Origin of the sequence: Parasphingorhabdus sp., from assembly GCF_048267785.1 — a bacterium.
Lineage (GTDB): Bacteria > Pseudomonadota > Alphaproteobacteria > Sphingomonadales > Sphingomonadaceae > Parasphingorhabdus.
This window is the reverse complement of the sequence record NZ_JBLWWU010000017.1, coordinates 1-83,959: the sequence shown is the minus strand read 5'-3', so window position 1 is coordinate 83,959 and position 83,959 is coordinate 1. Positions and strand designations below refer to the sequence as shown.

At 54.9% G+C, this 83,959-nt stretch carries 82 protein-coding genes, 1 tRNA gene, 1 other RNA gene and 2 pseudogenes; 35 read left to right on the top strand and 51 right to left on the bottom strand.

Features of this window, described 5'->3' with window-relative positions; genetic code table 11:
• Window positions 1-1,535, bottom strand: a 1,535-nt coding sequence (locus tag ACN0VD_RS13615) for a malate synthase G (RefSeq protein WP_417595156.1), incomplete at its 3' end; no start/stop codon positions are given.
• Between the two features lie 258 nt (window positions 1,536-1,793).
• On the opposite strand from ACN0VD_RS13615, the gene ACN0VD_RS13610 reads away from it, so the two are divergent.
• From ACN0VD_RS13610 to ACN0VD_RS13590, 5 genes are all read left to right on the top strand, one after another.
• Complete coding sequence (locus tag ACN0VD_RS13610) at window positions 1,794-2,135, top strand: hypothetical protein (protein WP_417595154.1); 342 nt, start codon at window positions 1,794-1,796, stop codon at window positions 2,133-2,135.
• A gap of 66 nt (window positions 2,136-2,201) precedes the next feature.
• Window positions 2,202-3,410, top strand: a complete 1,209-nt coding sequence (locus tag ACN0VD_RS13605) for a hydrolase (protein WP_417595152.1) — start codon at window positions 2,202-2,204, stop codon at window positions 3,408-3,410.
• On the top strand, window positions 3,407-4,417 hold the full coding sequence (locus tag ACN0VD_RS13600; RefSeq protein WP_417595150.1) for an arginine N-succinyltransferase: 1,011 nt from the start codon (window positions 3,407-3,409) through the stop codon (window positions 4,415-4,417). The genes ACN0VD_RS13605 and ACN0VD_RS13600 overlap by 4 nt, the downstream gene beginning before the upstream one ends.
• Window positions 4,414-5,676, top strand: coding sequence for an N-succinylarginine dihydrolase (locus ACN0VD_RS13595; RefSeq protein WP_417595148.1), 1,263 nt, complete (start codon window positions 4,414-4,416; stop codon window positions 5,674-5,676). The genes ACN0VD_RS13600 and ACN0VD_RS13595 overlap by 4 nt, the downstream gene beginning before the upstream one ends.
• A gap of 100 nt (window positions 5,677-5,776) precedes the next feature.
• A complete protein-coding gene (locus ACN0VD_RS13590) occupies window positions 5,777-6,007 on the top strand; it encodes a hypothetical protein (RefSeq protein WP_417595146.1) in 231 nt (76 codons plus the stop codon).
• Window positions 6,008-6,126: 119 nt separating this feature from the next.
• Here ACN0VD_RS13590 and ssrA read toward each other — a convergent pair.
• The 4 genes from ssrA to mscL all read right to left on the bottom strand — a co-directional run bounded on the left by ssrA (window position 6,127) and on the right by mscL (window position 7,950).
• Window positions 6,127-6,517, bottom strand: a transfer-messenger RNA (tmRNA) gene (gene ssrA, locus ACN0VD_RS13585).
• A 69-nt stretch (window positions 6,518-6,586) separates the two neighbouring features.
• The gene (locus tag ACN0VD_RS13580; protein ID WP_417595144.1) at window positions 6,587-6,853 is read right to left on the bottom strand and encodes a hypothetical protein; all 267 of its coding nucleotides are present in this window, start codon (window positions 6,851-6,853) and stop codon (window positions 6,587-6,589) included.
• 166 nt (window positions 6,854-7,019) lie between these two features.
• On the bottom strand, window positions 7,020-7,250 hold the full coding sequence (locus ACN0VD_RS13575; protein WP_417595142.1) for a hypothetical protein: 231 nt from the start codon (window positions 7,248-7,250) through the stop codon (window positions 7,020-7,022).
• A 274-nt stretch (window positions 7,251-7,524) separates the two neighbouring features.
• Window positions 7,525-7,950: a large conductance mechanosensitive channel protein MscL gene (mscL, locus tag ACN0VD_RS13570; RefSeq protein WP_417595140.1), complete on the bottom strand. Its 426-nt coding sequence runs from the start codon at window positions 7,948-7,950 to the stop codon at window positions 7,525-7,527.
• A 144-nt stretch (window positions 7,951-8,094) separates the two neighbouring features.
• Between mscL and ACN0VD_RS13565 the strand changes: the two genes are divergently transcribed.
• Genes ACN0VD_RS13565 through ACN0VD_RS13550 form a run of 4 tightly spaced genes read left to right on the top strand, consistent with a single transcriptional unit; the run spans window position 8,095 to window position 10,716 of the window.
• On the top strand, window positions 8,095-8,685 hold the full coding sequence (locus tag ACN0VD_RS13565) for a LemA family protein (protein WP_417595138.1): 591 nt from the start codon (window positions 8,095-8,097) through the stop codon (window positions 8,683-8,685).
• 2 nt (window positions 8,686-8,687) lie between these two features.
• Window positions 8,688-9,500 carry a TPM domain-containing protein gene (locus ACN0VD_RS13560; RefSeq protein ID WP_417595136.1) on the top strand — a complete coding sequence of 271 codons (813 nt, stop codon included), beginning with the start codon at window positions 8,688-8,690 and terminating at the stop codon, window positions 9,498-9,500.
• Window positions 9,500-10,177, top strand: coding sequence for a TPM domain-containing protein (locus ACN0VD_RS13555; RefSeq protein WP_417595134.1), 678 nt, complete (start codon window positions 9,500-9,502; stop codon window positions 10,175-10,177). The genes ACN0VD_RS13560 and ACN0VD_RS13555 overlap by 1 nt, the downstream gene beginning before the upstream one ends.
• 29 nt (window positions 10,178-10,206) lie before the next feature.
• Window positions 10,207-10,716: an NUDIX hydrolase gene (locus ACN0VD_RS13550; RefSeq protein WP_417595164.1), complete on the top strand. Its 510-nt coding sequence runs from the start codon at window positions 10,207-10,209 to the stop codon at window positions 10,714-10,716.
• Between the two features lie 17 nt (window positions 10,717-10,733).
• Here ACN0VD_RS13550 and ACN0VD_RS13545 read toward each other — a convergent pair whose 3' ends face one another.
• Both ACN0VD_RS13545 and ACN0VD_RS13540 read right to left on the bottom strand, forming a co-directional pair.
• A complete protein-coding gene (locus ACN0VD_RS13545) occupies window positions 10,734-11,012 on the bottom strand; it encodes an ETC complex I subunit (protein ID WP_417595132.1) in 279 nt (92 codons plus the stop codon).
• Window positions 11,013-11,036: 24 nt separating this feature from the next.
• Window positions 11,037-12,050, bottom strand: coding sequence for a polyprenyl synthetase family protein (locus ACN0VD_RS13540; protein WP_417595130.1), 1,014 nt, complete (start codon window positions 12,048-12,050; stop codon window positions 11,037-11,039).
• Between the two features lie 116 nt (window positions 12,051-12,166).
• Between ACN0VD_RS13540 and ACN0VD_RS13535 the strand changes: the two genes are divergently transcribed.
• On the top strand, window positions 12,167-12,451 hold the full coding sequence (locus tag ACN0VD_RS13535) for a chorismate mutase (RefSeq protein ID WP_417595128.1): 285 nt from the start codon (window positions 12,167-12,169) through the stop codon (window positions 12,449-12,451).
• On the opposite strand, the gene ACN0VD_RS13530 is transcribed toward ACN0VD_RS13535, so the two are convergent.
• The 5 genes from ACN0VD_RS13530 to ACN0VD_RS13510 all read right to left on the bottom strand — a co-directional run bounded on the left by ACN0VD_RS13530 (window position 12,448) and on the right by ACN0VD_RS13510 (window position 16,609).
• Window positions 12,448-13,767: a sensor histidine kinase gene (locus tag ACN0VD_RS13530; RefSeq protein WP_417595126.1), complete on the bottom strand. Its 1,320-nt coding sequence runs from the start codon at window positions 13,765-13,767 to the stop codon at window positions 12,448-12,450. The genes ACN0VD_RS13535 and ACN0VD_RS13530 overlap by 4 nt on opposite strands.
• A 95-nt stretch (window positions 13,768-13,862) precedes the next feature.
• Window positions 13,863-14,528, bottom strand: a complete 666-nt coding sequence (locus ACN0VD_RS13525) for a response regulator transcription factor (protein ID WP_417595124.1) — start codon at window positions 14,526-14,528, stop codon at window positions 13,863-13,865.
• A gap of 116 nt (window positions 14,529-14,644) precedes the next feature.
• Window positions 14,645-14,953, bottom strand: a complete 309-nt coding sequence (locus ACN0VD_RS13520) for a PepSY domain-containing protein (protein WP_417595122.1) — start codon at window positions 14,951-14,953, stop codon at window positions 14,645-14,647.
• A 68-nt stretch (window positions 14,954-15,021) separates the two neighbouring features.
• Window positions 15,022-15,735: an SIMPL domain-containing protein gene (locus tag ACN0VD_RS13515; RefSeq protein WP_417595120.1), complete on the bottom strand. Its 714-nt coding sequence runs from the start codon at window positions 15,733-15,735 to the stop codon at window positions 15,022-15,024.
• A 16-nt stretch (window positions 15,736-15,751) separates the two neighbouring features.
• Entirely contained in the window at window positions 15,752-16,609 is an 858-nt protein-coding gene (locus ACN0VD_RS13510; protein WP_417595118.1) for an aminotransferase class IV, read from the bottom strand.
• A 127-nt stretch (window positions 16,610-16,736) separates the two neighbouring features.
• On the opposite strand from ACN0VD_RS13510, the gene ACN0VD_RS13505 reads away from it, so the two are divergent.
• Window positions 16,737-18,539 (top strand): ABC-F family ATP-binding cassette domain-containing protein, encoded by a 1,803-nt coding sequence (locus tag ACN0VD_RS13505; RefSeq protein ID WP_417595116.1) that lies wholly within the window; start codon window positions 16,737-16,739, stop codon window positions 18,537-18,539.
• On the opposite strand, the gene ACN0VD_RS13500 is transcribed toward ACN0VD_RS13505, so the two are convergent.
• Window positions 18,540-19,061, bottom strand: a complete 522-nt coding sequence (locus ACN0VD_RS13500) for a DUF6456 domain-containing protein (protein WP_417595114.1) — start codon at window positions 19,059-19,061, stop codon at window positions 18,540-18,542.
• Window positions 19,062-19,148: 87 nt separating this feature from the next.
• Here ACN0VD_RS13500 and ACN0VD_RS13495 point away from each other — a divergent pair, with 87 nt between their 5' ends.
• Window positions 19,149-19,712, top strand: coding sequence for a helix-turn-helix domain-containing protein (locus ACN0VD_RS13495; protein WP_417595112.1), 564 nt, complete (start codon window positions 19,149-19,151; stop codon window positions 19,710-19,712).
• A 24-nt stretch (window positions 19,713-19,736) separates the two neighbouring features.
• A complete protein-coding gene (locus tag ACN0VD_RS13490) occupies window positions 19,737-20,915 on the top strand; it encodes a glycosyltransferase (RefSeq protein ID WP_417595110.1) in 1,179 nt (392 codons plus the stop codon).
• Here the strand turns inward: ACN0VD_RS13490 and ACN0VD_RS13485 are convergent.
• The 4 genes from ACN0VD_RS13485 to yajC are packed head-to-tail and all read right to left on the bottom strand — an operon-like array spanning window position 20,912 to window position 24,240.
• Complete coding sequence (locus ACN0VD_RS13485; protein ID WP_417595108.1) at window positions 20,912-21,292, bottom strand: Mth938-like domain-containing protein; 381 nt, start codon at window positions 21,290-21,292, stop codon at window positions 20,912-20,914. The two genes, ACN0VD_RS13490 and ACN0VD_RS13485, sit on opposite strands and share 4 nt — an antisense overlap.
• Window positions 21,293-21,295: 3 nt before the next feature.
• Complete coding sequence (secF, locus tag ACN0VD_RS13480; protein ID WP_417595106.1) at window positions 21,296-22,279, bottom strand: protein translocase subunit SecF; 984 nt, start codon at window positions 22,277-22,279, stop codon at window positions 21,296-21,298.
• A complete protein-coding gene (secD, locus tag ACN0VD_RS13475) occupies window positions 22,276-23,880 on the bottom strand; it encodes a protein translocase subunit SecD (protein ID WP_417595104.1) in 1,605 nt (534 codons plus the stop codon). The genes secF and secD overlap by 4 nt, the downstream gene beginning before the upstream one ends.
• Before the next feature lie 27 nt (window positions 23,881-23,907).
• Window positions 23,908-24,240 (bottom strand): preprotein translocase subunit YajC, encoded by a 333-nt coding sequence (gene yajC / locus ACN0VD_RS13470; protein ID WP_417595102.1) that lies wholly within the window; start codon window positions 24,238-24,240, stop codon window positions 23,908-23,910.
• A gap of 201 nt (window positions 24,241-24,441) precedes the next feature.
• On the opposite strand from yajC, the gene ACN0VD_RS13465 reads away from it, so the two are divergent.
• The 3 genes from ACN0VD_RS13465 to ACN0VD_RS13455 all read left to right on the top strand — a co-directional run bounded on the left by ACN0VD_RS13465 (window position 24,442) and on the right by ACN0VD_RS13455 (window position 25,684).
• A tRNA-Pro gene (locus ACN0VD_RS13465) sits at window positions 24,442-24,518 on the top strand.
• A gap of 387 nt (window positions 24,519-24,905) precedes the next feature.
• A complete protein-coding gene (locus ACN0VD_RS13460) occupies window positions 24,906-25,283 on the top strand; it encodes an SDR family NAD(P)-dependent oxidoreductase (protein ID WP_417595100.1) in 378 nt (125 codons plus the stop codon).
• Entirely contained in the window at window positions 25,223-25,684 is a 462-nt protein-coding gene (locus tag ACN0VD_RS13455; RefSeq protein ID WP_417595098.1) for an SDR family NAD(P)-dependent oxidoreductase, read from the top strand. Before ACN0VD_RS13460 ends, ACN0VD_RS13455 begins: the two co-directional genes overlap by 61 nt.
• 744 nt (window positions 25,685-26,428) lie before the next feature.
• On the opposite strand, the gene ACN0VD_RS13450 is transcribed toward ACN0VD_RS13455, so the two are convergent.
• The 6 genes from ACN0VD_RS13450 to ACN0VD_RS13425 all read right to left on the bottom strand — a co-directional run bounded on the left by ACN0VD_RS13450 (window position 26,429) and on the right by ACN0VD_RS13425 (window position 33,174).
• Window positions 26,429-26,791 carry a hypothetical protein gene (locus ACN0VD_RS13450; RefSeq protein ID WP_417595096.1) on the bottom strand — a complete coding sequence of 121 codons (363 nt, stop codon included), beginning with the start codon at window positions 26,789-26,791 and terminating at the stop codon, window positions 26,429-26,431.
• Window positions 26,792-26,803: 12 nt separating this feature from the next.
• Entirely contained in the window at window positions 26,804-28,057 is a 1,254-nt protein-coding gene (locus tag ACN0VD_RS13445) for an aromatic ring-hydroxylating oxygenase subunit alpha (RefSeq protein WP_417595094.1), read from the bottom strand.
• Between the two features lie 32 nt (window positions 28,058-28,089).
• The gene (locus ACN0VD_RS13440; protein ID WP_417595092.1) at window positions 28,090-28,638 is read right to left on the bottom strand and encodes a nuclear transport factor 2 family protein; all 549 of its coding nucleotides are present in this window, start codon (window positions 28,636-28,638) and stop codon (window positions 28,090-28,092) included.
• Window positions 28,592-31,018 carry a TonB-dependent receptor gene (locus ACN0VD_RS13435; RefSeq protein ID WP_417595090.1) on the bottom strand — a complete coding sequence of 809 codons (2,427 nt, stop codon included), beginning with the start codon at window positions 31,016-31,018 and terminating at the stop codon, window positions 28,592-28,594. The genes ACN0VD_RS13440 and ACN0VD_RS13435 overlap by 47 nt, the downstream gene beginning before the upstream one ends.
• Window positions 31,019-31,369: 351 nt before the next feature.
• Window positions 31,370-32,398 carry an AraC family transcriptional regulator gene (locus ACN0VD_RS13430; protein ID WP_417595088.1) on the bottom strand — a complete coding sequence of 343 codons (1,029 nt, stop codon included), beginning with the start codon at window positions 32,396-32,398 and terminating at the stop codon, window positions 31,370-31,372.
• Between the two features lie 26 nt (window positions 32,399-32,424).
• Complete coding sequence (locus ACN0VD_RS13425; RefSeq protein WP_417595086.1) at window positions 32,425-33,174, bottom strand: aspartate/glutamate racemase family protein; 750 nt, start codon at window positions 33,172-33,174, stop codon at window positions 32,425-32,427.
• 303 nt (window positions 33,175-33,477) lie between these two features.
• Between ACN0VD_RS13425 and ACN0VD_RS13420 the strand changes: the two genes are divergently transcribed.
• Genes ACN0VD_RS13420 through ACN0VD_RS13410 form a run of 3 tightly spaced genes read left to right on the top strand, consistent with a single transcriptional unit; the run spans window position 33,478 to window position 36,302 of the window.
• Window positions 33,478-33,846 (top strand): hypothetical protein, encoded by a 369-nt coding sequence (locus tag ACN0VD_RS13420; RefSeq protein ID WP_417595084.1) that lies wholly within the window; start codon window positions 33,478-33,480, stop codon window positions 33,844-33,846.
• A complete protein-coding gene (locus ACN0VD_RS13415; RefSeq protein ID WP_417595082.1) occupies window positions 33,843-35,033 on the top strand; it encodes an aromatic ring-hydroxylating oxygenase subunit alpha in 1,191 nt (396 codons plus the stop codon). Before ACN0VD_RS13420 ends, ACN0VD_RS13415 begins: the two co-directional genes overlap by 4 nt.
• 39 nt (window positions 35,034-35,072) lie before the next feature.
• Window positions 35,073-36,302: an NAD(P)/FAD-dependent oxidoreductase gene (locus ACN0VD_RS13410; protein WP_417595080.1), complete on the top strand. Its 1,230-nt coding sequence runs from the start codon at window positions 35,073-35,075 to the stop codon at window positions 36,300-36,302.
• On the opposite strand, the gene ACN0VD_RS13405 is transcribed toward ACN0VD_RS13410, so the two are convergent.
• Window positions 36,299-37,207 (bottom strand): LysR family transcriptional regulator, encoded by a 909-nt coding sequence (locus ACN0VD_RS13405; RefSeq protein ID WP_417595078.1) that lies wholly within the window; start codon window positions 37,205-37,207, stop codon window positions 36,299-36,301. The two genes, ACN0VD_RS13410 and ACN0VD_RS13405, sit on opposite strands and share 4 nt — an antisense overlap.
• A 101-nt stretch (window positions 37,208-37,308) precedes the next feature.
• Here ACN0VD_RS13405 and ACN0VD_RS13400 point away from each other — a divergent pair, with 101 nt between their 5' ends.
• Genes ACN0VD_RS13400 through pcaD form a run of 7 tightly spaced genes read left to right on the top strand, consistent with a single transcriptional unit; the run spans window position 37,309 to window position 43,029 of the window.
• Window positions 37,309-38,472, top strand: coding sequence for a muconate/chloromuconate family cycloisomerase (locus tag ACN0VD_RS13400; RefSeq protein WP_417595076.1), 1,164 nt, complete (start codon window positions 37,309-37,311; stop codon window positions 38,470-38,472).
• Window positions 38,472-38,756 carry a muconolactone Delta-isomerase gene (gene catC / locus ACN0VD_RS13395; protein ID WP_417595074.1) on the top strand — a complete coding sequence of 95 codons (285 nt, stop codon included), beginning with the start codon at window positions 38,472-38,474 and terminating at the stop codon, window positions 38,754-38,756. Before ACN0VD_RS13400 ends, catC begins: the two co-directional genes overlap by 1 nt.
• 23 nt (window positions 38,757-38,779) lie before the next feature.
• Window positions 38,780-39,685 (top strand): dioxygenase, encoded by a 906-nt coding sequence (locus ACN0VD_RS13390; RefSeq protein ID WP_417595072.1) that lies wholly within the window; start codon window positions 38,780-38,782, stop codon window positions 39,683-39,685.
• A complete protein-coding gene (locus ACN0VD_RS13385; RefSeq protein WP_417595070.1) occupies window positions 39,682-40,389 on the top strand; it encodes a CoA transferase subunit A in 708 nt (235 codons plus the stop codon). The genes ACN0VD_RS13390 and ACN0VD_RS13385 overlap by 4 nt, the downstream gene beginning before the upstream one ends.
• The gene (locus ACN0VD_RS13380; protein WP_417595162.1) at window positions 40,389-41,045 is read left to right on the top strand and encodes a 3-oxoacid CoA-transferase subunit B; all 657 of its coding nucleotides are present in this window, start codon (window positions 40,389-40,391) and stop codon (window positions 41,043-41,045) included. The genes ACN0VD_RS13385 and ACN0VD_RS13380 overlap by 1 nt, the downstream gene beginning before the upstream one ends.
• Window positions 41,042-42,235, top strand: coding sequence for a 3-oxoadipyl-CoA thiolase (gene pcaF / locus ACN0VD_RS13375; RefSeq protein ID WP_417595068.1), 1,194 nt, complete (start codon window positions 41,042-41,044; stop codon window positions 42,233-42,235). The genes ACN0VD_RS13380 and pcaF overlap by 4 nt, the downstream gene beginning before the upstream one ends.
• Window positions 42,232-43,029 (top strand): 3-oxoadipate enol-lactonase, encoded by a 798-nt coding sequence (pcaD, locus tag ACN0VD_RS13370; RefSeq protein WP_417595066.1) that lies wholly within the window; start codon window positions 42,232-42,234, stop codon window positions 43,027-43,029. Before pcaF ends, pcaD begins: the two co-directional genes overlap by 4 nt.
• Here pcaD and ACN0VD_RS13365 read toward each other — a convergent pair.
• The 3 genes from ACN0VD_RS13365 to ACN0VD_RS13355 form a co-directional block, all read right to left on the bottom strand.
• A complete protein-coding gene (locus tag ACN0VD_RS13365) occupies window positions 43,022-44,047 on the bottom strand; it encodes an AraC family transcriptional regulator (RefSeq protein WP_417595064.1) in 1,026 nt (341 codons plus the stop codon). The two genes, pcaD and ACN0VD_RS13365, sit on opposite strands and share 8 nt — an antisense overlap.
• A 134-nt stretch (window positions 44,048-44,181) precedes the next feature.
• Complete coding sequence (locus tag ACN0VD_RS13360) at window positions 44,182-44,979, bottom strand: SDR family oxidoreductase (RefSeq protein WP_417595062.1); 798 nt, start codon at window positions 44,977-44,979, stop codon at window positions 44,182-44,184.
• Window positions 44,980-44,982: 3 nt separating this feature from the next.
• Window positions 44,983-47,412 carry a TonB-dependent receptor gene (locus ACN0VD_RS13355; RefSeq protein ID WP_417595060.1) on the bottom strand — a complete coding sequence of 810 codons (2,430 nt, stop codon included), beginning with the start codon at window positions 47,410-47,412 and terminating at the stop codon, window positions 44,983-44,985.
• Window positions 47,413-47,659: 247 nt separating this feature from the next.
• Between ACN0VD_RS13355 and ACN0VD_RS13350 the strand changes: the two genes are divergently transcribed.
• Window positions 47,660-49,162 carry a flavin-containing monooxygenase gene (locus tag ACN0VD_RS13350; protein WP_417595058.1) on the top strand — a complete coding sequence of 501 codons (1,503 nt, stop codon included), beginning with the start codon at window positions 47,660-47,662 and terminating at the stop codon, window positions 49,160-49,162.
• A gap of 94 nt (window positions 49,163-49,256) precedes the next feature.
• Here the strand turns inward: ACN0VD_RS13350 and ACN0VD_RS13345 are convergent, their stop codons facing one another.
• The 13 genes and pseudogenes from ACN0VD_RS13345 to ACN0VD_RS13285 all read right to left on the bottom strand — a co-directional run bounded on the left by ACN0VD_RS13345 (window position 49,257) and on the right by ACN0VD_RS13285 (window position 61,881).
• Entirely contained in the window at window positions 49,257-50,354 is a 1,098-nt protein-coding gene (locus ACN0VD_RS13345; protein WP_417595056.1) for an NADH:flavin oxidoreductase/NADH oxidase, read from the bottom strand.
• Between the two features lie 81 nt (window positions 50,355-50,435).
• Complete coding sequence (locus ACN0VD_RS13340; RefSeq protein ID WP_417595054.1) at window positions 50,436-50,738, bottom strand: non-heme iron oxygenase ferredoxin subunit; 303 nt, start codon at window positions 50,736-50,738, stop codon at window positions 50,436-50,438.
• Window positions 50,739-50,750: 12 nt separating this feature from the next.
• Window positions 50,751-51,311, bottom strand: coding sequence for a nuclear transport factor 2 family protein (locus ACN0VD_RS13335; RefSeq protein WP_417595052.1), 561 nt, complete (start codon window positions 51,309-51,311; stop codon window positions 50,751-50,753).
• Complete coding sequence (locus tag ACN0VD_RS13330; protein WP_417595050.1) at window positions 51,278-51,640, bottom strand: hypothetical protein; 363 nt, start codon at window positions 51,638-51,640, stop codon at window positions 51,278-51,280. Before ACN0VD_RS13330 ends, ACN0VD_RS13335 begins: the two co-directional genes overlap by 34 nt.
• Before the next feature lie 35 nt (window positions 51,641-51,675).
• Window positions 51,676-52,896: an aromatic ring-hydroxylating oxygenase subunit alpha gene (locus ACN0VD_RS13325; RefSeq protein ID WP_417595048.1), complete on the bottom strand. Its 1,221-nt coding sequence runs from the start codon at window positions 52,894-52,896 to the stop codon at window positions 51,676-51,678.
• Between the two features lie 135 nt (window positions 52,897-53,031).
• The gene (locus ACN0VD_RS13320) at window positions 53,032-54,330 is read right to left on the bottom strand and encodes an acetamidase/formamidase family protein (RefSeq protein WP_417595046.1); all 1,299 of its coding nucleotides are present in this window, start codon (window positions 54,328-54,330) and stop codon (window positions 53,032-53,034) included.
• A gap of 414 nt (window positions 54,331-54,744) precedes the next feature.
• Window positions 54,745-55,035: a hypothetical protein gene (locus tag ACN0VD_RS13315; protein WP_417595044.1), complete on the bottom strand. Its 291-nt coding sequence runs from the start codon at window positions 55,033-55,035 to the stop codon at window positions 54,745-54,747.
• 1,007 nt (window positions 55,036-56,042) lie between these two features.
• A complete protein-coding gene (locus tag ACN0VD_RS13310; protein WP_417595042.1) occupies window positions 56,043-56,489 on the bottom strand; it encodes a hypothetical protein in 447 nt (148 codons plus the stop codon).
• A 90-nt stretch (window positions 56,490-56,579) separates the two neighbouring features.
• A complete protein-coding gene (locus ACN0VD_RS13305) occupies window positions 56,580-57,425 on the bottom strand; it encodes an SDR family oxidoreductase (RefSeq protein ID WP_417595040.1) in 846 nt (281 codons plus the stop codon).
• A 75-nt stretch (window positions 57,426-57,500) separates the two neighbouring features.
• Window positions 57,501-58,661 (bottom strand): M24 family metallopeptidase, encoded by a 1,161-nt coding sequence (locus ACN0VD_RS13300; protein ID WP_417595038.1) that lies wholly within the window; start codon window positions 58,659-58,661, stop codon window positions 57,501-57,503.
• Window positions 58,662-58,736: 75 nt separating this feature from the next.
• Window positions 58,737-59,817: pseudogene (locus ACN0VD_RS13295) on the bottom strand (serine hydrolase domain-containing protein).
• Between the two features lie 118 nt (window positions 59,818-59,935).
• Complete coding sequence (gene fghA, locus ACN0VD_RS13290; protein ID WP_417595036.1) at window positions 59,936-60,772, bottom strand: S-formylglutathione hydrolase; 837 nt, start codon at window positions 60,770-60,772, stop codon at window positions 59,936-59,938.
• Window positions 60,772-61,881 carry an S-(hydroxymethyl)glutathione dehydrogenase/class III alcohol dehydrogenase gene (locus ACN0VD_RS13285; RefSeq protein WP_417595034.1) on the bottom strand — a complete coding sequence of 370 codons (1,110 nt, stop codon included), beginning with the start codon at window positions 61,879-61,881 and terminating at the stop codon, window positions 60,772-60,774. The genes fghA and ACN0VD_RS13285 overlap by 1 nt, the downstream gene beginning before the upstream one ends.
• A 190-nt stretch (window positions 61,882-62,071) precedes the next feature.
• On the opposite strand from ACN0VD_RS13285, the gene ACN0VD_RS13280 reads away from it, so the two are divergent.
• Together ACN0VD_RS13280 and ACN0VD_RS13275 are read left to right on the top strand one after the other, a co-directional pair.
• A complete protein-coding gene (locus ACN0VD_RS13280) occupies window positions 62,072-63,223 on the top strand; it encodes an acyl-CoA dehydrogenase family protein (protein ID WP_417595032.1) in 1,152 nt (383 codons plus the stop codon).
• Entirely contained in the window at window positions 63,223-64,050 is an 828-nt protein-coding gene (locus ACN0VD_RS13275) for an FAS1-like dehydratase domain-containing protein (RefSeq protein ID WP_417595030.1), read from the top strand. The genes ACN0VD_RS13280 and ACN0VD_RS13275 overlap by 1 nt, the downstream gene beginning before the upstream one ends.
• 175 nt (window positions 64,051-64,225) lie before the next feature.
• Here the strand turns inward: ACN0VD_RS13275 and katG are convergent.
• The 6 genes and pseudogenes from katG to ACN0VD_RS13245 all read right to left on the bottom strand — a co-directional run bounded on the left by katG (window position 64,226) and on the right by ACN0VD_RS13245 (window position 72,648).
• A pseudogene (gene katG, locus ACN0VD_RS13270) lies at window positions 64,226-66,463 on the bottom strand (catalase/peroxidase HPI).
• Window positions 66,464-68,033: 1,570 nt separating this feature from the next.
• Window positions 68,034-68,723 carry a DUF4197 domain-containing protein gene (locus tag ACN0VD_RS13265; RefSeq protein ID WP_417595028.1) on the bottom strand — a complete coding sequence of 230 codons (690 nt, stop codon included), beginning with the start codon at window positions 68,721-68,723 and terminating at the stop codon, window positions 68,034-68,036.
• A 110-nt stretch (window positions 68,724-68,833) separates the two neighbouring features.
• Complete coding sequence (locus tag ACN0VD_RS13260) at window positions 68,834-69,364, bottom strand: hypothetical protein (protein WP_417595026.1); 531 nt, start codon at window positions 69,362-69,364, stop codon at window positions 68,834-68,836.
• A gap of 71 nt (window positions 69,365-69,435) precedes the next feature.
• On the bottom strand, window positions 69,436-70,227 hold the full coding sequence (locus ACN0VD_RS13255; protein ID WP_417595160.1) for an SDR family oxidoreductase: 792 nt from the start codon (window positions 70,225-70,227) through the stop codon (window positions 69,436-69,438).
• 15 nt (window positions 70,228-70,242) lie between these two features.
• The gene (locus ACN0VD_RS13250; RefSeq protein WP_417595024.1) at window positions 70,243-71,379 is read right to left on the bottom strand and encodes an acyl-CoA dehydrogenase family protein; all 1,137 of its coding nucleotides are present in this window, start codon (window positions 71,377-71,379) and stop codon (window positions 70,243-70,245) included.
• A 75-nt stretch (window positions 71,380-71,454) separates the two neighbouring features.
• On the bottom strand, window positions 71,455-72,648 hold the full coding sequence (locus tag ACN0VD_RS13245) for an acyl-CoA dehydrogenase family protein (RefSeq protein ID WP_417595022.1): 1,194 nt from the start codon (window positions 72,646-72,648) through the stop codon (window positions 71,455-71,457).
• Between the two features lie 230 nt (window positions 72,649-72,878).
• Here ACN0VD_RS13245 and ACN0VD_RS13240 point away from each other — a divergent pair, with 230 nt between their 5' ends.
• From ACN0VD_RS13240 to ACN0VD_RS13215, 6 genes are all read left to right on the top strand, one after another.
• Window positions 72,879-73,715, top strand: coding sequence for an SDR family NAD(P)-dependent oxidoreductase (locus ACN0VD_RS13240; protein WP_417595020.1), 837 nt, complete (start codon window positions 72,879-72,881; stop codon window positions 73,713-73,715).
• Window positions 73,712-75,142, top strand: a complete 1,431-nt coding sequence (locus ACN0VD_RS13235; RefSeq protein ID WP_417595018.1) for an MFS transporter — start codon at window positions 73,712-73,714, stop codon at window positions 75,140-75,142. The genes ACN0VD_RS13240 and ACN0VD_RS13235 overlap by 4 nt, the downstream gene beginning before the upstream one ends.
• A 104-nt stretch (window positions 75,143-75,246) precedes the next feature.
• Complete coding sequence (locus tag ACN0VD_RS13230; protein WP_417595016.1) at window positions 75,247-76,548, top strand: acyl-CoA dehydrogenase family protein; 1,302 nt, start codon at window positions 75,247-75,249, stop codon at window positions 76,546-76,548.
• 9 nt (window positions 76,549-76,557) lie between these two features.
• A complete protein-coding gene (locus tag ACN0VD_RS13225; protein WP_417595014.1) occupies window positions 76,558-77,643 on the top strand; it encodes a Zn-dependent alcohol dehydrogenase in 1,086 nt (361 codons plus the stop codon).
• Between the two features lie 16 nt (window positions 77,644-77,659).
• Window positions 77,660-78,721, top strand: a complete 1,062-nt coding sequence (locus ACN0VD_RS13220; RefSeq protein ID WP_417595012.1) for a phosphotransferase family protein — start codon at window positions 77,660-77,662, stop codon at window positions 78,719-78,721.
• Between the two features lies 1 nt (window position 78,722).
• On the top strand, window positions 78,723-79,514 hold the full coding sequence (locus ACN0VD_RS13215) for an SDR family NAD(P)-dependent oxidoreductase (protein ID WP_417595010.1): 792 nt from the start codon (window positions 78,723-78,725) through the stop codon (window positions 79,512-79,514).
• Here the strand turns inward: ACN0VD_RS13215 and ACN0VD_RS13210 are convergent.
• From ACN0VD_RS13210 to ACN0VD_RS13190, 5 genes are all read right to left on the bottom strand, one after another.
• Window positions 79,511-80,035, bottom strand: a complete 525-nt coding sequence (locus ACN0VD_RS13210) for a hypothetical protein (RefSeq protein ID WP_417595008.1) — start codon at window positions 80,033-80,035, stop codon at window positions 79,511-79,513. The genes ACN0VD_RS13215 and ACN0VD_RS13210 overlap by 4 nt on opposite strands.
• Window positions 80,036-80,239: 204 nt before the next feature.
• On the bottom strand, window positions 80,240-80,752 hold the full coding sequence (locus ACN0VD_RS13205) for a hypothetical protein (RefSeq protein WP_417595006.1): 513 nt from the start codon (window positions 80,750-80,752) through the stop codon (window positions 80,240-80,242).
• Window positions 80,753-80,883: 131 nt separating this feature from the next.
• Window positions 80,884-83,028 (bottom strand): prolyl oligopeptidase family serine peptidase, encoded by a 2,145-nt coding sequence (locus ACN0VD_RS13200; RefSeq protein ID WP_417595158.1) that lies wholly within the window; start codon window positions 83,026-83,028, stop codon window positions 80,884-80,886.
• Between the two features lie 86 nt (window positions 83,029-83,114).
• The gene (gene rplQ / locus ACN0VD_RS13195; RefSeq protein ID WP_417595004.1) at window positions 83,115-83,537 is read right to left on the bottom strand and encodes a 50S ribosomal protein L17; all 423 of its coding nucleotides are present in this window, start codon (window positions 83,535-83,537) and stop codon (window positions 83,115-83,117) included.
• A 159-nt stretch (window positions 83,538-83,696) separates the two neighbouring features.
• Window positions 83,697-83,959, bottom strand: a 263-nt coding sequence (locus ACN0VD_RS13190; protein ID WP_417595002.1) for a DNA-directed RNA polymerase subunit alpha C-terminal domain-containing protein, incomplete at its 5' end; no start/stop codon positions are given.

Sequence of the window (83,959 nt, the reverse complement as noted above, 5' to 3'; positions counted from 1 at the left end):
CCGGTCATCGGATGGCCGATTTTCTGCTCCATCATGTCGGCCATCATGTCGGGCGCGGCCCACATGCCCTTGCCGATCTGCGCCTTGCCGGACATGCCGCAAGCCAGACCGATGGCAACATTGCGCTGTTCATAGGCAGTGATCCAGTCGCTTTTCTTGATATCGCCCTTCGCCAGCATTGCGCCCGCCTGCATCGAGGTGTGGATTTCGTCGCCGGTCCGGTCGAGGAAACCGGTGTTGATGAACACAACCCGGTCCTTCACCGCATGGATGCAGGCGGCGAGATTAGCCGATGTCCGGCGCTCTTCGTCCATCACGCCGACCTTGATCGTGTGACGGTCGAGACCGAGCAAATCTTCCACCGCATCAAACAGGTCATTGGTGAAGGTACATTCTTCCGGCCCGTGCATCTTCGGTTTCACGATATAGATCGATCCGGCGCGGCTGTTGCGCAGCTCGCCGAGCCCCTTGATATCGTGCATCGCGATCAGGCTGGTGAACACGCCGTCGAGCAGACCTTCCGGCGCTTCCGATCCGTCAGCCAGCAAGACCGCCGGATTGGACATCAGATGGCCGACATTGCGGACAAACATCAGGCTGCGGCCCGGCAGGGTGAAGGATTTGCCGTCGAGATCGACATAATCGCGATCGGGATTGGCCTTGCGCTCGACCGTCTTGCCACCCTTTTCGAAGGAGGCGTCGAGATCGCCGCGCATCAGGCCGAGCCAGTTGATATAGGCCAGCACCTTGTCCTCGGCGTCCACTGCAGCAACCGAATCTTCCATGTCGATGATCGTGGTCAGCGCCGCTTCCATCAGGACATCGGCGATATGGGCCGGGTCATCCTTGCCGATCGGGTGGGCCGGGTCGATGACGATTTCGGCGTGCAGCCCGTTATGCTTGAGCAGCAGCGACTGGCCGTTGCGGCCAACCAACTGCGAGGGATCGGCCAAGGCGGGATCACCACCCGTATATTCGGTCCATGATCCACTCGACAGCGGAAAAGCTTCGTCGAGAAAGGCTTTTGCCGCCTTGATAACCGCAGCGCCGCGCTCCGGATCATAGCCGCCCGGCTTGGCCGGCGGCGCGTCGAGCGCATCGGTGCCGTAGAAAGCGTCATAAAGGCTGCCCCAGCGCGCGTTGGCAGCGTTCAGGACAAAACGGTCGTTGAGCGACGGCACCACCAGTTGCGGTCCGGCCATGGTCGCGATTTCGGGATCGACATTTTCTGTAGTGATGGAAAAAGCCGTCGGTTCTTCAACCAGATAGCCGATATCTTTCAGAAAGCCTTGATATTCCGCCTGATCGATCGGCTGCCCCTTGTGCTCGATGTGCCAGGCATCGATCTGCGCCTGCAGTTTCTCGCGCTTTTCAAGCAGCATGGCATTTCGTGGGGCAAATTTATTCAACAATTCGCCAAATCCGGTCCAAAATTTATCCCGGTCGACTGCGGTGCCAGGCAGCGCGCGATCGTTGACAAAATCAAACAGTTCCCGAGCTATCTGGATCCCGTTTTGGCTGACATATTCGGACATGCAATTCCCTCTTCAATGGTGAGACACTGTCCGACGCGGAAAGCGAGGCTCAGTGATTGTTGACAGATAGTCCGGGGAGGAATCATGTCAGAATATGGCGCTGTACATGTCTTTTGTAAATGGCAGAATTGAGTTATTGCGGTTGCAGGTCTATTGGTTCAAATAACAGAAAAAATGCAAACGGAACGAAAAAACGAACTTCTGGAAAGCAGTCTCGAACGGGCTGCGGAAGTTTTGGGTGACGTAACGGAACCGGTCATGGCAGAATATTATGCCAACCATCCCCAAGCACAAATTTCTTTCGAAGAACATGGCCTCGGCAACAGTGTCAAGCTGGAGGCCGAAATGGTCGAAAGCGTAATCTATTGCCTGATGAATTGGTATGATCGACCGGACGAAATCCGGATCATGTTCGGCAGTACTGTCCCCCATCACGAAGATACATTAAAAGTTTCAAATGAATGGTTTTCAGGATTAATTTCTGCTGCAGTCCACGTTATTTCGAACACCATCCCTTCAACCCGGAAGGACGAACTCGAGGTCTGGCAAGAAATTCACACCGGCTTAGAGACGCTAGTTGACGAAGCGCGAAGCTGCTGACACCCGATATGAGAAGCCTGTGATAAACGGGTTACGATAAGTGGATTGAAATGCTATCAATTTCCAATGAAACCAGAATCCTTCCCTGTACGAAGAATAGTGGAACGGGCAACTGACCTGCCGCTTCTTCCGCGTACCGTTCAATGGGCCAAGATAAACAGCGGCACCGCCAATCTTGATGGTCTGGCAACCGTAGCACAAATGCTTGCCGATGCCTTTTCGGCTTTGCCTGGAGAAACGCATCTGGTCGATCCCGAACCGGTCGAAACAGTCCGTGCGGATGGCAGCGTTGTACTGGTTCAGCGCGGTCAGCATCTGGTGACTTCGGTGCGTCCGGAAGCGCCGGTTCGTATCCTGCTGACCGGCCATATGGACACCGTGTTTGCATCGGATCACCCGTTTCAGCAGATAACAGATCTGGAAAACGGCATTTTGAACGGCCCCGGCCTTGCCGATATGAAGGGCGGGCTTTCGGTGATGCTCGGCGCGTTGCAATTGCTCGAGGAAAGCGACGTCGCCAGCCGCATCGGCTATGACGTGATGATCAACAGCGACGAGGAAGTGGGCTCGGGTTCTTCCGCTTCGCTGATCAAGCAACTGGCAAAAGGCAAGACGGCCGCCCTGACCTATGAACCCGCCCTGCCCGATGGCACGCTCGCCGGAGAACGCGGCGGCAGCGGTAATTTTTCGATCATCTTTACTGGCAAGAGCGCGCATGCCGGGCGCAATCCGGACGAAGGGCGCAACGCACTGATTGCTGCTGCGGATATGGCCTTGCAGTTGAAAGCGCTCCACCGCGAGGGCCTGAGCGTCAATCCGGCGAAGATTGATGGTGGCGGGCCGAATAATTCGGTTCCCGATCAGGCCATATTGCGCGTCAATTTCCGGCCGAAGACGCTGGAAGATCAGGCTCTGGCGCAAAAGGCGCTGGACCAGATGGTCACAGATATCGCGAAGCTCCACGATCTTGGCGTCCACTGCCACGGCGGCTTTGGCCGCCCACCGAAACCGATTGATCCACAGGCACAGAAGCTTTTCGGCCTAGTAAGGCAATGTGGCGCTGAACTGGGCCTGGATATCAACTGGCGCGACACTGGCGGGGTTTGTGACGGCAACAATATCGCAGCTTGCGGAATTCCGGTCGTCGATACTATGGGGGTGAGGGGCGGAGCCATACATAGCTCCGACGAATTTTTAATAACGGAAAGTCTGGTCGAACGGACACAGTTATCGGCGCTGACAATCATGCGGATCGCCGAAAGGGGAGGATTATGAGTTTCCGGATACGCGCCGCGCGCCTCGACGATCTGCAACATCTCTATGAAATGGCGAAACTGACTGGCGGAGGTTTTACCAATTTGCCAGCTGATCGGAATTCATTGACGCAGAAACTGGAACGATCCGAAAGCGCTTTTCAGAATGATACCCGTGAACATGGTGATGATCTATTTGTCATGGTGCTCGAAAATGTCGAAACGGGTGCCGTGCGGGGGACTTCGCAATTGTTCACAAAAGTGGGACAGACATGGCCTTTCTATTCCTACCGCCTGAGCACCTTGTCGCAAACCAGCAAGGAGCTGAACCGGACGTTCAGCGCGCAAATGCTCAGTCTGGTAACCGATCTGGAGGGAGCGAGCGAGGTCGGTGGCCTGTTTCTCCATCCGGGCGAACGCGCGGGCGGGCTCGGTTTATTGCTGGCCCGTAGCCGCTATCTGTTCATCAAGGAACATCGCAACCGTTTTGGTGACAAGATATTCGCCGAGCTACGCGGCGTGATCGATGAAGCTGGTGGATCCCCGTTTTGGGATGGACTGGCCGGGCGATTCTTTGGCATGAGTTTTCAGGAAGCCGATTATTTCAACGCCATACACGGCAACCAGTTCATTGCCGATCTGATGCCCAAACACCCGATTTATACCGCCATGCTCAGCGAATCCGCCCGCGCGGCAATCGGCGTACCGCACACGAGTGGCCGCGCCGCGATGCGCATGCTGGAGAACGAAAACTTCTCTTATGACGGATATATCGACATTTTCGACGGTGGACCGACAATGGTTGCGAAAACCGATGACGTTACCAGTATCCGCAATTCAAAATCTGCAGACATTACCGCCATCGGGGAAGGCGAGATTAAGTCGATCATTTCGATCGGTTCGCTTGAAAATTTTCAGGCTACTTATGCAATGATCAGCGAAAATGCAGAAGGCGTGACTATCGACCAACAGGCAGCGGAAAATCTGGGTCTGAGCACGGGCAACAGGATCAGGTATGTATCGCGATGAGTGCGCTCGTTGAAATTAATTTCGATGGCATTATTGGGCCCAGCCATAATTATGCCGGGTTGAGCCCCGGCAATATTGCCTCGGCCAACCATGCCGGTCAAACCGCCTATCCGCGCGAGGCAGCTCTGCAGGGTATAGCCAAGATGAAGCATAACCTGAGCCTTGGTCTCAGGCAGGGATTTTTCATGCCTCTGGACCGGCCGAACAGTGGCTGGCTGGAAAAACTGGGTACGACCGTCAAGGATGCCGAACCACATCTGCTCGCTACTGCTTTTTCTGCATCCTCAATGTGGGCCGCCAATGCCGCGACTGTTTCTCCCGCACCCGATACTTACGATGGCAAATGCCATCTCACCGTCGCCAACTTGCAAACTATGCCGCATCGCAGTCATGAATGGCCGGGAACGCTGGCGCAATTGAAGCTGGCGTTTGCTAATCAGAACCATTTTGCGGTCCGCTCCCCGATACCGTCACCCTTTGGAGACGAAGGAGCCGCCAATCACATGCGGCTTTGCCCGGCCCACGATGCTGCAGGTATCGAGATATTTGTCTTTGGCAAGAGCGGCGGCCCCTTTCCCGCCCGACAGCATATCGAGGCAAGCAAAGCGATAGCTCGCACCCACGGGCTGAACCATGATCGCGTGATTTTCGCCCAGCAGGCAGAAACGGCCATTGCTTCAGGTGCATTCCACAACGATGTCGTAGCAGTGGCAAACGAACGCGTTCTGTTCACCCATGAGCAGGCGTTTGAACAGCCGGATGCGCTATATGACGCTATCCGGAGCCACATGCCCGATGCCGAGATCATCATCGTACCGACCGCCAAGGTGAGCTTGGACGATGCCATAAAATCTTATCTTTTCAATGCGCAACTGGTGACACTTCCTGACGAGGCGGGCATGGCGCTGATTCTTCCGACAGAAGCGCGCGAGAATGACGCCGTCTGGCGTTATCTGACCGAGCTTGTATCCGGCAATGGCCCGATCCGCAGGTTGTGTCCGGTTGATGTCCGGCAATCGATGGCCAATGGTGGCGGCCCAGCCTGCCTGCGCTTGCGGGTCGTAGCAGATCCTGAGACGATAGACCCGCGATTCATGGCAACAGCCGAAAGACTGAACAGGATTGAAGAGGTTGTGGCTGACTATTGGCCGGAAGCGATCCATCCGGATCAACTGTCTGCCCCGGACCTGATCGACTCTATCGGCATCGCCAGAAGCAAGCTGCTCGAAAAATGCGCGTTGACCGAACTCGAACATTAATCTTGGCTTCGCACTGTCGGATTAACTTACAATTTACCATATCTCATATCGGGAAACGTCCGATTTCTGCGATTGGCACGGCGCTTGCTACTCAATTTACATGTGGACAAAATTTAAACGGCTATTCGTAATCAAGACCAAGTTTGAGGCGTTTCTCATCACATACGCGCTTGCCACCGGCGCTGTCGCACGCGGCCAGGCCTATATGGTCCAATATCCCGGTTGGGGAGGGAAACTGCTGTTTCTGGCAGCGACCGGCGCGGTTTTCATGGCCGGCGCTAAAATGATCGAAGCGATCGAACTGAACAGGATTTACAGCTCCGATTACTGAGCCGATCAGCCCTGACCAGGGCCGGCAGCGTCCAACGACGTCCGACATCAGCTGTGGTGCTTCCATGCCACGACCGACTTCCAGACGATGCCCGGCAACTCTTCCGTCATTTTAAATGAAGTGGAAGGCTTCTGTTGCCCGGTGCCTTCCAAACCGCTGAATTCCCTTCTGTTGCCCGGTGGGTTCAACCGCGCGTAGCTTTCTAACTTATGACCGTGAGGTCAATGGGTTAGGCAGCGATAGCGAGTGCTTCATTATCGTTTGCACTTATAGGTTTTGAGCAATCACGGCATACTCAGGCCGGGTAAAAATAACGCCTTTGAACACCCGTCGATCCTAGTTCGGCCCCATCAGCAAAAGCGTTTTGCATCGCTGCAAATCGCCTGAAATGGTGGAGCCGCCGGGTACTGCCCCCGGGTCCGTAGTGTCTATTACACATCACAATTTATCACCATAGTCCGTCGAAACGGACGCTTCCTATATAGGGATATAATTCTGAATGAACAGTGCACAGACAAGAAAAAGGGCCAACCAGTCTCCCGGTTGACCCTCCTCTAGTTCCCCAAAGGGAATTCGTAATTACTGAGCGAGGACGCCTTCTTCCTTGTCGGCCTTGTCTTCGAGGGCGTCAGCCTTGTCTTCCATTGCCGCAGCTTTGTCCTCCAGCATTTCTTCGCCGGCTTCAGTCGTAGCCTGGTCGGCCGCTTCATCGAGACGGTCTGCTTCCATTTCGGCTTCCTGAGCCTGCACTTCGGTTTCGGTTTCCGCACCGCTAGTATCTTCCTGTGCGCAGGCACTCAGAGCCAGAGCAGCAGTAGAAGCGGTCAAAATCATAATTTTACGCATAATAATCCCTCGTCAATTAGAAGGAGCGAAAAAGGGCTCCTCGGAGACACCAACTTGTCGATGGGAAATTGGTTCCCTGTTCCACAAAAAACAAAAAAAGGGCCAACCAGTTTCCCGGTTGACCCTCCTCTAGTTCCCCCAAAGGGAAATTCAGATAGAGCGAAGCTTACTCAGCAACAGTTTCTTCTGCAGGCGCAGCAGCTTCTTCTGCAGGTGCAGATTCAGCGGTTGCTTCTTCAGTCGCAGGAGCAACTTCTTCAGTAGCCATCGCGTCTTCAGCAGGTGCAACTTCTTCGGTTGCAGCTTCATCGGTTGCTGCAGCGTCTTCAGCTGGAGCATTGCAGGCACTCAAAGCGAATACGGCTGCTGATGCAGCCAGAACAGCGAATTTACGCATAATAATTAGTCCCCTATAGTCATTCAAATCGGCTGCGAATCAATCCAGCCGAGCGAGCCTATAGGATCGAAAAATCGGAATGTATCTCAAAAAATGAGGTCATCATTTATCTCATTGTAAGATAAAGGATATTATTCATATTTTGGTGGACATCTATCGCGTTCGTCCAGACAGAAAGAAAGTTTCGGAAACAAAGAACCGCCCTTTTGCGACGCAAGTTTGTCGTTACACAAACCACGCAGCAAAAAGGGGCGATGTCAGAGATCTGAAATCACTATTTTTTCAGGCTGTCCCGGATTTCGGTCAGCAGATCAATTTCACTTGGTCCAGGATCGGCCGCTTCCTCTTCTGCCTTCGTCATAATTCTGTTGGCATAGCGGACGATCAGGAAGATGATGAACGCCAGAATGATGAAGTTGATCACGACGGTCAGGAACTGGCCCCAGCCGAGCATCGGAACACCTGCTTCCTTGAGCGCTGCATAATCGGTCATTGCCCCGGCATAATCCGCTGGCGGCGATCCCAGCAGGATGAACATGCCAGAGAAATCGGGCATACCAAATAATGCACTGACAACTGGCATGATCACATCTTCGGTCAACGATGTGGTAATCGTCGCAAATGCCGCTCCGATAATGACGGCCACCGCCAGATCGAGCACATTGCCCTTCATAATAAAGGCCTTAAACTCGTTTAACATATGACTTACCTTCTCATTTCTAAAGGCGTGTAAATGCATGAAAAACCCAAAATAGTCGAGGGAAGTCGTTGCAAAAGTGGCAGTAGATACCTATTTTTACAAAGTGGTACGGCGTATCGCCTTGTGGATGGAGGGATTTCAAACATGCTGAATAAACTGATCAAAATTCTGGTGGTTCCGGTCGTTGCCTTGTCGCTGAGCGCGTGCGGAATTAACAGCGTGCCGACGGCGGAAGAAAATGCAAAAGCCAAATGGGCTGATGTCGAAAGCACATATCAGCGCCGCGCCGACCTGATCCCGAATCTGGTAGAAACGGTAAAAGGCTTTGCCACACAGGAACAGGACACGTTGACGGCAGTGGTCGAAGCCCGCGCCAAAGCGACTTCCATTCAGCTTAGTGCCGATGATCTTGACGATGCAGCAAAGGTTCAGGAATTTGCAGCAGCACAAGGCGCGCTCTCGCAAGGGCTAGGACGCCTGATGGCGACCGTCGAAGCTTATCCCGAACTCAAATCCAACCAGAATTTCCTCGCACTGCAAAGTCAGCTGGAAGGCACGGAAAACCGGATCAATGTCGCCCGCCGCGATTATAACGAAGCGGTGCGCCAGTATAATACAACGATCCGCACCTTTCCCGACATTATTGGGGCGAAAATCATTCATGGCGCGAAACCGATGCAGCCCTTTACCGCAACAACAGAAGGCGCGGACGAAGCACCTGAAGTCAGCTTCTGAGAGTGATTGCGCTTAGATCCATTCTGCCGTTGAAAGCGGTAATTGCCGGGCTGGCTATCGCCTTTCTGGCGATCGCCGCCCCGGCCTTTGCCCAAAGCTTCCCGGAACTTACCGGCCGCGTTGTCGATCAGGCGGATTTGCTCAATCCAGCTCAAGAGGCAGAACTCACTGCGAAACTCGCAGCTCTCGAAGCCCAGTCCAATCGGCAGCTCGTCGTCGCAACCGTCAACAGCCTCGAAGGCTACGATATTGCCGACTATGGCTATCAACTCGGGCGAACCTGGGGCATCGGCCAGGATGGCGATGGTGAAGCAGAAAAGGACAATGGCTTGATCCTGCTGGTCGCACCCAATGAGCGCAAGGTTCGCGTCGAGGTGGGCTACGGCCTGGAAGGCATCATGACCGATGCGCTATCGAGTATCATCATCCAGAATGATATTCTGCCCCAGTTCCGCAACGGCGATATGGCAGCAGGCATTATAGCAGGAGTCGACCGGATTGCGGCCCAGCTGGCCCTTCCGGAAGCAGAAGCCCGCGCATTTGCGCAACAGGCCGAACAGCAGGTCACCAAGGGTGATGAAGAAAATATCGGCCTGATGATTTTCTGGGGCTTCGTCCTGATCTTCTTCGTCATCATCCCGATGTTCTCCAATCGCGGAGGCAAACGTTATCGTCATGGCGCCGGTCCGGTCGTCATCTGGGGCGGTGGATCACATTGGGGCGGCGGCGGCAGTAGCGGCGGCGGCTTCGGTGGTGGCGGTTTTGGCGGAGGCGGTGGCAGCTTCGGCGGCGGCGGCGCATCAGGGGGCTGGTAATGAGCAAAGTGAACCAGTTTACTCCCGACGATCACAAGGCCGTTACGTCTGCGGTTTCAAAGGCCGAGAAAACCACCGATGGCGAGATCGTCACCATCGTTACCGGCCAATCCGATCATTATGGTGACGTCGCCTGGGCGATATCAGGTCTGGCTGCCCTCACCGCCTTGCTGGTGATCAGTCTGTTCCCGGAAATTTATCTGGGCATCATAGACTGGCTGGCCGGTGGCTGGAGCGGAATCTCTGCCTTGCCCTATTGGGCGCTCTTCGTTTTTACCGCGCTGAAATTTTTCGGCACAAGGCTGATCCTGATCTGGAAGCCCCTGCTCTTCATCCTTATTCCCCCGCCGATCAAGAAAAGCCGGGTGCGCAAACGTGCGATATCCTTATTCCGGGTATCAACAGATCATCGCACAGTCGGACGGACCGGTATATTGCTCTATCTGTCGATGCGCGAACATCGTGCCGAGATTGTGGCAGACGATGCCATTGCTGCAAAGGTTGAGCCATCAATATGGGGCGACGCAATGGTTGCGATGATCGATCTCGTCCGTTCGGGAGCGCCGGGCGAAGGGATGGCCGAAGCCGTGCGCCGCATGGGGATCGTCTTGTCGGAACATTTTCCAAAAACTGAGCATAACCCAAACGAGCTTCCTGACAGATTGATCGAACTTTGAGCAACGGAAATGGCGCAGAAGTAGAAATCATGTGGGAAGGCCGGTTCATCACGGCCAAGCGCGAAGGAAAATGGGAATATGTATCGCGCAGCCGGGGAATCCGGGCCGCGGTGATTCTGGCGATTGACGAAGGGCATGTACTTCTGGTCGAACAATATCGGGTGCCACTGGGCAAGAATTGTATCGAACTTCCCGCGGGACTGGTTGGCGATCATGACGATAATGCCGATGAAGAATCCTCCATCGCAGCGATTCGTGAACTGGAAGAAGAGACGGGGTATCGTGCCGAAACAATGGAGGATTGCGGCGAATATTATTCCTCACCGGGCATGGTGTCGGAAAGTTTTTCGCTTTTCAAAGCCTCTGGCTTGACGAAAATCGGCGAAGGCGGCGGAGTGGACGGCGAAGATATCATCGTCCATCGCGTTGCATTGAACGAAATGGCGGATTTCATTCAACAGAAGCGCGTTGAAGGCGTAGCGATAGATGTTAAACTTTTGCTGTTTTTTCTCTTGGGGACAGGCATCCCCCTGACATAATTTCTTCAGGGAAATTGCTAGCGAAAATTGTCCGCATAAGCCTGTATTTTCAGCGTTTTTTCTGGTGTCGGAATAATCAGATAATCAATTGCATGTTTATCCGCATAGGCCTTTGCCGCTTCACAGGAAGGAAAGGTCAGCTTCACCTGCCGCTGCGTATCACCGGACCCTGCCCAACCAGTGAGCGGATCGGGTTTGCGCGGCTCTGCCGGTTCAAATTCCAGCACCCATTTATCGGTCAGCGCCCTGCCCGACTGCATTGCGTTTCTAGGGTTTTGATAGATTCGTGCAGCCATTTTAAATTCCTGTCCTGAGCCGCATCAATAAGCGCGGGAAATGGCAAATTCAACTGCTTCTGTCATCGCGTCGCGGGCTTTTCCGGAAGCGAAAATACCCAGCGCATCAATGGCACGCTGACCGTAATGCCTAGCCCGCGACATAGTGTCATCAATCGCACCCGTTGTACGCAGCAAATTCGTCGCACGCATGAGGTCATCATCCGACGATTTATGCCCGATGATCGCATCTTTCCAGAATTTTCGCTCTTCCTCGCTCCCCCGCGAATAAGCCAAAATGACCGGCAACGTCACCTTGCCTTCGCGGAAATCGTCGCCAGCATCTTTGCCCATCGTTTCGCTGTCGGAGCTATAATCGATCGCATCATCGACCAACTGGAATGCTATGCCCAAATTGCGGCCATAGCTGTCCAACGCCAGTTCAATTTCTTCATCGCATTCTGCAACAACCGCAGATATTCTGCTGGCAGCGGCAAATAACGCGGCCGTTTTCGCACCAATAATATCAAGATATCTGTCTTCGCTGGTATCAATCTTGCGCTGGGCAGTAAGCTGATTGACTTCCCCTTCAGCAATGACGGCCGATGCACTGGACAAAATCTTGAGCACTTTCAGCGATCCGTCCTCAACCATCAGTTCAAAAGCGCGGCTGAAAAGGAAATCACCGACGAGAACTGTAGCCGGATTGCCAAAAATCAAATTCGCGGCGGCTTTCCCGCGCCGCAAGTCGGAACCGTCGACAACATCGTCGTGCAGCAAGGTGGCGGTATGAATAAATTCCACCGCAGCCGCCAGTTTGAAATGGCGATCCCCCGAATATCCGATCAGCTTCGCTGCGGCCAGAGTCAGCATCGGACGCATTCGCTTGCCACCTCCGGCAATAAGATGTCCGGCAAGTTCCGGGATAAGTGGTATTTCCGATTGCATCCGGTCCAGAATCACGCTGTTGACCTGATTCATGTCGCTGGCAACCAGAGACATGATGGGTTCAAGCGAAGGCGCGGAATCCCGCCCGAATTGATGGACCGTTGCTGACATGTTGCACCGGATGTGGCAATTCACTAGGGATAAGGCAAGTGAAATCAGACCATTTGAGGTTGCGTCGCGCGCATGTGTGGCAAAATCTGCGAAAGGCGAAAACCGGGCGACAAATCATGGACGAAAAGCTGCAACAATTTCGCGAAAGCATCAACAATATCGATGCGGCGCTGGTGTTCATGCTCGCAGAACGTTTCAAGGTGACTCAAGCCGTTGGCGAATATAAAGCCAAGAATGATCTGCCGCCGGCCGACGGTGCGCGTGAACGGGAGCAGATAGCCCGTCTGCGTCAGCTGGCCAGCGATGCCAAGCTCGACCCCGAATTTTCCGAAAAATTCTTGCGTTTCATCATTGATGAAGTGATTCGCCATCATGAACGAATCCGGGAGGAAACGGACTAAGCCCCGGCACCTTCAGATTTGGGCAATCTAAGCCGTACCAGCAGCCCGCCCAAATCCTCGCTTTCTTCCAGCGACACCGAACCGTCATAGATTTCCGCCACGTCCCGGACAATGGCTAAGCCCAAACCGGTGCCGGGTTTACCGCTGTCAAGCCGTGCGCCACGGTCAAATATCCGTTGTCGATCTTCTTCCGGAATTCCGCGGCCATCATCTTCTATCAGCAGTTCGACGTAACTATCGCTGCCCTCGACGGTTATGAACACACTCCCGCCACCATATTTGGCGGCGTTTTCGACAAGGTTTCCGATCATTTCATCAAGATCCTGGCGCTCGACCGAAACCACTGCATCCTTATCGCCATCAATATCGATCCGGACATGCGGGTAGAGCCGTCCGACCGCGCGTTCCACAGCCTGCAGGCTTTGCCAGACCTTTGCCCGGCTGTGGGCGTGACCGCGCCGGCCAACTGCCCGCGCCCGGGCAAGATGGTGATCGACCTGGCGACGCATCACCCCGGCTTCGCGGATCACTGTATCGGCCAGATCGTCTGCCTTGGCGGTGGCGCTGTTCATGATCACGGTGAGCGGGGTTTTCAGTGCGTGGGCCAGATTTCCGGCATGCCGCCGCGCTTCCTCTGCCTGCTTCTCATTATGGTCGAGCAGCGCATTAAGTTCATCCACCATAGGCGTGACTTCATTGGGCATCGGTTCCACTACCCGGCGCTGTTGCCCGGTTCGCATCGCTGCAATAGCACTGCGGATTTTGCGCAACGGCCACAAACCGTAAAGTGTCTGCAGTGCCGCCATGCCAATCAGTCCGAGCGCAAGAATCAGGAAACTGTTGACCAAAATTGAGCGAATATTGGCGATCTGGGCATCCAGACCATCACGGCTCTGCGCAACCTGAAACAACCATTTCGTATCGGAGTCCGGCAGGATGATTGTGCGTTCCAGTAACCGTAAAGGTTCGTCAGGAAATTGTTTGCTATCATATATATGCGTTTCACGGTCATCGTGACTGGTATTCGATTCCAGCGTTCGGTCCCACAGTGACCGAGATGGAAAATCATCGTGACCTTCCCCGCTGATTTGCCAGTAAAGACCGCTATTGGGCTCGAGAAAACGCTGGTCCCCCAGCGGACGGTTCAGAAACACCTCGCCATCGGGACCGATTTCGGCTGACGCGATCATTGCGGTCAGCACATATTCCAGTTGGTTGTCAAAATTGCGGGTTACCGCATCGTTCAATACCCGGTCGAGCGCAAAACCACCCCCAAACAACAGGATAACAATCCAAGCTGCAGCGATCCCGATCATCCGGCGACCGAGTGAGCCAGTGGTCCGGGTGCCTAGCCGAGAATGGGTTGTCGGTACCTTTTCATCGACCGGAATATCTATCTGGCTTGATTCATTCAGGCTTCGGGATCCTCTAGACTATAACCAAGCCCGCGGATCGTCGAAATAACTTCCGCACCCAGTTTTTTGCGGATGCGAGTGACAAATACTTCAATCGTGTTTGAATCCCGGTCAAAATCCTGATCGTAAATATGTTCGATCAACTCGGTCCGGGATACGACTTTTCCCTTGTGATGCATTAGATAGGACAGGAGCTTATATTCCTGTGCCGTCAGTTTGACCGGACTTCCATCCAGCGTTACCTTGCCCGACCGCGTGTCGAGCCGCACGTCGCCCGCCGTAAGTTCCGATGAAGCATTGCCCGAGGCACGACGGATAAGCGCGCGCAGTCGGGCGATCAATTCTTCGGTCTGGAACGGCTTTGCGAGATAATCATCGGCGCCGGCGTCCAGTCCCGCAACCTTGTCCGACCAGCTATCGCGGGCTGTCAGCACCAGCACCGGAAAATTACGCTCTTCCTTGCGCCACCGGTCCAGCACGGTAAGGCCGTCTATTTCAGGCAGTCCGAGGTCCAGAATCACCGCGTCATAGTCTTCGGTCGAACCCATGAAATGGCCATCCTCGCCATCTGTCGACAGGTCGATGGCATAGCCATTGGCCTCCAATGTCGATTTGAGCTGTTGTCCCAGCGTGGGTTCGTCTTCAACGATCAAGACCCGCATGCTTGTCCTCCGAAATAATGCCTAATTCTATAGAATAGCCTATATCATCATCCCGAAAACGCACAATGATTTAGAAAATCCGGGAGTTGGGAAATAGGCGAGATAGCCGATCTTGATCAGCGGGTCTGACGCAATATTGTGCCCGTTCGACCATCCACATCGATGAACACGACCCGCCCATCACGGATGAATTTCAGCCGGTAGACTTGCGCGCTGGGGTCAAACTCCGGGCCTATATATTCACTGCCCGACATTCTCGGCAAAATCTGGTTCTCGATCGAACGGATCGATTTCACCTTGCCCGCCATCATTTGCGCCCGTGCTTCATTTTGCTCGCCGCGGCGATCCATGGCCGAAACCAGCTGTGGCGTCACCGCGGTCAGGCCGACCACAAGAAGCGACAAAAAGGCGGTTTTTTTCAACATCGACACCCTCCTAGGCGCAGCGGTTTTAACATCACGTGAATAGCAAGTTCAACCTGTGGCTCATAAAGCTAACGCGTCATTTCATATGTAACATTGAGAGAAACGACCGTTCCGACCTGCCCGGGAGCAATCGGCGGAGCAGAATTCGATGCGGAAGCCTCCATCCGCATCATTGGTGCGTCCGACTGGTGTGACATACCCTCGCTGATCGAAAGCACCCGCACGCCGGTATATCCTTCCGCGCGAGCATAGCTCATAGCCCGTGCTTTGGCGCTGGAAAGCGCGCGTTCCCGCGCCAAATCCTTTAATTTGCTGTCATCGCTGATCGAGAAAGACGGGCCGTTTAAATTGGTGGCACCGCTGCTGACAATCGCATCGAGAATTGTGCCAAGTTTGGAAATATCTTTCACGGTTGCTGAAACCTGATTGGAAACGACATAACCGACAAAACGGTTCTCCCGGCGTTCCTGATCATAATCATAATCCGCCCGCAGATTGATTCCGGTGGTCTGAATGTCCTTTTCGGCAATACCAAGAGATTTGAGCCGGTTTATGACGGCACGCGCCTGTACGGAATTGTCACGCAAGGCCTGAGTTGCGGTCGGAGCCTTCGTTTCGACTCCGGTGCTGAACGTCGCTGTGTCCGGTGCACTGTCGACCTGTTCCGACACGCTAAGCTCAATGACCGGATTCTGGGCGACAATCTCGACATTTGCAGCTTGCACCACATTCATCGGGGTAAATACCAAGGCCGCTCCTGCCAACAAGATCGAAAATTTCATATTCATCTCCATTGATTCAATTTGTTCTAGACGGAACTCTCTGAACGGCAGCTAAATAATTTTGTCGAATTTTTCCTGTTCGTTCACCTGGTTGGCCGTCGCCGATCTGGTGACCGTCAATCTCGACGACCGGCATGATCAGCAATGTCGACGATGTGACAAACGCTTCGGCCGCGTTTTTCGCTTCGTCAATTGAGAAAGCGCGTTCCTCGACCGTTAGTTCCATGGACAATGCCTGGGCGAGCATCTCTATACGCGTGACACCGGGCAGAATACTGCGGTCAAGCTGATGCGAAATGAGCACGCCGTCCTCGCTGATTATATGCGCGTTCTGGGAGGTCCCTTCAGATATCATATCACCCTGCCTCATCCAGACATCATCGACTCCAGCGGCCATTGCCTCCATTTTCATCAGCGATGCATAGAGCAACTGCGTCGTTTTGATATCGCATCTTTGCCAGCGGAGATCGGGGCGGGTAATGATCCGCATTCCGCGATCGACCATCGGATTTTCGATCAGTACCCGGCTCTGGGCAAAGGCAAATATTGTCGGGGCGGTATCCGGTGCAGGCCAGCGATATTCCCGCTCATCCATCACCCCGCGTGACACCTGCAGATAGACCAGCCCTTCGCGGAGATCATTTTCCGCAACCAGATTTTCGGATATGGATGACCAGTCGGCAAAAGCGTTGATCGAAAGTTCCCCCAGCGACCGTTCCAGCCGCGCGATGTGACGCACCATATCGATCAAACGGCCATTGATGACCGAAACGACTTCGTAAACCGCATCCGCAAATAGCAGTCCCCGGTCAAATATCGAGATTTTGGCCGATGATTTGGGGAGATAATCGCCGTTCAGATAGACCGTTTCCAATTCCCGTCCCCATCAACAAAATTGACAATTCCACGCCTTACAATCCGATAAGACGCGGCAGGTCAATGTCTTTGATCAAAAGAGAATACTTGAGCCGGAGCCCGCTTGGCCCTAACGCCCGGGAACCATGGCTCAACCCCCGATCTTTGCATATGAGAATCTCTCGCTCCATCAAGGCGAAGGCTGGCTGTTCGAGAATCTCGACCTGCACGTCGGGCCGCGTGACCGGCTTGCCCTGATCGGCCGCAATGGCGCCGGCAAGACGACGCTGCTGCGCCTGATCGCCGACCAGATCGAAGCGGACAAAGGCCAGCGGATGATTCAGCCCGGCACCAATATCGTCTATCTGGAACAGGAACCGGACTTCACCCCGTTCGAAACCTTGCGCGACTTTGCCATATCGGGCGAGCAAGGCCCCGCCGTGCACGAAGTCGAAGCCATTGCCGATCAGCTGGGGACCGATCTGTCCAAGGGAGCGGCAAAAGCCAGCGGCGGCGAAAAACGCCGCGCGGCGATTTGCCGGGCGCTGGCCTCCGACCCCGATCTTTTGCTGCTGGACGAGCCGACCAACCATCTCGATCTCGGGGCGATTGACTGGCTGGAAGACTGGCTCGGTCGCTATAAGGGCGCGTTCATTACCATTTCGCATGACAGAACCTTCCTGACCCGGCTGACCAAACAGACGATCTGGCTGGATCGCGGTGCGTTGCGGCGTCAGGAAATCGGTTTTGGCGGCTATGATGCCTGGATGGAGAAAATCCATGCGGATGAAGCGCAAGCCGCCAGCAAGATCGACGCAAAGCTGAAGCTCGAAGCGCGCTGGCTGGAACGCGGCGTCACCGCCCGGCGGAAGCGCAATCAGGGACGGCTCGAGAAATTGTGGGAAATGCGCGCGGCCCGCGCCGCAATGATCGGCCCGGCCGGTACCGCCAATCTCAAGATCCAGAACGATGACAGCCGCACCAAGTCGGTGATCACTGCCGAGAATATCTCCAAATCCTTTGGTGACCGCCAGATCATCCGCGACTTTTCGTTGCGCATCCAGCGGGGCGACCGGATCGGTATCGTCGGGGCCAATGGTGCCGGCAAGACGACATTGCTGAAAATGCTCACCGGCGAACTGGAACCAGACAGCGGCAAAGTGACGCTCGCCAAGACGCTCAACGGTGTGTTTATCGACCAGCAACGCAGCTTGCTCGAAGGCAATAAAACGGTCCGCGACGTGCTCGCCGATGGCAGCGACTGGGTCGATGTGCGTGGCGACAAGAAACATGTTCAGGGCTATCTCAAGGAATTCCTGTTCGCGCCGTCGCTGATCGACGCCAAGGTCGGTACATTGTCCGGCGGCGAACAGTCCCGGCTGCTGCTGGCGCGCGAATTTGCGCGGATGTCGAACCTGCTGGTGCTTGACGAGCCGACCAACGACCTCGATCTGGAAACGCTCGATCTCTTGCAGGAAGTGATCGCCGATTATGAGGGCACGGTATTGCTGGTCAGCCATGACCGCGATTTTCTCGATCGCACGGTGACGGTGACGCTCGGCCTCGACGGTAGCGGTACGGTCGATATTGTCGCCGGCGGCTATGCCGAATGGGAAGCCCGGCGCAAGCCGCGGGCTCCGGCGCAGAAAGCAGCCTCCAAACCCGCGCAGTCCGGCAGTCAGGGAAGCCCCAAGACTGCGGGCTCCAGCAAGAAGCTGAGCTACAAGGACCAGCGCGATTATGATCTGCTGCCAGAGCGGATCGAGGCTATCGAACAGCGTATGGCGGAGATCGAAAAGACGCTCGCTGACCCCGATCTGTATACGCGGGATTTTCCGCGTTTCGAGGCGCTGACCAAAGAGAATAGCGCCCTGATCGACGAGAAAGACGAAGCCGAAATGCGCTGGCTGGAACTGGCAGAAGAAGTCGAGCGGCTGGCCGACAATTGATCAGCCGGGCAGGCGGTAATATTCCGCCAGCCGGTCCAGCGCGATTTTCAGCACCAGCTTGCCGGAGCGCGCTGGCCAGCCGAGTTTTTTTTCCGCAACCGGCGCACCCTCCCCACCACAGATGATGCGCCAGGCGATATCCGAAAGATCTCTGCCCAGATGGTTGATAGCCTTGTCAAAGCGCAACCTCGCCGCGATCTGCGCTTCGGTTTCATTCAAAACCACCGGTGCGGCACGCTTCCCGCCAGCAACAGGCGCTGCATCCCAGCGCATCGTTACGTGAGGCGCCAGATTGGCTCTTTCCCAATCCGCGCGCAGCTTTTCCCCGGCATCAAACTGCCGGTCGGAAAGATGCCCGCGGGCATGAAGCCAGCCCAACGGAGATTCCGACAGATTGACCGTAACGCTCCGCGCACGTTTCCGATTTGGGTGGCGATCATTGCGTGCCTCCCCATCCTGCGGCACCGCGCGCTCTGCAAGCAAGCGCGGGTCCGATGAAGTTTTGGCGCCTTTCGTTGGCATAATATCTCCTTATTGGTGATTTTATACCATTGCCATTTCGGTCATATTGTAGGAAAGCATAAAACCATATAGGTTTGGAGATACAGAATGATCAGTCGTATCAGAGAGGTTCGCAAGGCCAAGGGATTGACCCTGGACGAAGTTGCCAGACGCTGCGAACCGCCCACGACCGCACAAACGATCGGACGGCTGGAGACTGGCACAAGAACATTGTCGCTCGACTGGCTGAATCGGATTGCCAATGCCCTGGGCGTGGATAGCGCGGTACTCCTTGCGTTGCCCGAGCAGGAAGAACTGCCAGTTGCCGCAATACTCGACCACAAGGGCGCGCACGCCTTGGGCAAGACCGAAAATATTTATCAACCCACAATAGAACCGGCGATGGTTGCGCTGCGAGTCAAGAGCAGTGTCGGCGATTATCGTGCGGGTGATGATGTCTGGTTATCACGGCGTAGCCCCGAACAATTTGGTGCGGCTCTCAATCGTGACATATTGGTTCCTCGTCCCGCCGGGCGCTATCTGTTCGGCCGCCTGATCGGTCGCGAGGACAATCGCCTCCAGATACTCCCCCTCGGCAGCGGCGCGCGACAGCAAATTGTCAGTGATCCGGAATGGATAGGAGTTGCGGTGCGTCTGGTAAGAGAGCTTTAGGGCCTCGGTGCTAGAAAGCCTGCCATGACCCAGCCGCTCCGCATTCTCACTTTATCGACATTGTTTCCCAACGCGACCACCCCCAATTTCGGGATATTTGTGGAGCGACAAACGGCCGAGCTGGCGAGACGTCCGGCAACCGAGGTAACCGTCCTCAATCCCGTGGGAATGCCGCATTGGCCGCTGAGCGGACTTTGGCAATATCGGGCACTGGCCGATTTGCCCGAACATGAGCAATGGCGCGGGCTCAATGTTTACCGACCCCGCTTCGGGTTGATCCCCAAGGTCGGTGGAGGCAGCAATCCGCGACGGATCGCCAATGCCTTGCTGCCCTTGATAAAGCGGCTGCACGAGAAAGCGCCCTTCGACGTGATCGATGCCGAATTTTTCTATCCCGATGGCCCCGCCGCAATGCGGCTGGCCGAGGCTCTTGGCATTCCCTTCACGATAAAGGCGCGGGGCGCCGATATTCACCACTGGGGTAGCGACCCGAAATGCCGGCTTCAGATATTGCACGCGGCGGAGAAGGCGAGCGCCATGCTCGCGGTATCCGAAGCATTGAAGCGGGACATGGTCGCTCTCGGCATGGACGACGACAAGATTGCAGTTCACTATACCGGGCTCGACCAGGACAAGTTCCGGCCGATCAATCGGGCGAAGGCGAAGCGGACGCTGGGTGTCGACGGCCCCTTGCTCATCACCACCGGCGCACTGATCAAGCGCAAGAACCAGGATATGGTGATCCGTGCTCTGGCAGATGTCCCCGATGCGGTGTTGATGCTTGCTGGCGAGGGGGAAGAAGAACAGAATTACCGTGCGCTTGCAAAACAATTGGGTGTTGCCGAACGGGTCCGTTTTTTGGGGAGCGTACCGCATGATCAACTGCCGCAACTGACCGCCGCGGCTGACATCGCCATTCTCGTTTCCAGGTCCGAAGGCCTGGCCAATGCATGGGTCGAAGCGCTTGCTTGCGGAACACCGGTGATTATCAGCGAAGCCGGCGGCGCACGGGAACTGGTGAACAGCCCGGTCGCCGGACGGATTGTCGATCAGAATGTCGAAGCGATTGTCGCGGCCATCAAAGCAATCCTGACAGAACCGCCGGAACAGGAGATGGTCCGGTCAGCAGTCGGCCGGTTCAGCTGGGAAAACAACGGCGATCAGTTGCGGTCGATATTGGGCAAAGCCGCAAGAAAAATCTAAGCCAGCGGCAGGAACGCTCCGACAATCCAGCGTTCTTCCGCTCGCAACACTCCCCATGTTCGCGCCGCCGCCCGGCTGTCCATGACCTCCAGCCCCATGCCTGCTGCCTCTACTTCGCGCCGGAAGGCTGCCGGAGGCTGCAACATGGACGGGCCGCTGCCTAACAGCAGAAATTCAGGAGCGGGCGACAGGTTCAAGCTGGATAGAATCTCCGCAAGATCAAGCCTGTCCAAATGCGAAACAGCCCAGCCCAAAGCCTGTTCGGGCGAAATCAGAAGGCCCTGATTGAACCGCTGATCACCGATTTTGAAGCCACTGGAGGTGAATCCGGTGATGACCGGACCGACGAAATCGACATCTTTGCGCAGTTCGACCAAAGTTCAGCCGACCTGTTCCGGTCCGCCTACCCTCTCGGTTTTATCGCTGCCGGTATCCGTCGGTACAAATGTATCCGGCCCAACCTTGAGCCAGATCAGAATAGGAGCAGCCATATAGACAGAGCTATAAGTTCCGACAAACACGCCGAAGAACATCGCCACCGAGAAGCCGAAAATCACGTCCGGGCCCCAGAGGATCAGCGCACCCAGCGCGATCAGCATGGTCAGGCTGGTCATGACCGTCCGAGCCAGTGTTTCATTCACCGACAGGTCGAGCAAAGCGATGATGTCCATCTTGCGATATTTCTTCAGATTCTCACGGACCCGGTCAAAAACCACGATTGTATCGTTGAGCGAATAGCCGATGATTGTCAGCAGTGCCGCAACAATATTGAGATTGAATTCCATCTGGGTCAGCGCAAACAGGCCAAAGGTCAGCGCAACATCATGGAACAGCGCGAACAATGCGCCGATACCAAACTGCCACTCAAAGCGTATCCAGATATAGATGGATATCGCAATCATAGCGAACAGTAGCGAATAGGCACCGGTTTCAAACAGCTCCGCCGACACCTTTCCGGACACTGACTCCACCCCATCGATACGGACATCGGGATAATCGGCCTTGATCGTCGATACGATCTTTTCCGTCATTTCTGCGGCGGCTTCCGGGCGAGATTCCGCTTCGGCCGGCAGCCGCATCCGGATCGACACCTCGTTGGCATCACCAAATCGCTGAATGGTTGCTTCGCCATAGCCCAGGCCGCCGATCCGATCGCGCAATTCCGCTATCGGCGCGGTTTCGGTCTCGGTGAAAGTTGCCTGAATCATCTGGCCGCCAATAAAGTCGACGCCAAAATTCAGCCCCTTGGCAGCCACCAGTCCGAGTGATGCTATGATCGTCAATATACTGAAGGCCATGGCAATATTACGCCATTTCAGGAAACCGATATTGGTATCATCCGGGACAAGTTTCAATAATTTCATATCAACAACTCCTGCGGACGGGCACGTCTTACCCAGAGCGCCACCAACATCCGGGTTACGACCACGGCGGTGAATACAGAAGAAATGATGCCGATCATCAACACGACCGCAAAACCTTTGACCGGTCCGGAACCGAACATGAAGAGCAAGACACCGGCAATCACATTGGTCACGTTCGCGTCGAGAATGGCCCGCGATGCTTCCTTATAGCCGACCTCGATAGCCTGGACCACGCGTCGCCCTCGCCTGCGCTCTTCCCTGATCCGTTCGTTGATCAGCACATTGGCATCAACAGCCGACCCCACAGTAAGGACAAAGCCCGCAATACCCGGCAATGTCAGGGTCGCATTGAACATCGCCATGACCCCGACAATGATGAACAGATTCAGAGCAAGGGCGAAATTGGCGTACATGCCAAAACGGCCATAGGTGACAACCATGAATGTCAGAACGGCAACGGTGGCGATGATCGAGGCGATCATGCCCTTGTCAATCGAATCCTTGCCAAGATCGGGACCAACGGTGCGTTCCTCAACGATCTTCAATTCCACCGGTAACGCACCGGATCGCAACGCGATAGCCAGCTGGTTCGCGCCTTCCACCGTGAAATTACCGGAAATCTGCGCAGATCCGCCAAGAATGGGTTCATTGATGTTGGGCGCTGACAACACTTGACCATCCAATATGATGGCGAAGGGCCGCCCGACATTATTCTGCGTCAGACGTGCAAATTTTGACCCGCCTTCGCTATCGAAGGTGATATTGACGACCGGTGCATTGGTTTGCGGATCAAATCCCTGACCGGCATCGGTCAGCTTGTCACCACTGATCCCCCCAAGGCGCTTGACCGCGATATTGGGTAATCCGGTCGGATTATCAGGATAAGGGAAAATCTGGCTGCCTACCGGTGGCCGGCCCTCTGCCACGGCGTTCGGGTCTGCTTCAAAATCAACCAGCTTGAATTCAAGCTTTGCTGTCTGTCCGAGCAGGGCTTTCAGCGCTTCGGGATCATCAAGTCCCGGCACCTGTACGACAATCCGGTTGTCTCCTTGCCGGATGATCGTCGGTTCACGCGTGCCCATCTCATCAATCCGGCGACGGATCACGTCGGTCGCCGTTTCCATGGCATTCTCGACAGCATTGTCCAGCCCCGCAGCTGTCGGGGTCAGTACAAAGCGCGTATCATCGCGCACTTCGATATCCCAGTCGCGCTGGCCGGTCAGACCTGCACCGCTGGTGAGCGGAAGGATTGCTTCGCGTGCGGCATCAACCTGAGTGCTGTCGCGAACCATGAAGCTCAACACACCGTTTTTGCGGGAAATATCACCGATTCCGATCCGCGGACTGGCGCGGCGCATTTCCGCCCGCACCGATTCTTCCATCGTCTCGAGACGAGTCGTCGCGACATCAGCCGGATCGGCTTCCAGCAAAATGTGGCTGCCGCCCTGGAGGTCGAGCCCCAGATTGATGGTTTCATTCGGTAAAAAGCCAGGCCAATATTGCCTTCCATTTTCCCCTATCAAACTGGGAATTGCCATTAGGACGCCAAAGGCCAGTAGCAGAGAGATGGAAATGACTTTCCAGCGCGGGAAATCGAGCATCGGAACTAACTTTCTATATCACCGCGTTCAGTCGTTCGCGGGCTTGGCACCACCGCGTGGCATGACATCCGACAGGGTCGCCTTGACCGCCTTGACACGGACACCATTGGCGATCTCGACTTCGACAAATTCATCGTCAACCTTGACGGCCTTGCCCACCAGACCACCGCCGGTCACGACCTGATCATTCTTCTTGACCGCGCCGACCTTGTCCTGATGTTCTTTCATCTTCTTTTGTTGAGGCCGTATGAGCAGGAAATAGAAAACCGCGAAAATCAGTACAAGCGGCATGACTGAAATCAGAAAGCCCCCGGCACCGCCAGCACCCGCTGCAGCAGATAATATAGAAATACTTGTCATGAACCCGTCCCAATGATTACAAATTGTTATTTGTGGTGGCGCGGCTCTTGTTTCAAGCCCCTGTACTGCCAACCCCAATGATGCGCGCGCCTATCACGCACTCGCCGAGGGCGCAATATAATCCGTATGCGGGAAAGGTTGGAATCAGGACGCAAACGACTTGCCAAGCCCCATCGATCTCCATATATGCGCAGCCTCGGTCGGGACGTAGCGCAGCCTGGTAGCGCATCACACTGGGGGTGTGGGGGTCGGAGGTTCGAATCCTCTCGTCCCGACCAATTGATAATGATTCCCAACCAGAAACCGCGGTTTTCCTCGACTTTGAGGACGTCCCAACATGCGGTTGAGAAACCTGAATCCCAAATTGCGCACCTACCTGTGCACCTTTTCCAGACAAACGCCTTGTTTCACAGCATCGGCCATTCGGACATGAGTGTCTATCGGCGGGGCCAAAACTACTGGTGGCGCCGACGCGTCAGTTTGGGAAATCCAGCAAAATTATCTATAATGCTCCGTATAACGCTAAAAACTCCGGATAAATCCGTAGCAAGGTGCATCGAGGTGGCAAGCTTTGTCAATTCCCGACGCGTTCCACAAATGGCCGATGCTGATGAAGCGTGAGCGGCACACCCCAATAGTTCCGACGGAACCTATTCGGCCTTACCATGAATTTGCGGGGTGCCGAACGCGCCGTAGAGACAGGATATAACCTCCAATCGCGCGCAGTCGCCCTTCATTTGTCGGCGCATAATAGCGGCGGCGTCGCTGTAAACGACTACCATCTCGACAGGGCTGAGACCGTGGCCGAAGAAATTCGCGCCGCTGGCGGAAAGGCGATTGCGGTTCAGTCTGACGTGACGGATCTCGATGCCGTCAAAGACATGGTTGCAAAAATCAAGGCCGACCTGGGGCCGGTTGGGACTTTGATTAACAATGCCGGCAATATGGGTGCCAATCCGACCGCAGAAGTGATGAAACCATTTTGGGAACCGGACCAGAAGTCTGGAACCAGTCGATCGGTGTCAATCTCTACGGCGTCATAAATTGCACCGCGGCCGTCATGCCTGATTTGATTGAAAGAAACGCGCCAGGCCGGGTCATCACCATCATTTCCGACGCGGCGCGCAATGGCGACGCGGGCCTTGATATTTATGCCGGCGCGAAAGCCGGTGCGGCAGGCTTTATGCGCAGCGTAGCCCGCAGCGCCGCACGGTTTCAAGTCAACGCCAACTGCATCGCAATCTCCGCCACCCGCACCCCCGCGATTGAACAGCAACTGGCTGATCCAGAACGGGTGAAAAAAATGTTCTCTCGCTACATTGTACGCCGCCCCGGCGAACCCGATGATATCGCCAACATGGCGCTTTTTCTGGCCTCAGATGCGAGTTCCTGGATCAGCGGACAGACTTATCCGGTAAACGGCGGATTTACACTGGCTCTCTGAACATGGTTCTCGAGCTATTTTTGTCGCCTGTAAAAGCCCATCCGGGGGATAGGCGGCGACGAAAATCCCGCAGCGTAAGCAAGGGTCTCCAGGCGTCATCAGAACATTTTGCTCCGCTGGTTATTTAGCCGTGCAAACAGCAGGAAGCTTCGCGTCCGCTCACGGCTCCATTTGAAATTTTCCGCTTACAGCGGCGACGTCCGCCTGCCCTTTCCAAACAATCAAAAACCGCCAGTCCGCGAACGTCCCAATGACGGTCTGTCCGAAATGCGCCCAATATTAGTCACTGAAACCATGCCGCAACTGTCTGAAAGCGGACATTAGTCGGCCGATGCTAGAAACGGCGGCGATTGAATACGGGTGCCTCAACGTGATCATCCGGGTCACAGAAATTTCAAGCCAGACTATTCAGGAAATCGGCGCGGGGTAAAGTACCATCTGGGCCATTGGCAGCATCAACCAGCGCGATCACGGCGCGCCGCGCCAAGGTTGGGTCCTTGCCGAAGAATTCACGACACTTCGATACAGCTAACCGTCCGACCGCAATCATTTACCCGCTTTGAATGATTGTAGGAGAGCAGGCATCGCATCAACCACTAAATCTGTCTTTCAAGATCCGCTCCGGAAGTGCTTTCGAGCGCATTTGAGCCCAATCATTTCCGTCACGACTGTTGCGATAAACCCGAAAGGCTGGTCTATCTGGTTAGATCGACAAAAGATCGTTTGAGGATTAGACCGCCCTCACTACGATATGTTCCCGGCAGACTGCAGATTGCCGTGCCCCGGTACGAAGCGCCGCGCAGAGAAGCTGTGCGGAACTTCTGAGCTTCCGCCGTAAAGCTCCTCATGCGGAGATGCTTCAGCGAAAGCTGCGGCGAGATTGAACAGATTGGACTGCGCTTCGTCCATCCCATCCAGAGGATAAGCCTGCAATTCTGATAGCACCGAGTCCAGTCTCGGCATCATCGCACTATAGAATATGGCAAAATCTTCTTTGGATGCACACCAGCGTATTTGATTGCGCCCATCTTCGGTCGGTCGCGCCCAGTTTTTTACGAGCGGCCCGAGGTCTTCAAACCCTTGGGGCAGTAGTATTTCCGTATTCATTTAACTATTTCCTTACTGGGCCAGATATTTATCATGCATGCGTGCGGCGTGGCGGATCATAAATTCTTGATCCATCAATTGCATCTCATCGATCGCACCAGAACGAATGCCGGTGAAAGTATCCTCCATCGTGGCAGTATCCTCCAGCCAGGCATTCCGGTGTAACGCGTTGACGTGCAGTTGGGCAACGCGCTCAGCAGCATTTCGTGCAGGTCGGAAATAATTAACCCCTTCCCATAGCGTGCGCCCGTGATCGAGCGGCCAAAACTGGTGCGTAAAATAGGCTAGCCCCGGATAACCGCAGCCAGAGGCCAAATGAATCAACAGATTAGGAAAAATATTCGGCAATTCGAACTGAAAATCTGATCTTCCGGTCGGATTGATTCCCGGTGGCAGCATATCTGGGCGTGGACCATGGTGACCATCCTTATGAAGCAGGCCAGCAAATTTTGCCGTGGACTCCGCCGTGTCCATGCCTTCTCCATAAATAGCAGAGGAAGCGTGCGGCCCGATCAATTTGAAATCACCAGGCTCAATCCCCTTAAAGCCGGGCAGCGATCCCGCATGGATGGTCGGCACATGATAGGCTTCGGAAAAGGCATATTGTGCCACTTTCCAATTACATTCAAGGACGGTCGAATAACGGAACGCCGTCGTGGCTTCTGCATATGGATATCCGGCAAATAATTTCCCGAAATCACCCAAAAATTCCGCCAGCGGTTGCTTTGGCTGGTCCGCGAAATTAATGAAGATAAAGCCTTCCCAAATATCGCAAGCGATCTCGCGTAAACCAAGACATGCCTTATCAAGCTGACCGAAATTCTCCTCCAATGGGACCGAGCGCAACGCTCCATCGGTGCCAAATACCCATCCATGAAAGCGGCAAGAGAGAACATTCGCCCGCGCATTTCCGAATGTTTCCGATTCCTCGGTAGGTACAACCTTGTTGCCGCGATGGGTACACACATTATGGAATGCACGTATTTTGCCATCTTTCCCGCGCACAATCAGAACAGATGCATCTGCAACAGCCAATTCTTTGACCTTGTAATCACCTTTTTCAGGAATCTCCCAATCGGTCGAAACCTTCAACCAGCAATTTTTAAAGATTTTTTCCCGTTCAAGCTCGTAAACGTCGGGATTACGGATCGCGTCAACGGAAATGGGATCAACGCCCAATTCTGTTCTGATGGTATCAATGGTCCGGTCAAGATGGCTAAATGCTTCTGCTCCGCGGCGGAGCTCCTTGCTATTGGCTATATTCATCAGTACGTCTCCTTTTATAATGAGGGAACCGCTCAAGCATCTGCTAGTGAAGCCGGCTTTTCCCGCCAACCTTCGGGATAATGAGATATAAGTTCGGCTTTCAGTTCCAGACGGCTGAAGCGCCAACGATCCTTGTCAGCCACGGCCTGTGCCTCGTACCGACCACCGATCCAATAGGATTTGCCCGAGGATGAAGTGGCAACTTCCCACAGATAGAACTCCACATTACCACTGGTACCATCCTCGAAAAGCTCGACCCGAGGAGAAACAAGATAGTGCAACGTCCAGCAAAATCCTGTTTCTGAATTGCCTGCAACGCCTTCGGCTATTGCTTCGCGCCCTTCCAAGGTATCATATTGGTCGATCACGAAAACGGCATCTTCAGAAAACAGTGGTCGCAACGCTGTGGCAGAGGGGCCTGCATCAAAAGCTCTGCCTAGATCAACAATCAGATCATCAATAGCGCGGAGGCTTTCCAACTTGTGAATACGCGCTTCGAGCGAGATAGCAGGCGAATGCGCCCCTTTCTTCATGTCAGAAACGGTAATTGGCACGCAAATACCATTCACGCGGGCGGCCATATACACCCTCGGTCAACCCACCAAAATCATCTGTATATCCTGACCCGAGATAAACTTCTTTAGTCAGGTTTTTGACGCCAATGGCCAGGCCCCAGTCGGTGTCTTCGGCATCGAAAGCGAGCGATGCATTGATCAAGTGATAGCCATCCTGCACCAACAAGGGCGTATTGACGGCATCATTGTAAACACGTGAGCGATAGGACCAATCAACGCGGGGCCGAAAACTGCCAAGTCCGTCTGCGTAGATTTTATAGGAAATACCAGCACTCAACGTCCATTTTGGCGCGTTCTGCAGCTTGGTATCTGTCGTGACACCGGCACTGAGCGCACGCAGGTCAACATCACGATATCCGGCATCGAGATAACCTATGCCTGCCTCCAATGTTAGTTCGTCAACAGGCTCAGCCAGTATTTCTAGTTCAAAGCCCTTGATTCGCGCTTGCGCCGCGTTTTGGATGATCGGCGCAAAACCGAGCGTAGGGTCGTTCACTGTTATCTGCAGATCATCGTATTCATTCTGGAACACTGCACCGTTGATACGTAACTGTCGGTCCAGCAGATCTGACTTGAAACCGATTTCATAGGTGGTGCTGGTTTCGGGCCTGAAGGAAGGAATATTGGCAAAAGGCGGGAACACGCGCTGAGTAAAGCCGCCGCCCTTAAATCCTTGAGAATAGGAAATATAGGTCAGCAATTCGGGGTTCCAGCGATAGGAAAGGCTAATCATAGGCGTCCAAGCCGTGTCCTTGATTGTTGCAACCGTTCCGAGCGCCCCCATTAACGGATCGCCATCCTGTAAACCCGAACCATCCGGATTGTACGGTGCGCCGGTCAGAAAGCCGGCTTCAACAACATATTGATTGGAATTGTTGAAGCTTTTTTTGTCCTGCGTCCAGCGTATGCCTGCAGTGAGGTTCAGATCAGGAACAATTTCTGCCGTGCCTTGGCCAAAAAAAGCAAGGCTTTCGCCATCCAGCACTGCGCCACTTAGGAATATCGCGTCGACGATATTCACCAAATCCTTATGATTGCCACTTTCATCGGAATAATATCCGCCCAACACCCAGTTGAAGCGTCCATCCGCGAAGTCACCGAGCAGCTGAACTTCCTGTGAAAACTGTTCCTGCTTCCAATCACTGTTGGTCTGCACGATGCTAGCCGGACTGTGATCCGAATCACGCGTCCAAAAGCCGGTGACCTCGCGATAGGCAGTGATCGACTTGAGTGACAGATTATCAGCGAACTGCCATTCGACCGTTCCAGATACACCCCAGATATTGACATCTGAACCTGAGCGATAAGGCTCTGGATTGCCGTTAGTGAAAGCATCTGAAATCGCGGTGAATGTACCGCCATGCTGATAAGGACCAAGCTCCCACTGACTGTTGAAACAGCGCGTATCGGTCAACCGAGAAGGGTTGCCGACGTCGGCGCAGATGGCTCCAGCACCCGAGAAATTGGCGTTCCACTCCGCCGCTGCGGGCGCATTTTCATTGATTGCCAAGGCTACATTCGGTGCGGATTCCTCGCGAGAACGCGAACCGTCAATTGAAAGGTCGATAGTGAGGTTGGACGTAGGCTCCAATCGCAGGGCAAATCTGCCAGCCAACTGATCCGTGTCGCCTAGGTCGGGTGCACCGGCGATCACACCCTTCACATGACCATCTCGCCGATGGTAGAAACCTGCAAGACTAGTATAGACACCATCTGCCAGCGGGATATCGACGGAGCCTTTGAGCTGAAAGCGGTCAAAGCTGCCAGTAGTGGCTTCGAGAGATCCCATAAACTCATTGCCCGGCTTACGGGTAACGACGCTGACCGCACCGCCGATCGTGTTCCGGCCAAATAAGGTACCTTGTGGCCCCCTTAACACCTCAATACGCTCAACATCGAGAACATCGAGAACGTTGCCAACACCACGGGAAATATACACGCCGTCGAGATAAAGACCAACTCCAGGGTCTGCAGAAAGTTGGTAATCATTCTGGCCGATGCCGCGGATGAAGATGGCGGCAGTCGCATTACTCGCGGAAACGGGAACGGAGCTATTGAACTTCACATTCGGTGTAAAATCGCCGATCTGCGTAACATTATCGATGGCGCGATCTCTTAGCCCTTCGGACGTGACCGCAGAAATTGAAATGGGAGTGTCCTGCAGCGATTCCGCCCGGCGGCGTGCAGTCACCACGATAGCCTCAAGACCACCGGATTGCTCTTCGGCTATCGGCGCTGTCGTCGTTTCCTGAGCTTGAGCGTGAGAAAGCGGGAATCCAAATCCAGCAAAGCAGACGCTCAAAAACAAGCCTTTACGGAGCTTAATCTTGACCGGCCAAGAGTGCGAGATACAACGGTGTAAAGCTAGGCTATTTGGATTTTTCATAATTTTTCCCCGATTTTCTTGAGCATCATATGTAACGGTAAGTTATTGAAACTCATTTATTTATGAGGCCTGCTCTTGCACACCCCGCTTCGTCGTCCTCCGGCAAACTTTAGAGAACCCTTTTTTCTACCAATCATGCGATCGCGCTATCCTATGAACGCAGCAACAGACACCACACTGCGATCGAGTAATCGCGAAATCGGGTTACCGGGTTATCGGGTTATCGAGATAGGGGGGCGACAAGCAGGGTAAATGGCGCAATGGAATGCCGCGCAATACCGATTTTGCGGTAGTGTTTGAACGTACGAAAAACGCCTTCAGAAGAAGGACAAGTCAGTTAAGACCCATAAATCAGTTGGGTCCCATTTTTTTAAGCGTTTCCGAGGGAAGTTCGCCGAACCGCCCATGATAATCACGTGCGAACTTGGAAAGGTGCGTAAAACCGCATTCAAGGGCGATCTGCGTCACCGTCTGCCCGGCATCTGCCCCGCTTCGCAACTGGCTATTAGCCAACACAAGGCGACGGTTCTTTAAATAGTTCATCGGCGTCGTGTCACGAAAACGGCGGAAGCCCGCATGAAGTGATCTCGCAGAAACGCCCGATACCTCAATCATTTCATCTAATGCGATGGGATCACATAGATGAGCATCGATAAATTCCTCGACCCGGCGGACATAATAAGGAGCGGCTGCCGATACAGGCGAATTGAATAAATCAGAATGATTATGCGGGACTGCAGCCAGCAATAGACGATGTAACGTCTGCTCTACTGCACTTGCTGCACGCAAGTGGGTGAAGGCGGAAACACCGTCACTCATATCATCGCAAATGGTGCGCACAAGTCGAGCAAAGGCTACAGCAGCTCCCTGTAGCGGCACCGGTTTAGGCGAGAAATGCAGCTTCCCCGGGCGAAAACCTAACTCCTGCGCCAACACTGCCTCAATGTCGGTTTTCTCTATTTTCACAGTAAAGTGCAGGTATCCTTCACAAAAAACCTGGCGAACCGGCTCGTCTGGATCAAGCACGCACATTTCGCCGCAGCACAGATCGAAACTGGAATTTCCTTGGGTAATTTCTGCCGATCCCGACAGTGAGAACTGCACTAGATACAGCTCCTCCATAGGTGGAATCTTGACACTAACCCGTCCAGAGCGATTGCCGTAATCCGTTGCGTTAAAAGTAACCGACTTCAGCGAAGCCTGATGGTGCCTAAAATCAAGAGCGGAATTAACACCTTCTATCTGCAGATCATGCGGGCAGAACATCTTTGTCATGTGGTCATGTATTTCGTTAATGTCCTGCGTCGCCAATCGCGCCATACCGGGAAGCGGGATCGCCTTGCCATCCCACCTATTTCGTGTTGATGCTTGCATCATCATTGATGTTCTCCCTTGCCAAAAATTTGTTACGGCCCCCGATCGCCAGAAAAGATGTCATGCATCACACGGTCAGGATTTTGATAATATATTTTGCTCTGGGACACGCCTAAGTCGAGCATCATTTGACAAGTTTTGAAACCAATCAGTCCAGGATTGAGTACAGGAACATCAAGTTGTTCTGACAAGAATAGATGTGAATCGTGCATGGTCGTAGAACCAAGAATCAGGACATCTGCTCCATCTTGCTTCAATGCCAAATGCGCTGCTTCCAACAAGGCAGGAAAAACTGCATCCTCTTTGCCGGCTAACAACTCTGCGGTATCTGGACGCACGTTGATTGAGCGGACCGAAGCCAGTCGGCCGTCCAAACCTTGTTCGCGCAGAACCTTATCATACAGCCAGTTCCATCGGTCCCACATACTTAAAATGGAGAAGTGTCTTCCGAGCTGGCAGGCGACATGATAGGTCGCTTGCGCGGTACCGACGACTGGGATAGTCAGACGTGAGCGCAAAGCGGCCACACCGGAATCGCTCATGGAATTGATGCAAACCGCATCAAAACCCTGATCCTCTGCCTTTGCACCGGCCTCGAGGCAAAATGCATCGGCGACGGCGCCTTCATAAAGGGAACCTAAAGCACCCTCACCACGAGCGGCGCAGTCAAATACCACCTGCGTATCATTGTCCAACATATGGCTGGGGATTTGACTAGCAAAAGCATCAAGCGCGGCACTTGATACCGGAACAGGAACAATCATCTTAATGCGTCGAGTCAAATGCGAACTCCTAGATATCGCTGCAAGACGGCCGTAAACCGCTCTGACCATTCTGAAATACCAAAAGGCCATGTCAAACATGCTCTTGGCGAGGCAATTAAGTCAAATACCAATTTTCCAAAATATCAGACCCACAAGGTATAATGTAAATCCTGTCGAGCATATATGAATTGGAAAGATCGCTTTTCCACACAATTGCAACAAATTCCGCACTCAGCGGCCATGTAATGCACAGGGAGGATAGCGAACATAAAACTCACGCCACATGATCACGCTCGACATAAAGACAAGGAGTAAGAGATATTGACTGATAAACTTCCCAAAGGATTTAGCAATCTCGCCCCTTACCTCGACTGGGCTCGATCAACGGAACTGAGCCGGAACGAAAAACGCTGGTCTGCTACACTCGAAGACAGCCAAGCCTTTTACGACACTATGCTGGCACATGCCCCTGCGGCGCTGGACTATCTTAACCAGTTTACATTGGATCACATTTCTAGACCAGAAAACGATGCGGACAGGCGATTGCTCGATCTATGTCTCTCGCTCGCGGAAGTATCCGCGACTGTGGAGATGTATGAAAATCCGCAACCCAAATATGTTTTTCCCATTCAGCGATTTGTTCCAACTCACGACGCCTGGCCTCTAGCCAGAAAGGGAGACCGCACATGACTACTCCACCCTGCCGTTTCATGGACCAGTACCCAGAAGAGGGTCGCGATCCTGTCGACGTTGGCCGCTATACTTCAAATGAATATTTCGACAAAGAGCGCGAGTCCGTATTCCGCCGCAAATGGCTGAATGTCGGCAATATACTTGAGGCTCCAAAGCCCGGCGACTATTTCGTTGCAGATATCGAAATCCTCAATGCATCGCTGCTTATAATACACGGGAAAGACGGTGTTTACCGTGCTTTTCACAACATGTGCTCGCATCGTGGCGCGCCGGTAGCTTGGGAAAAGAAAGGAAGCTGCAAGGGGTATCTCGCCTGCCGCTTTCATGGTTGGGTCTACGATACAACCGGCAAGCTAGTCCAGATTTCCGACGCCGCAAACTTCCCCAATGTGAATGCCGAAGAGAATGGCCTTACTGCTGTCCATTGTGACGTTTGGGAGAATTTCATCTTTGTAAACATGGCATCCGAACCGGAGGAAACATTGGCGCAGTTCCTTGCCCCCGTCTCCGACGAAATCAGCCGCTTCGATTTCAGCGGTTTTACGCCGGCGTTCTCTTATCGCATCGAAGAAAATGTGAATTGGAAAACGCTGCAAGAAGCGCAGTTGGAAGGCTGGCACCTCCCGTTTCTGCACGAAAAAACGCTCGCCCGCGCTGTCAAGCTGGAAGGCAATCAGTATCGCCACGCCGGTATAGAATTGCATGGCCTGCACGGTGTCCTAGGATCTCCACCACCGGATAGTTTCGTACCGCCACCGGTGGCAGAGCTTGCCAGCCGCTTCGGTACCGGTACGGTTCAGGCCTTTGGCGCAAAGCTTGAAAACAAGGGCGAAGGCTATCGTTTCCGCGGCTCTTTCGATTTCTGGCATATATTTCCCAACTTCTTTGTTGGCTTGCTAAACGGCCTGTATTTCACGTTCAATATCTGGCCTGTCGCGGCTGATCGCAGCGTGTGGGAAATCAAGGGTTATTATCCACCTGTGAACAATGCCGGTGAGCTGTTCGCACTTGAATATTCGAAAGTAGGGCTGCGCGATCCCATGATGGAAGATTGCTACACGCACGAACTAATCTCTGCCAATCTCAAATCCGGTGCCAAGAAGCACATCCATTTTCAAGATGAGGAAATCCTAGCCCGGCATCTTGGAAATGGCGTGGACCTGTGTGTGCGCGGCCTCGCCTGAGCCGAACGCTCGGATTGCTCACGTCCTGTTTCGGAGACCATGTTGAACCAGAACACAATATTTGATGTTATTATAATAGGCTCCGGCCATGCCGGTGCGGCCTTGGCCATATCTCTTCGAAAGAAGGGATTTACCGGATCAATCCTGCTGACGGGTGAGGAAGCGATTCTGCCCTATGAACGTCCACCCCTGTCTAAAGAATATATGCAAGGAAAAATCGGGGACGAGCAGCTGCTGATCCGACCAGACGAATTCTGGACGGATCAGCGGATTACCCTTGCTATGGGCTGCGCGGTCAACGAACTCAATGCATCACAACAATATGTCGCGTTAGCCGACGGGCGCACTCTCGGGTTTAATTGGTGTGTTTTGGCAACGGGCGGCAAAGTACGTAGACTCAAGTGTGAAGGAGCCGATTTGCCTAGCATACACTCTTTACGCAATCTCGCGGATGCCAAAAGCATTCGCGATGAACTGACCGAGGTCAGCAAAATAGCGGTAATCGGTGCAGGGTATATCGGGTTAGAGTTTGCAGCTTCTGCACGCGAACTAGGCAAATCGGTCACGGTGATCGAAACGCAAGATCGCGTGCTGTCGCGCGTCACTTCCCCTGTAATCGCCAGTATTCTTGAAGAACAGCATATTCGCCACGGCGTCACCTTTCATTTTGGGCAAGGCGTTAGCGCTTTTCATGGAGATGGAGCGTTGCAATCCATCGCTCTTGAAGACGGCACGACGATACCTGCGCAAATGGCCATTTGCGGTATCGGGATCGACGCTGAAACAGGTCTGGCAGAGACTGCAGGCCTCGATTGCGACCAGGGCGTGCTGGTGGATTCCTGTTTTCGCACTTCGTCACCCGGCATCCTCGCCATCGGCGATTGCTCGCGCCACCCCAACCCATTTGCAGGGAGTCGCTGGCGGCTAGAATCGGTCCAGCATGCGCAGGATTCTGCTGAAACTGCCGCTGATTTAATCATCGGTGAAATATCACCCTATGCACAGGTTCCCACCTTCTGGTCTCAGCAATATGATTTGCGCCTGCAATCTGCTGGCCTGAACATAGATGCGGATGATATCATCATCCGCGGGGCAAAAGGCAGCACACCCTTTTGTGCAATCTACACGCGCAAAGGACAAGTCATTGCGATTGACGCGATCAATGCCCCCCGCGACTTCATGGCCGCACGTAGGTTGATCCAGCAAGGGTCAAAGCCAGACCGCTCGAGTCTTACTGACATCGACATTCCCTTGAAGTCACTGGTCTAATCATGCCCACCTCCTTCTCCTCCGGCATGCAATTGACAACTAATGTCAATCAAAGCTTTCAGTTCCGTGGAAACGTCCCCGACACGGTGAATCATGGTAATAGGCGATGTTGGCGAACTTTCTGCAATAGGCAGAAAGCAAACATCATCACGTTGCATCCGTTGTACGGTTTCAGGCACCAGGCAAATGCCCGCATGAGCTGCTACAAGACCGACGGCGGTCTGCAATTCGCGCACCTCCATTATGGAGACGGGATCAAGACCAAGATCATAAAAGGCGTCGAGTACTTGATCGGCATAGCTGGGCCGTACGGGGCGCGGGTAAACGATCAAATTTCGGGTGGCCAATTCAGCAAGATTAACGGGTACCGCTCTTTCCGCAAGCAGGTCATCCGCTGGCACCACCGCCACAAGCCTATCTTCTGCAAGCACGAGACGGCGGATGGCCAGATCTTCTATCCGCAAGCGACCATAACCTACATCGATCCTTCCCTCCTTCAGCGCGGAGATTTGTTCGACCGTCGTGCATTCCAGCAGGGAAATGTCAAGATGGCGCATCTGCGAGCGGAAAAGACGGATCACCTGAGGCAAAAGACCGTAAAGCGTGGAGCCGGCAAAGCCGATCACGAAACGGCGACGTTCTGCATCCGCGATATGGCCCATACTCGCTTTAAGCTGATCTATGCTGGCGAGGATACGAATAGCATTTTCATACAGCAATCGTCCCGCATCGGTCAGGAGTATCGGTCTGACATCACGATTAAAAAGATCACTGCCCAACTCTTCCTCAAGCTGTCGAATCTGTCTGCTAAGCGGGGGCTGGGCGATGTGCAGCATTTCAGCCGCGCGGGTAAAATTCCGCGTATCAGCAACTGCGACGAAATAACGAAGATGCCGAAGCTCCATAAAATACCCCACTGGTATAAAGTTATGCCAAATCGGTCTCTGGCGCGGACTTCTCCGTACCATAAGACACTCACAGTATCAAGAAATGGAGAGATGGCTATATGGCAATAACCATTGAGCGTGTCGAAAGCTGGATTATAGATATACCTACAATACGGCCGCATGTTCTTTCGATGACGTCAATCAACAAGCAGGTTATGATGCTTGTTTTCGTTACCTGCTCGGACGGCATCACTGGCGTCGGCGAAGGCACAACAATTGGTGGCCTCAGCTACGGCAACGAAAGTCCCGAGGGCATGAAGCTCGCCATCGATCTTTATTGTGAACCGCTTCTGCGCGGTCAGGATGCGCTAGTTCCGGCAGCCGTCATGTCCCGAATCCGCCAACACGTGGTCGGAAACCACTTCGCTAAGAATGCTTTGGAAACTGCACTTCTGGATGCATCGGCGCAACGTGCCGGACTACCTCTGTCAGATTTACTTGGGGGCCGAGTGCGCAAGCAGCTACCCGTCCTCTGGGTTCTAGCGAGCGGCAACACACAGGTCGACATCGAAGAAGCCGAAAGCATGATTGAGGCCGGCCGCCACAACGTCTTCAAGCTGAAAATCGGCAAGCGCGCCATGGTAGATGATATTCTTCATGTTGCAGAGATAAAACGTGCCTTGGGCGACCGCGCTTCCATTCGAGTTGATGTGAATCAGGCGTGGCATGAACATCATGCCTTACGCGGCGCCCACCTGCTGGCCGATGCCGGCGTTGATTTGATCGAGCAACCGCTCCACCGTGCTAACAGGCTGGGGCTGCGCCGACTCGCACGCCGCTCACCCATCCCGATTATGGCAGATGAGATACTCCAGGGTACGGATGATGCGTTCGATATCGCACGGAACAGCGGCGCTCAGGTATTTTCGGTCAAGCCAGCGCAAGCCGGAGGGCTCTTCGCTGCCGGGCAAATCGCCACGATAGCCACAAACGGACATATCGGAGTGTATGGCGGCACCATGCTTGAAGGTGCCATAGGCACTATGGCTTCTGCTCAACTTTTTAGCACGTTTGACGCACTGGAATGGGGTACCGAACTGTTCGGCCCATTACTCCAGACTGAGGACATTCTCACCGAACCACTCACATATCGTGATTTCGGGCTTGAGCTTCCGACGGGTATCGGACTCGGCGTCACGCTCGACATGGAGAAAGTCAAAAAGTTTCGCCGCAATGGGTCGACCCGGACCATTGTTACTTCAAGCGCAATAGGAGTGCACTAATGTTATTCATGGTACATATGGATGTCCAAGTCCCGCATGATTTTGACGCTGCAGAATTTGCCCAATTGAAGGCCGCCGAAAAGATCCAGGCGGAGGAATTGCAGCGATCGGGCAAATGGCGGCACCTTTGGCGCATTGTCGGACAGTACGCGAATGTCAGCATATTTGATGTTAATGATCCGGCCGAGTTGCATGATATCATGATGAGTCTGCCACTTTTCCCCTTCATGACGATCGAAGTGACTGCACTGTGCCGTCATCCGTCCGCCATCAACCAAAAATAAAAACCAGCATTTAGGAGAGTAACATGACCAATATCGTTCATTCGACAGAAGTTCAATCACTGCTCGATCGCGCAGCGGGCATCAATGAAGACGGCGGCAACCCGCGGCTCAAGATTATCCTGCGTGACACGCTTGAAATGCTTATGACTGTTATTGAAAAGCATGACATTAGCGAAGATGAATTCTGGTTAGCTGTGCGCTTCCTGCAAGATGGTGTCGACGAATTCGGGCTTATTGCACCTGGTTTGGGAATCGAACATTTTCTCGACCTGCACATGGATGCAAAAGATGCGGAATCAGGTAGGACCGGTGGCACGCCGCGTACTATTGAAGGACCGCTTTACGTCGCCGGCGCACCTTTGGTGAACGGCGATGTAACCAAAACCAACGGCGTCAACTTGACGACCGATCCGGACGATACAGAAACCCTGACCATGTCCGGTCAGATCACCGGCCCCGACGGCGAGCCGGTAAAGGATGCCATCTTGCACGTGTGGCACGCCAATTCCAAAGGGTTCTATTCACATTTCGACCCCACCAGCGAACAAAGCCCGTTCAACAATCGGCGTCGCATCAAACTTGGGCCAGACGGCCGATACGCCTTCCACTCGAAAATGCCGCGCGGATATTCGGTTCCGCCTGATGGCGCGTCGGACCGACTTATGCAGGCACTAGGTCGCCACGGCGACCGCCCCGCCCATGTGCATTTCTTTGTCGAGGCACCCGGATATCGCACGCTGACCACGCAGATCAATTTCGGCGACGATCCCAACGCACATAACGATTTCGCTTTTGGTACGCGCGAAGGCTTGCTGCCGATCCCTGATCGCAGCTCGGGCCAGCCGGTCATCCCCTTCAACTTTCAACTCCAACGGGCGCAGTCTTCTGATGACGAAGGCTTTTCTAACCGGGCGCGTGCAACGGCGTGAACAAGACATATGATACGCCAGCGAAAGCCCTGGACGGACTGCTTTTTGACGGGATGACAATCATGTCAGGGGGGTTTGGCCTGTCGGGCAATCCTGAAAGTCTGATCCCGGTAATTCTCGAAGCCGGAGTTAGAGGGCTTACTGTCATCTCGAACAATGCCGGAGCTGATGGCTTTGGCCTGTGGATGCTGCTCAAGAACCGTCAAATTGACAAAATGATTGCTTCTTATGTTGGCGATAACAAACTGTTTGAGCAGCAATATTTGTCAGGCGAACTGGAGCTGGAGTTGACCCCCCAGGGAACGTTGGCCGAACGCATTCGCGCAGGTGGTGCGGGTATTCCGGCCTTCTACACGCGTACCGGCGTGGGCACGGTGGTGGCCGAAGGTAAGCCTGTTGATACCTTCGACGGGCAAGAGTATGTGCGCGAAAAATGGCTCAGAGCTGATCTTGCCATTATCAAGGCTTGGCGCGCAGACCCTGAAGGCAACCTCCAATTCCGCAAGACCGCCCGCAATTTTAATCCCAACATGGCCACCGCCGCCAGAGTGACGGTGGTGGAAGTAGAAGAGCTTGTCCCGTCGGGGACGTTTGACCCCGATTACGTCCACACTCCCGGCATTTATGTCGACCGTATAGTCCTTAGCACGATCAATGAAAAACGGATCGAGAATCTAACCGTCCGATCGCGGGAGAAATCATGATGGCTGGTTGGACCCGAGATCAGATAGCCGCCCGCGCCGCCGCCGAGCTCCGCGATGGATTTTACGTCAACCTTGGTATTGGCATTCCGACGCTGGTTGCAAACCATATCCCGTCAGGGATGAATGTCACCCTCCAATCCGAGAACGGAATGTTGGGCATGGGACCGTTTCCCTTTAAGGACGAAGTCGACCCCGACCTGATTAATGCTGGCAAACAGACAATCACCGAACTGGACACGTCCAGCTTCTTCTCCTCGGCCGACAGTTTCGCAATGATCCGAGGCGGACATATAGACTTGACCGTATTGGGTGCGATGGAAGTCAGTCGGGATGGTGACATTGCCAACTGGATGATCCCGGGCAAGATGATAAAAGGGATGGGCGGCGCAATGGACCTTGTCGCAGGCGTCAAGCGCGTTGTTGTAGTGATGGAACATTGCGCCAAGGATGGCAGCCCCAAGATTAAAGAGCGCTGCGAATTGCCGCTCACTGGCAAGGGCGTGGTGGACATGATCATCACCAATTTTGCCGTATTTTCTGTAGACAAGGAGCAGGGAGGACTAACCTTGATAGAACTGGCCGAAGGCATCTCACTCGCGGAGGTGACACGAGCCACCGGCTGTCAATTTTTGACTGATGCCGGAGTATCACCATGAACGATGTATTTCTATGCGACGGTATCCGAACACCAATCGGCCGCCTAGCAGGTGCTCTTTCCGGCATTCGAGCAGATGACATGGCCGCTCTTGTTATAAAACAGCTATTGATACAAAATCCAAACCTTGACGCTGATGCAATCGACGAGGTTATGCTGGGATGTGCCAATCAGGCGGGTGAAGACAATCGCAATGTTGCCCGCATGGCGGGTTTACTGGCCGAACTCCCACAATCGGTAGGCGGAATGACAATCAACCGGCTTTGCGCGTCTGGTCTCGATGCCGTCGGCACAGCAGCGCGTGCGATCAAGGCCCAAGAAGCCGAACTGGTGATTGCTGGCGGCGTAGAAAATATGAGCCGCTCCCCTTATGTCCTGCCGAAGAGCAGCAAGGCATACGGGCGTGATCAGCAGGTTGAAGATACGACAATCGGTTGGCGCCTGATCAATCCAGCAATGCGCAAGGCATACGGCGTCGACTCCATGCCACAGACGGCCCAGAATCTCGCAGACGAATTGTCCATCTCGCGCCACGATCAGGACAGCTTCGCTTTTCGCAGCCAGCAACGGGCAGCGGCGGCAAAAACATTCCATTCTGGAGAGATTGTACCGGTTGAAACGGGCAGTCCCGACCGCCCCTGTTCATTTGAAACGGATGAACATCCCCGTGAATCATCCGTACACATACTGTCTAATCTGCGACCGATAGTGCGCAGCGACGGCTCGGTAACTGCAGGCAATTCCTCCGGCGTCAATGATGGTGCAGCAGCCTTAGTGCTGGCCAGTGCCGCTGCGGCCGAGCGCCACGGCCTGACCCCGCGGGTTCGGATATGCGGAATGGCGTCGGCTGGCGTCGCCCCGCGCATCATGGGTATCGGACCGGTTCCGGCAACGGAGAAACTGCTGGACAGGCTCGGCTGGGCGATCAATTCAGTGGATCTCATTGAACTCAATGAAGCTTTCGCGGCGCAATCGCTGGCAGTTCTACGTGGGCTAGGACTTCCCGATGACGCAGATCACGTCAATCCGCATGGCGGCGCCATTGCGCTGGGCCATCCCTTGGGGATGTCCGGAGCTCGGCTGGCACTAACCGCAATGCGCGGGCTGGAGCAAGCTGGTGCCAAACGCGCGTTGGTGACGCTATGTGTTGGAGTTGGACAAGGCCTTTCGCTGGCAATGGAGCGCGTATGACAAAAAATGGTAAGGCTCGAATGAGCGACGGCGCATTGATCGATTGGCAAATGGATGGTGACAATGATTCACCGATAATATTGTTGTCTAACTCATTGGGCACAACCCGCTCGATGTGGGACCGCCAGATTGCCGGCCTCTCCTCTCGTTTCCGTGTCTTGCGTTACGACACGCGCGGCCACGGAACCTCAGACGTCACGCTAGGCAGCTATGGGTTGGACCGGCTGGGACGCGATGCCGTCGAACTGCTTGATGCACTGGGAATCGAACGAGTACATTTCTGTGGTGTCTCACTGGGCGGGATGACCGGTCAATGGCTTGGTGTGTATGCAGCCGACCGGCTTGACCGGCTGGTCTTAGCCAATACCGCACCCTACATGGGGCCGCCATCCGCTTGGCAAGGCCGAATCGATACGGTGCTGGCGGGACCATCCGGCAACATGGCGAGCATTGCCGATGCGGTTATCCAACGATGGTTCACGCCCTCATTTATCGCCGCCAATCCTGAATTAATCGGCGTCATGAGGTCAAACCTGCTGGCCTGTGCCGCACCAGGTTATGCCAGCTGCTGCGCCGCCATTCGCGACATGGATCTGCGGCCAGTGATCCAGCTGATCACCTGTCCCACGCTTGTTATTAGTGGACTACAGGACTCTGCCACCCCCCCTGAGCAAGGTGCCATAATAGCCGATGCGATTTCGGACTCTCGCAACATCGAGTTGGACGCCGCACATCTTTCCAACATTGAACAGCCAACGTCTTTCAATAAGGCTGTGCTCAGTTTTCTCAGTTGAATTTACGGAGGGTTTCGGACGGCAGTTCGCCATACATATTCTTGTATTCCGCAGAGAAGCGACCGAGCTGGTAGAAATGCCATCGACAAGCTATTTCGGTAACCGTTTCTCCCGATTGCGGTTTCATCAGATCCTCCCGAGCTCTTTCTAAGCGAATTGACTTTAGATATGCCATCGGCGATGTCCCGCGAAAGCGACGAAAACCGTCAAACAGTCCGCGTGCGCTCACCTCACTAACTTCAACTAACTGTTCAACGCTTATAGACTGGTCCGCATGAGCCAGAATATACTGTTCGGTTCGCCGTACATGATGGGGGGCGATCTTGCACGGTTGTGGACGCATATGCTCCGAATAATTACTGGGATGACTTTCCAGCAACTTAAAGATGAAAAGGGTCTGGAGATTCTCCACAATGGAACGCTCGGAGTCTTGGTTAGGCCCAGAAAGTTCCATCGAGAGGAGAGAGGCATAGTGCCAGCAATTGGCAAGTTTAGGTGTTAATTGCATAGATTGGGCGAAGCGCAGCTTCTTGCTCAGAGGCCGTCCCAGCAACATCATCGCATGATGCTCGAGCACACCATTGCTAATCTGAACGACGCGTTGGATGCAATCACCAGACCACCGCATGCGCCTCAAATCGCCAGTATCGACGACCGAAGCTGTCTCGAGATCACTGTCGATCGTCAGCTCGCTCGTACCAATCTCCGCTGCGCCGGACAATGGCTGCATCAACAGCAGCATATCCTCGTCTTGAATTCCTTCTATATCGACAATGGTACCATAGCCCATCGCACCGATGCCGATCTTGTCCAGTCGGCGATGATTGAGCCAAGCCTCTAAATGATCGCCGCGAGAAGCAAGCTGGAGGTCATGCGGGCAGTAGGTTTTGGCTATTTGGTCCCGCACCTCACACAGGTTATTAGAAGCGAAAACATTGGCATCTCGCATTAGTTGGTCGATACCAAAATTCCCCGTGTCGTTCGAGGGATGGTCTCTTCTTTCCGAAAAGATTGCCATGGAACTTCCTAAAATTTTGCAGTGATAAATGGAACATTTCAGTGCATTTCTGTCAAGATCATACTAAACCTTATATCATCACGATCAAAATTGATTGCACTGACGGGCGGAATATTGCAGCTAGGGTCGCATTCCTATCCTTCCATGAGCGTAGAAATGGGGTTTCCGGTCTGCTCCGGACCCAAAGCGAGATAGCCCCCATCCACTGCCACTTCCGAGCCTGTAACAAAACTTGCAGATTCCGAGCACAAAAAGAGGACTGCTCCGGCCAACTCGGATGCATCGGCAATACGCCCCGGCATGTGGAATGCCCCGCCCAGTTCATCTACCTTGGCCCGATCATCCGAGCTGATTACCTTCATTATATTGGACCATGTCCAACCCGGTGTAACAGCATTAACGCGCACGCCTCTTGAAGCAAACTCTAATGCCTGACTACGTGTCAGTTGCGCCACTGCAGCCTTAATAGCGGGATATACGAAGCGTCCAGCCTGTGCGCGATGGGCGCTAATGCTCGAGAAGTTGACAATCGCACCTTTTCGCTCGCCCAATTCTTCGCTCAGTTTCTGAGCCAATATAGCCCCTCCGACAAGGCCGACGTCTAGTGCCTTGAGCCAGTCCTCGCGTGAGGTTGCAAGTCCATCATCCAAATATGATGTGGTAACATTAATCAAGAAGTCCACCCCCCCGAAGGCCGCTCTGGCAGAGTGAATACACGCGTCAATTGCAGCATCATTGGTGACATCAGTCTCCACGAAAATCCCCTGCTTACCGCACCTGATGGCGGCATCCTGACCTCCTTCAACATTAATGTCCGCAATTACTACATTACAGCCTTGCCGGACAAATGCCCTTGCTAGTTCTGACCCGATCAGGGTTGCCCCTCCAGCGATCAGGGCGGTTCGACCCGCCAGATCTTCATAGATTGCCATCAATCAAAAACTCCATTTAATGCCTGCTGACCACTCGCGCGGGCGCGAAAAAAGATGCTCGAAGAGTCCAAAGGATGCACCATAAACACCAGTCTGCAGATAGCGCTCATCGGTGATGTTTGTGACAGCCACCATCAACGCGATATTTTGATTTGGGAAAGTGTAGGAAATATTGGCATTGAGTAGGTGGTACCCAGGCTGGAACAGCTCAGGTGAATTGAGCGCGTCCATAAAAGTACCCGAACGATAAGACCAATCCAGTCTCGCCAGCACATCGGCTCCGTTGGCAAGATCGAAGGATTTCGAAATAGAGGAGCTCAAGGTCCAATCCGATACGCGCTCGAACTGGGAGGCCAGTGAAATTTCCGTTGCGGCTGGATCTACAGCTGTGAACTGAGGATCAAGGAAACCAAGACTACCTTCAAAAAACCAACCCCCTCCAGGCGCAAAACGAGCTTCCAATTCGACGCCCTTTATTTCTGCAGATGCAGCATTCTTGGTAACGGGCGCGATGCCGGTAAAGACTTGAACCTGCAAATCATCGTAATGGGTCTGGAAGATCGCTGCATTCACTGTCAGCCTGCGATCGAAGAACTGGGATTTAAAGCCCAGTTCAACAGACTCTGCTGTTTCCGATCCGAAATTAGGTACATTTGCCTGAGCGGGAAATACACGCTGAACAAAACCACCGCTCTTGAACCCTTGCGAATAAGCGCCATAAATCATCACATCCTGAGCCACTTCAAGTGATATATTGGCGCTGGGCGTAAAGGAACTTTCGTTCCGATGAACCCTTTCGAACGGCAGTATACGCTCGGAAGGCGTGTTGGGGCTGGCGGCCAACAGTGCTCCTCCGGTCTTGTCCGCCAGAATAACCTGATCCGGAAGGAAACTCTTTCGGTCATCAGTATAGCGGAGGCCCAAGGTCAACGACAGCGGTTCAATCGGGTTCCAAGTTGCTTGTCCAAATGCGGCATAACTTTCTGTGCTGAACAAGCCGCCTGATCTGAAGGTTACGGGAGTAAAGTCCAGAGAATTGATATTATTTCCTTTTTCCTTAAAATAATATAGACCGAAAACATAATTTAGCCGGTCATCCGCGCTTGATCCAAGCACTTGTAGTTCTTGGCTAAACTGGTTCTGTCGTAATATGTCATTGAGCTGGAGGATCGTAAATGGCGAGTGGTCCCCATCTCGGGCATATTCACCATTGACTTCGCGATAGGCTGTGATGGATTTGAGCTGAACAGGTCCCAAATCCCATTCCACGACCCCGCTTGCGCCCCACAGATCGTTCCGCGAAAATTGCGCCCCCGTCCCAGCGTCTGCATCATTCCCAACGACAAAACGGTCACTGAAGCATGCGGCGGCACCTGACTGCGGGCTATACGGATCAAAACCAAAGCAGGGCTGCCCACCCAAGAGTGCACCAAAGTAATTGTGCAGCAACGTAAAATTATCAGTCGGGGCATCAAAAGGTGGATTGAGAACGTAAATACCGCCGGTAGCGGCACTCCCGGGAGCTAGAACTGGCAAATTGTCGGGATTAAAAATATCAGAATCATACGACACACCGGCCAGCGTAAACGCAGGGCCGTTGGAGCGATCTCGCGTACCCTCCGCCGAAAGACGAATTGTCAATCGGTCTGTCGCCTGCCACAAGAGGTCCAATCGGCCGGTCAGCGTTCCAACATCTCCAAGATCGCGCCCGTCGGACAGGTGGCGAACATAGCCATTTCGGTTGAAACTGGCGACAGACACCTTCGAGAAAAGATTGTCGGTCAAAGGCATATTGGCCATTGCTTTTACATCTAACCGACTGGCGCTTCCTGTGGTTACCTGCAAACTGCCGGAAGCAAATGGTTCTGGTGGCCGAGTCGTAACGCTGATAGCACCACCAATCGTGTTCCTTCCGAACAAAGTGCCTTGCGGTCCCCTTAGGACTTCCACCCGCTCCACATCCACAAGATCAAGCAACGCCCCCACCGAACGCGCGACATAAACGCCATCAACATAAACACCTACACCGGGCTCGGTCGTAGGCAGGAATTCCTTTTGTCCAATCCCGCGCATGTAAATTGCAGCAGACGACCCAGCACCGCCGAAACTGGGGTTATTCTGAATCGTAAGATTGGGTGAAATATTGGCTAATCCATCAATCTTCTGCATTCCGCGCGCCTCAATTGAAGCTCCGGAAAAAGCGGAGATGGCAAGTGGAACCGTCTGCGCACTCTCACTTCTCTTGCGCGCCGTAACGATGATTTCTCCGGAAAACACATCCGCCCTATCTTGCTCCTCTTGGATTTTGCCCCTGTCCTGCCCTTCGCCGTCTCGCGCCCAAGCCGCCCCCGGCAATACTGTCGAAGCGAGCAATGCCGCAACCAACGTACCGCCAAAGTTACACGATTCCAATTGCTTATCCGAAGTTTTCATAATGCGTCCTCCCCCAATATCACACCTTCTCGAGGTGCAATGATTACAACGCCATGAATTTGGATATTTGGATATGCGGCCAGTGCTCCCACTATGCAGCTATTGCGCAATATTCATGCCTCAGTTGCCGGTGAGACTCCGGACCACACAATGATGCCATTACCGCACATTCAGCGCACTGGCAGAATAGGCGGTGCCAACCACCTCCGTCATATCCGCGGTTAGAAAATATACCAGGATGAAACTAGTGGTTGATAGAATCGCAATTATTGGCGCCGGAATTGCTGGCCTCTGCACAGCAAAGGTGCTGCTCGAATTGGGTTATGAAGTCACCCTTTTTGAAAAGGAGCCAGATCTTGGCGGCGTCTGGTCCTCGTCACGGCGCTATCCGGGCCTGACCACTCAAAACCCTCGGGAAACATACTGCTTCTCAGACTGGCCGATGCCCAAAGACTATCCCGAGTGGCCCAATGGATCCCAGATGCAGGCTTATCTGCAAAGCTACGCCGACCACTTCGGTATTACGCCGAACATACATTTTTCGAGGGAGATACTCTATACCGAGCCTTTGTCTGATCAGCGGGGCTGGGAACTCGTCAGTAGCGGACCGACAGGTGAACAAAAGGATCAGTTTGAATGGCTGATTGCTTGCAACGGTATATTCTCGATACCTTCCATTCCCGCGTTTCGCGGCACGGACACTTTTTTAGCAACAGGTGGAAAAGTGCTGCACACCAGTCAATTAACCGATCCTTCCGAAGCGATGGAAAAACATGTGCTCATAGTTGGTTATGGCAAGTCGTCTTGCGATGTCGCAAATGCCGTTGCTCCCATAAGCGCAAGTTCCACTATGGTGGTACGACACCTGATTTGGAAGATTCCAAAGCGGATCGGCAATGTGCTCAACTTCAAGCATCTGTTCCTAAACCGGTTGGGGGAAGGCCTGTTTCCTTGGCGGAAACTTAAAGGGTTCGAGGCATTCCTGCACGGCCGAGGCAAATACTTACGTAACTGCATGCTTGCCTCAGTGCAGGCTGTTATTACACGACAACTGCGTTTGAAGAAGGTAGGGCTTGACCCTGGGACACCGCTGGAAACCATTGGAAGAAGTACCGTTAGTCTGGTCAGCGACGGCTTTTACGACAAGGTTGCCAATGGAACGATTGGCTTCGAACGGGAGGCGGAAATCGTCGAACTGTCCAGCGGTTCGGCGCGGATGTCTAACGGCAAGTCTGTTCCAGCAGATATCGTTATCTGCGGCACAGGCTGGCACCAAAGGGTTGACTTCCTTCCTGATGGTATTCGCGCCAAGGTCACTGACAAGCAGGGTAATTTCCGCCTATACCGGTCTATGATCCCACTCGGTGTGCCCCGCCTACTATTCAACGGCTATAACTCGTCGTTTTTCAGCCAATTGAATGCAGAGATCGGCGCCATTTGGTTAGCAGCCTACCTGAAAGGCCAGCTGGATTTGCCAACTATAGACTTGATGAGCGCCGATATCGATAGCCGATTAGCATGGATGGATGAGCGAACTGACGGTAAGCATTGTAAAGGGACCAATATTGTTCCTTTTTCGATCCATCACATTGACGAATTGCTGCAAGATCTGGAACTAGAACTACCGCGCGCGACCCGCATCCTGCAGTGGATTCGAACTGTTAGGGCCTCTGATTTCTCTATAGTCGGGCAACGCTTTGTAGCTCGCCAGTCCGCAGCTAGATCAATCCCAAATGGACCAAGCGCTTAAGACCTTCGTCTTCTAAATATGATAAAATAAAGGAGCAATCGTGCGGATAATCCTTGTTAAAAGGACTCGAATTGACATAGCGCTACTTTTTGGATCAGGCGGCTTGGTAGTGCTCTAGCCAGTGGGCATAGGGTGCTGGTAGCGTCCATGCGGGGCGTTTGATACCTAGCTCCAGCGCAGCGGTATAAGGCCAGCGTGGATTGACGAGAAGCGGTCGGCCTAACATTACGAGGTCAAGTGCGTCTTCGGAAATTAGCCGGTTAGCATTCTTCGGATGGCTGATCGACCAACTGGTTGAGCATGGTAACCCGGTTTCACGGTGCACTCGCTTCGCCGTCGGTACCATGAATTGGGCGGCTGAAGGGATATTCGCATCCGGCGTCGAAAAGCCTATACTAACGTCAATGAAATCAAGGCCCTGTGCCTTGAAGCGTTTTACCAGTTCAATTGATTCTGCGAGCGTCTCTTCGTCGCGCCCATCGAACTCGATAACGCCAAAGCGAGCACTTAGCGGCCGGTCCTTCGGCCAAACACGACGCACGTCCTCAAGCGTCTCTAACAGAAAGCGGGAACGGCATTCGATTGTGCCACCATAGTCATCAGTGCGATGGTTTGAACGGGCCGAAAAGAAGCTTTGGGCTAGGTAGCCGTGAGCAAAGTGGAGCATCAGCCATTCGAATCCGGCATCACGTGCGCGCTCTGCCGCCCGCACGAAATCTTGACGCACCCGCGCGATATCATCGAACGTCATTTCACGCGGCACCTTCGGCAAACCGGCGCCAAAAGCGATAGCGGACGGGGCAATTGTTTCCCAACCGCGCGCGTCGTCATCAGACATGTGATCGTCGCCTTCCCAAGGGCGGTTTGCACTGGCTTTGCGACCAGCGTGTGCGATCTGGATCCCAGGCACTGCGCCGGCCTTTTTGATTGCCTTGACCACCGGGTGCCATGCGTCGGCCTGCCCGTCAGTCCAGATGCCAGCATCGCCCGGACTGATCCGGCCATCCGGCGAAACTGCGGTTGCCTCGACGATGACCAGCCCTGCCCCACCTCTGGCCAAGCTTGCATAATGCGTCTGGTGCCAGTCATTTACAACGCCCTCTTCGGCCATATACTGACACATAGGTGAAACGGCGATCCGGTTGCGCAATGTTATGCCCTTCAGCGTGTAAGGGTCAAATAATGTCGGCATGGGGAACTCCGGCTACCAAATTCACTGAAAGAGCGTAATGTTCGATACTCATAGGGTCGACCTAGCCTCGCAAGCGTTGGCTTAGCGATCAATCACCAACTCATCTCCCTGCTCAACAACATCATAAGCGACAATATCTACGGAACAGGGTGCAGCGCGGGCCTCGCCCGTCCGAATACAGAAAGATCCCATGTGATATGGGCACATAATCTCGCCATTTTCGACGTAACCCTCCGCCAAGGATGCCTCGCCGTGGGAGCACATGTCATCGGTACAAAAGAACGCACCTTCCCAACGGTAAACTGCCACCGCGTGACCATCGGGCAGTTCTACCCGGAGCGGCTCATCTTCGGGTACATCTGCGGCTTTGCACAATATTTGCAAGAGAGTTTTCCTTCAGTTCTTCGAGAGCGACGGGATTGCCTCATCGTCATTTGTGACCTTGCCGTGCCAGGGGACGTCATTGGCGCTGGCAAGCCGGGGATCGAGACGCACCCAATCAAACAGCCATTGGCCATCATGCACGCTCAAACGGCTATCATACCATCCACCATACCAGGTGTCAGAGGCCTCATCATTTTGCTGCTTCATCGTGCACAATTCCCACAAATACCACCGACACACGGCGCCTTGTGCGGATTCATCAACGGTGATGAGCGGAGAGATCATATAGTGTAGCGACCAGGTAATGAAATCATTCGCCAGTCCCGAAAGACCTTTGGCGATCGCGTCACGGCCCACGAGTCGGGTGATGCCATCAGCTTCCCATGTTGCTTCGTCGCTAAACAACGGCCCGAGGATTTCAGGATCGTTTTTGCGATCTGCGCCAACGGCATAGGTAGCAATCAACTGACGAATTGCCTCAAACGCCTCGATCCGGCGAAGGCGGAGATCAATGTTATTGTCCGACCCGGGTTGCACAATCAGCGCGGCCCGTTGGGCGGCAAGGCCTGCCAAGTTTCGTCACTGCCATGGACGGCTAGCATACGGCCTTCTTCAAAAGAAAAAGGAACGCCCGTTTCGCCTTTGTAAAACTCAATATGCGGTGCGATCTCGGCCAAAGATAAGGCGAGATTGAAAATCCCTTGATGACTTTCAGGCAATTCTCCAAGCGCAAACTTGTCGCATTCGTCCAACACTGCCTCGATATGCGGGAGGACCCCGTCGTAAAAGGCAGCGAGTTCCGCTTCAGTTGCATTGCGTCTCGTCGTTGTGCGCTCATCCGCCGTCACAAGGTTCCACTTGGAAAACTTGGTGAGCGCCTCGAAACCCTCGGGAACGATCATTTTGGATTCTGTGGTCATACTTATCCCTCTCTCACTCACGCGTCGACTATATCGTCGACAACTTTGCAATTGTGACGAATAAGAATTTCCTCATCCTGCAAATGCTGGAACTTTTTCGCACCCGAAAGCATGGCGCGATAGGTGTTCTCCATCGTCGCGGTATCTTCCAGCCATGCATTTCGCTGCAAAACCATCGCTCGTTCGAATCCCCACAACTCACTGTGAGTGCGTGGCTTTTTGAGATAATACTTGCCTTCCCAAAGCGTCTTGTCATGAGCGATGGGCCAAAACTGGTGAGTAAACCAGATTCCCTCAGAAACATGCAGTAAAAGACTTGGAAACAATACGCTCAATTCAAAACCCCAATCCTCCTCACGATTGGGGTTCAAGCTCGGCGGCAAAGTTGTCGTATCGCCAGCCGCAGCCAGCGACCCACGCGAACGCTGGTTCGCGAGGTCTCCTATCGGCGTATGCGGGAGGTTTTCCAACTGCAGCCGAACGGAACAAGTGCGATGTGGCCCGAACAACTGCACATCTTCGATCCCCCCTTCAAACACATTGGGGAAAGAACCAGCATGGATTGTATCCACGTGATAAGCTTCTGCGAAAGCATCTGATGCGACCTTCCAGTTGCAATCAAGAGTGGTGTGATAGGTAAAACCAAAGTCGCATGCGTCGTAGTCAAATCCACCAAAATGATCCGCATAACCCCCAAGGAATTCGGTCAATGGCTGCACCGGCCCCGGATCGACATTAACAAAGATGAATCCGGCCCAAGTATCGCAATGAACTTCAGTTAAGCCATTTTCAGTTTTGTCGAAGCAGGGATAGAAACGGTCTTCCTGCGGCACGTTAACAAGCTCGCCCTTCGCATCATAGACCCAGCCGTGGAAACGGCAAGTGACCACACCCGCACGATTACGTCCGTAAGTTTCCTGTCCATCCTCGGTTATTACCGTATTGCTGCGGTGCGAACAGGCATTATGAAAGGCACGGATAACACCGTCCTTGCCGCGCATAATAATAATGGAAGTGTCCGCGCAATCGAGCCGACGGACTTTGTAGGAACCCTTTTCGGGAACCTCACGTTCCAGCGCGACATAAAGCCACTGCTTCTTAAAAATCCGGTCCTTTTCCTTCTGATAGTAGTCAGGATCAATATATGGCGTAACAGGCAGCGGTTCCTGCCCCAGTTCAGGGTACTTCCGGGCCCAGCGCCCGGGGGACCTGTCTACTCCACTAGCTTGACTTGCCATAATATTCTTCCTCTCAGGTTCTAGACCGCAATTTTCCCGTTTCAACGTGGTTCGGATAATGAAAGCGATAGACGGATACGGCTATCCCAACACTGCATTGGACTATGCGTTGACTGCAATATTCGGCTAAAATTCTTACGTATATTGTTCATCGACAAGGTGGCTGATGCCCATGCCTTCGATAATTTTACGGGGGCACATGAAAGTCACCCGAACCACACCCGGCAGACGGCTGATCTCGATCGAACCAGCAATCGTCGCGCGGTTCAGTATCTCGTCATAGGGCAGCCCGGTCACTTTTGCTGCGCGGTCCAGCCCGTTCTTGGTTGCGTCGTTGAGCGTCGCGCCGGAACCAATAAAGGTGATAGGAGCATTGTCCTCCACCTCGGCCTGGCCATATTTGTCACCCAGTGCCTTCACAGAGCTGCGCTCGGCGTCATCTAGGGGGCGAGCGAGATATGGCAGGTCATCCATAGTCTGCAGCAGGATCGGTCCATCGAGCTCTAAGCCCTTGATGACTTCGACCTGCAATTCGACCTCGCCAGCCACATCAGTGGCATGGCCGGCGATTTCACCATTGCCCTGCTGCGCATGCATATCGCCCATATAGATACCTGCACCCGGAATTTTGACCGGACAAATCAGAATCGAGCCCTGACGGACCGAATTGGTGTCCATATGGCCATCGGTCTTATGTTCATTGAGCTCTTCCTGCGTGAAGCTATAGCCGTGCGGCGCGTTCAGTAGAAAAGCCCCGAAATCACCCGCATTGTGAGAATCCGGCAGATCACGCGAAGGAGAAGTTCCGATATTACCCAAGAACGGCCGCATGCGCGAAGCCAGTCCTGAAATATCGGCACGGGCCAGCGCCAAGATGGAATGCTGGCCCGAATTGTCAGGCAAAGCAACATTGACTGCTGCATCGGCTGCCAATGTATTGGCAACTTCCTGGTTCACGGTTAACGCCATCTCATTCTCTCGATCGAGCACGATCACATAACCATTGCCAAACCGAAAAGCACTCACTTCGGCACCGCATTTATCGCAATGCACGGCGTCATCACCAATCCCCTCGATATGACTCGCGGGACTGGTCGTGCCACATGCTGGACATAGTTTGGCGACAAAAGGATCGCCGATATATCGGCCGTCGACAAAGTCCATGACGCCAGACGAGGTGGCCAACGAAGTTACATGCACCTTCTTAAGACGAATTGCGACAGCGTCACCGATTTCAGCCCCTTCGACCATTACCGGTCGCGTCACTTCATGTCCGCCTTGAAACTTGGGCGTAATCATTGGCCCCCAGCATCCGGGAGGCGTGCCCGAACGGATAGTCCCGCCGTCCTTGACCGTTCCGGCTGGCTCAATGCCGGGCCCGACAATTCCTCCGCTATATTCATAGACCCCGATTTCATCGCGAACTTGAACCATGCTATACTCCTCATTTGAACCGGGTATGCTGGCGTCTACATCCAGCGAACAGGAATGAATCCTTTGAGCAGAGGTTTGCATTTGTGTCGGGTAGCCGAAATGCGATTACTGCAAAGAATAGCCAGTCAGTGAAGGTAAATGAAAAAGCTCTAGGCTCGCTCTACATAACTGAACTTGCGACCGATGCGAGACGCGTTTTCTTCAACTGGCAGGGAACCTGCGCAGATACCATGTACCCGCTGTTAAAATGCGACCTTGCAAAGAGGACGCTTTCCACGCCGTCACGCCTTATTCTTCTGACCAAGTCCATTCCACTTGACGCATTGATCAGCCGCAGAAAGCCAAATGGTAATTTTTCCGGTGCCCACGCACAAAATCTCTCAATCTACTGTCCGTTATTCAAGCCAATATCGTCTAAGCATTCGACAGCAGCAACGCCTCTGACAACGCATCGCGATCGATGCCGCCATGGGTCGCAGGAAATTTCGCCCGCAAAGCTTCGATTTCATCTGCTTTTGCCACAATCCTTGCTTGAAAACGCTGTGCCACCGAATAGCGGACTGGCTGTCCCGTCGAGATTTTGTTCCATGTGTTCCAGCTTATGCCAATTCTGGTCATGATATCCGCCATTCCGCCGACCAAAGGCGCAATATCAACGACAAGCGCCGGGTTTACGATACACATGCCCGACTTTAGCTGCTTCACTTTATCAAATTCCTTTCGAGCAATGCTTTATTGGACGCTTTCAACGCACTAAATTAACACTTTAGCGTTGCCCGATGCGACAGCATCTAGCGTACTGCGAACGATTTGCACGTGAGCCGGACAACTGAAATGCCTAAACTGCAGAGAATAGCCAATCAGTGAAGAGAATTGGCCGCGCCAGATGCCACTGCACACAAAAGCAGCAAGCTCGCTTCCATCCTTATACTGATCAAGTAAACGCGCAATTCCTCGGTCAAACACCGTCTGTTATGGAAACCAACGATCTCACTAAATTTAAGTGATAAATAGCTGGCGGAGACGATCCGATATTGTCAGCGTAAAGGCATCTTGCCTGCCGCGGACCAGACCGACCGCAATTATCACGAATACTCAGAAAAACACCGGACCACGACGACGAGCCTCGCGATGACGTCGATAAGCTCGTGAAACGCCAATTGGCCGAGGTGGGCAAAAGATTACTGATCTTGAGGCTTTGCGCGACGAACTAGGCAAATGCGACAGTCATGCCAAGTGGACAAGATTAGGGATTGCCGCATCTAGAAAGCTTCACACGGCCCATGAACCGATAGACCGAACCCGGAACAAGGCTCACTATTCGAAAACCTCACAAAGCAGTTCAATGACTGAAACTTGGGCGGAAGCCGTTGTAGCGACGCAAAACCGATCAATGTCTGATTGTCATCAAAGATAGTCCATAACCGGACAGTCCGCTATCGGCCCAACTGCGGCTGTCCAGATATGGTTATTCAAATCCTCCCCTGATTATTACCATTCAGAAGGGGCCTCCCTTGGGATCAAAACTCAGTGTTTAATGGAAAAACTCAGATGACAGATTACGCCTTCAAACGGTCCGGCAGAATCATGCGGGCAGCAGACGACGCCGTTTCCATATCCAAATTGTCAAATAGCCTGCCCCGCGCCTGTTGCAGCAGCGGGAGAGACATTAAGCAATGGGACGGGATGTAGGACAGGACTTTTCTCTCTATCTACGTCGCGATCCGTTTTTCGTAGGCCAGAACGTCCGCACGCAGGCGGAGCGCGTCGTGATAGGCATTGTGCGGAACGGCGCTACCCTCGCCGGAACTAACGAGCTCGGCATCGACCAGATCAAAATGAATATTGCGCACCGGTTTCATAAGGCCCGGGCCAATGACCAGCAATCGCGCGGCAAGGGCAATATCTTCCGGCCAGTCTGCGACCAGCACCGGATCGGGATCATCGCCCAGATAGTCCGCGAACTGGTCGGCGAGACGGCTGTGCGTCACTGGCTCCACATCCAGCACAGGTATGATGTGCTCGGCAACCCATGGCGTAGGGTCCTGACATGCGATCGCCGCGTAAAAGGGCGCATGGCCGTCATCTTCGGGAACCAGCGCGATCGAAATCAGGTCTCCGCAAAAGCCGTTGAATTCAGTATCAAGAAAATAGCGCATCGTTGAGGCTCCCCGTGGTCTCAGCCCTTGTTACGCTTCATTCACCGGTTTTGGTAACAAAGACACTCATGCCCGGAAATTCGGCTACGATCAGGTCTCCAGCGACCGGAAATAATCGTCCCAGCTCTGATGCGGCCTTCCTGTCGCTGCCTGATAATCACTGGTCCTGTCGAGCGCGCCATTGCGGATGCCCTCGTAAATTCCGGCGATCACGGTTCCGATAAATTCGCCCAGTTCCGCTACCCGTTCCTCGCGATATTCAGCGACCGACATCGAGCGATATTGAAGCTGTGTTCCAAACGTCCGGTTCAGATATTGCGCAAGCTGTGCCTGGGTCAGCAATTCGCCATGGAGATTGTAGGTTCGGCCATCATGCTTGGGATCGGTTAACATGCAGGCATAAGCGTAAGCCAGTTCTGGCCGGGTCGTATATCCGCATTTCCCGTCACCAGCGCAGTTGGCGATTTCGCCCCTTGCCTTGTACGTCTCGATATATTCGACATCGGGCTCGATATAAATCCCGTTGCGGCCAATCGCCCAGGCAAGCCCGCTCGCGCGGATATCAGCCTCGGTCTGGCGATTGCTTTGCACGATGGGAGAAAAGGCCGTGCCTTTTTCGGCACCCTGGATGCTGGTGTAGACGATTTTTTTTACGCCCGCAGCGCTGGCGGCACTTATGACGTTGCGGTGCTGTTCGATACGATCGTCAGGCGCCGCCATCCCCGACACAAGCAGCACCGTATCGACACCGGACAGTGACTGCTCCAGCTGTTCGCGGTCGGTATAGTCACCGGCGCGCACTTCAATATCCATGCCTTTTGCCTTTTCGGGCGTGCGCGCGAGGCCGATGACCGGTTCGCCCGTGCTCATTCCGGAAAGAGCCTTGGCAATTTCCGCTCCGAGATGACCGGTGACGGCGGTAACGGCGATGGTCATGACGATGTCTCCTTATTCTCGTCGAACGGAATTACAATGCCAGTACGCCAATTGAGACGCACTGACGCATTCGCCCTACCCAAACGGCCGGTACATATCCTGCTGCGGCTGCGTAAACCACTCCGGCCCTGCCGCGGTCATATAGAAATGGTCTTCCAACCGGATGCCATATTGGCCGGGCACCACGATCATCGGTTCGTTGGAAAAGCACATGCCCGCCGCCAGCGGCGTCTTGTCGCCCTTCACCAGATAGGGGCCTTCGTGGATGTCGAGCCCGATGCCATGGCCTGTGCGGTGCGGGAGGCCCGGCAGGTCATAGTCGGGGCCTAGGCCGTGGCTGACCAGCATATCGCGGGCGGTCTTGTCGACCGCTTCGCAGGGCGTGCCGATGGCGGCGCGGTCGAAGGCGGCTTGCTGGGCCTCTTTCTCCGCATGCCAGAGCCGTTCGATCTCGCTTTCCAGTTTCGACAGGGCATAGGTGCGGGTGATGTCGCTATTATAGCCGTCGATCGTGCAGCCGGTGTCGATCAGGATCAGCTCGCCCTCCTGCAGCGCCGGGTCGCCCGGGACGCCGTGCGGGTGGGAGGTCGCTTCGCCGAACTGGACCGCGCAGAAACTGTTGCCGCCATCGGCACCGCCGGCGCGGTGCAGGCGGTCGATTTCGGCGATCACTTCGCTCGCCTTCATGCCCGGTCTGATCCATTCAAAAATCTTTTGATGCACCGACAGCGTGAGCTGCATCGCATGGATCATCAGATCGATCTCGGCCTGTGATTTTATCGCGCGCAGCGGCGCGATGACCGAAGCGGCAGAGCCACAGAGGACCGGCTTTTCCAGCTGCGTTAGTGCATCGAACAGGCGCGCGGCATGGCCGTAGGAACATTCCGGATCGAGCGCGCATTGCTGGCAGTCATGGTCCGCCAATAGAGACGCGATCAGCGCGAAGGGGCATTCATGCTCCTCCCAGAAGGCCATTTCCGAAGCCATCGGGAATTTGGCGCGGATCGCCGATTCCTCGAATTTCGGGCAGATGAAGAGCGTACGGTCCGCCGTGAGCAATATCCCGACAAAGCGTTCACTTTCATAGAAAGCCTCGGCGAAGAAATAGCGCATGTTGCTGCCCGGGGTGATCAGGATCGCATCAAGGCCATTTGCGGACATGGTCTGGCGCAGATTGTCCAGCCGCTGCTTGCGTTCGGCACTGCCGATCGATGGCGGTCGCAATGCTGTCGTCATGGTCAAATCTCCAAATGGGGCGGGCCGCCTCCACTATAGCGGAATTGACCGACCATCAAAACAATCCGGCAGATATTATGTCCGCTGATAGGCGGCCGATTCCACCTCTGCCAGAACACGCAGGGCGTCTGGGTCGGCAAAAGGGAGAAATTGCATCAGCACCAGGCCCGCGATATCGCTCGCGGGATCGATCCAGTAATAGCAGTTGCTCAGCCCGGCCCAGGACAGGCTGCCGACGGCACGGCCATTTGGCCCCTCTTCCGGGTTAATCAGAAAGCCGAGGCTCCATCCACAATGCATGTCGGGAAAGGCATCGAAGGAATTGGCGAGCAACGGCACCACGCTCTCCATCTGTCCGGCTTTCATCCCGCCAATCTGATTTTGCGACATGGCCGCCACGGTCTCTGCGCTGATAATCCGATTGCCGTCGAGCGAGCCGCGGTTCAGGATCATCCGCATGAAACGCATATAGTCCGCCGCCGTCGAATAAAGACCGCCGCCGCCGGACTGATATTCCGCCGCATCGCCACCGCCGATTTCGAGGGGAAAGGGAACCAGGCCATCGGCCTGGCGGGAGAGCAGCGGAACCCGGGCGCTCGATCTTGTCCGGCGCGACGGCAAAGCCTGTGTCCTGCATCGCCAGAGGCTCGAAAATATGCTCCTCCATATAGGCACCGAGCGTCTGGCCGCTGGCGGCCTCGACCGCGCGACCGACCCAGTCGGTACTCACGCCGTACAGCCAGTCGGTTCCCGGTTCGAACATCAGCGGCGACGTAATGCTGGCGATGCTGGCGGGAGCGACCTTGCCCTGCGCTTTGGCCATATCCGCTTTGGTGAACGCATAGCCGAAACCCGCGGTATGGGTGAGCAGATGCCGGAGCGTAATCGCCGTTTTCGCGGGTTCCACTATCGCCTTGCCGTTCCCGGAAAAGCCGGTCAGCACATCGGGATTGGCCAGTTCGGGCAGGATCGAGCCGATCGGTTCGTCCAGCGCCAAAAGACCCCGTTCCACCAATTGCATGGCAGCGACGGATGTGATCGCTTTGGTCATGGAAGCAATCTGGAAGATGCCATCCAGCACCATTGGCTTGCTGGTAGCGGGGTCAGAAAAACCCGCTTGCGCCGATGCGAGCACCCTGTCGGCATTGCCAATCATGGCAACCGCGCCGGCTACCTGCTGGTCGGCCAGCGCCCGATCCAGGGTTTTTTGTAAGTCCAGCTGCTGCAATTCACTCATCCTTTTGTGATAATATTCTTATATTGGAAGGCTGCGTCTATCGGGCACCCAGCCGTTCGGCGTGCCACTGCAAATGATCCGCCATGAACGTGGAAATGAAATAATAGCTGTGGTCATAGCCTTCGCGCATGTTCAGGCTGAGCGGGATTCCGGCCTTGTCACATGCCGCCACCAACAGTTGCGGTTTCAGTTGTTCTTCGAGAAAATTGTCCGCGGTTCCCTGATCGACCAGGATGTCGGCAAAGCGCGCGCCATCCTCGATCAAAGCACAGGCGTCATATGCGCGCCACGCCGTCTGGTCACTGCCCAGATAGCCACCCAGCGCCTTTTTACCCCAGGGGCAGTTGAGCGGCGAGACAATCGGCGCAAAGGCCGACACGCTTTTGAACCGGTCCGGATTGCGTAGCGCGATGGTCAGCGCGCCATGACCGCCCATGCTGTGCCCGAATATCGCCTGGCGCTCCATATCGACCGGAAATTCTTTCGCGATCAGAGCGGGCAGTTCTTTCTCGATATAGCTGCGCATCCGGAAATGTTTCGCCCATGGCTCTTCGGTGGCGTCGACGTAGAAGCCGGCACCCTGCCCCATGTCATAGGCCTCGTCATCGGCCACGCCTTCACCGCGCGGAGAGGTGTCAGGGGCGACGATGATCAGGCCCAATTCACTGGCTGCCCTGCGATATTCGCCCTTTTCCATGACATTGGCATGGGTGCAGGTCAGGCCGGACAGATACCAGACGACCGGCAGCTGCGCGCCTTGTTCATGATCGGGAACATAGACCGCGAAAGTCATCTCCGTGCCCGTTTCTGCGGACGCATGGGAATAGACGCCCTGCGTTCCGGCGAAACTTCTGTTGGTGGAGAGGGTCTCCATCAAAAGACCACCACGCTGCGGATGCTTTCACCGGCGTGCATCAGGTCGAAGCCCTTGTTGATTTCGTCCAGCGATAGCGTGTGGGTGATCATCGGGTCGATCTCGATCTTGCCGTTCACATACCAGTCGACGATTTTCGGGACATCGGTCCGGCCGCGCGCGCCGCCGAAGGCCGTGCCTTTCCAGACCCGCCCGGTGACCAGCTGAAACGGCCGTGTCGAGATTTCCTTGCCGGCTTCGGCGACGCCGATGATGATGCTTTCGCCCCAGCCGCGGTGGCAGGCTTCCAGCGCCTGACGCATCACGTCGGTATTGCCGGTGCAGTCGAATGTATAATCCGCGCCGCCGTCGGTCAGCGCTACCAGATGCTCGACGATATCGCCCTTGATCTTGGTCGGGTTGACGAAATGGGTCATGCCGAATTTCTTGCCCCATTCTTCACGGTCATCGTTGATGTCGACGCCGATAATCTTGTCCGCGCCGACCATCCGCGCGCCCTGCAGCACGTTGAGGCCGATCCCGCCAAGACCGAAGACGATGACATTGGCTCCCGGCTCCACTTTTGCCGTGTTGGTCACCGCGCCGACACCGGTTGTGACGCCGCAGCCGATATAGCAACTGGTGTTAAACGGCGCATCGGTACGGATTTTGGCGACTGCGATTTCGGGTACGACAATGAAGTTCGAGAAGGTCGAGCAGCCCATATAGTGATAGATGGCCTCGCCCTTGTAGGACATGCGGCTGGTGCCGTCGGGCATAAGCCCCTGCCCCTGGGTCGCGCGGATCGCGGTGCACAGATTGGTCTTGCCGGACAGGCAGCTTTTGCACTGGCGGCATTCCGGCGTGTAGAGCGGGATCACATGATCGTCGGGCGCCACCGAGGTTACGCCCGCGCCCACTTCGCGCACGATACCGGCGCCTTCATGACCGAGAACACTGGGGAATTTGCCTTCGCTGTCGAGACCATCGAGCGTGTAGGCGTCGGTGTGGCAGATACCGGTCGCCATGATCTCGACCAGCACTTCGCCCGCTTTTGGACCTTCCAGATCAAGCTCGACGATCTCGAGCGGCTTTTTTGCTTCAAATGCGACGGCTGCGCGGGTTTTCATAATGGGGCTTCCTGTGTTGAATATTTACCAGCCTTCTAGGTCAGACCGATGGTCGTTCGCAAGACAGACCGTATAATTTCACCCGGCTATATCCTATGCTCATAGCCTTGCCCCACGACGCTGTCTTGATTGGCAGTTGATCTTCCTGGCGAGATCGGTTCAATGGCCCGTTCACAGGGGAGAACCGGAATTGACGCAGGATTACACGTCCATCCGCGAGGAAGTCGCGAAACTTTGCCAGAAATTTCCGGGAGAATATTGGCGCGCGCGCGACAAGGCGCGCGAATATCCCAGCGATTTTGTCGCTGCGCTCGGCGAGGCCGGCTATCTTGCGGCCCTAATCCCCGAAGAATTTGGCGGCGCCGGATTGCCGATTTCTGCGGCAGCGGCGATCCTCGAGGAAATCCAGGCGCAGGGCTGCAATGGCGGCGCGGTGCACGCGCAAATGTATATCATGGGCACGATGCTCCGCCACGGGTCGGACGAGCAGAAATCCCAATATCTGCCACGCATCGCCACCGGCGAATTGCGCCTGCAGGCCTTTGGCGTGACCGAGCCGACCAGCGGCACTGATACACTGGCGCTGAAGACAGTGGCGAAGCGGGACGGCGATGATTATGTCATCAATGGCCAGAAATTATGGACCAGCCGGGCCGAGCATAGCGACCTGATGCTGTTGCTCGCCCGTACGACACCGCGCGATCAGGTCGCCAAACGCACCGACGGCCTGTCGGTCTTTCTCGTCGACATGAACGCAGCGCTCGGCAACGGTCTCACCATCCGGCCGATCGACACGATGATGAACCACAGCACCACCGAATTGTTCTTCGACAATATGCGCGTGCCCGCCGCCAATCTGATCGGCGAGGAAGGCAATGGCTTCCGCTATATCCTCTCCGGCATGAACGCCGAGCGGCTGCTGATCGCGGCGGAATGTATTGGTGACGCCAAATGGTTCATCGAGAAGGCGACAGCCTATGCCAAGGAGCGGGTCCTGTTCGGCCGCCCGATCGGCCAGAACCAGGGCGTCCAATTCCCAATCGCCCGCGCCTATGCGCAAATGCGCGCGGCGGAGCTGCTGGTCCACGAAGGCCTGCGCAAATATGAAGCCGGCGAAAATTGCGGCGAGGAAGCCAATATGGCCAAGATGCTCGCCGCCGATGCCAGCTGGGCAGCGGGCGAAGCCTGCGTCCAGACCCACGGCGGCTTCGGCTTTGCCGCGGAATATGATGTCGAGCGCAAGTTCCGCGAGACAAGGCTCTATCAGGTCGCCCCGATCAGCACGAATATGATCCTGTCCTATGTCGCCGAACATGTGCTGGGCCTGCCGAGGAGCTATTGATGAGCGACTGGGCGAACTGGATCGGCAAGAGCGAGACGCGCCATGACGTGATCACGCCGGGGCTGCTGCAACGATTCTGCGCGACCATTGACCAGCCGGTCACGGACGACATTCCACAGGGATTGCACTGGTGCCTTTGCCTGCCCGATACGCCGACTGCGGAACTGGCAGAAGATGGTCATCCCGCAAAGGGTGGTTTTCTCCCGCCCATTCCCCTACCCCGCCGGATGTGGGCTTCAAGCAGCGTCTCGTTCGACCACCCTCTGCAACGGGGCGACGAAATCACGCGCGTGTCGACCGTGGCCAGCATAGACGAGAAATCGGGCAAGTCGGGCGATCTGGTGTTCGTCGCTGTCGATCATGAAACCCGCGTTGGCGAGCTTGTGGCGATCAGGGAGCGGCAGAACATCGTCTATCGCGAGCCAGCAACGATCGCAGAACCGGCCAGTTTGCCCAGCAACGAAACGCCAGACCTCAGCGGCTGGGCCTGGCAGCAGACAATCCTGCCAACCGAGCCGCTGCTGTTCCGCTATTCCGCCCTGACATTCAACAGCCACCGCATCCATTATGATCGCCCATATGCGATGCAGGAAGAAGGCTATCCTGGCCTTGTCGTTCAGGGTCCGCTGATGGCGACATTGTTGCTGAACCTCGCCGCAAGCGAACTGGGCGCAAATCAGCTCTCGAGCTTTTCGTTTCGGGGCCAGGCGCCCGCCTTTGCCAATGCTGCTATATATTTCGTCGGCAAACAGGAGGGCGAGACTATTACGCTCGCCGTGTTCGGCCAGGACGGCAAAGAGGTCATGAGCGCGCAGGCCCAGGTATAGACAACGCATAACATTCCGTTCGTGCTCAGCTTGTCGAAGCATGATCGCGCGCATTCGCCCTTCGACAGGCTCAGGACGAACGGGAAAGTGCCGATCGCCCCAATTCTAACCGCAATAAAAAGCCCGGCGGCTGCGGATCACGCGGCCACCGGGCTTTCCCTACATTTGGTTTCGCCTAAAATCGGTCGGCGTTCATCACCTTGGTCCAGGCTGCGGCAAAATCTTGGACAAATTGCTGATCCGCATCATCCGCTGCATAGACCTCGGCAACCGCGCGCAATTCCGAATTGGATCCGAAAATCAGATCAACCGGCGTGGCCGTCCAGACCAGATCGCCGGACTGGCGATCGCGGCCCTCGTACAATCCGGGATTGGCGCCCGACTTCGACCATTTGGTTTTCATGTCGAGCAGGTTGACGAAAAAGTCGTTGCTCAGCTGGCCGGGACTATCGGTGAACACGCCGTGGGACGACTTGCCCGCGTTGGCGTTCAGCGTCCGCAGCCCGCCGACCAGCACCGTCATTTCCGGTACCGTCAGATTGAGCGCGTCGGCCTTGTCAACCAATGCTGCCGCTGGTGCCAGATCGGCACCGGAAGCATAATAGTTGCGGAAGCCGTCGGCCTTGGGCTCGAGATAGGCGAAGGACGCCGCATCGGTCTGAGCCTGCGTGGCATCGACCCGGCCGGGCGTGAACGACAGGCTGACCTTGTGGCCAGCCTTGCTGGCCGCCTGCTCGACCGCAGCATTGCCGCCAAGAACGATCAGGTCAGCCAGCGAGACCTGCTTGCCGCCCGAAGCGCTGCGGTTGAAATCCTTCTGGATCGCTTCCAGCTTGCCCAGCACCTTGGTCAGTTCCGCCTTGTCGTTGACGGCCCAGCCGCGCTGCGGATCCAGCCGCAGCCGCGCACCATTGGCCCCGCCGCGCATATCGCTGCCCCGGAAGGTCGAGGCCGAGGCCCAGGCCGTCCGCACCAGTTCGGGCGTGGTCAGACCGGACGCAAGGATTTTCGACTTCAGCTGCGCGACATCCGCGTCACCGATCATCGCATAGTCAGCCGCCGGCAACGGATCCTGCCAGACGAAGCTCTGGCTCGGCGCATCGGCACCGAGATAGCGGGCCGAGGGACCAAGATCGCGATGGGTCAGCTTGAACCACGCACGAGCAAAGGCTGCCGCGAATTCATCGGGATTTTCATGCCAATGCTCGGCGATCTTGCGGAAACCCGGGTCTTCCTTGATCGCGATATCGGTGGTGAACATGATCGGCGCGTGGGTCTTGCCCGGGATATGCGCGTCGGGAACCATGTTTGCAGCATTCGGATCGCTCGGGATCCACTGCGTCGCACCGGCCGGGCTCTTGACCTTCACCCATTCGAAACCGAACAGATTGTCGAGATACTGGTTGGTGAAAGCGATCGGATTGGCCGACCATGCGCCTTCGAGACCGCTGGTGATCGTATCCTCGGCATTGCCCTTGCCGCATTTGTTGGCCCAGCCGAGACCCTGCGCTTCGATACCTGCGGCAGAGGGTTCTGCGTCCATACATTCTTCCGGCTTGTGCGCGCCATGCGCCTTGCCGAACGTATGGCCACCGGCAATCAGGGCGAGCGTTTCCTCGTCATTCATCGCCATATTGCCAAAGGCGCGGCGGATATCGGCAGCGGCCGAAATCGGATCATGATTGCCGTTCGGACCTTCCGGATTGACGTAGATCAGGCCCATCTGGGTGGCGGCGAGCGAACCCTTGAGATCGCCCTTGCCGTCGCGGCGGTTGTCTTCCAGCATCTTCGCCTCGGGCCCCCAGAACACCAGATCAGGTTGCCAGGCGTCCACGCGGCCACCGGCGAAACCGATGGTCTTGAAGCCCATATCCTCGAGCGAGACATTGCCGGTCAGCACCATCAGATCGCCCCAGGACAGTTTCCGGCCATATTTCTGCTTGATCGGCCAGACCAGACGGCGCGCCTTATCGAGGCTGACATTGTCGGGCCAGCTGTTCAGCGGTTCGAAGCGCTGCTCGCCGCCATCGGAACCACCGCGACCGTCACCGACGCGATAGGTGCCGGCACTGTGCCAGGCCATGCGGATGAAGAACGGACCATAATGGCGATAATCGGCCGGCCACCAGTCCTGAGACGTGGTCAGAACCTTGCGGATATCTTCCTTGACCGCAGCGAGGTCGAGCGTGGCGAACTCGGCGGCATAGTCAAAATCCGGGCCATAGGGGTTGGACTGTGCCTCATGCTGGCGGAGCGCTGCAAGATCGAGGCTCTGGGGCCACCAGTCCTTGTTGGACATGGCGCCCGGCGGATCCTACACGACCGTTTTTTGCGCCTGCGCGGGGCTGGCGATCACCAGCGGCGTCATTGACGCGGCCAGCAGGGCGAATAGTGAAACTTGTGATTTGAACATCTTCCTCTCCTTTCGAACATCTTAATGATGACCGAAAGTATACGCGCAGTGGAAAGATTGCCAAAACCGGTAAACTTCTTCAGAGTAATCGAAATTACCTGTCAAAAAGAAATTTCACCAAATGTGGAGGGTGACAATACGGGATGGAAGCAAGATAATTGCGCGGTTCCATCGCAAAAGAAGCCCGACGGTCGGGTCGCAATTAACCGCCGGACTTCCCTTGGATACCCAAAAATTGGGTGGGGTGCGACATCCATATCTGATGGATCATACTCTTCCGCCAGATCGGCGCCGCAAGAGTTTGTTAACCGAGTCTTTTGGCCAGCACTGTGATCCCGATCACTAGTAGAATAAAAATGATCACAAACCATAATATCCGGCGGTCACGCTGCGCCGCATGCCTGGATCCTATCGAACTGTTCAGGGGATTGGTGCGAAGCCGCGTGCGTGACGAATAGCGACTTCGCATAAGCGGATTAGCCGATATGCACGCTTATGATTGTGATCGAAATCACTTGTGTTTGCGGTGACGGCAACCGCCAAAGCCGCCCGGACCACATATGTTTGGCGTTCCTGCAGGTTCTGACCTTGGATCGCGCGTGCTTCACCGCGTGCCATTATCATTGCCCGGTCTGTGACAGCGCTGAGGCAGCAAACCCGTCGCAGACAAGGGTTCAACGAAAAACGGGAGCTTACCCGAAGATAAACTCCCGCTGCGCCTCTGTTGGGGCTGCTGTCCTCTTGCGATTTCAGCTGCCGCTTTTTCGGCGTCCGGATTCCGGATCGAATACGTTAATGGTTGGTCGTTATCCACGTTTCCGCTTGCGCTTCTTCGCTTCGGTTTCCAACCCGCATTTGGTCCAGTCACCTGATGATCTTCGTCCGACCGATCCGTTCGGGCTTGCGCCTTCCCTTACCAGTCATTCGCCGATCATCGACCGAGAGATCATTTTCCTTTTCTCGCGAAAAACAAATTGGTCATCTCGACCATCTTCCGGTTCCCGGGCTGTCCGGCGGGTCATTGCTGACTGGTCGCTGGTTCGTCCGTTTGCCTTCCGATGACCTATATATGACTCTCCAAGCCGAGTCGCGCCTAGCGGAAAACCACAAGTTATCCACAGCACCTGCATTAAGTGGTGGAAAACTGGTGCCAAGTCGGTGGATAAGATCTGGGAGGGGAATATTCGCAGAATCTGTGGAAATATGTCCGCTGGTCCGGCCTTTCACTCAGGAGGGAGAGGGGAAAGGACCGGACCTTTGGACCAACCCCGGTGTCTCAATCGGGAGGGGGAGGAGACAGCCGGGATTGTAACTTTTTATCTTAGCTCTGAACCGTTGAAAACAGCACGATGCTGGAAACGGATAAAGCGGCGATAATATTGAAAAGCGTTCTCATGGATTTTCTCCTTGTTTCAACGCCGATCAAACATCTCTTTTCCTGCGTAACTTACGGGCTCCAGATGGTCGTATGACAAGTTGGTTTCAATTGATAACGAAGGCAATTCACTTGCATGTTATGCAACTTAAAATCAGTATTACCGATTACGCAACTATAGCTAGTCGGTTGTTTTTATTGAAAAATACCTTCCAACAGCTTTTTTCCCTTGTCGAGCGGATTGCGCCGGAAATTGGCTTCTTCGTTGCCTATATAGGTGAAGATGCCGTCCATCGCCTGGTCGGTGACGCTTTCGGTGAGACCATCACGCGAAAGATCAGCACCGCCCAGTCGGGCCAGCGATGAGAGCGATCCCAGCCGTTCAATCTGCTCATAGGCACCCAGATCCCCGAGCGCTTTTTCCACCAACGGGCGCAGTTTCAGCGCCAGTTCTTCGCCGGACGTACGACGAAGATATTCCGAACCCGCCGCCTCGCCGCCGGTCACAATACCGACACCATCCTGCAGGGTGAGCCCGTCAATCGCTGACCGGAACACAGGTTTCGCTTCCAGAGCCGCCCTGCCCGCTGCATCATTGAGGGTCTTGGTAATATCCTTGGTCAAGCCTGCCTTGCTGGTAAAACGCAGAATGCTCGTCGCTTTCTCAAGTGGGCCGGGCAGCAATATCCGCACCGCTTCGTCCGCGTAAAAGGCACCCGGTTCAGAAAGCTTGTCGAGGGCATTGTCGGAGGCGTCACCCAATATGTCCTTCACGCCCGAACTTTGCGCCACCGCGGCTGTGGGCATGAAAGAGATTATCGCCAACGGAGCTGTCGCGAGCGCGAAGGTGGCAAGTAACTTGCCAGAGGTTTTTCGGTGACGCATGATCATTTCTCCTGAATTATTTCAGATGATCATAGCACATTCCGGTGGCCTGCGCCTGAATACCGCGCGTGATTTCGGTAAATTCCTGCAAAATCGTGATTTCACAAATGTTATTTCTTTTCAGAAAATTCCAGAACGCCTTTGCTTTCCTGCTCCGACATTGCGGTCAGGGTCAAGGAAAAGGGATCGCCTTTCCCGGTACGACCCGAGAGATTGGTTCCGTTCCGCACGACTTCGAAATCATCACCGGTCAGTTGCGTTTCATACCAATCAGCCAGCTTGTCTACACCCAGAGGCGCCTTGAAGGCGATCTGAACCTTGCCGCCCTGCCCGTCCCTGTCTTCGATATCGAAATTGGTCACCTGGCTGCCGGGATAGAGATCGACATCGTTCATGTCGAAATCATCGCTGTCGAGCGTGATAGACGGCAGATCGACTTCCATCGAGAAACCGTCAGCCTTGATCGAGAATTTGCTGTCCTTCCCCTCGCCGCCGATTTTGATTTTCTCGTCGTCCGGCTTGTTATCATCGCTAAAATCGACCGACAGACCGGTTCGGTTGCCCGATTCGTCTTCGACCTTGCTGCACGCGGAAAGGGCCAGCGGCGCTACCGCGAGCAAAAACAGATATTTCGTGGACATATAAACTTCTCCAGACTGTATTACATTATTAATACAGCCTGGAGTCTGCCCCGTCAAGTTTCAAACAGAAATCAGCCGTCTATCGACGCGCCGGGATTGGAAGCATTCACGATCCCGCCATCGACGGGGATCGTCGTACCCACAACATAATCGCCGGCGGAGCTGGCGAGGAACACGGCAGCCGATGCCATATCCTCGGGCCGGCCGATGCGTTTCGCCGGTATTCCCTTCTCGACCGCGTCTTCGTGATCGCGGGCGGCCTTGTTCATCGTCGAGGCAAAGGCGCCGGGCGCGATACCTGTCATGATGATATCTTCCTGCACCAGCTTGGAGGCCATTTTGCGGGTCAGGTGAATGACCGCAGCCTTGGAAGCCTGATAGCTGTACGTTTCCCACGGATTAACCTTCATGCCGTCGATCGAGGCAATATTGATCACCTTGGCCGGACGCTCAAAACTGGCGGCGGCTTTCAATTGTGGATGCAGCGACTGGGTCAGAAAGAACAGGCCTTTGACATTGGTGTCCATGACCTTGTCCCAGCCCGCTTCGGGGAAATCGACATATTCCGCGCCCCAGGCAACACCGGCATTGTTAACGAGTATGTCGAGCTTCTCTTCGCGGGACGCGATTTCGGCAGCGAGGGCCTTGCAGCCTTCATAGGTCGAAATATCGCCCTGAATATAGGTGCAATTGTCGCCAAATTCGGCAGCCGCCGCTTCGCCCTGATCGGCCTTGCGACCGGAGATATAGACTTTTGCGCCCTGCGCCAGAAATCCTTCGGTGATCATCGCACCGATGCCGCGCTGTCCGCCCGTTACCAGAGCGACACGGCCCTCGAGTGAGAAAAGTTTGTTAAAATCCATCATCGTCATTATCCTTTAATAGCCGTGCATCTCAGCAACGAGGTTGGTGTGATAATTTGCATCACCCATGAATTCCTGTAGCGCCCGATCACGCTTCATATAGAGACCGATATCATATTCGTCGGTCATGCCGACGCCGCCGTGCATCTGGACGCCTTCCTTGACCGAAAGCGCGGTCGCCTTCCCCGCCTTCGCCTTGGCAACCGAAACCATCAGTTCTGCTTTTGAGGAACCTTCGTCAAGCATTTGCTGCGCTTTCAAAACGGTTGCCCGTGCGATTTCCATCTCGCTGTAGAGATGTGCAATACGGTGCTGCAGCGCCTGAAACGAACCGATCAGCTTCCCAAACTGGCTCCTACCTTTAACATAATCAACGGTGATATCCATCGCGCCGGCACCCACGCCCAGGGTTTCCGCAGCGGCACCGGAACGACCGGCGTTCAGCAAGCGCCGCAGGACCATATCACCATCATCAACCTCGCCAATCACCGCGTCGGCATCGACGGTGACACCATCGAACTGCACATGCGCCGCCATCGCGCTGTCGACCAGCCGCGCGCTTTCCCGTGACACCCCAGCTGCATTGGCGTCGACCGCGAAAAGCGTCAGTCCCTTGTCATCACCGGCAGCTCCGCTGGTTCGCGCGGCAACGATCAACATATCCGCCGAACCGCCCTGCACAACAAATTGTTTCTTGCCGTCCAGCTTGAAACCATTGCCTTCGCGGGTGGCCGCCATGCTGATCTGGTCGGGGCGATGCTTCGCACCTTCATCTATCGCCAGTGCCAACACCGTTTCGCCAGCAATGATGCCGGGGAAATATTTGTCGCGCAGCGCCTTGCCACCCGCGTTGAGCGCCTCCACGCCGGCAACCGCTGTGGTCAAAAAGGGCGAAGGCGTCAGATTGCGACCGATTTCTTCCAGAACCACGCCTGCTTCGACATGACCAAGGCCGAGACCGCCCTCGGCTTCCCCGATCAAAATCCCGGTAAACCCCATTTCGGCAAACTGCTTCCACAAGGCGTGGGAGAATCCGTCCTTGCATTTTTTGTCGCGAAATTCGCGCAAATGCGAGACCGGAGCCTCGCCTTTCATGAATTCAGCGGCGCTGTCATGGAGCATCTGCTGGGCTTCGTTCAAATATAGCGGCATCTTCTCGTCCTTATAAAATTATCTGCGCTGCTCGCGCGATCACGATCTTCTCTCCGGAAGATCAGGCAGTGTTGGCTAGGCTCCCGGCAGGCGCAATATCTGCTTGGAAATGACGTTTAGCATCACCTCGCTGGTACCGCCTTCGATGCTGTTGGCCTTGGTCCTTAGCCAGTCGCGCGCGGTCAGGCCGCCGTTGCTGGCATCGCTTTCCCATTCCAGCACATCGCTGCCGCCAGCCGCCATGATCAGTTCGTGACGACTTTTGTTGAGCTCGGTTCCGGCATATTTCATCATATTGGGTTGCGCCGGGTGGCACAGGCCAGCCTTGAACGTATCGCCGAACCGTTCGGCCATTGCCCGAAAGGCGAGCAGTTCGATATCCATGTCCGCCAGTTGTGCGCGGAGCATCGGATCATCCAGACGCCCCATGGCGTCGCGACCGATCAGGTCCGCGAATTTTGCACCAAGCGATCCGCCGGTCGACCCGCCCTGCCCGGAAATCATGCTCCGCTCGTGACCGAGCAGATATTTGGCGACGTCCCAGCCCTTGTTCACTTCATAGACAACCGAGGAAACGCCCTCGCCATATTCCTTGGGGACTTTCACGTCATCGAAAAATGTTTCACAGAAAGCGGAGGCACCGGAGATAAGTTCGATTGGCTTGGTTGTGACACCTTCGCTGGCCATATCGAACAGCATGAAGGTGATGCCCTTGTGCTTTTCATTCTTGTCGGTCCGCGTCAGACAGAAAATCCAGTCGGCCTTGTCGGCATAGCTGGTCCAGATCTTCTGGCCATTGACGACAAAATGATCGCCCTTGTCGATCGCGCTGGTTTGCAGCGAGGCGAGATCGGAACCGGAACCCGGCTCGGAATAGCCCTGACACCAGCGGACTTCTCCCCGCGCAATCGGTGGCAGGAAATGCTTTTTCTGTGCTTCGGTGCCGAAATGCAGCAGCGCAGGGCCAAGCATCCAGATGCCGAAGCTCGACAAAGGCGACCGGCATTTAAGCCGCGCCATTTCCTGACCCAGAATCTTCGCCTCTTCCCGCGACAATCCGCCGCCGCCATATTCTTTCGGCCAGTCTGGCACAGTCCAGCCCTTGGCAGCCATGATATCCAGCCATTCCTTCTGGCCCGGTTTGTAGGTCGGATTACGCCCGCCCCAAACGGCATCATTCTCGTCGACCATCGGCTTGCGCATTTCCGGCGGGCAATTGGCCTCGAGCCAGGCGGCGGTCTCGGCGCGGAAGGTTTCCAGGTCAGACATCACGAATTTCCTTTTAATTGATCAATTAAAGTTGGACTATCATAATTGCGTGGATTGATTCAACGATTCCCTTGGCACTGAGCCAAAATAATCAGAGAATCTGGCGTAAGTATTTACCGCGACCGGCCAGACGTTCGATTTCCGTAACGGAAACAAAACTGGTCAGCACAAGTGATTGACGCTGAAAAGCATCACCGCTTTAATGAAGAAAAAAAGGGGAGCGCAAGAGGATGCGATTTAAGGGCAAAACTGCCGTCATAACTGGCGGATCATCGGGTATCGGACGCAGCAGCGTCGAGCTTTTTCTGCGCGAAGGCGCCTCCGTCGTCATGGGCGATATCGATGAGGCGGAAGGCACCGCGATGATGTCGGCCATGGGTGATGGCTTTCTGTTCAGGAAATGCGATGTCACTCAGGAAAACGACATCAAGGCGCTGATGGACCATGCTGCAGAGCAGACCGGCGGCATTGATATCGTCTTCAACAATGCGGGCGCGGGCGGCCCTCGCGCTCCGATAGACGAGATCAGCGGCGATGAATGGGACTTCGCCATGGCCCTGCTGCTCAAGTCGGTTGCTATGGGCATCCGTCACGCCGCGCCGCATCTGAAAAAACGCGGTGGGGGAGCGATCGTCAACACCGCGTCGGTCTGCGCTTTCCAGGCAGGCTATGGCCCGATGGCTTATTCCACCGCCAAGGCGGGCGTATTGCATCTCACCAAGATCGCTGCAGCCGAGCTGGCCCAATATAATATTCGCGTGAATGCGATATGCCCGGGATTCATCCAGACCAATATCTTTGCCGCATCGGTTGGCGCAAACAAGGAAGATACCCAGCAGATTAATGCGATACTGGGCCAGGCCGCCACTAATGCACAACCCGTTGCCCGCCCCGGAATACCGAACGATATTGCCGAAGCAGCGGCCTATCTCGCTTCGGATGCAGCTGGCTTTGTCACCGGCACCCATTTGCTGGTCGACGGCGGCATGCTGGTCGGCACCGAGGGCAGCTGGAATCCGGAAACACCCGGCATGCTCGATGCGATCTTGCCGGAGCATCTGCGTTGACGGAGATTTCGAAAAAGCTGCCGCTCAAAACCAAGATTCTATATGGTTTTGGTTCCGCCGCTTATGGGATAAAGGACAACGGATTTTCCGTCTTTCTGCTTTTTTACTATAATCAGGTAATAGGCATGCGGGCTGATGTCGTCAGTCTGGCGATTGCCATTGCCCTGTTCGTCGATGCCCTAATTGATCCGCTGATCGGCCAGATGACCGACCGAACCAGAACGCCGATCGGGCGGCGTCACCCATGGTTATACGGAGCTGCGATTCCGATTGCGGCAGCATGGCTGTTGTTATGGCATCCGCCGGAGGCGAGCGCCCCGGTACAATTTGCCTATCTTCTGACAATGGCGATGCTTGTCCGGATCTCGCTGTCTGCTTATGAAGTGCCGTCGCTAGCCTTGCTACCGGAACTCAGCCGCGATTATCATGATCGCACCAGCATTTTGCGTTTTCGCAGCCTGTTCGGCTGGGCCAGTGGCCTCGGCATCATGGTTCTTGCTTATGGCATATTGCTGGTGCCCAGCGAGAAATATCCCGTCGGGCTTCTGAACATCGACGGCTATTCGACCTTCGCCATCATCGGTGCCGGCGTCATGGCTTTTGCCGTATTGGTATCGGCTATCAGCACGCACGAGCGGACGGTCTCACGCTATAAAGCCGAGCGCGAACCACCGAAAACCGCAGAAGGCTTCTCCGAAATGCTCTCTGCCTTTCGGTTTTCGCCCTTTCTCCTGCTGATGCTTGCCGGCGTGTTCGCCTTTACCAACCAGGGTCTTTTATTCTCGATGACGCCCTATCTGCTGACTCATGTCTGGGAATTCGGATCGGCGGAAATGACAGCCTATTCCGCGGTTCTGTTCATCGGGGTCATATTGGCATTTTTGCTGGTCACTCCCATTTCCAAGCGGACAGGAAAACCCAAGGGCGCGGCCTATTTTACGCTGCTTGCGGTCATCTTTGGTACGGCGCCCTATTGGCTGCGCATGATCGATCTTTTCCCTGCGCCCGGTTCCTCCTTGCTCATTCCCGTTCTCTTTCCCCTGCTGGTCATTGGCATTGCAGCAAGCATCTCCGCCATGATCCTGACCTATTCGATGATGGCAGATGTCACAGATGCCTATGAATTTGAGGCTGACAAACGTGCAGAAGGCCTATTCTCTTCGGGCATGTGGTTCATGCAGAAAATGGTCGGCGGCATGGGGATTTTGCTGGCAGGCCTGATCATTTCGTTCATCCGGTTGCCAGCGCAAGCGGTGCCCGGATCGGTCGATCCGGCGATTGTCGACAATCTGGCGCTGATTTTCGTGTCGATGGTAACCGTGATCGGACTTGCCGGAACATGGGCCTACACGCTGTTTCCCCTCAGTGAACAAGATCATGGCGAGCGCATATCGAAGCTGGCGGCAGCTATGCCGCGCGTAAAATGAACAGCTTGGAATGAAAATCACGCCGAGAGGCGCTTTCGCTGTGGCAAAGCCAGACCGCCTCTGATAAGTTAATCGCATAGTTAAAAAAGAAAAAGGATAAGGCCATGGATTTTGATCTCACCGAAAAGCAGGAATATTGGCGCAACCGGGTGCGTGATCATATCGAGACTCACCTCCGTCCCCGCATGGCTGATTATCATGAGGAGGAATCCACCGGCGAGCGCTGGAAGGTTCTTCAGGTCATTGAAGAAGAAAAGAAGAAGGCCAAGGAAGCCGGCATCTGGAACCTGTTCATGCCGCCAGCCAATCCCAACCTTACCCATATTGATGACGTATTCGAATTTGAGGGCCCGGGCCTGACCAATCTGGAATATGCCCTGTGCGCCGAAGAAATGGGTCGCGTCGGATTCTCTTCCGAAGTGTTCAACTGCTCCGCTCCCGACACCGGCAATATGGAAGTATTCCACCGCTACGGCACTTTGGAGCAGAAAGAAAAATATCTGCGTCCCCTGATGAACGGTGAAATCCGTTCCGCGTTCCTGATGACCGAGCCAGCTGTTGCATCCTCGGACGCGACCAATATCGAAACCGCAATTGTCCGCGACGGCGATGAATATGTGATCAACGGCCGCAAATGGTGGTCTTCGGGCCTCGGCGATCCGCGCTGCAAAATCGCGATTGTCATGGGCAAGACCACGTTCGAGGGCAGCCGCTATACCCAGCAGTCCCAGATCCTGATGCCAACCGACGCTCCGGGCGTGAACATCATCCGTCACTTGCCCGTCTTTGGTTATGATGATGCGCCGCATGGTCATATGGAAGTCGAGATGAAGGACGTTCGCGTACCCGCCGAGAATATCCTCCTTGGTGAAGGGCGTGGCTTTGAAATTGCCCAGGGTCGCCTCGGCCCCGGTCGTATTCATCACTGTATGCGCACCATTGGGGTTGCTGAAGAAGCGCTCGAAAAAATGGTCAAGCGCCTGCAATCACGTATCGCGTTCGGCAAGCGCATTTCCGAACATAGTGTCTGGGATGAGCGCGTAGCCCGCGCCCGGATCGATATCGACATGAGCCGTCTGCTCTGCCTCAAGGCCGCTGACATGATGGACAAGGTCGGCAACAAATATGCCAAGGCCGAAATCGCGATGATCAAGGTTCAGGCACCTACCATGGCGCTCAAGATTATCGACGACGCGATCCAGGCTCATGGCGGCGGCGGCGTGACCACCGACTTCGGTCTTGCCCAGGCTTATGCCCATCAACGGACACTGCGACTCGCCGATGGTCCGGACGAAGTGCACAACCGCACGATCGCCAAGATGGAATATGGCAAATATGCCGAAACCGCCGATGGCAGCAAGATGAAGGAAGATTTTTCTTCCGGTGATCTGGCTGTCACGCGCTAGGAGCAGATAATGAAAGCAGCAGTATTGACAGAAGCGGGAAAACCGCTCGTCATCGAGGATGTCGTAATCTCCAAGCCGGGACCACATGAAGTGCTGATCCGGACGGCCGCCTGCGGGCTATGCCATTCGGATCTGCATTTTATCGACGGCGCCTACCCGCACCCCCTGCCCGCCATTCCGGGCCACGAGGCAGCGGGCATCGTCGAGGCGATTGGTAGCGAAGTTCGCACCGTCGCCGTCGGCGATGCGGTGGTTTCCTGCCTGTCGGCCTATTGCGGGCATTGCGAATTTTGCGTGTCCGGCCGGATGTCCTTGTGCCTTGGTGCTGACACGCGGCGCGGTGTGGACGAAGCTCCGCGGATTACCCGGCCTGATGGATCACCCGTCGGGCAGATGCTCAATCTCTCGGCCTTTGCCGAGCAGATGCTGATCCACGAACATGCCTGCGTGCGGATTGATCCCGACATGCCGCTGGATCGTGCAGCCGTGATTGGCTGTGCAGTAACCACCGGCGCGGGCACGATCTTCAATGCCTGCAAGGTGACGCCGGGTGAAACCGTGGCGGTCGTGGGTTGCGGCGGGGTTGGTCTGGCGACGATCAACGCCGCGAAAATCGCCGGTGCGGGCCGGATCATTGCGGCCGATCCGATCAAGGAAAAGCGCGACCTTGCAATCAAATTGGGTGCGACCGATGTCGTTGATGCAATGGCAGATGATGCCGCTGGACAGATTGTTGAACTGACCAAGGGCGGAGTCGATCACGCGATCGAAGCAGTCGGTCGTCCGGCCTCCGGCGATCTGGCGGTCGGCTCGCTGAAACGCGGCGGCACCGCGACCATCCTCGGCATGATGCCGCTCGACCACAAGGTCGGCCTGAGCGCGATGGATCTGCTGTCCGGCAAGAAATTGCAGGGCGTACTGATGGGCGAAAACCGCTTCCCCGTCGACATCCCGCGGCTGGTGGATTTCTACCTGCGCGGAATGCTCGATTTGGATAGCATTGTCGCGGAAACCATTCCGCTAGAACAAATCAACGACGGTTTTGACAAAATGAAAAAAGGCGATGCGGCACGGTCCGTTGTCGTCTTCAGCTAAAGGAACAGGAACTTCCATGAATCCACAGGAAGATATGACCGGCACGATGGAAGTGCCCGAAAAAGACAAACTCGACGAAGCGAGCCTGGCCCGCTGGATGGAAGCCAATGTTGAAGGTTTTGCCGGACCGCTGACGCTGACCAAGTTCAAGGGTGGCCAGTCCAATCCGACCTACAAGATCGACACGCCGACAACTTCCTATGTCCTGCGCAAGAAGCCGTTCGGCAAACTGCTGCCTTCCGCGCATGCTGTTGACCGTGAATTCCGGGCTATTGCCGGGCTCTATCCGGCCGGCTTCCCGGTCGCCAAGCCTTATGGCCTGTGCGAAGACGACAGCGTGATCGGTACAATGTTCTACATCATGGGTATGGCCGATGGCCGGACGCTCTGGGATGGTACGCTGCCAGAGATAGAGCCCACAGAGCGTAGAGCGATCTACCACGAGATGATCGACACGCTCGCCTTGCTGCACAGCTATGATCCAGCCCAACTGGGACTGGAAAAACACGGCAAGCCCGGCAATTATTGCGAACGCCAGATTTCCCGCTGGACCCAGCAATATCGCCTGTCCGAGCTGCAGGAAATTCCCGAGATGGACAAGCTTATCGAATGGCTGACCAAAACCATTCCGGAACAAAAAGGTTTCGCGATTGTCCACGGTGACTACCGGCTCGACAATATGATTTTCGCCCATGACGAACCCAAGGTGATCGCCGTTCTCGACTGGGAGCTTTCGACCCTCGGCGACCCGATTGCCGATTTTGCTTACTGGCTGATGGCCTATGAAATGGAACCCGAAGGCCGCAGCGGCCTCAAGGGTGTCGATCTGGCCGCCCTCGGCATCCCTTCCCGCGAAGAAGCCATTGCGCGCTATTGCGAAAAATCGGGCATGGCGGAGCTGCCGCCAATGGACTGGTATCTGGCCTATAATTTGTTCCGGATTGCTGCTATTCTGCAAGGCATTCAGAAGCGGGTTGCCGATGGCACCGCCAATAGCGCCGCCGCGGCCGAAATGTCGGACCGGGTGACACCCTTGGCACAAGCCGGATGGGAAGTCGCAAAACGCGCAGGAGCATAAAATGGACCTCAAGGACAAAGTCGCGATCATCACCGGTGCCGGTAGCGGGATTGGCCGCGCTGCGGCTTTGCTCTTCGCGGAACATGGTGCCAAGGTCATAGCGAGCGATGTCACCGATGCGGTCGAGGATACCGCGAAAGGTTCTGAAGGCAATATCATCGCGATCAAGGCCGATGCCGGATCGGAAGGTGATGTCGAGATGCTTGTGGAAGCTGCGGAACAACGCTTTGGCGATCTGCATGTCTTCTTCGCCAATGCCGGTATCGGTGGCGGCTTTGAGGGTATTTTCGACAGCAGCGTTGCCGAATGGCAGGAAGTTCTGCGGGTCAACCTGATCGGACCGTTTCTGGCCTGCAAATATGCCGGCAAGGTGATCGCGGAAAGCAAGCACGGCGGATCGATCATCTGCACCGCCAGCGTCGCTGGCATCCGGTCGGGCGCCGGTGGTCCGGCTTATTCCGCGTCCAAGGCCGGCGTCATCAATCTGGTAAAAGTCGCCTCGCAGCAATTCGCGACATCCAATGTCCGCTGCAACGCCATTTGTCCCGGTATCACTGAGACCGGCATGACCCAGTTCATCTATGACAAGGCCCGCGAAAAGGGCAAAGAAGACCGGCTGGGCTATCTCAACCCGCTACGCCGTGGCGCATCGCCCTCAGAAATGGCGGAAGTTGCGTTGTTTCTGGCCTCCGACCGCTCGTCCTATGTCAATGGACAGGCCATTGCGGTTGACGGTGGCCTGAGCGCATCGCACCCGGTCACCCGTCAGGAATTTGGCCGGACTGCCGTCTAGTTCGCAAAGGCGAGATCGCCGTTCCCGATTTGCACGAAATCCACGCGACCGTCTGTCGCTCCGCAGAGAAATGTGCGTTGGTCGCTGTTTGCCAATTGGCCTTCAACCCGCCAGCCCCCGCCATCGCGAGCGACCGATTCAATGAACTCGACACGGGCATCACGGCCCGCCTGCCGCTCCGCCGCATTGGAACAGGCATTGATCGCCGATTCCATATCGCCGGTCCCGCGGTTGCTCCTGCTATCATAGCGGGGGGCTTCGTAACGGCTGTTTTCGCTGCGATAATCGCGATTTTCATAGCGCTGATCACGATTGCTTTTCGATGCCGCACTGGCAATCGCCGCAATACCGCCGATCACCAATATACCAGCCAGCACATCGCCGCCGTCGATCCCACCGCGATGGCGACGGTGGCCGCGATATCCACGATATCCACGCCAGCCTTGGGCGTTTTCGCTATCGGCATTCCAACCCAGCGTTCCCGCCTCGATCGGCGTAGCAATGGTGTTTCCGGCTTGCATTGACGCAGCCATGGCGGGTGAAAAGCCGGAGAAAACCAAGGTCGTGGAAGCTAAAAAAGCGGAAATTTTTGCCATTCTGGTCATGTGAAATACCCCGTTTAACGCAGATTCCATAATCCAAAATCTGCTGTTACCACAAATATAGTCGGCTCAGCCTGTCGCCAGGCTGAACCATTTTATCTCGATCAGTAATGCCCTCGACCGTTAACGGCCTGCATATTTGAGCCCGCTGAACTGGACGTTGCTCACCCGGTTGCCTTCGATATAGCAAGTGAACTTGCCCTTGTCCGAATAGCTGTTCCGCTGATATCGGCCACGGTTCTGGTCGACCCGGATGTTGCCCTTGATCCGGTAGCCGGAGCGGGTCCGGTCAACGTCGCGGATATCGGTGACATTGGCCCGGCCACGACGGGTCGCTTCGTTTTCGGCGGCGATTACACAGCGGTTCACGGCCTGACGCTGGTCGATCTGGCGATAATTGTTGCCATAGCGCCCGTTATCGTAACGGTCCCCGCGATAATTTGCATTGCTATAGCCACGGTTCTTGTTGCTCGAGCTCGCGATTGCCGCAATCGCGCCGATGATCGCGACACCGGCGATTACCTCGCCAGCGCTCGGTCCGCCATTGCGGCTGTCCTTGGCCATTGCGGGAGTTGCAGAAACGGCCATTGCAGCAGCAGTAGCGGTTCCGACAAGAGCCTTGTTTAACTTGTTCATGTCGACTGTCCTTTCACACTGCCCGAAACCTTTTCCCGAGCTTGCAAAGCCCTTCTAGGGGAGTCGGTTTGAGTGAAGGCTGAACTGCCTCGACAGCATCCGTTCAGGTTAAATGCCCCTTTTATGAACAGTCATTTATCGAGGTGCAATCCGGATGCGTGCGCCAGAAAGGCGTAAATATCCGCATATTCCTCGATCAGCTTGTCCGTCGGTTTGCCGCTGCCATGACCGGCGCGTGTCTCAATGCGAATGAGATGCGGTGCATCTCCCGTATCCAGAGCCTGCAACCGCGCGATATATTTGAAACTGTGACCGGGAACAACACGGTCATCGGTGTCTGCGGTAGAGACCATCAGGGCGGGATAATCGGTCCCGTTCCTGATATTATGATAGGGTGAATAGGCAAGCAGGTTTTTGAAATCCTGTTCCTTGTTTGGATAGCCGTAATCATCAACCCAATAGCGCCCGGCGGTAAACCGGTCAAAACGGAGCATATCCATCACGCCGACCGCCGCATGGCCAGCGGCAAACAGATCGGGGCGCTGGTTCATGACCGCACCGACCAGCAATCCGCCGTTGGAACGGCCTTCGATGGCCAGCCCGTCTTTCGGTGTGATGCCTTCAGCGATCAGATATTCGCCGGCGGCGATAAAATCATCAAAGACATTCTGTTTGTTCTGCAGCCGGCCGCCATCGTGCCACTCCTTGCCATATTCGCCGCCGCCGCGAAGATTGGCCGACGCAAAGACGCCTCCCGCCTTGATCCAGGCCATCCAGGCCGGCTTATATTGTGGCAGCACCGAAATGTTGAAACCGCCATAGCCATAGAGCAGCGTCGGCGCGCCCTGCGACAGATCCTGATCTTTCCCGTGCACGAGGAACATCGGAATTCTGGTGCCGTCCTTGCTTTGGTAAAAACGCTGCGTCACTTCGACCGTGTCGGGATCGAACGGCAAAGATGGTTCCGCCCAGACCGTCGGCGGTGATTTCACGTCATAGCGGAACACCGTCTTCGGCCGGTTGAAACTCTGAAAGGTGAAGAAGCCTTCATCGCTTTTCATCGATCCGCTGAGGCTATCCACCTGCCCCGGCCCGGGAAGATCGAGCGTGCCCAACGCCTTGCCGTCGAGATCAAAAATCGAAAGCTCGCTTTTGGCATCCACAAGATAGCTGACCACCAGCCGGTCACCGACGATCATTGTCCCATTGATCACCGCATCGCTTTCCGCGACCAGTTCGGTAAATTCGGGCTCTTCCGCGCCCAGATCGGTTTTGACCACACGCAGTCGCGGTGCGTCCTTGTTGGTCACGAAATAGAGTGTGTCCCCCACGCCGTCGATCAGATGCCAGTCATTTTCAAATCCACTGACCAGCTTACGGGTCTTCAGTGCCGGAGCATCAACCTTGATCAATGTAATTTCATAGCGTTCGTCCGTCCCCGAAGAGGAGGTGATTACCACCCACTCCTTGTCAGAGGTGAGCTCGGCACTATGATTCAGTTCCGGTTGATCGGGCGTGGCATAGACTTTTATATCCTTGGCCTGGTCCTGACCGATGCTGTGCAGATAGACGGCATGATCAGCATTCAGCGACTGAAACGCCTCGCCTTCTGCCGGTTCGGGAAAGCGTGAATAGAGAAAACCGACATTTTTGGGCATCCATGCCAGGTCAGTGAATTTCGCCCATTCCACCGTGTCTGCCTTGATCTCGCCGGTGGCCACGTCCAGGACCTTCAACGTCCGCCAGTCAGAGCCGCCATCCTGTATGGCATAGACCAGCAGGCTGCCGTCACCGGACGGTTTCCATCCGGCCAGCGCAGTCGCGCCATCCTCCGACCAGCCGGCTGGATCAATCAGTGCCCGCTCTTCACCGTCTAGCCCGTCACGGACGTAGAGTATCGCCTGGTTCTGGCCGCCGCTCTTGCGTTCGTAAAAATATTTGCCGCCCACTTCGACCGGTGTGCTGAGATCATCGAAATCGAACAGCGCTTCCATCGACTCGGCCAGAACGAAACGGCCATCCAAATGTTTCAGATAGGCGTCGGTGACGTGGTTTTGCGCCTTCACCCAGGCGGCAACCTCGGCATCCTCGCGCACATCATTTTCCAGCCAGCGATAGGGATCGGAAATATATTCACCAAATTGCTCTTCGACGACATCAACGGTCTTGGTCTGCGGGTAGGTCAGCGCAATATCCTTGTTTTCATGATCGGCAGCGAAAGCCGGAGAAGTAGCGGCCAACCCCATGGCCAATGTCAAAATGGTCAGACTGCGCATATTCACCCCGGGCAAAAGAAAAGAGGCCGCAAGCTTATCGCTCACGGCCTCTCATATCAATTGAAACTGTATCCCGGATGAAGGACTTAAGCGTCCTCGTATTCATCCTGCACGCTCTGGTCCGGACCAGAGTCCTGACCCTTCGCGTCCACGTCACGGTCGACCAGTTCGATCACCGCCATTGCGGCAGCGTCCGACGCACGGAAACCGGCGCGAACGATGCGGGTATAACCGCCGTTGCGATCGCTGTAGCGATCCGCCAGAACTTCGAACAATTTCTTTTCCTGGGTCTCATCCATCAAACGCGCATGCGCAAGACGACGGTTGGACAGGCCACCCCGTTTGCCGAGCGTGATCAGCTTTTCAACATAGGGACGCAATTCTTTGGCCTTTGGCAGAGTCGTCATGATCTGCTCGTGCTTGATCAGTGCAGCCGCGAGGTTCTTCAGCAGAGCCTGACGGTGAGCACCGGTCCGCTGCATACGGCGGCCCTTCATTCTATGACGCATATTCTATACTCCGTTCGTTATGGGGCCGTATGAGGTACCCCGCAGCAGGTTGACTTATGGAGCAACCCATCACCCATATCCGTTAGTCCTGAGCCTGTCGAAGGACGCTTTTCGTCCGATAGGCGTGGTTCGACAAGCTCACCACTAACGATAATTTATTTAACCGAGCAGCTCTTGTTCCAGCTTCTTGGCCATTTCCTCGATATTCTCAGGCGGCCATCCGGGGATGTCCATACCGAGACGCAGACCCATGCTGGACAGCACTTCCTTGATTTCGTTCAGGGATTTGCGCCCAAAGTTCGGGGTGCGCAGCATTTCGGCTTCGGTCTTCTGCACGAGATCGCCAATATAGATGATATTGTCGTTCTTGAGGCAGTTGGCGGAGCGGACGCTGAGTTCCAGTTCGTCGACCTTCTTGAGCA

Coding starts and splice junctions, on each gene's coding strand:
- ACN0VD_RS13610 (WP_417595154.1), top strand. CDS start 1,794: ATGGCAGAATATTATGCCAACCATCCCCAAGCACAAATTTCTTTCGAA.
- ACN0VD_RS13605 (WP_417595152.1), top strand. CDS start 2,202: ATGAAACCAGAATCCTTCCCTGTACGAAGAATAGTGGAACGGGCAACT.
- ACN0VD_RS13600 (WP_417595150.1), top strand. CDS start 3,407: ATGAGTTTCCGGATACGCGCCGCGCGCCTCGACGATCTGCAACATCTC.
- ACN0VD_RS13595 (WP_417595148.1), top strand. CDS start 4,414: ATGAGTGCGCTCGTTGAAATTAATTTCGATGGCATTATTGGGCCCAGC.
- ACN0VD_RS13590 (WP_417595146.1), top strand. CDS start 5,777: ATGTGGACAAAATTTAAACGGCTATTCGTAATCAAGACCAAGTTTGAG.
- ACN0VD_RS13580 (WP_417595144.1), bottom strand. CDS start 6,853: ATGCGTAAAATTATGATTTTGACCGCTTCTACTGCTGCTCTGGCTCTG.
- ACN0VD_RS13575 (WP_417595142.1), bottom strand. CDS start 7,250: ATGCGTAAATTCGCTGTTCTGGCTGCATCAGCAGCCGTATTCGCTTTG.
- mscL (WP_417595140.1), bottom strand. CDS start 7,950: ATGTTAAACGAGTTTAAGGCCTTTATTATGAAGGGCAATGTGCTCGAT.
- ACN0VD_RS13565 (WP_417595138.1), top strand. CDS start 8,095: ATGCTGAATAAACTGATCAAAATTCTGGTGGTTCCGGTCGTTGCCTTG.
- ACN0VD_RS13555 (WP_417595134.1), top strand. CDS start 9,500: ATGAGCAAAGTGAACCAGTTTACTCCCGACGATCACAAGGCCGTTACG.
- ACN0VD_RS13550 (WP_417595164.1), top strand. CDS start 10,207: ATGTGGGAAGGCCGGTTCATCACGGCCAAGCGCGAAGGAAAATGGGAA.
- ACN0VD_RS13545 (WP_417595132.1), bottom strand. CDS start 11,012: ATGGCTGCACGAATCTATCAAAACCCTAGAAACGCAATGCAGTCGGGC.
- ACN0VD_RS13540 (WP_417595130.1), bottom strand. CDS start 12,050: ATGTCAGCAACGGTCCATCAATTCGGGCGGGATTCCGCGCCTTCGCTT.
- ACN0VD_RS13535 (WP_417595128.1), top strand. CDS start 12,167: ATGGACGAAAAGCTGCAACAATTTCGCGAAAGCATCAACAATATCGAT.
- ACN0VD_RS13530 (WP_417595126.1), bottom strand. CDS start 13,767: ATGATCGGGATCGCTGCAGCTTGGATTGTTATCCTGTTGTTTGGGGGT.
- ACN0VD_RS13525 (WP_417595124.1), bottom strand. CDS start 14,528: ATGCGGGTCTTGATCGTTGAAGACGAACCCACGCTGGGACAACAGCTC.
- ACN0VD_RS13520 (WP_417595122.1), bottom strand. CDS start 14,953: ATGTTGAAAAAAACCGCCTTTTTGTCGCTTCTTGTGGTCGGCCTGACC.
- ACN0VD_RS13515 (WP_417595120.1), bottom strand. CDS start 15,735: ATGAAATTTTCGATCTTGTTGGCAGGAGCGGCCTTGGTATTTACCCCG.
- ACN0VD_RS13505 (WP_417595116.1), top strand. CDS start 16,737: ATGGCTCAACCCCCGATCTTTGCATATGAGAATCTCTCGCTCCATCAA.
- ACN0VD_RS13500 (WP_417595114.1), bottom strand. CDS start 19,061: ATGCCAACGAAAGGCGCCAAAACTTCATCGGACCCGCGCTTGCTTGCA.
- ACN0VD_RS13495 (WP_417595112.1), top strand. CDS start 19,149: ATGATCAGTCGTATCAGAGAGGTTCGCAAGGCCAAGGGATTGACCCTG.
- ACN0VD_RS13490 (WP_417595110.1), top strand. CDS start 19,737: ATGACCCAGCCGCTCCGCATTCTCACTTTATCGACATTGTTTCCCAAC.
- secF (WP_417595106.1), bottom strand. CDS start 22,279: ATGAAATTATTGAAACTTGTCCCGGATGATACCAATATCGGTTTCCTG.
- secD (WP_417595104.1), bottom strand. CDS start 23,880: ATGCTCGATTTCCCGCGCTGGAAAGTCATTTCCATCTCTCTGCTACTG.
- yajC (WP_417595102.1), bottom strand. CDS start 24,240: ATGACAAGTATTTCTATATTATCTGCTGCAGCGGGTGCTGGCGGTGCC.
- ACN0VD_RS13460 (WP_417595100.1), top strand. CDS start 24,906: ATGAATTTGCGGGGTGCCGAACGCGCCGTAGAGACAGGATATAACCTC.
- ACN0VD_RS13450 (WP_417595096.1), bottom strand. CDS start 26,791: ATGAATACGGAAATACTACTGCCCCAAGGGTTTGAAGACCTCGGGCCG.
- ACN0VD_RS13445 (WP_417595094.1), bottom strand. CDS start 28,057: ATGAATATAGCCAATAGCAAGGAGCTCCGCCGCGGAGCAGAAGCATTT.
- ACN0VD_RS13440 (WP_417595092.1), bottom strand. CDS start 28,638: ATGGCCGCCCGCGTGAATGGTATTTGCGTGCCAATTACCGTTTCTGAC.
- ACN0VD_RS13435 (WP_417595090.1), bottom strand. CDS start 31,018: ATGAAAAATCCAAATAGCCTAGCTTTACACCGTTGTATCTCGCACTCT.
- ACN0VD_RS13430 (WP_417595088.1), bottom strand. CDS start 32,398: ATGATGATGCAAGCATCAACACGAAATAGGTGGGATGGCAAGGCGATC.
- ACN0VD_RS13415 (WP_417595082.1), top strand. CDS start 33,843: ATGACTACTCCACCCTGCCGTTTCATGGACCAGTACCCAGAAGAGGGT.
- ACN0VD_RS13410 (WP_417595080.1), top strand. CDS start 35,073: ATGTTGAACCAGAACACAATATTTGATGTTATTATAATAGGCTCCGGC.
- ACN0VD_RS13405 (WP_417595078.1), bottom strand. CDS start 37,207: ATGGAGCTTCGGCATCTTCGTTATTTCGTCGCAGTTGCTGATACGCGG.
- ACN0VD_RS13400 (WP_417595076.1), top strand. CDS start 37,309: ATGGCAATAACCATTGAGCGTGTCGAAAGCTGGATTATAGATATACCT.
- catC (WP_417595074.1), top strand. CDS start 38,472: ATGTTATTCATGGTACATATGGATGTCCAAGTCCCGCATGATTTTGAC.
- ACN0VD_RS13390 (WP_417595072.1), top strand. CDS start 38,780: ATGACCAATATCGTTCATTCGACAGAAGTTCAATCACTGCTCGATCGC.
- ACN0VD_RS13380 (WP_417595162.1), top strand. CDS start 40,389: ATGGCTGGTTGGACCCGAGATCAGATAGCCGCCCGCGCCGCCGCCGAG.
- pcaF (WP_417595068.1), top strand. CDS start 41,042: ATGAACGATGTATTTCTATGCGACGGTATCCGAACACCAATCGGCCGC.
- pcaD (WP_417595066.1), top strand. CDS start 42,232: ATGACAAAAAATGGTAAGGCTCGAATGAGCGACGGCGCATTGATCGAT.
- ACN0VD_RS13365 (WP_417595064.1), bottom strand. CDS start 44,047: ATGGCAATCTTTTCGGAAAGAAGAGACCATCCCTCGAACGACACGGGG.
- ACN0VD_RS13360 (WP_417595062.1), bottom strand. CDS start 44,979: ATGGCAATCTATGAAGATCTGGCGGGTCGAACCGCCCTGATCGCTGGA.
- ACN0VD_RS13355 (WP_417595060.1), bottom strand. CDS start 47,412: ATGAAAACTTCGGATAAGCAATTGGAATCGTGTAACTTTGGCGGTACG.
- ACN0VD_RS13345 (WP_417595056.1), bottom strand. CDS start 50,354: ATGCCGACATTATTTGACCCTTACACGCTGAAGGGCATAACATTGCGC.
- ACN0VD_RS13330 (WP_417595050.1), bottom strand. CDS start 51,640: ATGATCGTTCCCGAGGGTTTCGAGGCGCTCACCAAGTTTTCCAAGTGG.
- ACN0VD_RS13325 (WP_417595048.1), bottom strand. CDS start 52,896: ATGGCAAGTCAAGCTAGTGGAGTAGACAGGTCCCCCGGGCGCTGGGCC.
- ACN0VD_RS13320 (WP_417595046.1), bottom strand. CDS start 54,330: ATGGTTCAAGTTCGCGATGAAATCGGGGTCTATGAATATAGCGGAGGA.
- ACN0VD_RS13310 (WP_417595042.1), bottom strand. CDS start 56,489: ATGCGCTATTTTCTTGATACTGAATTCAACGGCTTTTGCGGAGACCTG.
- ACN0VD_RS13305 (WP_417595040.1), bottom strand. CDS start 57,425: ATGACCATCGCCGTTACCGCCGTCACCGGTCATCTCGGAGCGGAAATT.
- ACN0VD_RS13300 (WP_417595038.1), bottom strand. CDS start 58,661: ATGACGACAGCATTGCGACCGCCATCGATCGGCAGTGCCGAACGCAAG.
- fghA (WP_417595036.1), bottom strand. CDS start 60,772: ATGGAGACCCTCTCCACCAACAGAAGTTTCGCCGGAACGCAGGGCGTC.
- ACN0VD_RS13285 (WP_417595034.1), bottom strand. CDS start 61,881: ATGAAAACCCGCGCAGCCGTCGCATTTGAAGCAAAAAAGCCGCTCGAG.
- ACN0VD_RS13275 (WP_417595030.1), top strand. CDS start 63,223: ATGAGCGACTGGGCGAACTGGATCGGCAAGAGCGAGACGCGCCATGAC.
- ACN0VD_RS13265 (WP_417595028.1), bottom strand. CDS start 68,723: ATGCGTCACCGAAAAACCTCTGGCAAGTTACTTGCCACCTTCGCGCTC.
- ACN0VD_RS13260 (WP_417595026.1), bottom strand. CDS start 69,364: ATGTCCACGAAATATCTGTTTTTGCTCGCGGTAGCGCCGCTGGCCCTT.
- ACN0VD_RS13255 (WP_417595160.1), bottom strand. CDS start 70,227: ATGGATTTTAACAAACTTTTCTCACTCGAGGGCCGTGTCGCTCTGGTA.
- ACN0VD_RS13250 (WP_417595024.1), bottom strand. CDS start 71,379: ATGCCGCTATATTTGAACGAAGCCCAGCAGATGCTCCATGACAGCGCC.
- ACN0VD_RS13245 (WP_417595022.1), bottom strand. CDS start 72,648: ATGTCTGACCTGGAAACCTTCCGCGCCGAGACCGCCGCCTGGCTCGAG.
- ACN0VD_RS13240 (WP_417595020.1), top strand. CDS start 72,879: ATGCGATTTAAGGGCAAAACTGCCGTCATAACTGGCGGATCATCGGGT.
- ACN0VD_RS13230 (WP_417595016.1), top strand. CDS start 75,247: ATGGATTTTGATCTCACCGAAAAGCAGGAATATTGGCGCAACCGGGTG.
- ACN0VD_RS13225 (WP_417595014.1), top strand. CDS start 76,558: ATGAAAGCAGCAGTATTGACAGAAGCGGGAAAACCGCTCGTCATCGAG.
- ACN0VD_RS13220 (WP_417595012.1), top strand. CDS start 77,660: ATGAATCCACAGGAAGATATGACCGGCACGATGGAAGTGCCCGAAAAA.
- ACN0VD_RS13215 (WP_417595010.1), top strand. CDS start 78,723: ATGGACCTCAAGGACAAAGTCGCGATCATCACCGGTGCCGGTAGCGGG.
- ACN0VD_RS13210 (WP_417595008.1), bottom strand. CDS start 80,035: ATGCAAGCCGGAAACACCATTGCTACGCCGATCGAGGCGGGAACGCTG.
- ACN0VD_RS13205 (WP_417595006.1), bottom strand. CDS start 80,752: ATGAACAAGTTAAACAAGGCTCTTGTCGGAACCGCTACTGCTGCTGCA.
- ACN0VD_RS13200 (WP_417595158.1), bottom strand. CDS start 83,028: ATGCGCAGTCTGACCATTTTGACATTGGCCATGGGGTTGGCCGCTACT.
- rplQ (WP_417595004.1), bottom strand. CDS start 83,537: ATGCGTCATAGAATGAAGGGCCGCCGTATGCAGCGGACCGGTGCTCAC.